This is a genomic window from Butyrivibrio sp. MB2005, from assembly GCF_000424285.1.
In the GTDB taxonomy this organism is placed as follows: Bacteria; Bacillota; Clostridia; order Lachnospirales; family Lachnospiraceae; genus Butyrivibrio.
In genome coordinates, this window is sequence record NZ_KE384159.1 from 31,183 (window position 1) to 146,525 (window position 115,343).

The following is a 115,343-nucleotide window of genomic DNA, read 5'->3' on the forward strand; positions in this document are numbered from 1 at the left end:
TCATGGCACATGAAGCGAGTCTTCCCATTTCCTTGTTGTAAAACTGGTTGATAGCCTTGATGGTTCCGCCCTTTATGACAAAGGGGCTCTCGCCAAAGTTGTTTACTACGGCAGCTATGTTATCTGTTCCGGGATCTATTGCCATTATATGGATGCCTGAAATATCCGCCATATCTGCAAGATCCTTCAGTATTTCCTTATCATCAGCAGGAGCCATGCCCCTTGTTTCCACATCCATAACGACATCTATCACAAAGTCCTTCCCATGTGGCTTTATGCGCACTTCCTTAAGCTTTCCGCAAGGGAAGTCTTCACCAAGTCTTAGCATATCGTTTGTTCCGGGGAATCTGATAAGAGAGTCATCCTTTATCCTGCATATCTGGTTTGTGAGTATGGCTGTCTTGTACTTTCCCTCACCTACATACCTGGGCATGCGGGGACGTCCTGTAAAAGCAGACGGAGTCTTTGCATATGCCTTCACTGCCTCAAAAAATGACTTGTAATCCCTAAGCAGGAGCTTCAGTATCTGCTGGTTTGCCTGTGATGGAAGCCCGTAGTATGCCTTATCTTTTGTGGTCTTTAAAAGATAGTCGAGGGCATTGTAAGAAAGCCAGAAACCTTTTACCTGATATTTTGTACCATCGAGGGTGTCATTCACAAGCCTGAATACCTGCATCTGATTGGGATACAGGGGTCTGTAGGATGCCATGGCTTCCACGGCTGAAGAATACTGACGGATTATGAAATTAGCCCTGTTGTACAGAATGGCGCAGGCTCTGCAGATATCGCTGCAGTAACCATATAGTCTGTTGTTTTTACTGATTCTGAACTGCCTTGTTCTGTACACGGTTGTAATTCCATTCACCAAGCCTTATACTCTGTATTATAGCATATTTATAGCAAATATGCAAACATTTGTTTGTGTTAGATTTGGAGGTTTCATAGACAGTTACAAGAGGAACAGGCACTCAGTCTACCTGCTCTCAGCTGAAACAGACAGAGATCACATGCACCTTCTGATCTCAATGACTCCAGATGTGGCACCGGTAAAGCTGATCAACACGTTAAAGACCGGGCTTTCACGAGAGGTTCACTTAAGATACAAAGAGCATATCGAAAAGTACCTATGGGGTGATTCACCATTCTGGAGTGCCAGCTATTTCTGCGCTACTACCGGTTCCGTATCCATGGAAACCGTCAAAAAATACATAGAAGAACAGCGCACTGATGACCATCGAAGAAAATATGAGAAATCTGGAAAATATGTTAAAGCAAAGCGTTGAAGACGGGCGATTCATCCCCGACCGACATCGTCGGGAGGGGTTTTCTCGCTAATTATTCATAATTCAACTAACATAAGTATTTCCTTGCTGGCTATGCAATAATTCTTTTGCCCTCTTTAATACAGGGACCTCCCTGTTTGCTACAAGTCTTCCCAAGCTGGTGCATCTGCACTTTTCATATTCAGCTAAAGCTTCTTCATACTTTAGTTTCAATGTTGAAAGATGAAAATCCTCTATTTCATCTTTTGTTAAATGCTTATCGCCAAAAGCCACTATTTTACATAGAAAATAGTTATTTATATTGTGCCTGTGGATCAGATTGTAGTAATCACTGACAACCCCAATTTTGCACATCACCTCGACATCGACGCCTAATTCTTCCTTAAGTTCGCGTCTGATTGCGGTGTCCAAATCTTCTCCTGCTTCTACCCCTCCTCCGGCAGTTTCTATAAGTGTAGCTTTTCCGAAATCATCATCTCTGTTTGCTCTGACAAAATAGAAATTATCTTCATCATCCACTACTATTGCCCTTGCGATCATCCTGTCATGATCAATAGTCGTAAGCGGCCACTCATTATCTTCCAAATTAAGCAATAATTCTTCCTGATCCATTTTTGAAAAAAACTCCTCCCTTGATGGCTTTTTACAAAACTACAGTCCTGTTAGAACAGGACTGAAAATTTCTCAAATCGCTTTTTCCATAAGATCAAAACGGCCCTTTCGCCAGTCAGCGAATCCCCTGGGTTCATATCCGTTATGGCGATATAGCTTCTGGGCAAATGGGTTCTCTGTAAAGGTATCCAGTCTTACTGACTTATAGCCCATGTCTTTTATCTGCTCTTCTATGTGCCTAAGGACAGCTTTTCCAATTCCCTTGTTCTGCATTTTCGGAGAGACGCAGAATCTATGGAGGATATATGCTGAATCCGCATCAAATTTCCATGTGGCATTACCATACTGTTCATCGCACTCGCCGCTTATAACATAAAAAGCAACGAGCTCATCTTGCTCGTAAACCACATATAAAGTTTCATTCTTTATGTCTTCTTCAAAATCACTTCTTGCAGGATATACATCATCCCACGGATAAATTCCATGCTTTTCCATTTCGGCTATTGCATCCTTTATCAATGAGCAGATTGAATCTAGATCCTGCAATGTTCCCGGTCTGTAATTCATTGTAATTTCCCCTTTACCAAAACCATACATTCTCCCGAATCTTCGAAACCACATTTCTTATAGAGTGGTCTCCCCGCTTCTGTTGCATCAAGGCTGATTTCTGTTGCTCCATTGTTCCAGGCATCATCGATGAGCATGTTAACCATTTTCATTCCTATGCCCTGCCCCCGATACTCATTTCTAGTATATACATTCATTAGGTGAGCCCGCTTGCCTGTGGGATGTTCACAGGTCGGCATTACGCTAAAATAACACATTGATGCGCAGCCTACGACACTTCCTCCATCCATAGCAAGAACAGTAGTCTGATCTCCCTCAAGAAAATATCTCCTGCTGTTTTCTACAAAGCTTTCAGAATACTGATGATCAGCTTCGAGACAAAATACTTCTTTTAGCATCTCCAGTCTGCTGCTCATCATCAGTTCTATATCATTTTTATCAGCAATCCTTATTTCCATAACTCCACCCCCTCCTTTTTCATACTCCTTCAATGCCACTATCATCTCTTGCCTTTTGATTTAATAACTGCAGCTTTTTCCTGCAAAAAAGAGATGAGTTCCGGTGAACAGTTCTGTTTTTGAACAACCAGTATTTTTGAGGATGAAAGCTTCAGGAAAAAGTAATTCCTGTCTTCGGTAATGCCGCGGAGTGCGTCATAGCGAATCATATTTTTTATAAGCGCGGTCTCCATCTGAAATTCATCGTTAAAGAAAGTATAGTGAATATGCATATTACCCTGAGTCTTATTTTTTTCAAACACCATCTTGGTACTCATCTCAGTGGCAATAAATAGTGCGAGCAATAACAGGAATGGAGAAGTAACCCATGTAAAAATGGCTCCCTTATCTCCCCTCATGAGATCCTGAACGCTAATGATAGTGGGGATTCCTACAAATATCAGCAGAAAAAAGAGCCAGTTACTCTTAAGAAGAGCGAGCATTCTGGCCCTGTTTACTTTTTTCAAAGCTTGAAGTGAGCATAATAAATCAGTTTCTAACGGCATTTCCATTTCCTCCCAAACAAAGTCTCTATATGATAATAAAACTCATTTGGTTACTAATGTCAAAAACTTCTTATCATTCATCTGTTCATTAGTTATATATTCTCCATCGTGAAACAATGCATAAGTGGTGATTGGAGTCGGCGCATTCTGAGCCTCCTGCCTGCTGCCTATTTTGATCGCTTTGAATGGTATTCCGTTTTCCCCGGCAGTCTCCTCTACTACAGGCACATACTTGGCATTAAAGGGACACTGATTTGTGTAGTATAAAACATAGCCTTTTTCGTCGATATGTGGGTGCTTCGCGCATCCCTTGAAGGTCGGTGTTTCTGCGCCGTCCTCGAACGGCAGATACCAAAGTTGTATGCCGTTGTCGGATTCATCAGCCACTGTGAAGCCTTTTGCAGTGAGGAATTTAGGGTCTGAGAGGAATGGTTTCTTCTTGGCTGCTGCCAGTATGCAAAGTCCCTTTTTTCCCTTCTCTTTGCTATCTCTGATGCACTCGTTAAGAAGGTCCGTGGAATAGCCATGTCCCTTCAAGGAACCTGATACCCACAGACAGTCGATATACATATAGCCTGGGGCATCAATTGGATTCCAGGCATACTCAGCAGGAATATATTCAATAAAGCATTTACCGCGCTCTACGCTCTTTAAGAAAATGAGGCCTTCATCGAATCTATCTGCAAGCCATGCTTTCTTTGATGATACCTGAACGTCTTTATTATTGGATATTGCGCAGCAGATGTGTTCATTTTCAAGATTATCTTTTGTAACCTGTATGTACTCCATATTGAATTCTCCTTCTAAAATAGACTATTAACCCCGTCCCCCTGGTCCATCCTTTTCCTCAAATGTTTTATTCCAGGATCCGATTTCAATGAGGTTACCCTCAGGATCTGCGATGTAGCAGGTTCTCTGGCCCCATATACTCATCAAGCTCTTTTACCTCGCACCCCTTGCTGGCATAGTATGCGTACATCTCATCCAGTTTCTTAAGATCATAGCTTGTAACGCAATCGGATATTACATGAACCCTGTATCCCGATTTGGTCATATTAAAGACTGTCGATTTTACACAGCCAGTAGCGTCAGCACCTGCAACATAGAACTCTGCGATCCCGTTGTTATTGATGAATCCTGAAAACTCTTCGGATGTCAGTGCATTCGATTTTGACTTGGTAAAAATATTGTCCGATACAATCTTCATTTCAGGAACAAGTTCCTCGCCTTTTGTCCCGGGTTTAAAGGTTCTGGTTCCTGCCGACAGGTTGTTATGCTTGATGTAAACTACGTGCATATCTTCTGCCGTTGCCCAATCGATAGCTTTGTTTATACCATCAACGATTTTCTTATAATTCTTAGTGATGTCATTTTGAATGTCGATTACGACCAGTGCTTTGTTTTCCATGTTTTTTCTCCACCTCTTCATATTTGTGTGCAATGTCACTGGTGATCTCATAAAGCTTCTCTCTGACAGACTGAGGCTCAAGGACTGTAACCTTATCTCTGCATGAAAGGATCCATGCTATCAGGCCTTCATCATCCGAATACTCATGCTCGAAAAGCAGTGTCCCATCAGGCTGTTCCTTGAAAGAAGTAGTGCCATACTCTTCCACAAGGTGCCATTTCATGGATGGGTCAAAAATAGCCTTAACCCTACCCTTCTCCGGGAAAACCTCTTCATTCGAAATGGATGGTGCAGGTATCTCGCTTCTTTTTTCAAAGTCGGTTCCAAGGACAATTTCATCCATTCGGTTAAGCTTGAACAGCCTGAAATCCTTCCTCAAAAGGCAATATCCATACACATACCAGCTGGCCCATTTGAAGATGAGATAATAAGGTTCAATCTCTCTTTTTGAGTCCCCTTTTGGTGAAAAGTAGTTAAACTTCAGCCTTTTCCCTAGCTCAATGGCATCCTGGATAAGTGCAATTTTCGGGGAAAGCGTATCCTTATACCACGAGGAGAGATCGATAAGGATGGAGTCCCTTCCGCTGAGAAATTCAGAAGAACCCGCCTGGATTTTCTCCATGAGCTGCCCATAATATCCGCTGCCACTGACACTATCAAGGCTTCGAAGCCCGGCAAGAATCATCTGCATGTCTCTTGACGTAAGAATCGTCCTATCCATGCGATACCCACTCATAATGCTGATTCCGCCTCCGACTCCCTGGGTAGTCTGAATAGGTATCCCTGCCTGGCTCAGAGTTTCAATGTCTCTGTTGATAGTTCTCCTGGACACTTCAAAATGCTCAGCCAGTTCCGGTGCAGTTGTTATTTCCTTTTGCAAAAGAATAGATAGTATTCCGATAAGTCTGTCTATCTTCATTTGATCACCTTCTGAATTCAGCTTAACATGGCAAACACGTCATCTATATGTCATGTTTATATTTTACACTGATTTACACTGATTTGGACAAAAAACAACCCACAACCGCGTGGCTGTGGGTCCCTGTCATCAATCACACCGTCAAAGCACTTGTAGGCGTCACCTTCATAGACATTTCCATTGACCCTGATCCTGGCAATTCCATAGGTGGGTCGTCCGAGTTTGGATGATCTTCATCTAAGATAAGATGCTCCCCCACACACTTGGGAACGTCGGATATCACATGATAAAAATACTGTTCTTCCACTTTTTTCTCCCTATTTATGATCCACTAACTCAGTACCCCTGGACCATACGCTTTTATACACTTCTCGCTGTTCTCCCTGGTAGTCGCCAAGGCCTTCAAAAATAACTTCAAAGCCGCACTTACCAAGTACATGCTTGGATGCCACATTTTCGCTAAGACAAATGCCATACACTTCTTTTGTATCCACGGTCCTCGCCATAACCGGTAAAAATGCTGTCACAGCCTCAGTGGCATAGCCTTTTCCTGTCTGCTCCTTTGCGATATGGTATCCAATCTCCCATTTTCCATCATCGATCGGAACCATCTGGACGTAGCCGATATTTTTGTTGTCCTCTTTTACAAACACAGGATATACAAGAGGTCCATCCGTTGCGCCATACTGTGACATCAAAAACTCAATTGTTTCTTTTGCATCATCTTCAGTCTCAAAAACCTCGTCCGGCACAAATCTTCTGTTATCCTCATCCAGTGAGTTTTTGTGGACATCATAGGCCATATCTAATGTAAATTCTTTAATTTCTAATCTATCGGTTTCAATTCTCATAACAATCTTTCCTCCATTACATACTCATAATCTTATTTACGGAAAAATACTTCCATTCCCAAGCAATACTCTGATAATACCGATAACAAATAAATGGGCCGGATAGTAGATATAGAAGAACCACATGATAGGAGCTGTCAGTCTTCCTATCACATGCAAAAGCATGACCCACCATATTTCCTGGCATCCCGGATACAAAAGCCATGTCACATGATCTATGGTCATCGCAATAATAGCAATAAACTTTATCTGATTAGAGTTTAAACCAGTTGTCTCCCTGCCAATTTCGGCAATTGTTTTCATTCCTTCCTCCTAAATAAGTGCATTTTATATTTTAAAAATATCACACAACAAAAACAGACCTTTTCCTACACGGATATCGATCTGTTTTTCACTATTATTTTTCAGATGAAATGAACCACTAACCCCCTGGTCCATTTAGTGGAACGAAACAACCTTGTCGTAGTCGTAGCCTCTGTCAGGTGTGAAATGCCTCTCAGTAAGTGTAAAGTAAACAACGCCATTTTTATTTACAGGTATGGAGATGTGTGCTTTTCCATCTTCGGAGCCGGCTACGCCACTAACCTTCACAACACTACTGGAGGTAAGTGGCCATGCTGCACTTTTTATAAGTTCAGTCTCTTCTTTTGTCGGATAAGCAGGCTCGCCAAGATCATGCCAGAGCTTAAGGGGATTGCAGCAGGTTTCATCCACAGTCTTGGTTATCAGTGTATAATCGTTTTCCTGATTGTTCTCAGCTTTAAGGTTAAATAAAATCTCTTTTATCTTATCTCCCTCATCTATATTCCAGAGAATTCCGGCATAGCCCTTGTCGCCCTTAACGATCACAGCATTATCATCTCTATAGACACATTTCTGACTAAAGAGCTTAAGCTGCTTGAAAAAGTAGAAGGTCCAGAAGGTAGGCTTTGGAATATTTCCGGAAGCCACCATACCAAATCCGCCGTTGAATAGAGAGTTCTGAACACCCTGTTCCTCAAACACATCACCAAAAGTCCAGTGTCAACCACCCATCACCTAAAGGTAATGGGCTTGCGACTCCCCTGTAGTTCGTTGCAATAACTCCTACATTTTGTCGGTGTAACTTCCGTGGGGTCGCATCATGGGACGGTTGACACCGCCCCTTACGACAAAGATTTACTCTGCCGTAACTGTATCAGGTACTTTACTACCTTCCATCATATCGGCCTTGTCGGCAGATAAGCATAGATAGTTGATTCCCATGCGGTACAGATTCATAGCTCCAATGCGGTCATCGTTTGATTTATAGCCACAGTTCTTACAAGTAAACAGATGCAATTTCTTATCACGATTGGCTTTTTCAATGTGTCCACATACAGGACAGCACTGACTCGTATAACGAGGGTCAACCTTAATAACGGTAGACTGATTCTGTTTAGCTTTGTAAACAAGTTTCTGTTCAAGGTCGTAGAAAGACCATGATACAGAAACATAGCGGTCTTTGGCTCTGACACGCTCTGTAGCGTTACGGACACCAGACAAATCTTCAAGGACAAAGAGTGTATGCTTCGGATTGGATTCAGCGAGTGCCTTTGATACCTGGTGGTTCACATCCTGCATCCAACGGTTTTCTCGCTGACCGATAGCTTTTAATCTACGTCTTGAAGATGGTGTCTTACACATTTGGAGTTCTTTACGAAGCTTAGAGTAGTGAGCACGTTTCTGCTTGATGGCTTTACCGCTTACAAATCCAGACTTGTGCTTACTGTCATAAGTAGCAACGACAAAGTTAATACCTCTGTCAATGCCAACAACATTGCAAATATCGGATATATTACTTTCTTCGATATCATAAGTAACAGGGATATGTAAATAATACTTACCGTGTTTGTTTACAAGTTTGGCAGTACCAAACTTATAGATTGTATGGTCAAAATATTTAGACATACTCCCAGAGAAATAAGGCAACTTAACACGACCATTCAGCGTGTTTACTGAAAAGCAGTTTTGCGTAAGAGAATAATCCCTATTCCATACAAGGTCATACTGTGGCTTCTTGAAAGACGGCTGAATCCACTCTTTCTGATTTTCAAGAATGGTCTTATATCTTGCAATGACAGTCTTAAATACGGACTGAGCCATCTGAGATTTGAGTCCAAACATTTCTCGGAGTGTAGAGTACAAAGCCTTGTTAAGTGAGAACTGCTTTAAGTCGTGAGTGCGGAACACATAGTCAGATACATAATTACAAGCATCAGAATAAACAGACATGGTTTCATCAAGTAAAACCTTACTGTCTGCATTAACAGATATCTGAATTTTAGCTGTAACTGTCATCTGTTCCATAGTGTACCTCGTTGATATTTCACTAATTATATGATATAATAATTGTTAGTGAAAGTCAATTGTTTATAAGGAGTTTTGACATGACAGAATTTAATATAGGTGACGAAGTAATAAGACAAACTATCGGGTTTGATGGAAAACCGTTTGACGATAGGCCAAGCGTTGTCGTGAAGGTGGATGTGGAAAATCAATATTTACAGTGTCTGTCTATTCATCAAAACGGGAATGTGATGCTAAATTATTACGAGATGTCGCAATATAGAAAAACTGGTAAAACATATCCAGAAATCATAGATAGTATCGAGATATTAAAAAGACTTTTGTAATACTTAAACAAATATGGATAACAGATATAATCGCCACAACAGACGCAAGTATAGTCTTAAAGTGCATATAGTTCTTGTCACGAAGTACCGCAAGCAAATACTTAAAGGTTCTATCACTGACGATATAAAGCAAAAGATATACGATATCTGCAATTCTAAAGGTTACGGTATTATAGCTATGGAAACTGATAAAGACCATATTCATTTTCTGATAAGCTACGATGCCACGGACAGAGTATGTGACATTGTAAAGCTAATTAAACAGCAGACTACATACTATCTGTGGAAGAAATATACGAACTTCCTGTCTAAACACTATTGGAAGAAGAAAATCTTTTGGTCAGACGGTTATTTTGCTTGCAGTATTGGCGAAGTATCATCAACCACCATACAGAAGTACATCGAAAGCCAAGGTTAATGGCTACAAATTTACAAGGCTCCTCCCACCGCCCAAGGGCAGTGGGTTTCCGCCTACGAAACCGAAAGGATTATATTTATGAATAAGCCTCGTTCACATCTCCAAGACCCGAGAGCTGCCTTGCAAGGTAAGCCGCGTTTATATTGGTATCGTGGATAACGCCTCTTGGTGTGTATGAAGTACTGAACTCTGTAAGATGGATAGGCAGCCCCTTAAACTCCTCGTAGGAATCCACTATATCCCTTGTAGCCTGAAGATTTTCAAAACGCATCTTTGAATCCTCGAGCTTAGAGTAGTCATAGTGGCCTATTCTTTCAGGAAATTCTACTGTATAGTGATGCCTTGTAACGGTGTCCGGACGAATTCCTTCTCTTTTACAAAAATCAAGGAATCCCTGAATCCACTCTGCATCTCTGACTCCGCAGATTGCAGGACCTCCTACCTTAAAGCGATCATCATAGGCCTTTATTGCCTGGAAAGTTTCCTTAAATAGCTTGCAGTACTCTTCCATATCTGCATTGTACCAAAAGCCCGGAAGATTTGGCTCATTCCACACTTCAATAGGCCACTCCGTAACTTCCTCACCGTAGCGAGCCTTCAAATGCTCAAGCAAAGCGATCACCATGTCCGTCCACTTCTTATATTCCTTTGGCGGAGTAGTATTCCCTTTCCAGTAAAAAATAGTCTGTGTGCCGCTTGCAAGCTGCTCCGGCATGAATCCAAGCTCAAGATATGGGCGGATTCCAAGCTCTAAGAATCTGTCAAAAATCCTGTCTATGTAAGTGTAGTTGTACTCAACCTTGGTTTCGCCATCTTCCTCATATTCATGGTAAATAGCCACATCATCTGAAAAAAGTCCATGACCTCTGATATATGAAAAGCCAATCATGTCCTGCACAAATTTGAGCTCTTTAAGATATTCTTCAGTAAGTGCAAGATCAAGTCGGCCTGTGCCTACACAATAATCCACGTTATTGTTAAATGGGACGCTTGCTGCCGCGTCCACAATTATTTTTTCTGTTTCCATTTCCATCCTCCATTTCCAGTTTGAGCATTCTAATGGGTCACTAACCCCGCCACCCTGGACCATTGTTTCAATATCTCATACAGCTCATCAAATGATGACGCGCAGTAGTCGATGTCGTATTCTTTCATAGCGCTCTCTATATCGCCTCCAGGCATAAACCAGACAGAGTTCATGCCGGCGTTCTTTGCTCCAAGCATATCTGATGTGAGTGAATCGCCTATAACAATACAGTTTTCCCTGATCTCTCCAATCTCAGCGAGCACCATGTCAAAATACTCTGCTGAAGGCTTGTTAACGCCCATGTCCTCGCTTACAAAAATACCATCAATATATCTGTCCAAGCCTGTGGTCTCAATTCTGCCTTTGGCATTGATAGTCGCGCCATTTGTTATGACAAATATTCTTGAATCCTTTATTTCCGTTTTGATCTTTTTTACCAGCTCCAGCGAACCATTCAGAAGTACGCCATTTTCAGACATTGTTCTGATGAATTCAGCATTGATCTTAAGAGGATCAAGTCCCGAAGAATCACCTTCACATTTTCCGAAGATATAATTAAACCTCTTTACAAAAAGCTCTGTCCTGCTTATGGTGCCTTTTTCAAGTTCCCCCCACAAAGCTTTGTTGTAATCCTTGAAAGCGTTATATATCTCTTCTGAAAAGGAAAGTCCGCCTGTCTTAAGTACAATCTCCAGCGCTATACGCTCGGATGCATTAAAATCGAGCAGAGTCTGATCAAGATCAAACAGAAAGTTTTTGTGTGCCCCTTTTATATTTATCCAAAATCTTTTCATTTTATCACCATCAACATCGATGGTTTTCTCAAATACTCCGCCGTTTGCGATAATAGTTTTCTCGCTTGCAGGATTCCCTTCATCGCAGGTTACAAGCATCTTATCGATTCCCAGCTCTCCCGCTTTTAGCTTATTAAGGCGGAGCATCTCCTTTGCATAGCCATGCCCGCGCTCGGATGGACGCACCGAATATCCGCAGTGTCCACCCCAGGTACCAAGAATAGGATGATCAATGTGATGGCGAAGATCAATTACGCCCACAATTCTGTTATCCCTTTTCCTTATTGCCAGATAAGTATGTGATGGTACTTCCGTCCCTACTTCTTCACATGTCTTTTCATCTTTTCTCAGCGTACATATTCGTATCCATTCATCAGCAGAATTACATGAATTTAGCGACATGCACCCGGCAAACTGGTTTTCATCATCAGCATCTTTTTCTATTATTTCCCGCCTGAATGCCCATAGATCTTCGGCATATTCACTACTTGGTTCAACAAGTATAATTTCATCCATGAAATCTTCCCCCAATCGCTTCCTCCTCTTTGTCTATCTCATCTAAGTTAATTTTGTACAAATGAAACCCACAGCTCCAAAAGGCCGTGGGCTCCGATAAAATTATTGGAGGGCCAAATCTCGTGTGCCCTCCGCATACATCTCCCACGCATCCGGAATCTTGTCTCTGACAAATTTTGCATATGCACAGATAAAGTGCTGCCACCGCATCTATGGTGGTCATATACACATAAGGTCTATCATGATCTGCCAGCCTGGGCTCAAGCACATTTAAACCCAATACATTGCTTCCGTGATATAAACGCATTGCACCTCCGTAAAATTCGGATTATAACAGCTGTAAATCCTTGTTAAGGATTGTATTTATTGCACTTTCATAATCTTTATCATTGTCACAGGGTATATAATTTTTAATTAAAACTCCAATCCATAATATATGCTACATACTTATTGCTTTTAGGTGTCATGAATGTTGCTTTCTTATAATGCTAGAAGCGTCAACAAGCCGTCAGTCGAATACTTCGATATGGTACTAGATGAAATTGGAGAGCCCAGGGAAACCTGCATTGTTATTGGTGACTCTCTCACGACAGATATGCTTGGCGCAAAAAATGCAGGCATGATATCTGTATGGTTCATGCCTGCAGGTGATATAGAAAAGCCATGAAAGAATACACCATCGACTACTGTGCGTCTTCCTTCGAGTTGTATGAGATATTGAAGAATTACTACTTAAGCTGCTCTAGCAACTCAGGAATATCATATTTAAGGGTCTCAAATACTATATCAAGATCAACATTGCCATAGTCATGCACAATTCGATTTCTAAGACCTGATAACTCATCCCAAGGAAGATTGCTTTTCTCGCTCTTATATTCAGCGGATAATTTCTTTGCATTCTCAGATATCTGAATCATTCTAAACATCATAGAGTCTAGAAGAACTTCATTTCTATTTAGTTCCTGCAAATCCACGTCCTTCATATGTGCAACAATAAACACAATATCAGCCTTTATCTTCTCTAGATAATAATTGTCATTCTTAGTATTATCCATATATCCTTATCCCGTCCTTTAGTATTTCATTTGTTAATTCCAAATTATCCTTAAGCTGTTCAACATTGAGCACATCAACTTTCTTATGAAGTGCATTTCGTAGCTTCTCCACCATTCCATAAAACTTGATACCCTTGACATCTGATGAGATTAGTAAATCTATATCACTAGATTCACCAGCTTTACCCTTAGCATAAGAGCCAAAAAGAATACAGTAGTGAACAGGGTATTCATCTAGCACCTGCTTGCATTTCTCTGTAATATATCCCATTTCTAGAATCCCGTGCTCTTCATCAATCGGATTTATGCTCTGTAATTTCTCCAGAATATAATTATACTTTAAGGTTCCTTCTTTTTCTTTATCATTCTCATAGGATTTATAGGATCTTAAAGATATACCAATCATATCAGCTACTTGTTGCTGAGTAAGCTTTTTTTCTATCCTGATTTCTTTTATATTGCCCATATTTGCACCTCTCATATAATAATAGTGCAATATTTGCACTATTATGTCAATAAAAATGCAAATATTGCACTATTGTAAAGTTAAAGGTGTATCACCAAATCCCTTCACAATCACCAAGGATAATTGATTTGATATTCTCGTTTATCTCTGACTCATTAAGTCCCTGCTGAATGATCGGCCAAATAACTTCTCTGCTTTCCCTTGTATGGGCAATTGAGATGCCAACTTATTCGCAGCATCATCTCTGCCTGCCTTAAGGTATAGGAAGCATAAGGCAGCTCGAATGGTTGCTTTCTGTCTTTTCAGTCATGTCTTTCTGTCGCCTTACTCATTATGATCAGCATAGCTATAAGAACTATAGGAAAAATAAGACCAACTCCCATTCCGGCTCTTATATCGTCTCCGGCATACTGCGTAACCCTTCCAACGATTGCCGGTCCTACACTTCCTCCAAGGTCACCAGCCATCGCAAGAAGTGCAAACATTGCCGTGCCTCCTGTGGGAAACTTCTTAGATGAAATACTTATTGTTCCGGGCCACATGATTCCTACAGAAAAACCACACAAGATACACCCTACAAGGCCAATTACCGGACTACTTGAAAGTGACGCCATGAGATAACAGATAACGCATAGAGCTCCTGATCCCAACATGAACCCGGTAAGATTTATCTTTTCTCCATATTTTCCATATATGATGCGACTTATGCCCATTGTTACCGCAAACATACAAGGTCCCAACAGATCACCAAGTGCTTTGGAAAGTCCAAGCGCAGCTTCTGCATAGGCTGATGCCCACTGAGCCATCGCGAGTTCCGATGCTCCTGCACAAACCATAAGACATATGGAAACCCAGAAAAGAGGTCTTTTCCCCAGTTGTCTGATTCCCATTCCCTGACCCTCTTCAACAATCGGCACAATGGGACATGTAGCAAAGTTGTATATATTAAAAGCAGGCACCAGCGCCCACATAATTGCAAGCCATCTCCAACTGTCCATGCCAAACAGCTTGAAAAACAGCGTAGATATTACTATAGTCCCCACTGCACCCCCAACAGTAAAATGAGTGCAACAGACTCATGGTTGCTTCTTTATTTTAAACTTTGCGCAGAAAAGATCTATCAGCAGCTGAGTAAAGAAGTATACAGTGGATATCAAGGCTATATTGCCCAGGGAAATTCCATAGTCCTTATGGAACTTAAGGAAAAGAAGTGGCGCAAAATTTGCAGCTATGGCCTGGGTTATAAAACCAAGGTAACATGCAAGTTTCGTTTTTCTGTAATCAGGCATTTTTCCTTTATTGCTTTTTCAATTACCAGCTTCTTTAAGGTTATTCCTTTCCGGAGCATGAGATCTCCTGTTGAAGTCATGGTAGAAAGAACCATCTTAATGACCTGCTCTATGAATCACTGAAACATGAGTGATCTTATTTGCTTCGTCAGGATACTCTTTGTCAAAATGCATTCCTATAGCTTCTGCTGTCTTGTAAGATGGCTCGTTAGTATACTTGCAGTATGAATAGAAAGCCGGATACTCGGTGTTCTCGAAAGCCCACTTAAGGACTGCACTTGCAGCTTCCTTAGCGTATCCTTTTCGCTGGCAGTCCTTTCGGATGTGATAACCGATCTCCGGGAGCATCTCGCCATCGATATTCTGCAATGTCAGCCCGCAGTCGCCGATCATCTCTCCGGTCTCCTTAAGGCACACGGCCCATAGACCAAAGCCATTTTCCCTGTACCGGTTCATGTTGCGCTCAATCCAGCCTTTAACCCGTTCTTCATCAAAAACATAGGGATAATGCTGCATGATTTCACGATCTGCAAGAACAGCATACAAGGCATCGTAGTCATTCATATTCATTTCACGTAAGAATAATCGTTCTGTTTCAATAATCATTTGTAATCCTCGTGGTTTCGTATTCCTCAAGACCATATTGCATCTGTCCCATACTTCGTCATGATATGAAAAAGCTCCGGTCTCGGTGCGTCTTTCTTTAAATCCTACGCTTTCATAGCAATGCCTTGCACGTTCATTTACCGAGAAGACCATAAGCTGAACCGCAGTGGCTCCGGTTTCATCAAAAGCATAATCTGCAGCTGCTCGGATCATTTCTTTTCCCAGGCCTTTACCGCGCCTTTCCGGATCCACCATCACAAACTTAAGCATTCCCTCTTTGGTCTCATTATTTAATGAATAGCAGAAGAATCCCATGGGTTCACCCTTTTCATCAACGGCAACAAACGGATTGTCTCCAAATCTCTCTGACAGATCAGCCAGCATCCGGTCAAAAGACTCTTTCTGAATGGGAAAAGAGGTCTTATTTGCACACCACAAAGCGTGTGTTTTTTCGTCTGTGATCCAGTCCTTTATTATCGAGAAGTCTTTTTCTGCGCTGTATGCTCGTAGATTCATCGGATTTCGCCCTCCTTCTGTAATTATATATTAACGTAAAATAAAAAACAGACCTCCTTACACGGTTATAGGCCTGTTTTTCACTTAACTGTTACAATATAATGGCCGAATTACAAGCAGTCATTTAGATAATCCGGATCGATTCGGATCATTTCAGTAAGTGCCTTGTTTCGATAATTTAAATCTTCACGAATTGTAAATCCTTGTGATTCCCAGAAAGCGTTGCCACCCTCGTTCTTTTTGAAAGCAACGAGAAGAACTTTGTTGATTCCTTCTGCTTTTAGTCCATCAAGAGCAAGGTCAACGAGCTTCTTGCCTATGCCCATCCTCCTGCAGTCCGGCGATACGCAGGTATGCTGAACTATCCCTCTTCTTCCATCGTGTCCGCAAAGAATGACACCAACTACCTTTTCATCAAGCACTGCAACGAAAGAAGTATTTGGATTCCGCTTAAGATATTTCTCGATTCCTTCATATGAATCGTCTTTATTATTGAGTCCATTTCCGCATTTGATCCACAGGTCGTATGCGGCTTCATAATCATCCATTGTCATAAGTCTGTAATTTAACATCTCTGCACCCATTAATCAGTAATATTTATACCATGCATTTGATTCATATAAGTTTTCATACAATATATTATGATTTACATTTCTGACATAGTTCCCGGAAATCGTAATTTATACCTTCACAGCATGTTTTCTTTACTTGAAGGCATATTATAACCTCTTACATCCCACCTCGACAAATTCAACTGGAATTACTCATAATTCACTGTTATTTTTCCCAACGTTATTTTATCCAGAACCTTATCATTAGTCTTTACTATATGTTCCGGTAGAATCTTTTCTTGATAATACACGCCGTCCCAGTTTAGAAGCTTTTCTGGGTCTTCGGAATATCCTGTTAAATCACAGGTATTTACAAGAAATTTGGCATATTTTACTGCAAGAGTATGTTTTATCCGCATATTAGTGAGGATGCTTTCATCCAACCCTGTTCTTGCAAGCTGATTCCCGGTCATGCTGCTTAAGATCATCTTTGCTTCGACTATTGCTTGTTTTTCTTCCGCGCTGCTTAATACAACTCCTTCAGAAAGAGCTCTTTTATAATAAATCTCATCTGATATACAAGTTTTAACTGCCACCTTCTTGGCGTAATCACAGACAAACTGAGAATCCATGCCGGCTGAAAAGTGGGTATTCCACCAGTGCTTTGGATTCTCCGGATCATACAAAAGAGCCTGGTTCTGCACAAACTCTTCTACTTCATATATGTAATATCCAAATTCTCTTAAGGTAATCTCGGTATCATCAACTGTGATCAAAGGCTCATCAAGATGGTCTTCATAAATGAATCTGCTCAGTATTCTCCCGCAAATAGCAGCAACTATCAGGATGACGTTTGCAATTAAAATTATTTTGATAGCTCTTTTATCTGCTCTCTTCATAATCACTATCCATCCTGTGTAAACAGCTCTTGGAATTCCTTTCTTCCGGGAACCCACGCCTTTTCATAAATGTGAGTGAAATGATTTTTTACCGTCTGCTCAGAAATTCCGAGCATATAAGCAATTCTATGATTTGAAAACCCCGACACTTTAAGGTATCCGAGTTCAAGTTCTCTTTTCGTAAATCCGAATTTACGAGCTATATTAAGATACTGCTCCTTTGTAATTCCGGGATCATTCATCTTCCATGTCCATCTCTTCATTCATCTTACGCTCGGCATTTAACTTAAGCGGCAGAAGAAAAAACTCGATTATTACTGCATAAAAACCTGAAAGGAAGCAGACAGCAAGGCTTGGTCCAAACGTTTCCGGCTCAGATAAATGTCCCATAAGAATTATTGCTGAAGTTATTATGGCAAAAAGAGCTCCAAATACAGTAAGCTTCTGGGCAGCGCCTACGGCTTCTATAATATTTTTTAGTTCAAGAAGTCTGTAATCTTTTATCCCTACTGAGAATGAATTCAAAAAATCTTTCCACTCACCCATGATAATGAGCCCGGGAATCAGAATAAGTAAAACAAGAATCAGCGAAGGCACATCAAGAAACCATGCGACAGCAGAAAAACCAAAACTGGTTCCTATGGTACTGATAAGAAATACAACGATGAAAAGTACAAGCTCTCCAAATAAAACGGTACGGATATTCTTTTTCATAAGCATACTCCTTTTAAGCTTTATTAATTCGTTCTAGGTGTTCCTATTATGACGTTATCATATGCACGAAAAGAAATATATAGTACCTTTTTGAATTTATTTAGTCCATCTCTTCTCTTGTAATATTCCTTGCCCACTTGTGGCTGTATAGCTCAACGTTATCCATAAGAAAGTCAAACAAATCGATAATCATAACTCCCTTCTCATCATAAGAAGGTTTTAATCCTGTTTTTGCCACGACTATCTTCGAATATAACTCACATCCGTACTCAAAGCGATTCAATTATTACTGCTTGTAATCTCCGGCATATATCTGCATTGGCTTTGCAAAGGGAAGTCCATGAAATATATGCTTACTGGGAAATTTAATCAAGTATCTTACCATTTCTGGAGATTGTCACAACCTGCCAAGGAAGAAACTTTCCGCTATTCTTTATTGCATTCTCTGCGGCTCTCTGCAGCCCTCCGCAGCATGGAACCTCCATTCTTACTATGGTCACGCTGACAATATCGTTGTTTGAAATGATTTCCGTAAGCTTCTCAGTATAGTCGCCTTCGTCAAGTTTTGGGCATCCAATCATTGTAACCTTGCCCTTCATAAATTCCTCATGCATGTTAGCGTAGGCGTATGCTGTGCAGTCAGCTGCAATAAGGAGCTTGGCCCCATTATAAAAGTCTGCCTGCGTTGGAAGGAGCTTTATCTGGCATGGCCACTGCATCAGTCTTGATGGATGAGTGCTCATTCTTGATATCATGTCCTGTCCGGGATCAATGTCTTCCTGATTGCCACTCTTAAGTGTCATAAACCTTGAACCGGGGCATCCATGTCCTGCAGCGTGTTGTTCCATTTCTTTCATCATCTTGTTTTCGCACTGATGCATATCTTTTACCAATCCTTTCCTCTCCTGTGCTGCCTTTACTGCTGCTTCGTCATACGCAGGCGCTTCTCTTTCTTCAAAAGAGATTGCTCCCATTGGGCATCCCGGCAGACAGTCCCCAAATCCATCACAGAAGTTCTCTCTTACCAGTTTTGCCTTTCCATTCACAATATCAATGGCTCCTTCATGACATGCGTTTGCGCAGATACCGCAGCCGTTACACTTTTCTTCATCGATTTTTATTATCTTTCTTACCATCATTAAACCTCTCTGTTTGACCTTTGTTCTTGTTCTGATGGTGTCAGTATAATATACTGTTCATGACAAGTATGTTGTTCAAACCACATTTTGGAGAAAAATTTATGAACCTTGAAGGTATAGAAAAGAGTAGATTGTTCAAGGGAATGACAGCTAAAGAACTGTCTTCATGCCTTGCTTCACTGGATGCCAGGGAAAAGAAATATCGAAAAGACGATCTGATTCTCCGCGCGGGAGAGCGAACTTCAAGCATAGGCATGGTACTCTCAGGCAGTGTTACTATTGAAAGCAATGACGTCTGGGGCAATTGCTCTGTCTTAAGCCATGTAGGCCAAAATCAGTTCTTCGCTGAAACCTATGCTCTACTTGGCGAAGTCCTTCTGGTTGATGTAAGAGCAAATGAAGACTGCCGAATTCTCTTTTGCAATATAAAGAACCTTCTTGAAGACAGCAAAAAGAGCTCTCCCTGGAAGGAAAAGCTCCTAAAAAACATACTTATTATTTCATCTCAGAAAAACCTTGTCCTCTCTGGACGCAGTTTCCATACTTCTCCCAAGAGCTGCCGCGGACGCCTTTTGTCATATCTCAATGCCATCGCACTCCAGACAAGTTCAAGGGAATTTGACATTCCCTTCAACAGGCAACAGCTTGCCGATTACCTTAACCTCGAAAGGACCAACATGTCAAAAGAACTCTCGCACATGAAAGATGAGGGGCTTATCGAATATAGAAAAAGTCATTTCAAGCTTATTAAGGCGGATTAAATACCATAAGTACTGTAAGAAGCAGACTTAGAATTTCACTGCGTTCTCTGCACTCACAAGACGGATAGCCGAGAGAACCTTGCCGCATTTATCAAGACGCTTCAAAAGCTGTACAATGATGCAGTGGCCTTCCCACTTTAACTCTTTACGTTATATTCTTTCCCGTCAATAACTGCAGTAACAGCACTTTCAAACTTACTAACAGCCATTATAAGAGTTGTAAAGAGCTTTTTTAGCACTGGTATGCTTCATTGTGCTTCTCCTGTTATCTCTTTGGCAAGTTCCAGAATTTCAAAGGCATATTTTTCCTTACCCTTTTTAAGGAGCTTCTTGTATAAAGGATAGTTGATGACGCAGATTGCAGCACCTACTATTCCAAGAAGCACCCCAATGACCATGAAAATCACTCCTGTTCCAAAGACGCTAAGTCCAAAGCACATCCCTGTGCCAAAGATCAAAGTCCCAATAATTCCAAGCGTCATGGCTGTTATAAATGCCGGAAGCTTTGCTCTTTCATCAAGCTTTTTAAGCTGCCTTACCTTATTTGTTTCCTTTGGCATGTAATCCTTTGCAACGCTTTCTGCATAAACCTTATCTAAATCGTTCATCGTATTCTTCTCCTTCTTTTCTCTTGAATGTCTTTTTTATGCGATCTTTCCTGTTTCTTTGAGCCATCTGATCTCGTCACGTATGGTCTCTCTATATGACCTTGTGGTATAACCCAGATCCTTACTTGCTTTACTTGAATCAAATCGGTTGTTTCTTGCAAGGTTGTAAACGGAGAATGTAGTCATAAGCGGTTTTTCTCCAGTCTTCTTAGCCTTTTTCTCAAGTACCCCGGCAATCAGATTTGCTACTGATATTGGTAAAAAGAACTTCATCTGCTTGCAACCGCTCTCCTCTGAAACAAGCTTTGTAAAATCCTTAAAACTAACAGGCTCATTTCCAAGGATGTAGCACTCTCCGCTTTTGCCCTTATCAGCTGCCCCAATGAGTCCGTCAGCCAGATCTCTTACATCACACAGATTAAAGCTTCCATCGATTCCTGCAGGCATCTCGCCATTGATGATGTCAACTAAAGTCTTGGTGGTCTCGCCCATTGCAAAATCCTCAGGTCCAAGGATTCCTGACGGGTGTACCACACAGGCATTAAGGCCTTCCTTTGCAGCTTTGAGCACTACGTTTGTTGCCATTGCCTTTGACAATGAGTAGCAGCCTTTGATTCTCTCAGGATCAAGGGGAATAGATCCTTCGCACTCTCTTATGGTTCCTTTTTCTTCCTCAGGTATTGCTCCTGTTGATGAGCAATAGACAAGCTTTGATACTTTGTGCTCTTTGCACATCTCTATGATGTTTTCTGTTCCACCGACATTTACATCCATGACTTTCTGGCTATAATCAGGATTTACAGTTACGATGCTCGCTATATGAAGCACAATTACTTCCGTATCTTCAGGTGTCTCAAAGAATCTTTCCAGGTCATCTTTGTTACAAAGATCGCCGTATGCTATTTCAACTTCCTCAGGAAGATATTTTGCTGACTTGTCGCCTTCAAGGACAAACGCCCTTACTTTTTCATTTCTTTCAACAAGCTTTCTGCAGACTGTGCTTCCAAGAAATCCTGCTGCTCCTGTTACCAGATACATCTTATTTGTTTTGCTCATTTATCTTTTCCTTTCTTATTCTCAATTTGTTTTTTTGCTCTTTGCTTTGAGCTTGAAGTCATTATAGGAAAATGAGCACACAAAAAGAACAACACTTTTTGCAAAATGTGTTGATTTCAGGAGTACAGGTCCCGACACGTTTTGTAAAAAGTGTTGATTTGTAAATTCGATATAGTGTTTTTACTGCGTTATGGCTTGATGATACACTTCTGTATGACGCTTATGATCTCATCTTTTGACTCGGTGCATCCACCTCGTACCCACTCAGTGACAACTCCGATAATGCCCTTAAGATAAAAGACCATGATAAGTGGCTGTTCTTTTTGGGGAACTCCAAACCTTGTAAGAATGGGGCCGAATATTGTTTTAAACCAGGTTTCATAGGTCTTTTCTGTGCCCATCATCTCGTTCTTTTCATACATCAGATAAAAGAGCTTGCGGTTCTCTTCCACAAAATCCAGATATGGCATCAGATACTTGGGTGTTACAAGAAATAGCTCATCCTCATTTTTTTCATCAATATCAAGTGCTCCAGGCCCCTCAGCACCAAAGCGCCCAAAGAAATCTTTATATACAGCTTCCACCGTTTCATGCAGAAGATCATTTACATTATCATAGTGAAGATAAAAGGTGGATCTGTTAACGCCAGCGGTTTCACATATCTCCTTAACAGAAATAAGTTCAAAATCTTTACTGTCAAGAAGTGTCAGTAACGCTGTATGCATTTTTTCCGCAGACTTAAAATACTTGCTCTCATTCTTGTTCATAGCAAAGCACTCCTAACACCTGAAGTCTCATACTAAAATGATATCACAATTTGACTCGCAGAAAAAAGCAGCTACAGATTTCTCCATAGCTGCTGTAATGTGCCGTATTAAAATTATTATGCTTTTTACTGCTGGAACAACCATTCCATAACTGCTATACAGTTATAGGCGTAATCAAATGAAGCCATATGGTATGTAGCTCCGCCTCCGGCGCCTCCACCATTTCCGCCCATCATTCCTTGAGGCTTCTCGCCGGTCATTTCCATTGCCGGCTTATCTTCACTTACATCTGAAGAAGCGTCTGTAGCAGCCTCGGGATTTGAAAGGCCTCCTTCTTCAGAAGAACTCATCTGCCCGCCGTTTCCTCTTTCGCCAAAGCTGCCATCTCCACCGCCCATGGGTGAATTGCCTGTTCCTGCATCAATCGTTCCTGTCTTCCAGGATATAAAGTACGCTCCTGTAGCTTCTCCACTGAATAATTCTGAGGCAGCTGCTGAAAGCTCATCTGCTGACCATGTTCCGTCCCATTGTGCATATGTGTAGGTGACGCCATCTGCGTCATATCTGGCCATAAGGTCCTGCGCTCCGGTCCATGCACTTGTATCATCTTCAGCTGCAAAATAAACGAAGGTCTGCCCCTCCAGATTTGAAAGAAGTTCCGTATCCCACTGACCATCAACAAACATACACGCAGCATATAAATCCGGGTATTCCGATGCAAGTATGAGTGTCGTCATGCATCCCATGGACTGACCTGTTCCATAGATTCTATCAGTATCTACTGCGTACTCATCTGACATGTAATCAATAAATCTCTTGGTGAGCTCAACATATTCTGTTGTACTATATCCATCATGGTCATCAAGAATTGTTTCAGGATATGTTGGTACAGCTACTATGGTCGGATATACTGACTGCCATTCTGATGTTGCCCATACAAGACCACCAAGCCCCTGTGTAAGTGAATACTCCGCATCAGTTCCTGCAGTTGTTGAATCACCTATAAACACAACCATTGAGTATTCTGCATTTTCATCATATCCTTCAGGAAGATACAGATTATAAGTTATAGAAAGACCCGTCTCTTCATCAGTATAAGTGAGCTGGTCAAAAAGATCTGTATATGTCTCCACAAGACCCTCTTCATCTTCCGCAAGCGTGTTACTGACAAGTCCCAGCTCTAACGTAGAACCGGTATCTGTAGTTGTTTCAGTTTCTGCAGCAGAATCTGAAGCTTCTTCTTTTACCTCTTCAGAAGAAGCACTTTCTTCCTGAGTACTTTCCGATGAATCGGTCTGGATACTGTCTACCTGCTGAGCCTGGCTTCCACAAGCTACTGCAGATACGGTTATCGCACATGTTGTCAAAATAGTTGCTAATTTCTTGAACATTATAAAAATCCTCCATATATCTGTTCCTGTTTATCATAAAAGTTTTGGAGTATTTTATATTGCGAGCTACCATTCGCAGTAAGCCTGTTTCCAGAATTTCTAAGAGTTCTGTTCTTCAGTTTACATTCTCATGATATATCCGTAAACTAAATCCAACCTAAAAAGCCTCTAAACATATTCTGAAATCATTAGTTACTTATTCTCTCTTCCAGCTTCTTGCGCTGTCTTTTTTCATACATTGTATTCCCGAGTTATCTTACAACCACATTTTGCAGACATTTAAAGAATCTGCGTCTCAAATACTTCTCCTATATCACCATCAATGCATATACTTCTATCTGCAATTTCCTCCGGGCAATAGCTTTCGCCATAATTTAAGCAGGCATATACCGCTTTCTCATTTGCCAGCGTCATCTGCCAGAACGGATACTTTATTATTACGGGCGTATTAGCTCCTACTCCCAATTCAAGATAAAGAACATGAAGATTCTCATGTCTGCGAATAAAATCAGAATATGCTGCAGATGCCCTATGCCATCCTTCATCTTCGACAAAAGAATCATCAGCTCTCAAATTCATAGTCATATCAGAGCCGTCATCAGGACACTTTGGAATCAGCTCAGAAGGAATTTCCATCAGTAGCTTACCATCAACCGGTACCTGAAATACTCCCTGATCATCTCTTACAAAACCTTGTGCTTCCATAGCTTTCATTACCCACTCTTCATTATCAAAGGTTTTCTGAATAGCAGGATTCACGCTCTGAAATAAACCATAATCACCCTGAGTATAGAACAGTCTTTTCTTGTCAAAACCTGCTCTTTGAAACTGGTGATCTACATTTGTTGTGATAACAAAATAATCCTTATCGGAAACCATCTTAAGAATATCCCTATACACTGGCTTTGGAGCATCAATATATCTGTTAAAATAAATATGTCTCGCCCACCAGGCCCAGCGTATTTCTTCGCTCGGAAACGGATAGAAACCACCTGAATACATATCTCTTATTCCAAATCTTTTGGCAAAGTCATAGAAGTATTTTTCAAAACGCTTGCCGCTATATGTTAAGCCAGCAGATGTTGATAGTCCCGCTCCTGCACCAATGACAATTGCGTCTGCTTCTTTGATTTCATGCAAAAGCCTTTTTATTTGCTCATCATATAAGTTTTTCATAAATGGCCTTATCCTCATCTTTGAAAACATTGAATATCACTCTTTCTACCTTACCAGGATTTTCACGAAGCCATTCTGACACAGTCTTAACGGCAATCTCAGCTGCTTTTTTGTTAGGAAAATGAAATACTCCTGTTGAAATACAGCAAAAAGCAACGCTCTTCAAGCTATTTTCAGCACACATATCCAGAGTGTTTTTATAGCAATCCGCCAGATCTTTTTCCAATTCCGGAGTAAGCCCGTACTGTACAATTGGTCCTACTATATGAATAACTTTCTTTGCCGGAAGATTATACGCATCAGTGAGCATTGGAACGGCGGTCGGCTGCTCATAATCTCTTCCATATCTGATTCGAAGTTCATTCATCTGCCTGTTGCACTCAGCTCTTAATTGCACTCCTGCAAAAGTATGGATACAGTTATCTATACAGGTGTGCATTGGAACAAAGCAGCCCAGCATCTTCGAATTAGCGGCATTAACAATAGCATCCACCGAAAGTCTCGTAATATCACCCTGCCAGATGGATAATCCGTCCCTGATAACCGGGATGTCAGACAAATTCACCACACCCTTTTCAGCCGCTCTCTCTAATAAATATTCATCCTGTACTTTCATTACTTCAGAGGACAATTCTTTTGGCATACGGATGTTCATAAGCGACCTTAAGATTCGTCTTTTATCTTCCGTACTATTTGGAGTCTGTAATTCCTTATATTCAGCAGAATCTGCCTTGAACTCTTCTACGAGATAATCAAGACGTTCTTCCTGTGTTGTATTCTTTGACATATTCCACCTCCTTCTAAAAAAATAGTGACTATTAATCTTTCGACTTGTAGCCACCGTTTTTGTACCAATATATTTCCACTTTAATAATCCCTATCCCATGCTAATAGTTATTGTAACATCGCCATTTGAAAGCAACTCAGTCATGCCAGCCTCATCCTTATCAGATATGTGACCTAACCGTGTGTATGACCAGCTATTAGACCCATAGAACACAACCATTTGATTCCCTGAATAAAGAACTATATCCCCTGATGATGTTGTCGTCTGTTTGTCATTTCTTGGAAGACTCTGACCTATAGATCCCACCTGCTCAAATCCGCCATACATTGACATCTGAATTATGACATCGCCTTTTTCAACCATATTTCGCAGCGCGTCTACTGCCTGATTATTTTCCCAATCTACATTTACTTTATTATCACCAATTTTCATTATCATAGTTTTTTCTCCAATACCCGTATCATCAGAAGAAGTGTCACTCTCAACAGCTTGATTATCAGTTTCTTCTGTGTGATATGTTTTTACGTCTTCTGATAAAACGATTTCCTCTGTACTTTCTGCTTCTATATCTTCTGATTCAGAAATGGCAGCGCTCAAATCATAGTTTTCATATGGTGTCTTAGTATCACCTGAGCATGCGCTGGTACAAAGCATCATGGACACACAGAGTGTCATCATAATCAATTTCGTTTTCATCGCAAACTTCCTTTATTTTAATGTTTTTCCAAACTCATAGGCTTCACTTAATTCCTCTTTTTTACCTGAAGCTTCGCCCATATCACCTATTCCTCCACAGAATAAGGACCCTGTAAATTCTGCCTTTCCAAAACAGTCAACCCACCCTTGGAGTCCACTAATTGCCTTTTCAGGTACGAACTCTTCATCCTCAGCTGCAACAGATAGCATATATACATTCCTGAACTTATAGTCTGAAGGATACAACGGATTGAGCCTATCCAAAAGAGTCTTCATCTGTCCGCTCATCTCGTAGTAATAGATTGGTGTTGCAAAAACCAGGGTATCTGCATTCTTTACTTTTTCTGCAATTTCAACAGCATCATCTTTAATGATGCATCTCTGAGTGTTCTGGCAGGCCAGACATCCTATACAGAAACTGATATTTTTCCCTTTCAGGCTTATATGTTCCACATCATGACCTGAAGCTTTTGCTCCCTCTATAAGCTTTTTCGTAAGTATATCGGAATTACTCTTTGCTCGAAGACTTGTAGAAATCACTAACACTTTACTCATATCATCCCATCCTTTATTATTTCTTCCACCGTTATCATTACTTTAAATTCTCCTTAAAGAAGCTCTCCAGCTTGTCATAAGGAATATAATCCTTATCTCCGCCATCATATAGATCTGTATGCACCGCATCAGGGATTATCATAAGTTCTTTATTATCAGCATACTTGCTGTCTTTAATCATATCTGCATAAGCATCCTTTGAGAAATAACATGAGTGTGCCTTTTCTCCATGGACAAGTAATACTGCACTTCTGATCTCGTTTGAATATTTCAGGATGGGCTGGTTTATGAAAGACTCACATCCGGTCACATTCCAACCACCATTAGAGTTAAGGCTTCTTGCATGATATCCACGATCGGTCTTGTAATAGCTATGGTAATCCTTAACAAAGAAAGGTGCATCCGAAGGCAACGGATCGACAACTCCACCACCAAGCTTATAATCACCCGATTTCAGATCCTCCAACCTCTGAGCACACATAGCTTTCTTCTTCTCATAACGTGCCTCTTCACTGTCCTCACTGTCAAAGTAACCTTTTGCGTTCACCCTGGTCATATCATACATGGTGGATGCCACGGTTGCCTTTATTCTCGTATCAAGTGCCGCCGTATTGATCGCCATTCCGCCCCAGCCGCAGATACCTATGATCCCTATCCTGTCAGGATCAACTCTGTCATTCAGGGAAAGAAAGTCAACCGCCGCCATGAAATCCTCAGTATTGATATCCGGGGAAGCCATATATCTTACATTCCCGCCACTTTCTCCGGTAAAAGAAGGATCAAACGCTATTGTCAGGAAGCCTCTCTCTGCCATGGTCTGCGCATACAATCCACTGCACTGCTCCTTAACTGCACCAAAGGGACCGCATACTGCGATTGCGGGAAGTCTGCCCTCTTTATCCCCCGGTACATACAGATCTGCCGCAAGTGTTATCCCATATCGGTTCACAAAGGTCACCTTGCTGTGATCTACCTTATCGCTCATAGGGAATGTTTTGTCCCATTCAGTTACCAGTTTCAGTTCTTCCTTTTTGATCATGATTGCATCCTCCGTTCTCTTATCACTGTTTATCCGCTTCTTTTTGTGTCTGTCTGATCAGATAGTCCATCCTATCAACCTTCCTCTGACTGTCGTGCATTTCCTCCACCAGATCACATCGACATTTTCGAAGATACTTTACGAGCCCGTCCATATCTCCGGCTTCGTAAAGTGCTTTTGCTCTCTTTGTTCCTTCCGCAGAGCATCCACTGTCTGTAAGATTTTCTATCAGGGTTTTTACTTCCATCTGTCCTACCTCGTATCCTCATTATATTTACTTGACGAATTCTTCGCTAATGAATAAAATGAATATCGTGATATTCCAAAATGGAATGTCATGCATTGTGAACTGGAGGATTCTATGGAGATCAAAAGCCTGCGATACTTCCTTGCCGTCGCAAGGGAAGAGAATATGACAAAGGCTGCGGACATGCTTCATGTCACACAGCCTACGCTTTCAAAAACATTAAAATCACTCGAAGATGAACTGGGAAAGAAGTTGTTCACACGTCACAGCTTTAGCATATCCCTGACGGATGAGGGGATGCTTCTTCGCGACCGTGCGGAAGATCTCATCGCCATGGCCGACCGTATAGAACAGGAATTCATCACCCTTGACGATATCACCGGCGGGGATATCTATTTTGGACTGGCAGAAAGCTTTCAGATACGGCATCTTGCAAAAGAAATCCACAAGTTAAAGAACCGATATCCCGGTTTTACCTACCATATCACCAGTGGAGATACCGAGCAGGTGACGGAAAAACTTGATAAAGGCCTGCTTGATTTTGCGGTATTATGTGAAAAGCCAAACTCTGTAAAATACGATTACTTGAAATTTCCGGAAGCCGATGTCTGGGGAGCTGTCATGCCTGCTGATCACCCTCTCGCCAAGAAGAAGTCCGTTAGAGTAAAGGATCTTATCGGTAGGCCATTATTCTGCTCTGAACAAAGCTGGAACAACGAAATTCTTCAATGGGCAAAGGATAGTTTTGACAAGCTTCATCTTGAGGGCTCTTTCCGTCTGTCCTATAACGGTTCCATGTTTGCAAAGGAAGGGCTTGGGATCCTGCTAACCTTTGAGCATCTGATCGACTGCTCCAAAGAGAGCGGGCTTGTTTTTCGTCCCCTTTCACCTAAACAGACATCCGAGTTGTATCTGATTTGGAATAAATATCCTTCTTTTACTCCCATAGCTGAAAAATTCCTTACACAGATCAAAACATCGTTCCATAAACCGTAGCAAAATTCTCTTCCCGTTCTATCTTCCGGTTTTATGCAGATACAAAATGTTCATTGTACTCATACATTTAACTGAAAGTTAAAGCTTAATCTTCATTGTACTGTAAAGATTGTGTTTTTCTCAAACATGCCTATAGCAAATGCTAATTTGAAATAAAATTGCATGTTTTCATAGGCTTCAAAGCTTGTTCTCTGCAGAAATTCGTCTATGGATATCTCCTCAACATAGCCATAAGGATTTGCTATAGTTATCTTGTTATTAGGTATATCCATCCCTACGAGCAAGGAGTAATGAAGAGTCCACACATCACCATACTTAGCTGCCCACTCAAATGGCACAGGTACTCCTCTTGCCAGATTTTCATAAGCTGCATCTATCAATTCCGTGTTTGACATGTATTTATGGATGGACGTAGTGTACTCCGGAAAGCGCTTGTTCATTTCTTCGCAGAACTTATCTCCTGTTGAGGTTATAACCTTACCATATTCATTGTACAGCTCCTCTTCTGTCAGATTTCCCCCATTCCATGCAGAAAACATCTCAATACAGGCATAACCACAGGAAACATCCTGAGTTATTACTTCTACTCCATCAACATAAACCGGAGCACTATATTTATCATCTATATATATAGATGAATAATCAGTAAGGATTCTTTCTGTCTGAATCTGTAACTTTATCAATAGTCCCGCCAGCACAATAATAATCAGTGCTATAAAAATGAGAATAACGCGAATTGCCTTTTTCAAATGATGCCTCCTCTGTCGCGTATAATACTGAAAGTTAATCTATTCAAAAATACTTAAATTTTTTCTTTGTAGCAACTGTTTATAATTATACCTATATCTACCTACTCATTAAATATATCTGTGAGAAAAATGAAATGGAAAGTTATGACATATGAGCTCTATCCACACTGTCATCTCCCTCACTCCAATAATAGGCCAATACTCCTAAAGGCTTCTGAAATGCTCTCGTCATCATTACTTCCGATCACACACGAGAATTCCTTCTTCAATTCCTCCGGAGCATTTCCCATCAGAAAAGGGAATCCTACAGATCGTAGCATTTCTGCATCATTAAAATGATCACCAAAAGCAACCGCTTTCTCCGGCGGAATGTTCATATACGAGCATACTCGCCTGACTCCGTCGGCCTTTGTAATACCCTTTCCCATGATCTCAAGAAGAACATCTGAGGATTTAACTATCGACAGCTTTGGAAATCTCTTTTTCAATTCATTTTCTATACCACATATTGCTTCAGGCTCACATATGCAAAGGAGCTTTCCTATGATTGCATCTTTTGGAAGAAGCTCAATGCCGCCCTCTGTTGCACAGACCTCAACGATTTCCTCTTCTGCGCGGACCAGTCGGTCATTCCTGTCATTTACAATCCACAATTCTTCTGAATAGATATTCCATGTACAGTCAATCTTCTCCGCCTCTATATAAGAAATAATATCCCTCGCTTCATTGGCATCAAATCCCTCCGAGTACATTATCTTATCGTTTTCATCAATGATAAGCGCCCCACTATAACAGATCATCGGGCAGGTAAACCCGTATCTTTTAAAAATCGGCCGTACTCCGGATGGTCCTCTTGCTGTCGCAATGACAAAAGGGATATTGGCTTTCTTTAGGGCAAATATTGCATCAAGTGTGCCCTTAAGCATTCTATGTTCACTGTTTAGAATTGTTCCGTCTATATCTGAAAAAACTATTTTGAAATCCATTGATGTCTCTTAACATTTCTTTCTAAAATGAAGTTGTATCGCCGGGTATGAACCAAACATGGGCTCAAAAGCATATCCTGCATTCATTAATGCAGCTCCGCTAAAGACCTGTCCGATTACATCTGCTTTCTCTCCCACATTATTTTCCGGAACCTTCTCACAGGATGAGATACAGTTATCGACCTCATACATTGCTTCAGGATCAAGATTTCTCATGCGAATGTATATAACTTCCGGATTGGCTCTCACATCGGTGACCACCAGATTAAGAAGCGCCTCGGACTTATCCTCTGACACAAATCCCCAGGATGTGTAGTACTCTTCGTCAAGTTCATCTGACAGGCGAAGGTACATTCCCCTCTGTATCAGATCATAATATCTGTTAAAAACGTCTATCTGCCGGCGGATCATTGCCTTCTCGTCTGCACTGAGTGTCCTCGGATCAAGCTCATAGCCAAAGGTTCCCGCCATCGCAACAATTGCTCTTGTCATAAGCGGTACTTCGCGGCCGGTCTGGTGGTTGGGCGAAGCTGACACGTGACTTCCGATCGTACTCACCGGATAACCGTAGGTTGTGCCCTTTTGTATTTTCAGACGATTGATCGCCTCAGTGTTGTCAGAGCACCATATCTGAGGTGAGTAGAACAGGATTCCGGCATCAAACCTTCCGCCGCCACCCGAACATCCCTCAATCATCACATCAGGGAAACTCTCCCTTAATCTCTCCATCAGCCTGTATGAACCGAGAACAAACCTGTGGGCAACTTCTCCCTGCCTGTCTGCGGAGAGCCCTCTGGAAAAGACATTTGACAGTGATCTGTTGAAGTCCCACTTGATATAGGATATCTTAGCACTCCTAAACACCGTTGATATACTCTCATACAAATATTCTATAACCTCAGGCCTTGACATATCAAGCACCAACTGATCTCTTGCCATCACCGGCTTTCTGCCGGGATCAGTGAGCGCCCAGTCGGGATGTGCCCTGTAAAGATCAGAATCCTCATTGACCATCTCCGGCTCAAACCACAGGCCAAATTTCATGCCAAGGCTCTCTACATGATCAGCAATGGCATCCATGCCCTTCTTTAGCTTATCCCTGTTAACTACCCAGTCTCCAAGTCCCGCGTGATCATCATACCTTGCTCCAAACCAGCCGTCATCAAGGACCAGCATCTCACAGCCCGCTTCTTTGGCACTGTCGGCTATATCCATTATCTTGTCATCATCAAAATCAAAGTAGGTACCCTCCCAGTTATTCATAAGGACCGGGCGCTTGATATCGCGAAACTCCTTAGGGCATACATTTTCACGGATGATCCTGTGGAAGCGTAAGCTAAGCTCTGAGAGCCCATTATCTGTAAATGCCAGCATTACCTCAGGCGTCACAAACTCTTCCCCTTCGCAGAGTTTCCACAAAAAGTGATCATCCGAGATTCCACTCACAACGCGGATTGTTCCGGCCTGATCTTTTTCCACTTCCTCGGCGTGCTCTCCCGAGTACATCAACATAATTCCATAGCTCTCACCCTGCCACTCGTCCGTATTCCTGTCACAGAGGATCACAAAAGGATTGTTGTGGTGACTGCTGGTTCCCCTCTTCGAACTTATCCTGTGAATCTCATGTCCGACCCTGCACCTCTCAGGCTGTCTTTCAAAAGCATGGCGACCGTGAAAATGAATAAGGTCAAGATCCTTTCCCATTAGGTCCAGACAGGCAGATGCTGCTTTATTTAAAAAGATATCTGCGTCAGACTCATTTCTTATGACAGAATATCTTGAAATAATATCTTTCTCCTCAAATACCTGGTATGACAATACAACAAGAACCTTTGCCACCTTATCTTCAAGATATATCTTCAGAGTGTCAACCTTATCTTTCTCCGCATGTCCTCGCCGGTAAGGGGATACTGAAGATAGGGGATAAGACACATAATATCCGTGAAAATCAGATTTTTTTATACCTCCCGGCATTTCTGCGTACTATGAAGCTGACAAAGATACACCCTGGAGCTACAGATGGCTTCACATATGAGGGACGGTGTTTCTTGCACTCCTTAAGGAAATTGGTCTTGGAGAAAACAGTCCGGTCCTTGATGTTTCATCGCCAAATAGCAGGGATGATATTTTTGGCGCATCAATCAATGAGATATTTGAAAACTATGAAAGGGAATACTATTGCATCGCAAAGATTTATGAAATGATGGATTTCCTGAGAAAAGAACATAGCCATATCGACGAAGCATCAGCAGAAAGCCAGCAGCTAAAATATATGCGAACCGTGATCAAATATATACAGCTGAAATTTTCAGAACAGATTACCATGGAAAATATCGCAGGTATCTGCGGTCTTAACAGAAGTTATCTTTCTCGCCTTTTTCATGATGCCACAGGTTATACAATAAAAGGATATCTGCAGACTTATCGCATGCAGACAGCCCAGAAGATGCTGAGGGAATCAGATCTCTCCATAAGTTATATAGGTAACGCTGTTGGTTACGTTGATATCTTTACCTTTTCCAAGGCATTTAAAAAGCACACAGGTTGCTCTCCCAGTAGCTACAGAGAAAATGGTTCCGCTGCATTAGCCAACTAGTCTGTAAGTTGTGCATTTTCTTCTTTCCAGCACTTGTCCCAATACTGCCTATCCCCCAACAGTGTTTTATGCTTTTTATGTCTTTTATCCGCCATGTATCGCATTCACAATCTCAATTTAAGCAAAGAATCAGTATTCATTTGAATCCACTTACAGTTCTTTTGACAGTAATATAAAGCCTTCATCTGCAGCAGGCTTTCATCACTCGCAATGCGTGTTTTTATATGTAATCAAAAAGGGTGTCCACACTTGAACTCCCTTTTCCACATTCCTTATTCCATATAGCTTTCCTCCAGAATTCTCAGTCCTTCCTTATAATCCTGTCCCAAAACTTCCTGTGTCTTTTGGAAGTCATACTTCTCATGTAGTCTGTCATGAACCTTTAAGAACTCTTTCTTTCCGTATTTCCTTATATATAATGCCTGAGCCTTTGCTGCATTTGCTCCGTCATTTGATGGAATATAGAATCCTTTATTGCATTTTTCGAGCTCATCACACTCATAACATCCGTCCAAATCTTTTTCCTTACAGCATTTAACATTCGGACATATTCTGTCCTCAGCACAGGTAGCAAAAGAGCAGACATTGTACTTCGTTCTGCAGGATCCGCACCACTCTGAAAGGAAACAGTGATTACAGGAAAAGCCACAATAAGCAACAGGATCAACACCCTTTCGTACTATCTTGCAGAGTTTATTCTTGATGCGGCGCATGGCTTCGATATGCATGATCCAGTGACGACTAAATGGCATCTGAATCAGTCCTTTTATATCCTTTCCGCACCAGTAATCAATCAGCCAAAAGGCATTCTCATTCTCACTGACACATTTACTCTGGATAAGTTTTTCCTTTACATCGCCGCCGAATTTTTGCTTTAAATCCTTGTATGTCAGATTTCCAAGAATCTGATCCGTAGACTCCTTTACAGCTTTTACATACAGATATAGTTCTTTAATATTCAGTTTTTCTGATAATTCTGCAATCTCGTTTCCCTGAAGTTCATTACCCGTAGTAATAATAGGTGCGCCAATGCGATTATGAAAGTCATTTGTAAAAAGGATTTGACTATCCCCTGCTATCATCTCATGGGCAACTATATCTTCAATCCTGAAAATATGCCAGATAGAATAGGCAAGGGTTTTACTGTGATATCCATCTGCACCCACAAAAGGCATTTTGGCAAAGGCCTCATCCGGGTATCCACTCACAATCTGAGTAATCTGCTCAAACATTTCCTCGCGGAAAGCCAAAAGCTTCTTTATAGCATCTTTAAAGGTTGCTTCCTTCGTCAGCAATTTCTGTATTTCTTTATTGTTTTCTGACCATGATTTGTCCATAATCTATCTTCTCTCATCGGTTAATCCAGCATTATTATTCCATTGTTCTTTCTTACATTTTAATAAAGTCATATTAAAATAGGCAAGCCTTATCCTTAATCTTTAAGCCCAAAAGTGGACCACTAACCCTGTCCCCAGGGACCATTACGGTACAAAATTTTCTGCGGTTCACCACAACTGAATACAATTATAGATAAAAGAAAAACCCCAGAAACACTGAGTTTCTGAGGTTTGTAAATTCTTTTTGAATCTCGAAAGATTATCTCTTTGAGAACTGAGGAGCACGACGAGCCTTTTTGAGACCGTACTTCTTTCTCTCCTTCATTCTAGGATCACGTGTAAGGTATCCAGCCTTCTTAAGTGCAGGTCTGTACTCTTCTGCATCAGCCTGAAGAAGTGCTCTTGAGATACCGTGACGGATTGCACCAGCCTGACCTGTTGTGCCGCCACCGCGAACTGTTACGTTAACATCGAACTTGTCAAGTGTCTCTGTAAGAACGAGAGGCTGACGAACAATAACCTTGAGAGTCTCAAGTCCAAGATACTCATCGATGTTTCTCTTGTTGATAGTGATATTTCCCTTACCGGGTGTAAGATAAACTCTGGCGATAGACTTCTTTCTTCTACCTGTGCCATAGAAACTTGCTGCTTTAGCCATTTTCAAATTCTCCTTTCAGATTAGAATGTAAGTACTTCAGGCTTCTGAGCTGCGTGCTCGTGCTCAGGACCTGCATATACATGAAGCTTTGTGTACATCTGTCTGCCAAGAGAACCCTTGGGAAGCATTCCCTTTACAGCATGCTCGATAACACGCTCCGGGTGTGTCTCCATCATCTGACGAAGAGTGAACTCCTTGTGGTGTCCAACGTAATCAGTGTGGTGCCAGTACATCTTCTGGTCCATCTTCTTACCTGTAACCTTGATCTTATCAGCATTGATAACGATTACATAATCACCTGTATCAATGTTAGGTGTATAAATCGGCTTGTTCTTTCCTCTAAGTACGTTAGCTACGTTAGAAGCAAGACGACCGAGTGTCATATCAGTTGCGTCTACAACATACCATTTCTTCTCAACAGTAGAAGCAGTAGGCATATATGTCTTCATATTTATTACCTCCATAACCAGTTAATAAGTAAAAACTCTGGTGCGAAGGACCCTTCACCTGATCCATCCGCTATATGATATATGATGCACGCCTCATTACTTACCGGGATAATTCAGCGATTATCGTCACACAGTCATATATTATATGCTCATTTTGTCGAATTTGTCAATACGAAACCATCTGGAAATTCATATTTTACCAAAAAAAGTCCCTGTGGCGGTGCCGTAGGTCCTGCCTTGGTTCTGTCGCAGGCTTCTATAATATCCTTTACCGCTTCGGGAGCTATTTTCCCTCTGCCAACTTCCATGAGTGTACCGGCAATTATACGCACCATATTGTACAAGAATCCATTGCCGACAACTTTAATAGAAATTATATCACCATCTCTAACGACATCGACAGATTTAATTGTTCTCACATGAGTAAGGGCCTGAGATCCTGAAGCACAAAAGCTGGAAAAATCATGCTCACCTTCCATGTATTTTCCTGCATCATTCATCAGCTTTTCGTCTAAATCATAGCTGCAATACCAATAATACAGTCTTTTTGTGGGGATAGGTAGCTTAGTATTGAGTATTCTGTATTCGTAGGTCTTTTCAGATATGCATTTTCTAGGATGAAAATCGCCCGGAACCTCAAAGGATTCCATTATTCTTATATCGTCAGGAAGTTTACTGTTTAACGCCATATAAAAACTCTCTGCAGGGACTGTTGAAGCTGTATCAAAAACAACCACATTACCATAGGCATGTACCCCGGCATCAGTTCTACTGGCTCCAATAACCTCAGTTTTTTCTCCGGTCAGCTTCTCAATAGCTGTGTTGATGGTTCCTTCAATGGTATTGGCATTCTCAAGATATGCAAAGCCACTGTACGCACTGCCATCGTAAGCTACTTTGAGGAGTATCCTTCTTTTTACCGGCATTGCTTTCTCTATTTTATTTTCACTTCCTAAATGAGTATTTTCTTTTTCCATTTATCAGAACAGTATTTTCCCTAATAAAATGCAAAGTGCCATGTACAAAATAACTATAAGATAGGCTATAACGTCTCTCTTTTTATAGATAAGAGGCTTCATTTTGGTTCTGCCTTCGCCGCCGCGGTAACATCTGGCTTCCATAGCCATAGCAAGGTCATTTGCCCTTCTAAAAGCTGAAATAAAAAGCGGTACAAGAAGCGGAATAAGACTTTTTGCCCTGTTCATGATTGATCCGCTCTCAAAGTCGGCTCCTCTTGCTATCTGTGCCTTCATGATCTTGTCAGTCTCTTCAAGCAAAATTGGAATGAATCTGAGGGCAATCGCCATCATCATAGCAATCTCATGAACCGGAACATGCAGTCTTTTCAACGGATTCATAAGCTTTTCAAGTCCGTCAGTAAGCTGATTGGGCGTAGTAGTAAGCGTCATTATAGACGAACCTGTTATCAGAAAAACCAGTCTGATTCCCATCAGAATCGCTGTCCTAATACCTTCTCTTGTAATCTTCAGTACCCAGAATTCAAATATCGGCTCTCCCGGCGTCAAAAAAAGGTTAAAGACCATTGTTATTACCAGGAGCATATAAATAGCCTTCATGCCCTTAAAAATGAATTTTACAGGCACTCTGCTGAGTTTTATAGCCATTATAAGAAATGCTGCGGCAACAACATATCCTATGTAATTATCAATAATAAAAAGGGATATTATAAACAGTAACGTAGCCATTATCTTGACACGGGGGTCAAGTCTGTGGATACATGAATCAGTCTGATAATATTGCCCTAACGTGATGTCTCTTAGCATCTGGTTTCATTTCTCCAAATTCCAGGAATTTATGTATCTTATCGCAGCAAACTATCCGAATACTCTCATAATCTCATCAGCTGCTTCTTTTATGGTGGTAACATCTGTATTTACCGGAATCCCGGCCTTACTAAGCTCCTGCATGACATAGGTTACCTGCGGTGCTGCAAGACCTATTTTTTCAAGCTCCTCATAATATGCAAAAACCTTCTTGGGCTCATCATCAAGGAAAACCTCTCCCTTATTCATGACAATGATTCGCTCGACGTAATCAGCAACATCCTCCATACTGTGAGATACAAGTATTACCGTAATGCCCATAGTGTCATGAAGCTTCTTAATAAGTCCAAGTATTTCCTCTCGTCCCTTTGGATCAAGGCCCGCCGTAGGTTCATCAAGAATCAAAACGTCAGGCTTCATTGCCAGTACTCCTGCAATGGCTACACGTCTTTTCTGACCACCTGACAGGTCAAATGGCGACTGATAAAAATACTCATCCGGAAGTCCCACCTGTTTCAAAGCTTCATATGCTCTAAGCTCGACTTCTTTCTTGGAAAGCCCGAGATTCTTAGGTCCAAAGCAAACATCTGAAAAGCAGTCAACCTCGAAAAGCTGATGCTCCGGATACTGGAAAACAAGTCCTACTCTGGCGCGAAGCTTCTTTTTATCATAATCATCATCGCTTATATCCTTGCCATCAAAGAAAACTGATCCCGAGGTAGGCTTAACAAGTCCGTTCATGTGCTGAATCAGCGTAGATTTTCCTGAACCTGTATGGCCTATAAGCCCAATAAACTGACCGTCAGGTATCTGAAGGCAAACATCCTTCAGGGCTGTATGTGCCATGGCGGTATCAGCGTCATATATGTAATTTACATGATCAAGAATAATTGACATCTTATACTCTCTATTTAATAATTAAAGCCCTTTTAAAGGCGTCATTTGCTCATTTTTAATATCTAAGTCCTTTAATGGCATTTACAAGCTCATCCTTGCTTAAAATGCCATCAGGGATGTTCAGACCGCGTTTCTTAAGCTCATAAGCTAAAAGTGTGACCTGCGGAACACCAAGTCTAAGTTCTTTAAGTCTGTCCACCTGTGAAAATATCGCTCTTGGTGTACCCTGCATTTCAATATGTCCCTTATCCATTACAAAAACTCTGTCAGAATAGATTACTTCCTCCATGTAATGAGTGATAAGGATTATTGTTATGCCTTCAACCTGATTAAGTGCTCTTGCAGCCCTGATTACATCCTTTCGTCCATTTGGATCGAGCATGGCGGTAGGTTCATCAAGAATAATACATTTGGGGTGCATGGCTATAACACCGGCGATTGATACTCTCTGCTTCTGACCACCTGAAAGGTGATTAGGTGAGTGCTTCCTGAATTCATACATCCCTACTGTTTTAAGGCTCTCTTCTACCCTCTCCCAGATCTCAGCAGTGGGAATCCCCATATTTTCAGGTCCAAATCCCACATCCTCTTCAACTATCTGTCCGATTATCTGATTGTCAGGGTTCTGGAAAACCATTCCTGCTTCCTGCCTGATATCCCAGACATTATCTGCATCCATGGTATCCATTCCGTCAACCCAAACTGTTCCCTCTGTGGGTGATAAAAGCGCATTAAAATGCTTGGCAAGTGTCGATTTGCCTGAGCCATTATGGCCAAGTATTGAGATAAACTCACCGGGCTTAACCTCAAGGCTTGTATTATCAATGGCTGTGGTTATACCTTCAACGTTGCCTTCTTCATCTCGCCTTATATATTCAAATGTCAGATTTTCAGCTTTAAGCATGTTTTCTGAGCTCATTTTTCCTCTTTTACTGTAACTATGCCTTTTTGTCGTATATCCTATCCATTTTATTATATGAAGTTGCTAAAAACAAGCGCAACTAAGCTATCTCATGATATTTTTGAGTCATCAGTTCCTATATTAGCCGGATTACTTTTAATAATCATGAAAATGTTTTATTGGTAACAGAATTCTGCTACAATTACCATATGCTTAGAGATTATTTTAAACAACTAATTATCATAATAGTTCTGATTGCGGCTTGTGCCATAATCGCCAGAGTTATGAACGGAGGAGAGACTCTCGCGGAATATGCTGCAAAACATCCGGATAAAGCCTACAGCACACAAGCAGAAGAAGTTATCGACAATTAAGTCGAATAGTGCTTTCTATAGATGATTAAATCGAACAATGCTTTCTATCGACAATTAAATCGGCTAATACTTTTTTAGACGTAAAAAGACCTGGCAAAAAGCCAGGTCTTTTAAATTTAATAGTTATGAAACTTATACAAGCTCAAGAACAACCATCATAGCTGCATCGCCCTTACGCTGACCAATCTTAACGATTCTTGTGTAACCACCGTTACGACTAGCGTACTTAGGACCATACTCTGTGAAAAGCTTATCAACAAGGTCGATCTGCTTTGTGTTCTTCTTTCTTCCAGCCTTCTCAGCAGGAACCTCAGTTACAGGATAAAGAGTCTTGAGGATCTGTCTTCTAGCGTGCATACGTGAAGGCTTATCCTTTTTGATCTCCTTCTGAACAGTATCATAAACTGTTACCTTCTTACCATCCTTAACTTCCTTAACGCGCTTGCCGTCCTTATCCTTACGAGCAACCTTTGCCTCAACTGTTACAGTCTCGTAGTTGTCCATCTCTTTAGCTGCAAGAGCGATGATAGGCTCAACGATTTTCTTTACTTCCTTAGCTCTAGCCTCGGTTGTAACGATCTTGCCGTTGTAAAGAAGCTGTGTTACCTGGTTTCTAAGAAGTGCTCTTCTAGGCTTTGTTGCTTTGCCTAACTTTCTGTACATTGCCATAATTATTTACATCCTTTCTCAATCGCAGAGTTCCCTCTGCTGTGGTGCATACCAAAATACTCTTTGGATTTACTTTCGGTATGTTGTGTTTATACCTATGAGAATCCGCCTCAGTACACATCGGTTTTACCTTCAGCGAACACATATTAGTACAATATCTTAGTTCTGATCTTCACCTGTTCTAAGTGCAAGTCCGAGCTCATCAAGCTTAGCAAGCACTTCCTCAAGTGACTTACGTCCAAGGTTTCTAACCTTCATCATATCGTCAGAAGTCTTGTTTGTAAGCTCTTCAACGGTATTGATGCCGGCTCTCTTGAGGCAGTTGAAGGAACGAACGCTGAGCTCAAGCTCATCGATGCTCATCTCAAGAACCTTTTCCTTCTCATCATTGTCCTTCTCTACCATAACTTCTGCAGTCTTGGCATTCTCAGACAGATCGATGAAGAGGCTAAGATGCTCACTAAGGACCTTAGCTGCAAGGCTGACAGCCTCATCGGGGCCAAGTGTTCCGTTTGTGTGAACATCAAGTGTCAGCTTATCATAGTCAGTAACCTGACCTACACGTGTATTCTCAACGCTGACATTTACACGTTCTACAGGTGTGTAGATTGAATCTACAGCAATAACACCGATAGGAAGATCAGCAAGCTTGTTCTTGTCTGAACTTACATATCCTCTGCCCTTTGTGATTGTAAGCTCCATGTAGAGCTTAGCATCCTTACCGGACAGTGTAGCTATTACCTGATCAAGATTTGTGATCTCGATATCCTGATCTACCTGAATATCTGCAGCTGTTACAACGCCCTCTCCTGAGAACTCGATATAAGCTGTCTTGGGCTCATTTGTCTCAGAATTGTTGCGAATAGCAAGATTCTTGATATTCATTATGATTTCAGTAACATCTTCCTTTACGCCGGGAATAGAACTGAACTCATGCAGTACACCTTCGATTTTGACCTGACTTACTGCTGCTCCAGGCAATGAAGATAACATAATTCTTCTGAGTGAGTTTCCAAGTGTGATGCCGTAGCCTCTTTCAAGGGGCTCAACAACGAATCTGCCATACTTCTTATCCTCTGAAATCTCAGCAACTTCAATATTTGGTCTTTCAAAATCAAACACGGACATACCCTCCTTTTGGTTTTATTATGTGTCCTAAAATTACTTAGAATACAACTCGACGATCAACATTTCGTCAACGGGAACGTCGATTACATCTCTTGAAGGGAATTCTTTAACTGTACCACTGAAATTATCCTTATTTACATCAAGCCACTCGGGTACAAGTCTGCCATTTGTGATCTCAGCGATATCCTTGAATCTCTGAGTGTTTCTAGCTGACTCTCTTACCTCGATAACATCACCAGCTTTGATGAGGTATGAAGGAATGTTTACAACCTTACCATTGATTGTGATGAACTTATGAAGAACAACCTGTCTAGCTTCTCTTCTTGTTCTTGCAAAGCCCATACGGAAAATTACATTATCAAGTCTGCGCTCAAGAAGAACCATGAGGTTTTCACCGGTCTGACCCTTCTGACGATCTGCCTTGTCGTAGTAGTTACGGAAAGGCTTCTCAAGAACGCCATAGATGAACTTAGCTTTCTGCTTCTCACGAAGCTGAAGACCATACTCGCTCATCTTCTTGTTTGCTCTGCTGTTTGTTCTCTTGGACTTCTTGTCATATCCAAGGAATGTGGGATCCAAATCAAGGGATCTGCATCTCTTAAGTACTGGAACTCTGTTTACTGCCATTATTGGCTCCTTTCTTTTTCAGGAAAATCCTGATGTTGTTTACAGCACTATAGACATGTGCCTTCTTCCAACGAGTTAAAGGTTAATAGTGTCTATATTTCATAGTCAGGCTATTGAATTATGAAATTCAAGCCTGACTGTGAACATCTGTAAAATAGGATTATACTCTGCGGCGCTTGGGCGGGCGGCATCCGTTATGAGGTACAGGAGTTACATCCGTAATACTGGTAACATTAAGACCACTTGCAGCAAGAGCTCTGATTGCAGCTTCTCTTCCTGATCCCGGTCCCTTTACAAAGACATCAACAGTCTTAAGGCCGTGAATAAGTGCAGCCTTTGTTGCTGTCTCTGCAGCCATCTGTGCAGCATAAGGAGTAGATTTCCTTGAACCTTTAAATCCAAGACCGCCAGCACTTGCCCAGCTAAGAGCATTACCTGCAGCATCTGTCAATGTAACGATTGTGTTATTGAAAGATGACTGAATGTGTGCCTGTCCGTGTTCAACGTTCTTCTTGACACGCTTCTTACCTTTAGAAGCACTTGATTTCTGATTTGCCATTTTAAACTAACCTACTTTCTTCCTATTGAATATTCTTTAGTTACTATATAATAAGAAAAATTACTTCTTCTTATTAGCGATTGTTCTCTTGGGACCTTTTCTTGTTCTAGCGTTGGTCTTTGTTCTCTGACCACGAACAGGAAGTCCTCTTCTGTGACGGATTCCTCTGTAGCATCCGATCTCTGAAAGACGCTTGATGTTCATAGCGATTTCTCTTCTAAGATCACCTTCTACTTCATAATCCTTACCGATAATCTCTGCGATTCTCTTTACTTCATCATCTGTAAGATCACGAACACGTGTGTCCGGGTTTACTTTTGCAACCTCAAGAATTTTGTTTGAGCTTGTTCTTCCAATTCCATAGATGTATGTAAGACCAATCTCAACTCGCTTATCTCTAGGTAAATCAACACCTGCAATACGAGCCATTTTAATTTTCCTCCATTAAATAAAAAGATTTGTTTTTGCGGAAATACTTTATTTCCGTATTAATGTTACTTGTTTGATTGGGGCGAATGATCAGCCCAATCGGACAGAAGTTAATCCGATCTTTCCAATACACATTGGTATCAAAAAGTAATGTCAAATGACTCGAATCAGCCCTGTCTCTGTTTGTGCTTAGGGTTTTCGCAAATTACACGAATAACGCCTTTTCTCTTAATAACCTTGCACTTTTCGCACATAGGCTTAACAGAAGACCTAACTTTCATTTGTAACTCCTTTCTGGTATATATATGCGAATAAAAGGGCATACTTATACCCTTAAAAACGGCCGCATTCAATCATAACATATATAGAGTCCATTTACAAGTACTAATTTATAAGGTTATTACTTATCTCTCCAAATAATTCTTCCCTTTGAAAGATCATAAGGTGAAAGCTCCATTGTTACCTTATCACCGGGGAGAATACGGATAAAATTCTGTCTGAGCTTTCCACTGATGTGTGCAAGAACAACATGTCCGTTCTCAAGCTCAACCTTAAACATAGTATTAGGAAGTTTCTCAACTACCTTTCCTTCAATTTCAATTACATCTGCTTTAGACATTTTTACCTCACTTTTAAAATCTTCTATTACTTTTGCATGTTCATTAAATCATTGTTAATATCTCGGGCTCTCCATCAGGAGTAATGGCAATGGTATTTTCATAATGAGCTGCTATGGATCCATCCATAGTAACTACCGTCCATTCATCATCGAGAAAAGCAATCTTACGTTTCCCCATAGTAATCATGGGTTCAACGCATAATGTCATTCCGGGCTGCAGGACAAGGCCTCGTCTTAATTTCCAGAAATTTGGAACATAAGGCTCTTCATGAAGCTCTTTTCCTATTCCGTGTCCTGTCAATTCTCGAACTATACCATATCCGTAAGGCTTGATATATCTGTGAATTGCCCGTGATATATCATAAAGTCTTCCGCCTGCCTTAGCATACTTTATTCCTTCAAAAAAGCTTTGCTTTGTCACTTCTATGAGCTTTTCAGCTTCTTCGGATATCTTTCCTACTCCCCATGTTCTGGCAGCGTCTGAATGATATCCTTTATATATAAGCCCTGTATCAAAAGTGACAACATCGCCTTCTTTAAGGATTGTCTCAGCTTTGGGTATTCCATGAACCACTTCATCATTTACAGAAATACAAACTGATGCCGGGTATCCCTCATAATCTTTACAATTCGGGATACCTCCGAGTCTGCGAATCGCTTCCTCTCCAATAGCATCAAGTTCAAGTGTTGAAATCCCGGGTCTGAGTGCTTCATGCAGTTCTTCATGAACCTGCGCCAGTAAATGTCCTGACTCTCTCATGAGGTTCAATTCTTCTTGTGACTTAATCGTAACCGGCATTCCTATTACCTCAGATTGAATTAACCAAGAATACCTGTTATTTCACTGAATACATCCTGCATATCCTTTGTTCCGTCTACTGACTTTAAGATACCCTTCTCATTGTAGTAGTCGATCAAAGGCTGTGTCTGCTCGTGGTAAACGCTGAGACGATTCTGCACTGTTTCAGGCTTATCATCATCTCTCTGAACAAGCTCGCTGCCACAAACATCACAGATTCCTTCCTGCTTCGGAGGAATATGTTCAATATGATATGTAGCACCACACTTAAGGCATGCTCTTCTTCCAGACATTCTGCGAACGATATTCTCATCCGGAACATCTACGTTTATAGCAAAATCTACCTTATCGCCAAGCTTTGTAAGCTCTTTATCAAGAACATCAGCCTGAGGAATTGTACGCGGGAAACCATCAAGAACATAACCATTCTTGCAATCCTCCTGAGCTACTCTGTCAAGAAGGATCTCAACAGTGAGTTCATCGGGAACAAGCTGTCCCTTATCCATATATTCCTTAGCCTTTTTACCAAGCTCTGTTCCGTTTTTGATGTTTGCTCTGAAAATGTCTCCAGTAGAAACATGCGGAACCTTATACTTTTCTGCTATCATTTTTGCCTGTGTGCCTTTTCCTGCACCAGGTGCCCCTAACATGATAATCTTCATTACCAATTCTCCCTTCTCATATTTAGGTCTGGATTTTTAATAAAAGTACAACAAGAGGTTCAAAGATAAGCAGTAGCAAATCCCTAAACCTCTCATGTTTTTAATCGTCTAAAAAGCCTTTATAATTACGTACCAACATCTGTGATTCAATCTGCTTCACCGTTTCAAGAATAACACTTACAACAATGATAAGGCTCGTACCACCGAAGGATACGTTAGCTCCGAATACACCATTGAAGAATATCGGAAGAACACCAATAATGGTAAGTCCAATAGCTCCGATAAAGATGATGTAATTCAGAATGTTTGTTAAATAATCGCTAGTGGGCTTTCCGGGACGAATGCCGGGAATAAATCCACCCTGCTTTTTCATATTATCAGCAATCTCTAAAGGATTGAATGTTATTGATGTGTAGAAATATGCAAAGAATATTAAAAGCAATACATATACTACAAGTCCAATCGAATATTTAAGATTGGAAGGCTCACACCAATAGCTCTGATTAAGATACTTAAGTATCTCGCTCCATGCACCTGTTCCCTTGTATCCTACAAGCTGTGAAATGATTATAGGGAACTGGAACAGTGACATAGCAAAGATAATAGGCATAACACCTGCGGTATTAACCTTAAGAGGAATCTCTGAATGATTACCACCATAGGTTCTTCTGCCCTGTATCTTTTTAGCATACTGTACTGGGATTCTACGCTCTGCGCCGTTCAAAAGAACAACCAGAACAACCATTGCTACAATAATTGCAATAATAATGATTGCCGATACAACCCCTTTTGCAATGCTCTTGCCTGTTACAAACTGTGTAAACAAGCTACTTAAATCGGATGGCATTCTGGAAATAATGTTGATAGTAAGTACTATAGAAATACCATTACCAACACCATTATCCGTAATGCGCTCGCCAATCCACATAAGGAATGCACTGCCGGCTGTAAGCGCAGCAACAATCTCAACTACATAGAGAGGTGACTTCTCTACAAGGAAGCCACTTCTGTAGAAGCCAATTGCCATAGCAACTGACTCGATAAGTGCAAGCACTACAGTGATATATCTTGTAAGTGCTGCAAGCTTTTTTCTACCATCCTCTCCGTCACGCTGCCATTCCTCAAACTTAGGAATAGCAATTGTGAGAAGCTGGATGATAATGGATGATGTGATGTAAGGTGTAATATTGAGTGCCAGGATTGACATATTCTCAAATGAACCACCTGTAAATCGATCCATAAAACCAAAAGCATTATTTTCGGACAGCTCTTTGAACCAGTCCTGGAATACTGAAACATTCATTCCAGGTACCGGTATAGCTGAACCTAATCTGATCACCAACAACATAAAGAAGGTGAACAATAACTTCATTCTGATATCTTTGATTTTGAATGCATTCTTAATGGTCGTGAACATTAAATCACCTCTGCCGTTCCCCCAAGAGCTTCGATCTTCTCCTTAGCAGATGCACTATATGCATTTACCTTAACCGTAAGCTTTTTGGTAAATTCACCGTTTCCAAGTATCTTAACACCATCATACTCGTGTTTGATGATGCCCTTATCCTTAAGCGCCTGTACATCAACAACGCTATCGTTGTCAAAGCACTCAAGTGAACTTACATTTACAGCTACGATATGCTTAGAATTGATGTTCTTAAATCCTCTCTTAGGAAGACGACGGAACAGGGGCATCTGACCACCTTCAAATCCGGGTCTCGGAGCACCTGAACGAGCCTTCTGTCCTTTGTGTCCCTTACCAGCGGTCTTTCCATTTCCTGAACCATGACCGCGGCCTCTTCTGAAATTGTCACTCTGAACAGAACCCTCAGCAGGTCTCAAATTTGATAATTCCATGATTTTCCTCCTTAAATTAGTCCAGTTCTTCGACTTTAACAAGGTGTCTAATCTGCTGGATCTGACCTCTTGTTGCAGAGTTATCCGGCAGTTCAACACTGCTGTTAAGTTTCTTAAATCCCATTGATTTTACCGTAGCAACCTGCTTCGGAACAGCACCAATAGTGGACTTAACCAATGTGATTTTAAGCTTTTTTCCACTTTCATTTTTAGCTGCCATTGATTTTCTCCTTTACTAGATGTTGCTTACTACTTACGCGATAACTTCTTCTACAGACTTACCACGCTTCTGAGCAACTTCTTCGGGTGTCTTAAGGTTTGCAAGACCATTGATGGTTGCATAAACTACATTCTGCTTGTTGTTAGAACCAAGTGACTTTGTACGAATGTTCTTGATTCCAGCAAGCTCACATACAGAACGTGCAGGACCACCAGCGATGATACCAGTACCTTCAGGAGATCTCTTAAGCAGAACCTCTGCGGAACCGAACTTACCAACGAAATCATGTGTGATACTGTTGTTCTCATCAAGCGGTACACAGATGAGGTTCTTTGTAGCATCCTCCTTACCCTTACGAATAGCATCAGGTATTTCAGTTGACTTACCAAGACCTACACCAACGTGACCGTTTCCGTCACCAACTACAACGAGTGCTGTGAACTTCATGTTACGTCCACCCTTAACTACCTTTGTAACTCGCTTAATGGTAACGACTTTATCTGTTAATTCAAGCTGACTTGCATCAACGATTGTACGCTTCATTATCTTTCTCCCTTCCTTAGAATTCTAAGCCTGCTTTTCTAGCTGCATCAGCAAGCGCTGCTACTTTACCATGGTAGATGTAACCGCCTCTGTCGAAAACAACAGCTTTGATACCTTTTTCCATTGCTCTCTTAGCAACAACATCACCAATATATGCAGCTGCATCAACATTATCTGTAGCCTTCAGAGCTGACTTAATGTCCTTCTCAAGTGTGGAAGCAGAAACAAGTGTCTTACCGGCAACATCATCGATAACCTGAGCATACATATGATTATTACTTCTGAAAACTGCAAGACGCGGTCTTTCAGCAGTGCCGCTGAAACGATTGCGAATTCTCAGATGCTTCTTTTCGCGACTTTTCTGTCTGGATTCTTTACTAACCATTTTTTACTCTCCTTATCTCTTACTTCTTACCGGTCTTACCAACCTTGCGGCGGATAACTTCATCAGAATACTTGATTCCCTTGCCCTTATACGGCTCAGGAGCTCTCTTCTCTCTGATAATTGCTGCAAACTGGCCAACCTTTTCTTTGTCTATACCCTTGACGATGATAGCGTTACCATCAACTACTGTCTCGATTCCTTCAGGATCCTCGAGTTCAACAGGATGTGAATATCCAAGGGTCAAGGTGAGTTTCTTGCCGCTCTTTGCTGCTCTATAACCTACACCATTAACTTCAAGTTTCTTCTCATAGCCATCTGTTACACCAACAACCATGTTGTTCAGAAGACTTCTTGAAAGTCCGTGAAGAGCTCTTGTCTTCTTCTGATCATCAGGTCTCTTAACTTCGATCTGACCATCTTTCTGTTCGAACTGCATCTCTGCAGGGAAAACTCTCTCAAGAGTGCCCTTAGGACCTTTAACAGTCACCTTATTATTTTCTGCAACTTCTACTGTTACACCAGCAGGAACTGCGATTGGCATTTTTCCGATTCGTGACATGCCCGTACCTCCAATTTACCAAACGAATGCAAGAACTTCGCCACCAACCTGGAGCTCTCTTGCTTTTTTATCAGTTACAACACCCTGGTTTGTAGAGATGATAGCGATTCCGAGACCGCCAAGTACTCTCGGAAGATCCTCTCTGCCTGCGTATACACGAAGACCAGGCTTGGAAATTCTCTTCAGACCAGTGATGACTCTATCATTTCTGTCAGCACCGTACTTGAGTGTGATGTGAAGAGTCTTGAAACCGTTCTCTTCAACTACATCAAGCTTCTTGATATAACCTTCGTCAAGAAGAATGTTTGCGATTGCAAGCTTCATCTTTGATGAAGGAACGTCAACAGTATCATGCTTTGCAGTATTAGCGTTACGAATTCTTGTAAGCATATCTGCAATAGGATCATTCATTGCCATTTTTGAAAAAGCCTCCTTATTTTCTATTATTGCTTCGCCTTACTGTGCCCGTCTGCACAGAGACACGAAGCCGCAATGTTTTATATTACCAACTAGCCTTACGTACACCCGGGATCTCACCCTTGTAAGCTAACTCACGGAAACAAATTCTGCAGATTCCGTATTTTCTAAGATAAGCATGCGGACGTCCGCAGATTCTGCAACGGTTATAACCGCGTGTAGAAAACTTCGGTTTCATCTGCTGTTTTACCTTCATGGATAATTTAGCCATGTGTTCGATTCCTCCTTAATTACTTAGCGAAAGGCATGTTGAAGAGTGTTAAAAGCTCACGAGCCTCTTCATCAGTCTTGGCAGTTGTTGTGAAGATGATATCCATACCTCTTGTCTTATCAACCTTATCGTACTCGATTTCAGGGAAGATAAGCTGCTCCTTGATACCAAGTGCATAGTTTCCTCTACCATCGAACGCGTTCGGGTTAACACCACGGAAGTCACGTACACGAGGAAGTGCAAGGTTAACAAGGCGATCCATGAACTCATACATCTTCTCACCACGAAGAGTTACTTTACATCCGATCGGCATACCCTCTCTTATCTTGAAGTTAGCGATGGACTTCTTTGCCTTAGTGTAAACAGGCTTCTGACCAGCGATAATCTGCATATCGTTAGCAGCGTTCTCAAGAACCTTAGCGTTCTCTTTAGCTTCACCTACAGCCATGTTTATAACGATCTTATCGAGCTTCGGAACTTCCATAACGTTCTTGTAACCGAACTTCTTTGTCATAGCGTCCACGATCTCGTCTTTGTATAAATCTCTATATCTACTCAAAGCTCCTTACCTCCTTTCTTATTTGTCAATGACATCACCAGTTGACTTTGCGATACGAACTTTTTTGCCGTCCTCAACCTTAAAACCAACACGTGTTGCCTTTCCCTTATGAACATACATAACATTGGAGATGTCCATGGGAGCTTCCTGCTGAATGATACCACCGTTGGGGTTGGAAGCAGAGGGCTTTGTGTGCTTTGTTACCATGTTAGCACCCTCTACTACTACCTTACCATTCTTTGTGTCAACGGAGAGTACCTTGCCTTCTTTATCTTTGCTCTTACCAGCGATAACCTTAACAGTATCGCCCTTCTTAATCTTACTTGTAGACATTCGGTGCCTCCTTATAATACTTCCGGAGCGAGAGAAAGAATCTTCATGTATTTCTTATCACGAAGCTCTCTTGCAACGGGTCCAAAAATACGAGTTCCCTTCGGGTTACCTTCATCATTGATGATAACAGCAGCGTTCTCATCAAAACGGATGTAAGAACCATCCTTACGGCGAGTCTCTTTAACAGTACGTACTACAACTGCCTTAACAACATCACCCTTCTTTACAACGCCGCCTGGTGTTGCTTCTTTAACCGAAGCAACAACTACATCGCCGATTCTCGCATATCTTCTTGTAGAACCACCCATAACACGGATTGTTAAAAGCTCTTTAGCACCTGTGTTATCAGCAACTCTAAGTCTGCTTTCCTGCTGAATCATGTTATTTCTCCTTTTATAATCAACAATCTGAAAACCATCCGCTAATTACTTAGCACGTTCAATAATCTGAACCAATCTCCATCTCTTATCCTTAGACATGGGTCTTGTTTCCATAACCTTGACTGTATCACCTATACGACATTCATTGTTCTCATCATGAGCCTTCAGCTTATAGGTTCTTTTTACAATCTTCTTGTAAAGAGGATGCTTTACATGATCTTCGATGGAAACAACGATGGTCTTATCCATCTTATCGCTTGTTACTTTACCAACACGCGTTTTTCTTAAATTTCTTTCCACGATATATCTCCTTTCAGGATTCCATTACTTTGCAGCATTCTGTGTAATAACAGTCTGAATTCTTGCAATGTTCTTTCTAACCTCTTTAATTCTTGCTGTGTTATCCAGCTGGTTAGTTGCATTCTGGAATCTCAGATTAAAAAGTTCCTTTTTAGCTGATACAAGCTCCTGATTAAGTTCCTCAGCAGACTTAGCCTTCAGCTCTTCTACATACTTATTAGTTTTCATTGGATGCACCGCCTTCCAAATCAGCCTTTGATACGATCTTACACTTGCAAGGAAGCTTGTGAACTGCGAGACGAAGTGCCTCTCTAGCTACCTCTTCATCGACTCCGCCGATTTCAAACATAACACGTCCAGGCTTAACAACAGCTACCCAGTAATCTACAGAACCCTTACCGGAACCCATACGAGTTTCAGCAGGCTTTGCTGTAACAGGCTTGTCAGGGAAAATCTTGATCCATACCTGACCGCCACGCTTGATGAAACGAGTCATAGCGACACGGGCTGCCTCGATCTGATTAGAACGAATCCAGCAGGGCTCAAGCGCTACTATTCCATACTCACCGTATGCGATTGTGTTGCCGCGTGTAGCCTTACCAGCCATAGAACCGCGGAACTGCTTACGATGCTTTACTCTCTTCGGCATTAACATTATTTATCGCTCCCTTCCTTATCTGAATTCTCGGATGCTTTGGTGGGAAGTACTTCACCCTTATAGATCCATACCTTAACACCAACCTTACCATAGGTTGTATCTGCCTCAGCAAATCCATAATCAATATCTGCTCTAAGTGTCTGAAGCGGGATTGTTCCCTCGCTGTAGAACTCGCTACGAGCGATATCAGCACCACCAAGACGACCACTGCAGCAAGCCTTGATACCCTGTGCATCTGTCTTCATTGTTCTGCTCATGCAGGACTTCATAGCACGACGGAATGATACACGGTTCTCGAGCTGCTGTGCGATGTTCTCTGCAACAAGCTGAGCATCCTTATCGGGCTTCTTGATTTCCTTAATATCTACAAGAACCTTCTTATCTGTGATCTTTGAAAGTTCTTTCTTAGTAACTTCGATCTCTGCGCCACCCTTACCGATTACTACGCCGGGCTTTGCTGTATAAACGATTACCTTAACACGGTCAGATGCTCTCTCGATTTCGATCTTGGAGATGCCTGCCGCATAAAGCTTCTTCTTCAGAAACTTTCTGATCTTGTAGTCTTCAACAAGATTGTCTGCAAATTCATTATTATCTGCATACCATTTGGAATCCCAATCTGCGATGACGCCAACTCTCAGGCCATGAGGATTAACTTTCTGTCCCATTGAACTTACTATCTCCTTTCTTATCTCTCATCCAGAATCAATGTCAAATGGCTTAATTTCTTCTGAATTCTGTAAGCTCTACCCTGAGCTCTAGGCTGAATTCTCTTCATAATCGGGCCATTGCTTGCATTGCACTCTGCAATGTACAGATTTGCTCTGTTCATGCCGTTATTGTTCTCAGCATTAGCAATTGCAGAATTAAGTAACTTAAAAATTACGCTTGATGCATATCTCGGATTGTATTCCAAAATAGCAAGTGCTGTCTCAACGTCTTTACCCCTGATGGCATCCATAACAAAGCATGCCTTCTGAACAGGGATTCTTGCGTAAGATAACTTTGCTGAAGGTCTGTTGTCCTTCTGAGCATTTCTCTCTCTCTTAACTTGGGTTCTATGCGCTGTAGCCATAGAATAACCTCCTTTCACTGTTCAAAAACTGTAACCGGTCGATTTAGCGAACTCCGCCCTTCTTCTCGGCGCCTGCATGACCTCTATAGGTTCTTGTAGGAACGAATTCACCAAGCTTGTGACCAACCATATCTTCCGTTACATATACCGGAATATGTTTTCTTCCGTCATGAACAGCGATTGTGTGTCCAACGAAGGAAGGGAAAATCGTGGAACGACGGGACCATGTCTTAACGATTTGCTTCTGATTCTCTGCATTCATTGCATCGATCTTCTTAAGCAGGCTTGCGTCTGCGAAAGGTCCCTTTTTAAGTGATCTTGACATTGTCATTCTCCTCTCAAATAACTCAACATGGCTTATTTAATAGCCTTACCGTCTCTTCTTCTGATGATCATCTTGTTAGAAGCCTTTTTCTTCTTACGTGTCTTGTAACCAAGAGCAGGCTTACCCCAAGGTGTGCACGGACCGGGACGACCGATAGGTGCTCTACCCTCACCACCACCATGCGGGTGATCATTCGGGTTCATAACTGATCCACGAACTGTAGGACGGATACCCATGTGGCGCTTACGACCAGCTTTACCAATGTTGATAAGGTTGTGATCGATATTACCAACTGTACCGATTGTAGCACGGCACTCGATAGGAACAAGTCTCATCTCGCCAGAAGGAAGACGAAGTGTAGCATACTTACCTTCCTTAGCCATAAGCTGAGCTGAGTTACCAGCTGAACGAACGAGCTGACCACCTCTTCCGGGATAGAGCTCGATGTTATGTACGCTCTCACCGACAGGAATGTTTGCAAGAGGGAGGCAGTTACCGATACGAACCTCGGCTGCAGGACCATTCATGATTGTCATGCCATCCTTAAGTCCCTGAGGAGCAAGGATGTAAGCCTTTGTGCCATCCTCATACTCAAGCAGTGCGATGTTTGCTGTTCTGTTAGGATCGTACTCGATACCGATAACCTTAGCTGTGCACTCATCTTTATAACGCTTGAAGTCGATGATTCTGTATTTTCTTCTTCCACCGCCACCGCGATGTCTTACTGTAATCTTACCCTGGTTGTTACGTCCAGCGATTGAATTCTTAGAAACGAGGAGGCTCTTCTCGGGAGTCTTCTTTGTGATCTCTGAGAAATCAGAACCTGTCATGTTTCTTCTGGACGGTGTATATGGGCCGTATTTCTTAATTCCCATGATAATCTCCTTTTGTTTTTATCACGCACGGCTTGTGCCTGGATCCGGACTTTGATTGATCCTGTGCGTATAGTCTATTGGTTAATTAAAGTCCCTGGAAAATCTCGATATCCTTGCTGTCCTCGGTAAGCTGTACGATTGCCTTCTTAACCTTAGCAGTTCTGCCATAAGTCATTCCGCGTCTCTTAAGCTTTCCGTTAGCATTGAGAGTGTTTACCTTAGCAACCTTAGCGCCATCGAACATCTTCTCAACAGCTTCCTTGATCATTGTCTTGTTAGCTTCAGGATGTACGAAGAAAGTGTACTTTTTCTCACCCATAGCGTTCATGCTCTTCTCTGTGAGCACGGGCTCAAGGATTACGTCATAATACTGAATAGCTGCCATTATGCATACACCTCCTCAATCTTAGCAACTGCGTCCTTTGTAAGAACGAGTGTCTGTGCATTTACAATATCATATACATTGATTGTATTTGTAAGTGCTGTCTTTACTTCAGGAAGATTGCTTGCTGACTTAACAACCTTAGCATCGTTATCTGCAAGAACAACGAGTGCCTTACGTGTAGCCTTAAGGTTTGTCATAACCTCTGCAAACTTCTTTGTCTTAAACTCATCCATCTTGAGCTCGTCAAGAACGATAAGCTTACCTGTCTGAACCTTATCAGTGAGTGCTGACTTAAGAGCAACTCTCTTCTCTTTCTGGTTCATCTTGAAAGAATAATCTCTCGGAGCGGGTGCGAATACTACACCACCGCCTGTCCACTGAGGAGCTCTTGTTGAACCCTGTCTTGCATGACCGGTTCCCTTCTGTCTCCAAGGCTTACGACCGCCTCCGCTAACCTCGGAACGAGTCTTTGCCTTCTGTGTACCCTGACGCTTGTTAGCAAGCTGCTGAACTACTGCCAGATGTACAAGATGTTCATTTACTTCAACTCCGAAGATGGCATCGTTAAGTTCGATGTTGCCAACTTCTTTGCCTTCCATATTGTAAACAGATACGTTAGCCATCTGTATGTTCCTCCTTTCGAAAAGTTTATGCCTCAACCTTTGTAGTTTCCTTGATTGTTACAAGTCCCTTCTTCGGTCCGGGTACTGCGCCCTTTACAAGGATCAGATTCTTGTCAGCGTCTACGCGAACAACCTCAAGATTCTGAACTGTTACCTTAACGCATCCCATGTGACCAGGCATTCCTTTTCCTTTGAATACACGGCTCGGATCAGAACTGGATCCGTTAGAACCCTGATGACGGTGGAACTTGGAACCATGGGCCATAGGTCCTCTGTGCTGACCATTCTTCTTAATTGCGCCCTGGAATCCCTTACCCTTGGAAGTTGCTGTAGCATCGATCTTGTCGCCAGCAGCGAAGATGTCAGCCTTGATCTCGCTTCCAAGCTCATACTCAGATGCGTTCTCGAACTTGAACTCGCGAACGAATCTCTTGCAGGAAACGCCAGCCTTTTTGAAGTGACCCTGCTGAGCCTTGTTTACACCATGTGCATGTACGATTGTCTTCTTGCCGTTCTTGTCTCTGTTGATGATCTTTTCTTTCTTATCAACATAACCAACCTGAACTGCACTGTAACCATCGTTCTCAACGGTCTTGATCTGTGTTACTACACAGGGGCCTGCCTGCAGAACAGTTACAGGTACAAGTGAACCGTCTTCGTTGAAGATCTGTGTCATACCGATCTTCGTAGCTAAGATAGCCTTCTTCATTGTATTTACCTCCTTATTACATCTACAGCGGATGCTTACATCGTTCGCAATGTCGCTTTAATTGCACATTGGCAATTCTCCAGTTTTCACGGCATCATGCGTCTTGCATCATACTAGTAGAGGTTTAACATTAGTAGCCGATGAATTATTTCATCTTGATATTGATATTTACACCTGCGGGCATCTCTAATCTCTGAAGAGCCTCAACTGTCTTAGGTGTAGGTGTGATGATATCGATAAGTCTCTTATGTGTTCTCTGCTCGAACTGCTCTCTGGAATCCTTGTACTTGTGTACCGCACGAAGGATTGTTACTACTTCCTTCTTAGTGGGAAGCGGTACAGGTCCGCTAACCTGAGATCCGTTCTTCTTGACTGTCTCGATGATCTTCTTGGCAGATGCATCAACAAGCTGATGATCATAAGCCTTAAGTGTAATTCTCATTACCTGATTTGCCATAAAAAAAGTCGCCTCCTTTTCGCACTTTAATTAGATAAGTACGACAAGCGGTGACTGTACACTCTCCCGTGTGTGTCGTGAACTTTCACATCCACAATCTTTTCACACGTCGTTTCTGTTCGCTAAGCTTCACAGACATATTGTTTGTACAGTGACTTGTCGTCAGATTGTCTGACCTTTAAGGTCTCTTGACATTCGCTCCACGGAAAACCTGCCTCACTGGATAAGGCAGCAACCTCACGCTTCACAGCTATCATGTCACAGCATTGATAAATATATCCTATTTCTTTTCCATATGCAAGCATTATTTTCAAAATTAATTACTTTTTACGTAAAATAAGCAATTTCGAGCATTTTGACTTGATGTTTTTTAATCTATTTCACCTGCATTGTTTCTTTTTTTCATATTTTATATAAAATCTATAAATGTTTCTTCTATATTATATGGAAGAAAACATGATTATTATATAATATGGAAGAAGAAAGCACATCTTGTTTTTATGTGACTGTATTTCTTCTATAAATAATGTTTGTTTTATCATTTTTAGTTTTAGGAGTCAAATATGTGGATTGCAGATAATTGGAAGGACTATGAGGTAATAGATACTTCTAGCGGCGAGAAGCTGGAGAGATGGGCCGACTATATGCTGGTGCGCCCCGATCCCCAGGTAATATGGAACACAGAGAAAAAGCACATGGGCTGGAAGAAATTCAACGCCCGTTATAATAGAAGCAACAAAGGCGGCGGTGAATGGGATTTTAGAAACCTCCCGGAGGAATGGACTATTAATTATAAGGAACTTACCTTCCATTTAAAGCCCTTCAGCTTTAAGCATACAGGACTTTTCCCGGAGCAGGCTGCTAACTGGGACTGGTTCTCTGAGCTTATCAAAAATGCAGACAGACCAATCAAGGTATTAAACCTGTTCGCATATACAGGTGGCGCTACAGTCTCCGCCGCAAAAGCAGGTGCAGCCGTTACCCACGTAGATGCTGCTAAGGGCATGGTTCAGTGGGCAAAAGAGAATGCTGCATCATCAGGACTAGCAGATGCTCCTATCAGATGGCTTGTGGATGACTGCGGCAAGTTCGTTGACAGAGAGCTTAGACGCGGCAACAGCTATGATGCCATAATCATGGATCCCCCTTCTTATGGAAGAGGTCCCAAGGGCGAAATTTGGAAAATAGAAGACTGCGTATATGATCTGATCCTTAGAAGCGCAAAGCTCTTATCAGATAAACCGCTTTTCTTCTTAATTAATTCATACACAACAGGATTACAGCCCGCAGTGCTTTCCTACATGCTCCATACAGCAATCGATCCACTTCACGAAGGATATGTGGAAGCTGATGAAGTAGGACTTCCCGTTAAATCAAACGGTCTGGTTCTTCCCTGCGGCGCAAGCGGACGATGGGTTGCAAAGTAATTTAAACCACGAAAAATAATAAATCCGAAAGCATACGTATTTACAAAGCCCAAAAACAAATTTATAAGCACAACAAAAAGGAAGGCACCAAAGCCTTCCTTTTATTATAGAAACCACATATTAAAAATTATCAATCATCATCTTCAAGCATTGCTCTCTGTTCTGCCTGAATCTCTCGCCTTATTATCTCCAGTGTCTCAGTGGATGCTCTTTCCTCTTCCTCTGTAGGAATCATATTGTATGGTGAACCGTCACCTGCATCAATACGTTCTCTGATCTGCTGCATTCTGCGGTCAAGCTGATTGATCAGATCCGCACTGAACTTCAGATCCTCTGAAATAAGCTCTGCGTTCTCGATGTCCTTTTTGTATTTCATCTTATGCTCAAGGCTTGCCCAGAAGTCCATTGCTATGGTTCTGAACTGAACCTCAACCTTCATGTATTCCTTTGTGTCCGTAAGGAATATGGGAATCTCTACTATAAGATGAAGGCTTCTGTAGCCACTGTCTTTGGGGACAGCGATGTAATCCTTCTCAACAAGGACTTCCACATCATCCTGCTTCTTAAGACAATCAGCCAACATATAAATATCATCAACAAAAGAACATATCGCTCTGCATCCTGCAATATCCGATATATTGTCCTGAATATTTTCAAGGGAAAAAGCAACGCCCTTTCTCTTTAACTTCTCGTAAATACTTACGGGTGTTTTAATTCTGCTCTTTATGTTTTCAAAAGGATTGCGGTTATATCTGAGTGTAAGCTCTTTGTTTAAAACCTCAAGTTTGGTTCTTACTTCCGATAAAGCACAATCATATTTCATCATCATCATCTGGAATTCCTGCACCTGCCCTCTCATAATAAGCAGCTGCTCGATTTCCTTCTGAGATATATTACTAACATTTAAAAGCGACTTTTGCTCATCAGTCATGAACGACCGATCAAGCTGAGTTAAGTCCAAATTACCAATAGCCATGGGCATTCCTCCAAGCTCTAACGTATGCCCCCTCAAAATGGGTGATCACGCTAATATTCCCCAAATGCGCTCGCCCATAAACCAATTATATCATCTAGAAAACTCTATTATATGAAATAAGTGTGAACCTTTGCCTCAGAAAAACTTATCTTTCATCAGCTATATCTTTATATGAAATAATTCTGTAATTCAGTGAAGCTCTCGGTCCTGCAAGCTCCTTAAGTCTGTCCTGCAAACGTCTGTGTACCAGCATGCACTCCTCGACACCGGTTCCGGTAAGAAGTACAAGGTACTGAGTTCTGGAGTATCTGCAGAAAGCATCGCCGTGACGAAGTGTCTCGTTTATAGCAACCTTAAGAGATTCCATTCTTCTCTCTGCTTTTTCTTCCTGTCTGATCTCTTTACCTTCATAATCGGCAATAGTCAAAAGCAGAAGGAATACTGTAAGTCCGTGTCTCTCCATGTTACGGCTAAGAATATGATATGAAGCACTCATCTCAGGGAAAAGACATTCATAAGGCTTATTATCCTCTTCTTCCACAAGCTCGCCGCCGATGGGATGATCCATGTAGTCATCCTGATCGCTGATACCAAGATCGGAAAAAGCAGAATCCTGCAGGTTCTGATAGCATCTCTGCATATTCTCAGTAGGAGAAACACCGAGCTCCTCAGCGTAGTATCTGACCATCTCTTCATAAAGAGCATAAGCCTTCTTATAGTCCTTCAGGAACATATAAGCTTCGATCTCACCTACCTGCCACTCACAGTCCTTATCGATGTCGGCAGCTGTATGATATACATAAGCCATCTCAGAATACTCTTCATTCTCCTTGTACTGAGCTGTCAGATAATCTACGCACTCATCATACATGGTCCTGTATTCTTCAGCCCTTCTTGAAATCCAGTAAAGATCATCAAGTTCAGGAAGGAAAGCTCCCTTATAAAGATCAAAGGCCTGCTTCATAAGCTCAGTCTTTTTCTTATCGGACTTCTGCTTTCTGGCTTCTCTGAAGAACTGTTCAAACTCAATTATATCGGAAGAGATATCAACATCCTGATCAATCACGTATCTTCCGTCAGAAATGGCAATAAGCTTTCCTCCGGGAATACCGGCTTTCTCAGCAACCTTCTTAAACTGATATACAAGGTTGTTAAGACTGTTATTGAGATTACTCTTTACGCCAAGATCATCAGAATAAATATCTTCCTGAAGATCCTCTTTAAGCACACCCTCTTCGCCGGCAACGCAGATTCTGGTTATCAGCTGGATATACTTAGATCCCTTATTCCTTCCCAGTGTGAGACTCTTGCCGTCACATTCAATTCCAAATCCCCCAAGTGTTGTTACTCTTATACTTATTTTTTTCATATCCCTCTCTCTTGCCTTCTGTCCTTGATAATCAAGATCTTTATGATAGGTTCAAATTACCGGATATATAATACTTATATCCTTTTTTCTTACAATAGTTCTTTATCTTTTTCTTTAGCCTTTTATTTTTAGTGTATTCCAAAAGGTAAACCTTCTTCTTACACTTTTTTACTTTTTTCAAATAAGAGGTGAAGTACTTCTCTGAGTCCTTATCACTCTTACCAAACTTGTTCTTATCGTAATCAATTATCCTGGTAAAAACACTCTCCTGGTTAACACCGTCAAGTATTCCGTCCAGAGAACCGTTCCTGTCGTAGTACTCGGTTACAAATGTATCTCCGCCGTTAATGATTACCTTGCCCTTTTTGGACAAGCCTTTCAATATAATCTCAAGTCCATCGTAGATACCGGGGCCAAATGCAGCATCCTTATACATATAATAGACATCTACATTATCAACGAAAAAACCATCAACGCCTGTTGCCTTAATCCTCTCAGAGAGATCATTAACAATGAAGTTCTGCCATTTTTCCTTGGATACATCAACCCATCGCTCATCTTCCCAGTTCTCATAAACATCGAGCATGACATCACTGAAATCATTATAGTAATCTCTATAATTCTCTATGGCTCCGACATTTATATAACTGTATACCTTATGCCCCGCCTTCCTGAGCTTACGTATGTCCTCTTTGGTAAAATCATTCTGAACATCGATCACGATGGTCTTATACCCGGCCAGTTTCCTCATAGTCTTCTTATTACTGTTAAGACTGAGGAAAACACCGTAATCATGGGCAAAAGTTTTCTTTGCTGATACTGTGCTTGCTGTCGCTGTAAAAACTCCCACAAGCATCATCAGTGCAAGTACAAATGCTATAAGCCTTTTTCTCATATTTATCCCTTGCTATCATAATATAATAAATATAGTACCTATACACCAAAATTTATTATACCATAAAGAAGATATATGAAATACCATCGTGTATCCAATTATCCTTTATAATTCTAAAATATCAAAGTTTCCACGACAAGATGCCACATGCAAATTATTGACATTTATCTGCATAAAATATAGATTAAAAAAATGGACAACGAAAGATTATTATTAGGACGAATTAAAGACCTGGCAAGACGTGCCTATGAAAACAACTACGTAACGCACACTGATTTTCTCTCACAGTCTGAGCTGTATGATGTAACTTCACTATGCGTATCAAACGGACTCATCACCGGAGAAAACCAGATCGAAGGTGTGGACTACTGCATATACGGAGGCATTGAAGATCCGGAAAGAGCAGTCATCTGCTTTCTCCCTTCATACCTTGATTCCGAAGCCTTCCTGTTACAGGAGCGCTCAGAAAGTGACGTTGTAAGCTGCATTCTGATAGAACCCGCTAACAGAAAATTCGCCGACGAGCTGACACACAGAGATTTCCTTGGATCTCTTATGAACCTTGGAATCGAGCGAAACAGAATTGGCGATATCAGAACAGACCAGACAAGAGGCTACGTATTTGTCATGAAGGATGTGGCATCGCTTATCTGCGATGAGCTTTGCCGAATAAAACACACCACAGTCAAATGCAAAGAAGTACCGGTTTCCGAATGTGATATCATTCCGGAGTTCAGGATTCTTGAGGGCACAGTTTCCTCTGAAAGGCTTGATGCGATTCTGGCTCTCGTTTACAAGCTAAGCAGAAGCAAAGCCCAGGATCTGGTGGAATCGGAATCTGTTTTCGTAGATGGCAAAACAGCCCACAGCGGCGGCTATGACCTTAAGGAAGGCTCAAGAGTCTCCGTAAGAGGCTATGGCAAATTCGTATATGACGGCGTACAAAAAGCCACCCGTAAAGGGCGGCTCTCCGTAAAAATCAAGGTGTATTGAGATTTCAAAATCTCATTACATCTTTTTTATTCTCTCAATCGCTTCGATGGTATTTTCCTTACTTCCAAAGCCTGTCAGTCTGAAGTAATGCTCACCTCCGGGGCCAAAGCCTGATCCGGGAGTACCAACTACATTTGCTTTTTCCAAAAGCATATCAAAGAACTCCCAGCTGGTCATGTTATCCGGTGTTCTAAGCCAGATATAAGGTGCATTTACGCCGCCTGACACTTCAAAGCCCGCCTCTTTTAAACCATCATGGATATACTTAGCATTCCACATATAATAAGCAATCTGCTCTTTTACCTGCTTCATTCCTTCCTCAGAATAAACAGCTTCTCCTGCTCTCTGAATAATGTATGGAGCGCCATTATACTTTGTTCCATGTCTTCTTGCCCACAAAGGCCAAAGCTCCTCGCCGCCTGTTTTAAGCTGCTTGGGAATAACCGTGTAACCAAGTCTAAGCCCTGTGAATCCGGCAGTCTTGGAGAATGATCTAAACTCGATGGCACAGTCCTTTGCTCCATCGCACTCATATATACTGTGGGGAACGCCCTCTTCGGAAATATATGCTTCATAAGCCGCATCGTAGAGAATTACAGAATCATTCTTATTGGCATAATCTACAAACTCCTGCAGCTTTTCCTTTGAAATAACAGCTCCGGTAGGGTTGTTGGGGAAGCACAGGTAAATAAGATCCGGCACCTCTTCGGGGAGCTCCGGTGCAAAGCCATTCTCAGCCTTACAGGGCATGTAAATTACGCCCTTATATCTGTCTGCAGCTGCATCAAACTCGCCTGTTCTTCCTGCCATTACATTGGAATCAACGTAAACAGGATATACAGGATCACACACTGCGATCACATTATCAAGTCCGAAAATCTCCTGAATATTACCGCAGTCGCACTTAGCTCCATCGGAAACAAAAATCTCATCCGGAGAAATATCACATCCCCTGACCTTAAAATCCTTTTCGGAAATAACCTTTCTAAGGAACTCATATCCAAGATCAGGAGCATATCCCTTAAAGGTAGAAGGATCAGCCATCTCATCAACAGCGCTGTGGAGAGTCTCTATAACCTTTGGTGCAATAGGTCTTGTTACATCTCCGATACCAAGCCTGATGATCTTTGCATCAGGGTTAGCTTCGCTGTATGCTGCAACCTTTTTAGCAATTCTGGAAAAAAGATAACTTCCGGGTAACTTCAAATAATTCTTGTTTATTGTAGCCATGATTAATTTTCAAAACTCCTCTCTGTTTTTAAAGATTTGAATATCCCATAAGGAATTCATCAACCTCTACAGCGCATGCTCTACCTTCTGCAATGGCCCATACTACGAGGGATTGTCCCCTGTGCATATCACCTGCGGAGAAGATTTTTGTACCTTCAATATGATAACCATTCTCATTTGTGATAACAATTCCCCTCTGACTTCTCTTTACATCAAAAGCATCAGCTGAGTAATCCTCGCATCCGATAAAGCCCGCTGCGATAAGGAGAATATCACACTTAAGTTTTTTCTCTGAACCCTTTACCTCTGTAAGCTTGCCATCCTTGAAGGTCACCTTTACGGTTTCTATCTCTTTGATAGCACCCTTTTTATCTGTGGTTATGCTCTTAACCGTGGTTTCATATACTCTTGGATCATCTCCAAATACGTGAATTGCCTCCTCATGACCATAATCAGTTTTAAGGGTCTTTGGCCACTCAGGCCATGGATTATTCTGAGCTCTTTCTACCGGTGGCTTTGGCATCATCTCAAGGGCAGTTACGCTTTTTGCACCATGCCTTAAAACTGTTCCGATGCAGTCGTTACCTGTATCACCGCCGCCTACGATCACAACATTTTTACCTGCCGCATCAATGTAACCGCCATGTTTTTTCAAGGCTTCTACCGACCTGTCCTCGGAATCCATAAGTGCCTTTGTAGTCTGTGTTAAAAAATCGACCGCAAAGTAAACACCCTTAACACTTGCAGGATCTGCTGCCGGAAGAGGTCTTGCCTTTTTAGCACCGCAGCACAAAACAACTGCATCGAATTCCTTAAGGAGCCCTGCTGCCTCCTTCTTATTTACATCCACGCCTGTATGGAAAACAACACCCTCTTCCTCCATCAAAGCTCGTCTTCTCTTAATAACGCTTTTATCAAGCTTCATGTTGGGGATTCCATACATGAGAAGTCCGCCGATCTCATCCTCTCTTTCAAAAACTTCTACCGTATGACCTCTGTGGTTAAGTTCATCTGCAACTGCTAGACCGGAAGGTCCGCTTCCTACTACTGCCACCTTTTTCCCGCTTCTGATCTCCGGTATTCTCGGGGTTATGTATCCATGATTAAAAGCTGTCTCTATCAGAAAAAGCTCATTGTCATGAACTGTAACCGCATCTCCGTTCTGTCCGCACATGCATGCCTTTTCGCAAAGTGCAGGACACACGCGTCCGGTGAATTCCGGAAAATTACTGGTCTTACGAAGTCTTGCAAAAGCATGATTGTCATGACCTCTGTAAATCTCATCGTTCCACTCAGGTATCAGATTATGAAGAGGGCATCCTGTAACCATGCCGCCAAGATTCATGGCAGACTGACAAAAGGGAACGCCGCAGTTCATACATCTTGCAGCCTGTTTTCTTCGCTCATCCGGGATAAGAGGCTTATGAAATTCTTCAAAGTTCTTCAGCCTCTCAGCCGGTGAAACATCCTTATTATTTGTTCTTTTATATTCAAGAAATCCTGTATCTTTTCCCATCTTTTTGCTCCTGTTTTTATGATAGCTCTTTAAATGCCTCAAGTACTGCGTGCTCGTGATCCATTCCCTGCTCCTCATGCCTTCCGATGGCTGTAAGCATCTTCTGGTAGTCGTTAGGAACTATCTTTTTAAAATCAGGAATATAATCATCAAAATTGCCCAAAATCTCGCGGCCGTACTCTGATCCGGTTTCCTTTACGTAGTCCTCAAGGATTCCGTAAAGCTCAGCGATATCATATTTTTCAGTAAGCTCACAAAGTGAAGCCATATCCTTGTTCATGCGAAGGTAAAGAGTATGCTCCTTATCAAGAACATAAGCTATACCACCGCTCATGCCGGCTGCAAAGTTCTTACCTGTCATTCCAAGGATTACAGCTCTTCCGCCTGTCATGTACTCAAGGCCATGATCGCCACAGCCTTCAGAAACAGCTATTGCACCGGAATTTCTTACACAGAATCTCTCTCCTGCTATGCCGCAAACATAGGCTTTACCTGCTGTTGCACCGTAAAGTGCAACGTTACCGATAATGATGTTTTCATGTGCTTTATAGGTAGCCTTTGTTGCAGGTCTTACAATGACCTTACCGCCTGACAATCCTTTTCCAAAACCGTCATTGGCATCACCGTAAAGCTTTATAGTCACACCCTTCGGAAGGAATGCGCCAAAGGACTGACCGCCGCCTCCGTGGGCCTCTATCATCACGGAATCATCGGGAAGTGTATTCTGATAATCCGCAGTTACTCTGCTGCCAAGAAGTGTTCCAAAGCTTCTGTCCGTACTGGATACATCCACCTTGATATGAGCATTCTTATCCTTCTCGTAGGCAGGTATAAGTACCTTTGAATCCAGAGTTTTTTCAAGTGCAAAATCATAAACATCTACAGGATCAAAATGGTTTTTCTCAGGACTTGTATATGCCTTATTAAGGATTCTGCTAAGGTCAGCGGCATCCTTACATCTTGCATCAGAAACTACTCTCATCTTAAGGCAGTCTGTTCTACCAACCATATCTGTGAGTTTTCTAAAGCCAAGCTCGCTCATGATCTCTCGAAGCTGTCTTGCAACAAAGAGCATGAAGTTCATTACGTATTCAGGCTTTCCTGCAAATCTCTTTCTAAGCTCTTCGTTCTGAGTAGCGATACCAACAGGGCATGTATCCTTGGAGCAAACTCTCATCATCATGCAGCCCATACATACAAGGGGCGCTGTAGCAAAACCAAATTCCTCTGCACCAAGAAGCGCTGCGATAGCAACATCCCTACCTGTCATCAGCTTACCGTCTGTCTCAAGGACAACTCTGCTTCTAAGACCGTTATCTAGAAGTGACTGATGTGCTTCACTGATACCAAGCTCCCAGGGAAGTCCCGCATGGTGAACTGAGGATGAAGGCGCTGCGCCTGTTCCTCCGTCATAACCTGACACAAGAATTACCTGTGCACCTGCTTTTGCAACACCTGAAGCAATTGTTCCAACACCTGCCTCGGATACAAGCTTAACTGAAATGCGTGCCTTATCATTGGCATTTTTAAGATCGTAAATCAGCTGCGCAAGATCTTCGATCGAGTAAATATCATGGTGCGGCGGAGGTGAAATAAGCGCTACGCCGGGAGTTGAAAAACGAGTTGCTGCAACCCAGGGGTATACTTTTTTACCGGGAAGATGTCCGCCTTCGCCGGGCTTTGCACCCTGTGCCATCTTTATCTGAATCTCTTTTGCGCTCTGAAGATACTGGCTTGTTACACCAAATCTACCTGATGCCACCTGCTTAACAGCGCTGTTTTTCTCTGTTCCAAAGCGTGCTGCATCCTCACCGCCTTCACCGGTATTTGATTTTCCGCCAAGTCTGTTCATGGCGATTGCAAGAGTCTCATGAGCTTCTTTTGAAAGTGAGCCATAGGACATGGCGCCAGTCTGGAAACGCTTTACAATCTCTTCCTCGCTCTCAACCTCATCAAGAGGCACAGGCTCTTTTGCAGGTACAAATGAAAGGAGTGCCCTAAGTGTATGAGGTCTTGATTCATCATCAACCATCTGAGTGTACTGTCTGAACATATCGTAGTCACCCTCTCTTACAGATCTCTGGAGAGTAATGATTGTCTTTGGACTGTACATGTGATCTTCTTTATCTTCGCCGCTTCTAAGAGCATGGAAACCGATGGAATCAAGGCTTGAATCCGTGGAAAGTCCAAGGGGATCAAATGCACTGTTATGACGAAATTCCACATCCTCACCAATCTCATTTATACCGATTCCGCCTACGCGGCTTGTGGTTCCTGTAAAGTATTTATCAACAAGCTCCTTTGAAAGACCAATCGCCTCAAAAATCCTTGCTGACTGATATGACTGAAGTGTGGATATACCCATCTTTGCAGCGATTTTTACAACGCCGCTAAGAAGAGCTTTATTATAATCTGCTATTGCAGTGTGATAGTCTTTATCAAGTATGCCTATATCGATAAGCTCTGCTATGCACTCCTGAGCAAGATAAGGGTGGATTGCTCTTGCACCAAAACCAAGCAGTGTTGCGATCTGATGAACATCTCTTGGCTCACCGCTCTCAAGAATAAGAGAAACTACCGTGCGCTGCTTTGTTCTTACGAGATGCTGCTCCACTGATGACACCGCAAGAAGCGAAGGTATAGGCATGTGGTTTTCATCAACTCCTCTGTCTGAGAGAATGATGATATTAACGCCGTCTGCCACCGCTCTGTCCACAGAAACATCAAGCTGCTCCAGTGCTCTTTCAACAGGAGTATTCTTGTAATAAAGAAGTGAGATTTTCCTTACCTTAAATCCCGGCTGATCCAGAGACTCTATTTTCATAAGATCAACGCCTGTAAGGATCGGGTTGTTCACTTCAAGAACTCTGCAGTTATCGCTCTTTTCCTTAAGAAGGTTACCATCAGATCCGATGTAAACCGTTGTATCCGTTACAACCTTCTCTCTAAGGGAGTCGATGGGCGGATTTGTAACCTGTGCAAAAAGCTGCTTGAAATAACAAAACAGCGGCTGGTGATGCTTTGAAAGCATTGCAAGCGGAATATCCGTACCCATGGAAACTGTAGGCTCGATGCCATTCATTGCCATAGGCATGATCTGATTTTTCACATCTTCATAGGAATATCCGAACACCTTGTAGAGCTTATCCCTCATAACCTGTGTGTGAGTCGGGATCTTTTTATTCGGTATATTAAGTGAATCCAGATGAAGGAGATATCTGTCAAGCCACTCACCGTAGGGTCTTGCCTTGGAATACTTCTCCTTACACTCCTCATCTGAGATTATGCGGCCTTCTCTGGTATCAACAAGGAGCATATGTCCCGGTGAAAGTCTGGACTTTTTCAGAATGTTCTCCTCGGGAATATCAAGCACACCAACCTCGGAAGCCAGAATAAGTCTGCCATCCTTAGTCACATAGTATCTGGAAGGACGAAGACCGTTTCTGTCGAGAGTTGCTCCGAATACTTCTCCATCTGTGAAAAGAACAGCCGCAGGGCCATCCCAGGGCTCCATCATGGTTGCATAGTAGTGATAGAAATCCTTCCTGTCCTTATCCATGAAATCGTTGTGCTTCCAAGGCTCAGGAATAGTAAGCATCATGGCAAGAGGCAGATCCATGCCATTCATATATAAAAATTCAAGGGTGTTATCAAGCATCGCAGAGTCAGAACCTGAAGATGCGATTACAGGATAAACCTTACCAAGATCATCGCCGAAAACATCAGAATCCATGGTCTCTTCACGAGCCAGCATTCTGTCACTGTTACCGCGGATGGTATTGATCTCACCGTTGTGTGCGATCATTCTGTAGGGATGAGCTCTCTGCCATGAAGGTGTTGTGTTGGTTGAAAATCTGCTGTGTACCATGGCAACGGCAGTATGATAATCCGGAGATAATAAATCCCCGTAGAAATTTCTAAGCTGACCTACAAGGAACATGCCCTTGTAAACAATGGTTCTGGATGAAAACGAACAGATATAGGTATCCTCTGAAGATTTTTCATACTCTCTTCTAAGGCAGTAGAGACGTCTGTCAAAATCAATACCCCTCTGAACATCTGAAGGTCTCTCAACAAAGCACTGGCAAATATAAGGCATGCAGTTTCTTGCAACCTCACCAAGAATTTCAGGATGTATTTCCACATCCCTCCATCCAAGGACCTTAAGGCCTTCCTTTTCAGCAATGACCTCAAGCATGCGCTTCGCGAACATTCTTTTCATGGAATCCTGGGGAAAGAAGAACATACCGATTCCGTAGTCCCCGGCTTTCTTCAGCTTAATGCCGATCTTAGCAGCTTCTTTTGAAAAGAATTTATGGGAAATCTGAATAAGGATGCCTACACCGTCTCCGACTTTTCCTGTTGCATCCTTACCTGCTCTGTGTTCAAGTTTCTCTACTATGGAAAGAGCATCATCTAAAACTTTATTGTCTGCACTTCCATCTATATTGATGACTGCACCGATACCGCAGGCATCACGTTCGTTCATCCAAGTATTCATAATAAATAAAAGCTCCTCAAAATTTTAAACTCTGTATGCCACCTCACCCGGTCAGGAGAACCTGGGCCGGGTGAGATGTACATTATTAGAAAAAATATGAAAGGTTATCTAAGTGAAAACAGCATCTGTCCGTATGTAGGATAGCTGAGATACTTATCAGGAATAAGTGCTTCAGCAGTATCTGCATATTTACGAAGCTCATCCATATCAGCAAGGATTGTCTTCTGATAATATGCTGCAGTTTCCAGAACCTCTGTCATTCCTTCAGCTGTCTTTGTGTCCTCTGCGAGCTTTGCAAGTGCCTTGCACATGTTAGCACCCTGCTCATCCAGAGTCTTAAGCACTCCTGTTTCAAGAGCACAATCTGCGCTTTCAAGTACACTCTTCTTCTGAAGAATTTCCTTTGTAAGATCCTTCTGGTATGCTACAAGACCTTCTGTAAGATCCTTTCTGATCATCTCCTGCATTGTAAGAGACTCGATATGGATTGACTTTGAGTAGTTCTCAAGCAGGATCTCATATCTTGAGAAAATCTCTTCCTTGGTGAAGATACCGTGCTTTGTGAAAAGCTCGATGGACTTATCAGAAATCCAGTGAGGCATTGCATCCGGAAGAGACTTAAGGTTAAGAAGTCCTCTCTTTTCTGCTTCTGCAACCCACTCATCTGTGTAGCCGTTACCGTTGAAAAGAACTCTCTTGTGTGCTGCAAGCTCTTCCTTAAGAACTTCAGCGATCTTTTCTTTAAGCTCGTCTCCGCTATAACCTTCAAGCTTCTCGTATAATCTGGCAACCTCTTCTGCAACTGCAGTGTTGAGAACGATGTTTGCATTTGCTACAGAAACTGCAGAACCGGGCATTCTGAACTCAAACTTGTTACCTGTAAATGCGAAGGGTGATGTTCTGTTTCTGTCTGTGTTGTCCTTTGTAAAGTGAGGAAGAACCTGAGCACCCATAGCCATCTGAACTTTTCCTGAGCCCTCGTATGCGGTTCCTGCTTCAACTGCCTTAAGTACTTCAGCAAGCTCATCACCTACGAAAATGGAGATGATTGCCGGCGGTGCTTCGTTTCCGCCAAGTCTGTGATCGTTACCTGCAGAAGCAACTGATAATCTGAGAACACCTGCATAATCATCAACTGCTGCGATAACTGCCATAAGGAAAACAAGGAAAGGAATATTCTCTCCGGGATGTTTTCCGGGATCTAACAGGTTAAGGCCTGTATCAGTGCAAACTGACCAGTTGTTGTGCTTACCTGAACCATTGATTCCCTCGAAGGGCTTTTCATGTAACAGGCATGCATAGTTGTGCTTATCTGCAACCTTCTTCATAACCTCCATTGTGAGCTGGTTGTGATCAACAGCGATGTTGGCTGTCTCGAAAACAGGTGCAAGCTCATGCTGTGAAGGAGCAACCTCGTTATGCTTTGTCTTAGCAGGAATACCAAGCTTCCAAAGCTCTTCATCAAGATCATGCATGTAAGCTGAAACCTTGGGCTTGATTACGCCAAAGTAATGGTCCTCCATCTCCTGCCCTTTTGATGCCGGAGCACCGATAAGTGTACGTCCGGTAAAAAGAAGGTCCTTTCTCTTTTTATAGAAGTCTTTATCTATAAGGAAATACTCCTGCTCAGAGCCGATTGTGGTGTTTACGCGCTTTACATCCTCATGTCCCAGGAGGTGGAGCATCTTTACTGCTTCTCTCGAAAGAGCTTCCATGGATCTAAGAAGAGGTGTCTTCTTATCAAGAGCCTCTCCTCCATAGGAGCAGAAAGCAGTCGGGATATAAAGTGAACCATCTTTAATAAAGGCAGGAGATGAAGGATCCCATGCTGTATATCCACGTGCCTCAAATGTAGCACGAAGACCGCCTGAAGGAAAACTTGAAGCATCAGGTTCACCCTTTACAAGCTCTTTTCCTGAAAACTCCATGATTACAGTTCCGTTATCAGCAGGTGAAATGAAGCTGTCGTGCTTCTCTGCTGTAAGGCCTGTCATAGGCTGGAACCAGTGAGTAAAATGTGTTGCACCGTTCTCTACTGCCCACTCTTTCATAACAGCGGCAACTGTGTTTGCAACCTCAAGTTCCAGGTGACTACCCATCTCTATTGTTTTGTGTACTGCCTTGTAAATATCCTTAGGCAGACGCTGTTTCATTACCTTGTCATTAAAAACAAGACATCCATATTCTTCTGTAAGTTTGCTGGCATCAATCATATCTTCCTCCTTTTGTACGGCTCCTTCCCAGATATGTTCCAATTTCACTCTCGTTGCTTACGCATAATCGATTGAAATTGGAACATATCTTTCATGGAACCTCACTTAAATAATTAACATTTTATTCACCACTGGCACCGTAATTTGAGAGAACACGGGCCGAGGGGTCATTTACATCGCAACCCTTCCAGGATTTATTTGGCATCCAGAAGTCCACAACCATATGAGATTGATTCTCATAATACTTTTCAAAAATATCTCTGAATAAAAGTGATTCCTTAGTAAAAGGTGTAGCGTGTGAGTACTTTGCTTTTCCTGCTTCGAATGCTGCATCAGTGTATGTTGCTTCTGCATACTCGATAATGTCATCTCTAAGAGAATGTCCCACAGCATCTGAGAATGCTGCTTTTTCTCTCATCAATATTGAGTGAGGAATGAACTCATCCTTTTCAAAAGCTTTTCTTAAAAGGAACTTGCCCTTTCCGTAGGTGTTAAGCTTTTTAGCAGGATCAATACTCATTACGTAATCTACAAAATCAAGATCTCCGAAAGGAACTCTTGCTTCAAGCGAATTCACGCTTATACATCTGTCGGCCCTGAGAACGTCATACATATGAAGCTCTCTGATTCTTTTCTCTGCTTCTTCCTGGAATGCCTCAGCACTGGGAGCAAAGTCCGTGTACTTGTATCCAAAAAGCTCATCAGAAATCTCACCTGTAAGAACAACCTTGATATCGGTATTTTCATGTATCCATTTGCAAAGAAGATACATTCCGATTGATGCTCTTACTGTTGTGATGTCATAGGTTCCAAGTGCGTGTATTACAGGTTCGATGGCATCTATAACATCCTGCTTGGTAATGATGACCTCGTGATGATTGCTGTGAATATAGTCAGCAACTTCTCTTGCATACTTAAGGTCAATGGCATCTATATCCATACCTATTGCAAAGGTCTCGATAGGCTTATCTGAAAGTCTTGCTGCCACGCCGCATACGAGTGATGAATCAAGCCCTCCTGAAAGAAGGAAACCTACAGGTGCATCAGCCTGAAGTCGTTTTTTAATTCCTAAAAGAAGCTTATCGTGAATGTTCTCTATAACTGTTTCAAGATTATCTGTTCTTACCTCTTTGACCTTTGTCAGATCTCTGTAGCAGATAAATTTTCCATCCTCATAATAGTGTCCGGGAGGGAAAGGCTCGATCCTGTCACATACACCGGTGAGGTTCTTGGGCTCTGATGCAAAAACGATGTGCTTATCGCTATCATATCCATAGTAAAGAGGTCTGATTCCTATCGGATCTCTTGCAGCTATGAATTTGTTTTTCTCGCCGTCGTAGATAACACATGCAAATTCCGCATCCAGCATAGAGAACATTGCAGTTCCAAGCTTTTCATAAAGAGGAAGCAATATCTCGCAGTCGCTATCACTGTTGAAGCTGTATCCAAGGGATTTAAGATAGTCTCTAAGGTGTGTGAAACCGTACAACTCTCCGTTACAGATAACTGCATTACCATTCAACTCAAAGGGCTGCATACCCTTGCAATTAAGTCCCATGATTGCAAGTCTGTTAAAACCAAGCCATCCGTTTTTCACCTTAAGAGTCCTGGACTTGTCCGGACCTCTGGATGCTGTTCTCTCCAGCAATCCCTTAAAATAATCCTCTGATACTTCTTCTCCTTCGTATGCAAGTATTGCGCACATACTGTTTCCTCCTGATACTAATTATTTATATATTTGAATGAGGAGCGCATAACACCACTTATGCGTTCTTCATGCTACATCACTCTGCATCTGCCAAAGCAGCTATACCCTCTTCGCCTGTACGGATCTTTACTACGTTGTCGATGCTGTAAACGAATATCTTACCATCACCGATCTTGCCGGTGTAAAGTGTTCTCTTAGCTGCCTCGATAACATCCTCTACAGGGATCTTACTTACAACTACTTCAAGCTTGATCTTAGGAAGGAGTGTCACATCCATTTCAACACCACGGTACTTCTGACCTGAGCCCTTCTGTACACCACATCCCATAACCTGAGTAACTGTCATACCTGTTACACCAAGCTCGTTCATAGCCTTACGAAGCTTGTCATATCTTGAAAGCTTTGTAACGATTACTACCTTATGAATACCGCTATCAGTCTTAACAGCTTGTGTTACAACAGGTACAGAAGCGTTCTTCTGGAACTCTGTAGCTGAATCATAATCACTTACACCAAGATCTGTGTTTTCATTTATGCTCATGTTAAGTGTGTTAGAAACATCCATGATAGCGAATCCTGAATATGCTGATGCAAGACCGTGCTCTGTTGCATCAAGTCCTGTGATTTCCTCTTCCTCAGAAACACGAAGACCAAGTGTAGCCTTGATTGCTGCGAAGGTAATTGTAATTGTTACTGCTGTCCATGCTGCTACTGCAAGGAATCCAATAAACTGAATTCCAAGAAGCTTAAATCCGCCGCCGTAGAAAAGACCTACCATCTCGTTTCCTGCTGCATCTGCGATTGAATAACCGGGAGCTGCATTTGTTGCAAAAAGACCAACTGCCAGGGTTCCCCAGATACCATTCAGGCAATGTACTGCAACTGCTCCAACCGGATCATCAACATGAAGCTTATAATCAAGGAACCATACACCGAAGCAAACAAGAAGTCCAGCTACAACACCGATCACAATTGCGCCAAAAGCATCTGTTACATCACAGGGAGCTGTGATAGCTACAAGACCTGCAAGTGAAGCATTGAGACACATTGAAACATCAGGCTTACCATACTTTACCCATGTAAAGATCATGCAGGTAACTGTTGCAAGTGCAGGTGCGATTGTTGTTGTTACGAAAACTGAACCAAGCTGTTCTACTGATGTGCAGGCTGCTCCGTTGAATCCGTACCAGCCAAGCCAGAGAATGAAAACACCAAGAGCTGCTGCTGTAAGATTGTGGCCGGGGAAAGCATTTACCTTAGTAACTTCTCCCTTTGCGTTTACCTCAAACTTACCGATGCGGGCTCCAAGAAAAGCTGCGCCGATGAGAGCTGAGATACCGCCAACCATGTGGATACATGTGGATCCTGCAAAATCATGGAATCCCATCTGTGCAAGAAATCCGCCGCCCCATGTCCAGTGTGCTTCAATGGGATAGATGATTGCTGAGATAACTGCTGAATATACGCAGTAAGAAATGAACTTTGTTCTCTCAGCCATGGATCCTGAAACGATCGTTGCTGTTGTTGCACAGAACACAAGGTTGAATACGAAATTGGACCAGTCAAAATTTGCATAGCTTGTAAAAATATCAAATCCCGGTCTTCCGATGATACCCATCATGTCTTCGCCAAGAAGAAGGCCAAAACCGATAAGGATGAAAACTACAGTACCAATACAGAAATCCATAAGATTCTTCATTATGATATTTCCTGTATTTTTTGCTCTGGTAAAACCAGCTTCACACATTGCAAATCCGGCCTGCATCCAGAATACAAGAGCTGCACCTATTAAGAACCACACTCCGAAAACACTCGCATTGATTCCACTCAAAATTTCTTCACTCATAATCCGCTCCTCCATAAAAAAGCGGCGCAAAGGGACTTTGGTTTTAACCTTAGATGCCCCATTGCACCGCTAATTCAATAATTCATTTTATTCGAGAATACATGTATACACTTGCGTGCATACGCTATCCGGAGTTATGTATTCTACAGCAGTCTCAGGTTGATCATGCCTGAAGCTAAAGAAAAAAGCGCCTTAAAGAGTATTTACCTCTTTAAGACGCCCTTGTCTTTTATAGTTTGTGATTTTACGCTTTGATTATTTATGTGTCAAGGAGTAATTTTATTGTTTTTTAAAAACTTTAGATTGATTTATTTTAACACAAAATTCTCAAGCATTTTTCTTCCATCCGGTGTCATGATGGATTCCGGATGGAACTGAACTCCGTAAATCGGATAGTCTTTGTGCTTAACAGCCATTACTTCTCCTGCCTCTGTTTCACCGGCTTTTAAGGCATTGGTCACACTGTCAACTGTCACAGCCGTAACCATAAGCTCATCCGGAATTGTATCAGGATCTGCTGCCAGTGAATGATATCTTGCAACCGGTGCTACGTCAGGGCAGCCATTAAAAAGAGCGCAGTTTTTATCGAATCTTACATCTGACTGTTTTCCATGCATAAGCTTCTTAGCATAGGTCACTGTGGCTCCAAAAGATGCGCAAATAGCCTGATGCCCAAGACATACACCAAGGATCGGGATCTTATCGCCTATCTCTTTTACCACATCCATGCAGACACCGGCATCCTCAGGTCTTCCGGGACCGGGCGACAGTATTATCCTGTCAGGCTTAAGATTCAAAATCTCCTGTACAGTCATTTCATCATTTCTTATAACTTTGATATCAGGCTCAATCTCGCCTATCATCTGATACAGATTATATGAAAAGCTATCGTAGTTATCTATTAGTAAAACCATGAAATTGTCCTTCCTATTCATCCTCCGGCTGAAGCGCCTTAAAAGATGCTTTAGCCTTATTCATGCACTCCTCGAATTCCTTTTCGGGAACTGAATCTGCAACTATTCCGGCGCCGCTCCTTACAAAAACCTTGCCATTTTTCTTATATACGATTCTAATTGCAATACAGGTATCCATATTGCCCGTAAAATCAATGTAGCCTATGGCTCCGCCGTAAATGCCTCGCTTATTGTTTTCAAGCTCTCCTATGAGCTGACAAGCCCTTATTTTAGGTGCACCTGATAATGTGCCTGCAGGAAGTACTGCAGATATTGCATCAAGAGCATCCTTATCATCTCTGATCTCACCTCTAACCGTAGAACCGATATGCATTACATGGGAATACCTCTCAATCGAATGCAGAGTCTCTACCTGAACCGTTCCGAATTTACTTATTTTTCCAAGATCATTTCTTCCAAGGTCCACCAGCATGTTGTGCTCAGCCAGCTCCTTCTCATCTGCAAGGAGGTCCTTCTCCAGCTGCTCATCTTCTTCCTGCGTCTTACCGCGAGGTCTTGTGCCTGCCAGCGGGAAGGTATGAAGTATGCCATCCTCGAGCTTAACCAGAGTCTCCGGGGATGCTCCTGCGACCTCCACATCCGTTCCTGAAAAATAGAACATGTAAGGCGAAGGATTGATTGTTCTTAAATGCCTGTATGTGTTGAAAAGGCTTCCCTCAAACTCTGCTGAGAATCTGTTTGAAAGAACTATCTGGAAAATATCACCTTCAAATATATGATGTTTTCCCTTCTCAACCATATCGCAGAATCTTTCCTTATCGAAGAGTGGTGTGATCTCACCTGTCATTTTACCGTCGGGTTCAATCTTCTTTTCTCCGTTATGAAGAAGGTCTGCCATTTTCTTAAGTTCTTCAGCTGCCTTTTTATAGTTTTCTTCTATATTATTGTTTTTGATATTGATATTCACTATCAAAACTATCTTCTGTCTGATATTGTCGAAAGCAATAACCTTATCAAAGAGCATCAGATCCATGTCCTTAAAGTTCTCAGTATCTTCAGGATTTGTCCTTACTGTGGGTTCACTGTAACCAAGATAATCGAAGGAAAAATATCCAACCATTCCACCTGCAAAGGGAGGAAGATATGATAATCTTGGACTCTTAAAATCTTTGAGAATGTCTCGCAGGCATTCAGAAGGATCACCCTGCATGCTCTTCTCCCGGCCATCCTCAGATGTTATCGTGATCTGACCGTCTGTGCACGTAATAAGCATCTTAGGCTCATATCCAAGAAATGTATATCTACCCCAGGTCTCGTTAGCCTGAGCGGATTCAAGCATATAAACATGCTTAGATACATTCTTAAGTATACGAACTGCCTCTATGGGTGTTGTGAAATCAGACAGTATCTCACAGCTTACGGGAAGGACATTGTAGTTTCCTTCCTTTGCTATTTTTTCTATTTCAGTTATTTCCGGAAGTATTTTCATTTTTCTGCTCCCTTACATATTTATTGTCCGAACTCTGCTTACAAATAGCTCCATCTTATCTGGATCCTTTTTGCCATCTGTTTCTATACCGGAACTGACATCAACGGCATAAGGCTTAAGGTTCTTAACAGCCTCTGTGACATTTTCAGTATCAAGTCCTCCTGCGAGAAAATATGGCCGTTTAACCTTCTGTAAAAATCCCCAATCAAAGGTCTCTCCGCAGCCGGCACCGGCATCAAACATGATCATATCAGCTTTACTGTTTTCAGCTTCAAGGACTCCTGATTCATCTGTTACTTTGAAGGCTTTTATGACACTTATTCCTTTGTCTTGCAGTGCCCGGATATAGTCATCATCCTCATGTCCGTGAAGCTGCGCATAGTCAATTATTCCTTCATTGTACAGATCCGAAATAAATGTTATCTTCGCATCTACAAAGACGCCTACAGTCTTTATACTTTTATCCAGCTTCTTCTTTAATACTGCTGCTTTTTCCTTTGATATATTGCGTTTACTTTTTTCAAAGAAGACAAAGCCAATGTAATCCGGCTTCAGCTCATTTGCAGCAATTATGTCTTCTTCTCTTGTCAGGCCGCATAGCTTAACTAATGTCATTTACGTATCTCCTGATATATTAGTTCTGCTCTTAAATCTCACACCTTATGGAGTTTTAAAGAATTAATGACCTTTTAACTCTCTGAGCTTTTGCGTTTTATCCTCTGCGCGCATGAGTGTTTCACCTATCAGCACGGCATCAACTTTTGCCTCTCTCAGTGCTTGAATATCTTCAGCAGACTGGATTCCACTCTCCGATACAAAAATCACATCCTCAGGAATCAGTTGTCTTAAGGATTTGCTGTTATTCTGATCAACGCTAAAGTCCTTAAGGTTCCTATTATTTACACCGATTATCCTTGCGCCTGCTCTTATTGCCATCTGAACTTCGTTCTCATCATGAGCTTCTACAAGTGCGCTCATTCCAAGCTCATCGCAGATTCCTATGTATTCTTTTATCTGCTCCTCAGAAAGAATCGCACATATGAGAAGAACAGCGGCGGCTCCAAGGCACTTAGCTTCATATATCATGTATTCATCAACTGTAAAATCCTTGCGGATACAGGGAATCGATACATTTTCCGTTATCTCTTTAAGGTACTCGTTTTTCCCAAGAAACCACTTGGGCTCAGTCAAAACAGAAATGCAATCCGCACCTGCCTGCTCATATTCTTTAGCAATCCTGAGATAATCGAATTCCTCTGCGATTATGCCCTTTGAAGGAGATGCCTTTTTACATTCACATATAAATGCAACATCGTTCTTCTTAAGAGCTTTCTCAAACTCGAAGCTGCCTTTTGGAAGAGCCAGAGCTTTCTGCTTTATCTCTTCCAGTGACATTTCCTGTTTTGATATCTGAACTCGTTCTTTTGCATAATCACTTAGCTTATCAAGAATATTCATCTGTTACTTACCTTTATAAAGTTCTCAAGAGTTTCAAGTGCTTTTCCTGAATCGATGGTCTTTGCTGCAAGCTCAACGCCTTCCTTGAAGCTGTCAGCCTTTCCTCCGATATAAAGTGATGCGCCTGCATTTAAAAGAACAGCATCTCTCTTAGGTCCCTTTGCGCCGCCAAGAATCTCTCTGGTGATCTTTGCATTTTCCTCAGGTGTTCCGCCCTTAAGGTCGTCCTTGGTACACTTGTTAAAACCGAAATCCTCAGGCTCGATTGTATATGTTTTGTACCATCCTTCCTTTAGCTCACAAATCTTGGTGGGAGCGCTGAGTGAAATTTCATCAAGCTTATCCATTCCATATACAACCATTCCTCTCTTAACACCAAGACTGATGAGAACCTGCGCAAGAGGCTCAACCAGGTACTCGTCATATACACCAAGGAGCTGCATCGTAGGAGTTGCAGGGTTTGTAAGAGGTCCAAGTATATTGAAAACTGTTCTGAATCCAAGTTCTTTTCTGATAGGTCCCACATACTTCATTGATGTGTGATACTTCTGCGCAAAAAAGAAGCACATTCCCACTTCCTTAAGCAGCTCTCTGCACTTGTCAGGATCCTGATTGATATTAACACCAAGAGCTTCAAGGCAGTCAGCTGTTCCGCACATTGAAGATGCTGCTCTGTTACCATGCTTTGCTACCTTCATGCCACAAGCTGCTGCAACCAAACCAGATGTTGTTGAGATATTAAAGCTGCCTGCGTTATCTCCGCCTGTTCCAACTATCTCGAATACATCCATATTTGTCTCAACCTTGGTAGCGTGATTTCTCATTGCTGCAGCGCAACCTGCGATCTCATCTGTTGTCTCAGCCTTTGCACTCTTTGTTGAAAGTGCTGACAAAAATGCAGCATTCTGAGTAGGTGTACTCTCACCGCTCATAATCTCATTCATTACTGTGTAGGCCTCATCATAAGTAAGGTCCTGCTTGTTTACGATTTTTTCGATTGCTTCTCTGATCATGTGTGTCTCCTCCTTCTGGTTATGTTTCTATCATTGGCTCTGCATGGCTCTGCTTCTTAGCCTTTCGTGAAAAGCAGCACAAACTCGAAAATACTTCGTATTTCCTCGTTCGTGTAGCTCGCCATATATAGCTTTCTTCTTTCATGCGAGCATGAGAAGAAAGCTCTGCATGGCTCTGCTTTTCACGAAAAAAAGTCCCTGATAGAAACGGTACGGTTTCTATCAAGGACGAATAATCTAATCTATCCGCGGTGCCACCTCGAATTCACAGTTAAAGCTGTGCGCTTAACAGGATACCAACATATCCCCGGCAACTAACGTATGCCCAACGTCGCAGAATACTAAGCTTATGAAAGACTTCCTATCTCACTTTTCACTGCGCCCTCAGTGGTCCATTTGACAACTTGTTTCTCACCTGTTCTCAGCAATCCAGGCTCTCTGTAAAGGCATCATTGCCGTTATCTCCACTTCAACGGTTTAAACTATTAAATTTTTATTTATATTACTTCTCTAACCATATAATCGTCAAGGGTGTAAATTTATTTTTTTCAAAAAAATTCATATATTAATTTCGCTACATTTTTTTCATTTTCCGGTCCAAAATATATTGACACTAAACCCAAATATATCTATTATTATCTAGTTAAGGCAAAGGCGCCAAAACAGTAGTATTTTACTTATTGTTTTGTGCGCTTTTTTTCTTTTTTATAATGTCAAAGGTGGTGGATTATGTCAGTAAAATATGTATTCGTAATTGGTGGTGTAGTATCAGGTCTTGGAAAAGGTATAACAGCAGCATCTCTCGGTCGACTTTTAAAAGCTCGCGGCTATAAAGTTACCATGCAAAAGTTTGACCCTTATATCAACATCGATCCCGGTACAATGAATCCGATTCAGCATGGTGAAGTTTTCGTTACAGAGGACGGCACAGAAACTGATCTTGACCTGGGACACTATGAGCGCTTTATCGACGAAAGCCTCGACAAGAATTCTAACGTTACAACCGGTAAAATCTACTGGTCAGTACTTCACAAAGAGCGCCGTGGTGACTACGGCGGACACACAGTTCAGGTAATCCCTCATATCACAGATGAAATAAAAAGCAGATTCTATCGTAATTACGATGAAGATAATACTCACATCGCTATCATAGAAGTTGGCGGTACTGTCGGTGATATCGAGTCACAGCCTTTTCTTGAATCAATAAGACAGTTCCAGCATGAGGTTGGACACGAGAATGCAATGATAATCCTTGTTTCTCTTATCCCTTACCTTCGCTGCTCACAGGAGATTAAAACAAAGCCCACTCAGTCTGCAGTTAAAACCTTGCAGGGAATGGGTCTTAGCCCCGACGTTATCGTTTGCAGAAGTGAAGTAGAACTTGATAATGAAACCAAGGAAAAGATTTCTCTTTTCTGTAACGTACCAAGCAAGTATGTACTTAATAACCTGGATCTTAAATACTTGTATGAAGCACCTCTTGCCATGGAAAAGGAGCATCTTGCGGACGTAGCACTTGAATGCCTGCATCTCGAGCATAGAGAACCCAAGCTTGATGACTGGACTGATATGGTGAATACACTCTATGCACTTGATAAGACTGTTACTGTTGCTCTTGTCGGAAAATATACTCAGCTCCACGATGCTTACATTAGTGTTGTAGAAGCGTTAAAACACGGCGGCATCGCTGCTAAGAGAGAAGTTAAGATCAAATGGATTGATTCAGAAGAGATTACTCCTGAGAATGTAGCTGAAAAGCTTTCAGATGTTTCCGGTGTAATTGTGCCCGGCGGTTTTGGTGATCGTGGAATTGAAGGAATGATCACTTCCATTCAATACGTCAGAGAAAACAAGATTCCTTTCCTTGGAATCTGCCTCGGTATGCAGCTTGCAATTATTGAATTTACCAGAAATGTGATTGGTCACAGTGATGCGCACTCTATCGAGTTTAATCCTTCTACAACTCATCCTGTGATTGCATTCCTGCCTGATCACAGCGCAGGCGAAGATCTTGGTGGAACTCTCAGACTTGGTTCTTACCCTTGTACTCTTGAAGAAAACACCCTTGCTTACAGCCTTTATGGCACATGTGATATCACAGAGAGACATCGTCATCGCTATGAAGTTAATAATGACTATAGAGAGACTCTTACAAATAATGGTCTCAAGTTATGCGGTCTTTCACCTGACAGAAGAATCGTTGAGATGATTGAATATCCTGAGAATCCTTTCTTTATCGCAACTCAGGCTCATCCGGAATTCAAATCCCGTCCCAACAACCCGCATCCTTTATTTGCAGGATTTATTAAAGCCGCTGCTGAATTTGAAGGTTAATAGAACCAATAAGCGTCTCTTAATCTTATAATTTCGTGAAGGAAAAACATCCATAAACTATTTTCAGCCCAAGTGAGATTATCTAATTTCGCTTGGGTGATTTTTTGTTTATTCAAGTACTGAACTCTTCTAATCACGCTTAAACTTTGATAATCAATCATTTGATGACTTTAATCAAACCAGTTCCAAAACTTCTCTTTGTCCTACTCCAAACTCAAAGCATATCTTTTCAATTATCTGCTCTTTGCTTATCTTCATACTTTTAAGCATAGACACAGCCTTTCTGATGCCATCATTAAGCCCTTCGCGAAACCCTTCTTCTTTTGACAATTCCAGGGATTTCACATCGTCATATTCCTTGACCATCATCTCGTAAACTGCCTGTGTGTTTTTCTTCATAAAAGGCTTAATAACAAAATCATCCGGCATAAACTCAACTGCCAGTTCAACAGCTGCCTCTTTAGTAAACTTCTTGGTATTATCTTTGACCTTTGCTACAAGCCAGGCATATTCATATACTGGTCTGCAGGATTCCATAAGTGAACTGATTTCCATCAATTCCTGCTCATTCTGATTTATTCTACCCTCAGAATCAAGTCTTTTAAACATCATACTTTTATTCTCAGGACTTCCCAAAATAAAAGCAAGTAACTTATCCATATATGCACCTTCCATAGAAATAACACTGTTAAGATTATCCATCTTACCCTCCTAAATTAGTATTTTTGCGCATGAAAATAAAGCGTATGCACTCTTAAAGACATTCGCAATAAAAAACGTGAAAAGTGAAAAAACTGGGAGAAACTCCCTGATATCTAGTGTGGTCATCGACCGAAAAGAATGATAACTTATTTAAAATCATTTGTCAATATATTTTTGTATTTTATCTTAAATATGTTATTGCATTTTGCAATTTCCCGCGCGAATACTATTTAAATATAAAAAAACAGCCACTGCAGGAAAACCTGCAATGGCTATCTAATTAGCATTTTATGCAATTAGGTAAAGGTTATCGTTAAAATTATTCAACGATTGTAGCAACCTTACCTGATCCAACTGTACGTCCACCCTCACGGCTTAACGTTCTTTATATCCATTTAAAAAGCCTTGATTTTACGTGGTTTCTATTCGCACATATCTCATGTTTCGCTTCATTTTTGGTGGTTTTTGAAATTTTTAGAGCCATTTTAGAGCCAATAAGCAAGATACTTTTCAAAAGCTCTTTTTCTCAGTTTCTTTTATTGTTCTTTTCTAAAATCTGCTGTATCCTGAACAGCCCTTGGCAGCCAATCTTCTCTGACATAATCAAGAGGAATTACCAGTTCTTGGATCTTATCATCTTTACCGGGTCTCTTTATATCATCCGGCAAGTAATCCAGACCAACTTCCCTCAGACTCATGACACTGTCATAGATCCATCCAACAGCCTGCCCGTCACAATATAAACAATAGCAACCGAACATCTTTTTCACTTTTACATCCAGTTCACCAAGTGAATCGAGCCATTCCTGAACTATTTGAGGATCTTCATAAGCCATCAGAGTACCTCCTTATGTTGCTTATTTTGCATATATTCCTTATGAATGAAAACGATGAAGTCGTCCTTTAATCATCAAAAGAATAAGAGAGATTATGCAAGCATAAAGTGTCGTAAGCACCATCACAGCAAGGCTAGGACCGATGGTTGCTGGATCAGACATAGTATGCATGAAAACAGCGAAACCAATCAGTACAACGCATATACCAGCAAGAAGCGTGGCCTTTATGCCAAAGTTTAAGGCATATTCTGATTTTTCTGATAACTGCATAAGTTCTTCATCAGAATATCTTTTAGATGAAAAAAGAAGTTTGAAGCTTCTAAAAAACTCTGCAAAATGACCGGAAGCGCCAAGGATAATAAGCTGAATCCCAAGCAGTGAGATTAAGGATGGAGGATCGATGAAGTAGATTATCATCCCAACTCCGCCAGATATAATTGTAATCAGATAAATAAAGAGGCACAACAAAATAATACCAGCAACAGTTCCGACAACGGCGTTTCTGCCTTGTCTTTTGACATTTTCATTTGTTTTTATAAGTTCTACCATATTTTCTTCCGCCTTTCCGTTGTAATCCACGCTGGATAGGCGCTGCCCAGATAACAGTTCATTAATACTAATATCAAGTACCTTGCATAGATCTGCCATAATTGAAGTATCAGGCATGCCACGCCCCGTTTCCCAGCGGGATATAGCTTTGTCGCTAACTCCAATCTCGTCAGCCAGCTGTTTCTGAGTAAGGCCCTTTTCTTTTCTGATATCTGATATGAACTGTCCTGTTTTCTTTTGATCAATCATTTTTAACACTCCTATCAGCGCGTTAATGGTTACAACTTAAGCGTAGGATATTTCTAAGTATATTGTAACCTATAGAGCATAGATAAAAGTATATTTTTACCAAATACCGATGTCTACGAATCGTAGATACAGCAACTAATACGCTTTTCTAAGCAGTTAACGCATAAACTATTTACCCCAAAAGGAAACCATAACAAATCCACAATTCAAAGCCGTGATAGATAAGTTACAATCGCTACATTTCTTTCTGACTAATAGGCTTGAGATAATTCTTTTTTAGTGTCCTGACATCTTCAAAAAAGATTTTCTCAGATTTAGAAAGTATATGTTTTTCAAGCTTCAGCTCCGCCAATTTTATAGTACAAATAAGATCAGCAACCTGGAACAGCCTATACTCAGAAGGAAGCACTCTTCTAAATTCAACATTGTCCAAAAGAACATTAAATACAGATGACAGAATTCTACTCACTTCTACCTGACCATTATCGTAGTATATTTTCACACAATCATACCCGATGAAAAAATCCATATTGGCCCTTATAAACGCAGCAAGAAGCTTACTCAGTTTTCCAACAGCCTCAACCGAATCATCTTTATTTTTCTTTTCTATATGGATAGATTTAACCTTCACATCTACTTTTCTAGTGAAAGTCATCATATTTTTTAAAATTTTCCTTTTATTCTCTACGGTATACTCTTTATACTCATGCTCAGATCGAATTATTGGTCCTGCATGCACACAATGATGCGGCAAACCTAAATACTGCATCTGCGTTTCAAGTTTAGCTAGATCCTCAGTGATATTAACTGCTTGGTCATGCATTACCATAGATATTATATAAAACGGAGAATGGGGATCATATTCACCAAAATCTCCAGATTCGTCTACAAATATACTTAATTCCTTCATACCCCTCCCTTTATTGCATGAAAAAAGCGGGTGTCTTACCCGCCAATAGGTGGACCCGGGTCTTTCGACCAGCCCAGAAAGCTTTCGCTCTCTTCTTAAGAGAATATTACCATTATCCATATTGAAAAACAAGTATAAGAATAATAAATTTATACTATTTTCATGGCTCAATTTTGGCACCGGAAACACCCTTTACAAAGGCGCATAAATACTGCCTTTTAGAAAAAACTCAAAATTTTTAGAGCCAAATTAGAGCCAGTGACCATTTTAAGCCAGATTGTATACAAAAAAACAGCTTCCAGAGAAACTCTGGAAGCTGCATAAAATCTAGGTTTGTTAAGATTACTCAACGATTGTAGCAACCTTACCTGATCCAACTGTACGACCACCCTCACGGATAGCGAACTTAAGACCCTGCTCCATAGCGATGGGGTGGATAAGCTCGATTGACATTGTTACGTGGTCACCAGGCATGCACATCTCTGTTCCCTCAGGAAGGTTGCAAACACCTGTTACGTCTGTTGTTCTGAAGTAGAACTGAGGACGATAGTTGTTGAAGAAAGGTGTATGACGTCCACCTTCATCCTTTGTAAGAACGTAAACCTCAGCTGTGAACTTCTTGTGGCAAGTTACAGAACCGGGCTTTGTGATACACTGACCTCTCTGGATACCATCACGGTCAACACCACGAAGAAGAAGACCAACGTTGTCACCAGCTTCGCAGTAATCCATTGTCTTACGGAACATCTCGATACCAGTACATACAGACTTAGCTGTCTCTTCCTTGATACCAACGATTTCGATTTCGTCGTTAAGGTTGAGGTGACCTCTCTCTACACGACCTGTAGCAACTGTTCCACGACCTGTGATTGTGAATACGTCCTCAACAGGCATAAGGAAAGGCTTATCTGTCTCACGAGTAGGTTCAGGGATGTAAGAATCAACTGTATCCATAAGCTCCATGATCTTGTCGCCCCACTCACACTTAGGATCCTCAAGAGCCTTAAGTGCAGAACCACGAATGATCGGGATATCATCTCCAGGGAACTCATACTCTGTAAGAAGGTCTCTGATCTCCATCTCTACGAGGTCAAGAAGTTCAGGATCATCAACCATATCGCACTTGTTCATGAATACGATGATGTAAGGAACACCTACCTGACGAGCAAGAAGAACGTGCTCTCTTGTCTGAGCCATAACACCATCAGTAGCAGCAACAACGAGGATAGAACCATCCATCTGTGCAGCACCTGTGATCATGTTCTTTACATAGTCAGCGTGGCCAGGGCAGTCAACGTGTGCGTAGTGTCTGCTAGCTGTCTCATACTCGATGTGAGCAGAGTTAATTGTGATACCACGCTCTTTTTCCTCGGGTGCTTTATCGATCTGATCGAAAGCAACAGCAGGGCTGAATCCTCTGTCTGCAAGAACAGTTGTGATAGCTGCTGTAAGAGTTGTCTTACCATGGTCAACGTGTCCGATTGTACCAATGTTTACGTGCGGCTTACTTCTGTCAAACTTAGCTTTTGCCATTTTTAAATATCCTCCTTAAATAAAAATGTTACTTTAACATTTTTTCTCATAATAACCGACTATATCGATTATATAGAAATTTACGCTTGAAATCAAGCATAAAATAGTATAAACAAGGGCTTTGTGGCACGATTTCATAAGAAATCGTTGCCGCCCTTAATTTATTTATGAATTTTTGTTGGAAAGTACTTTCTCCTGGATGTTCTTCGGAACAGGAGCATACTTCTCAAAGAACATTGAGTAGTTACCACGACCCTGTGTTCTTGAACGAAGGTCTGTAGCATATCCGAACATCTCAGCAAGCGGAACATGTGCTCTAACGATCTTTCCGCCGCCCATGTCATCCATACCTTCAACCTGTCCACGACGTGAGTTAACGTCACCGATAACATCACCCATGTACTCTTCAGGCATAGTAACTTCAACCTTCATGATGGGCTCAAGGAGAACCATTCCGCCCTTAGCCATAGCATCCTTGAATGCCATAGATCCGGCAATGTGGAATGCCATTTCTGATGAATCGACTTCGTGGTATGATCCGTCGTAAACTGTAGCGTGTACACCTACAACAGGGAATCCACCAAGAGATCCGGCCTTCATAGCCTCTTCGATACCTTCGCTGATAGGCTGGATATATTCCTTAGGAATAGAACCACCAACAACTTCGCTATCGAACTGATAAAGGTTCTCTCCGTTAGCATCCATGGGCTCGAAGCGAACTTTACAGTGACCATACTGACCACGTCCACCAGACTGCTTAGCATACTTGCTCTCGATATCGCAAGCATTAAGAAGAGCTTCTCTGTATGCAACCTGAGGTGCACCAACGTTAGCCTCTACCTTGTACTCACGAAGAAGTCTGTCAACGATGATATCAAGGTGAAGCTCACCCATACCAGCGATGATTGTCTGACCTGTCTCAGCATTAGTATGTGCTCTGAATGTAGGATCCTCTTCTGCAAGCTTCATAAGAGCTTCGTCAAGCTTCTGCTGACCAGCCTTAGTCTTAGGCTCGATAGCAAGCTCGATAACGGGATCCGGGAACTCCATAGACTCAAGGATTACGGGGTTCTTATCATCACAGAGAGTATCACCTGTAGTTGTGTTCTTAAGACCAACAGCTGCAGCGATATCACCTGAGTAAACCTTATCAAGGTCTGAACGCTTGTTAGCGTGCATCTGAAGGATACGTCCAAGACGCTCCTTGTTGTCCTTTGTACTGTTAAGTACATAAGAACCTGAATTTGCAGTACCACGATATACGCGGAAGAATGCAAGCTTTCCTACGAAAGGATCGCTGACAATCTTGAATGCAAGAGCTGCGAAGGGGCCATCATCTGTTGACTCAACCTCAACCTCATTGCCATCCATGTCTGTACCCTTACAAGCAGGGATATCAAGAGGTGAAGGCATGAACTCGATAACAGCATCGATGAGCTTCTGAATACCTCTGTTTCTGTGAGCAGAACCACAGCAAACAGGGAAAGCCTTACATTCACAAGTTGCCTTACGAAGAGCAGCCTTAAGCTCCTCCTTTGTAGGCTCCTCACCTTCAAGGTACTTCATCATAAGATCTTCATCGAGGTCGCAGATTTTCTCTACTAGCTCACTACGATAAAGCTCTGCATCATCCTTAAGATCAGCAGGGATCTCGCCGATAGTAACATCTTCACCCTTATCATCATTATAGATATAAGCCTGCATCTCAAAAAGGTCGATAATACCCTGGAACTGATCCTCAGCTCCGATCGGGATTTCGATCATAATAGCATTTTTCTTAAGTCTATTACGGATCTGCTCAACAGCTCCGAAATAGTTTGCTCCGATGATATCCATCTTGTTGATGAATGCCATACGAGGAACATTAAATCCATCAGCCTGACGCCATACGTTCTCAGACTGAGGCTCAACGCCTTCTTTTGCACTGAATACGCCTACAGCGCCGTCAAGTACACGAAGTGAACGCTCAACCTCAACGGTAAAGTCAACGTGGCCGGGAGTATCGATAATGTTGATACGATGCTCCTGAGCACCGGGCTTAACCTTTCCGTTTTCCTGAAGTGTCCAATGGCATGTTGTAGCTGCAGATGTGATAGTGATACCTCTTTCCTGCTCCTGTTCCATCCAGTCCATGGTAGCAGTACCTTCATAGGTCTCACCAATCTTGTAGTTAACACCGGTATAGTAAAGAATACGCTCTGTAAGTGTAGTCTTACCAGCATCGATATGAGCCATAATACCAATGTTTCTGGTTCTTTCCAATGGATATTGTCTTTCAGCCAAAGGTTTATCCTCCTAATAAAATACGACGTTTCTTACACTGAAAATCCAAAAATTAGAATCTGTAGTGTGAGAATGCCTTGTTTGCTTCTGCCATCTTGTGCATATCTTCTTTTCTCTTAACAGATGCACCTGTGTTGTTGAATGCATCAAGAATTTCTGATGCAAGTCTGTCAACCATGGTCTTCTCGCCTCTGTTACGAGAAAATGTTACAAGCCAGCGAAGTGCAAGGGCCTGACGTCTATCCGGACGAACCTCGATCGGTACCTGATATGTAGCACCACCGATACGTCTAGCCTTTACCTCGAGAGCGGGCATGATGTTGTTCATAGCACCCTCGAATACTTCAAGAGCAGGCTTACCAGCCTTCTCCTCTACCTGTGCGAATGCACCATATACGATCTTCTGTGCAACACCCTTCTTACCATCAAGCATAACTGTGTTGATAAGCTTTGTTACAACCTTGTTATCGTATAAAGGATCCGCTAATACGTCACGTTTTACAATATGTCCTTTACGCGGCACGGTTCTTCCCTCCTTTAGAATCGCAGATGAGTGTCAGTCTTCATCTGTTTACTATAGATCATAGGTACTCACTAATTTTTAGTGTACGTGCGGGTCTTTTTATTACGAAAAAAGAAACACCAACACTCTTAAAAAAATTAGATCTTGTAATGATAGTTACTTAGATTACTTTGCAGCCTTAGGTCTCTTTGCGCCGTACTTGGAGCGAGCCTGCTTACGGTCTGCAACACCTGCTGTGTCAAGAGTTCCACGAATAATGTGATATCTTGTACCAGGCAGGTCCTTAACTCTTCCGCCACGGATGAGAACAACGCTGTGCTCCTGAAGGTTGTGACCTTCTCCGGGAATGTAGCTTGTTACCTCGATACCGTTAGAAAGACGTACTCTGGCGATCTTTCTAAGAGCTGAGTTAGGCTTCTTAGGTGTAGCAGTCTTAACAGCTGTACAAACGCCTCTTTTCTGCGGTGATGCAGTGTCGATAGCCTTCTTGTGAAGGGAATTGAATCCTTTCTGAAGTGCAGGAGCTGTAGACTTCTTCTCAGAAGTCTGACGACCTTTACGAACTAACTGGTTAAATGTTGGCATTCCTTTTACCTCCTATTTTAGTAGTAAAACAATTTATGATAAACAGACAGCTCTCTGACATATAAACTATCTGAAAATCAACACATACTTCAAGCGAAAGGGGCAAACTACCCCTCTCGCTTGTCGCACAGTTTTAAAGTATACGTATATCAATATATATTGTCAAGTTAAATATTTATAAATTACTCCTCGTCATCAACGACTGTAACTTCCTCTGTATCGTCGATTTCTTCAACAAATACATCGTCGTCATCGATTGCTCTCTTCTTGAGGATCAGCTTCTCGGGATCCTTGAAGTTAGCATCGGTATTAAGTGCTGTGTTACGATAACGCTTCATACCTGTACCAGCAGGAATCAGCTTACCGATAATAACATTTTCCTTAAGACCGATAAGAGGATCAACCTTACCCTTGATAGCTGCATCTGTAAGAACCTTTGTTGTCTCCTGGAAGGAAGCAGCTGAAAGGAATGAGTTGGTAGCAAGTGCAGCCTTGGTAATACCAAGAATTACCTGCTTTCCTTCAGCGGGTTTCTTACCTTCGCTGATAAGTCTCTCATTATCATCCTCGAAATCAAGAACGTCAACGAGTGTACCGGGCAGGAAGCTTGTATCTCCACTCTCCTCGATGCGAACCTTCTTAAGCATCTGACGTACAATAACCTCGATATGCTTATCACAGATATCAACACCCTGGAGACGGTAAACTCTCTGAACCTCGCGGAGCAGATAGTCCTGAACAGCACGGATACCCTTGATCTTAAGAAGATCGTGAGGATTTACACTACCTTCTGTAAGTTCATCGCCGGCTTCAACGACTTTGCCGTCTGTAACCTTGATACGTGATCCGTAAGGAATCAGGTAAGCCTTAGACTCTCCTGTTTCGTCATTTGTGATGACTACTTCACGCTTCTTCTTTGTATCCTTAATCTGAGCTGTTCCGTCAAGCTCTGAAATAATAGCAAGTCCCTTAGGCTTTCTTGCCTCGAAAAGCTCCTCTACACGGGGAAGACCCTGTGTAATATCGCCACCGGCAACACCACCGGTATGGAATGTTCTCATTGTAAGCTGTGTACCAGGCTCACCGATTGACTGAGCGGCGATGATACCAACTGTCTCACCGACCTGAACAGGCTCACCTGTTGCCATGTTTGCACCATAGCACTTAGCACAGATACCAATGTGTGAACGGCAAGTAAGGATTGTACGGATCTTTACAGCGCTAACCGGCTCACCCTTACTGTTAACACCCTGGCTTAAGATTCTCTTAGCACGGCTGGGTGTGATGATGTGATTCTTCTTAACAATAACGTTTCCGTCCTTGTCCTTGATATCCTCACATGTATATCTGCCAGTGATACGATCCTCAAGAGGCTCGATCATTGCATTACCATCCTTGAATTCCTTAACTGTAATTCCGGGAATAGTTGCCTTTCCTTCGCTACAATCAAGCTCACGGATGATAAGTTCCTGAGATACGTCAACCATTCGACGTGTCAGGTAACCTGAATCGGCTGTACGAAGAGCTGTATCTGACAGACCCTTACGAGCACCATGCGCTGACATGAAGTATTCCAGAACGTCAAGACCTTCACGGAAGTTGGACTTAATAGGAAGTTCGATCGTACGACCGGTTGTATCTGCCATAAGTCCACGCATACCTGCCAGCTGCTTGATCTGCTGGTTACTACCACGGGCACCGGAATCAGCCATCATGTGGATGTTGTTATATTTATCAAGGCCTTCGAGAAGGGCATCTGTAAGCTCTTTATCGGTCTTCATCCATGTCTCAACAACAAGACGATAACGCTCTTCGTCTGTCATCTTACCGCGTCTGTACTCAGTAGCAATCTTATCAACTACTGCCTGAGCTTCATCAAGCATCTGCTGCTTCTGCGGAGGAACTGTCATGTCAGCGATAGAAACTGTCATAGCAGCTCTTGTTGAGTAATGGTAACCTGTAGCCTTGATCTTATCGAGAACTTCTGCTGTTGCGAAAGTTCCGTGTGTATTGATCATATTTGTAACAATCTTCTTGAGCTGCTTCTTACCAACCATGAAGTCAATTTCAAGGTCAAGCTTATGCTCGGGATCCTTACGATCAACAAATCCGAGATCCTGAGGAATGAACTCGTTGAAAAGGAATCTACCAAGTGTTGACTCAACTACACCTGTAACATTCTCACCGTTCTCATCCTTACGTGTAACACGGATCTTGATACGAGACTGAAGTGTGATGTAATCATTCTCATAAGCAAGGATAGCTTCATCAATATTCTTGAAGAACTTTCCTTCGCCCTTAGCACCTTCGCGCTCCTGTGTAAGATAGTAGATACCAAGTACCATATCCTGTGTAGGAACGTTTACAGGGCCACCGTCAGAAGGCTTAAGCAGGTTGTTGGGAGCGAGCATAAGGAAACGGCTCTCAGCCTGTGCCTCAACTGACAGAGGAAGATGTACAGCCATCTGGTCTCCATCGAAGTCGGCATTGAAAGGTGTACATACAAGGGGATGAAGCTTAATAGCTTTACCTTCTACAAGTATGGGCTCAAATGCCTGAATACCAAGTCTGTGAAGTGTGGGAGCACGGTTAAGCATTACAGGATGCTCTTTGATTACATCCTCGAGTACATCCCAAACCTCTTCCTCGAGTCTTTCAACCTTCTTCTTAGCATTCTTTATGTTCTGTGAGATTCCTCTGGAAACAAGCTCTTTCATAACAAAAGGCTTGAACAGCTCGATAGCCATTTCCTTAGGAAGTCCGCACTGATAAATCTTAAGCTCAGGACCTACGACGATAACTGAACGTCCTGAATAGTCAACACGCTTACCAAGAAGGTTCTGACGGAAACGACCGCCCTTACCTTTAAGCATGTCAGAAAGTGACTTGAGTGCACGGTTACCGGGACCTGTAACAGGTCTTCCTCGTCTACCGTTATCGATAAGCGCATCTACAGCTTCCTGGAGCATACGCTTCTCGTTTCTAACGATAATGTCCGGTGCACCGAGATCAAGAAGTCTCTTAAGACGGTTGTTACGGTTGATGATACGACGATACAGATCGTTAAGATCTGATGTAGCAAAACGTCCACCATCAAGCTGTACCATAGGACGAAGATCCGGAGGAATAACCGGTATGCAGTCAAGGATCATCCATGAAGGCTCGTTTCCGGACTCACGGAATGACTCAACTACTTCAAGTCTCTTGATGATACGCTGCTTCTTCTGTCCGCTGGATGTATCAAGACCATCCTTAAGCTCCTGATACTCAGCCTCAAGATCAATGTTCATAAGAAGCTCTTTAATAGCCTCTGCACCGATGCCTGCACGGAACTTCATTCCGAACTCATCGCGTGCTTCCTGGTACTCTTTCTCAGAAAGAACCTGCTTGTACTCAAGGTTTGATTCACCAGGATCAAGTACTATATAAGAAGCAAAGTAAAGAACCTTCTCAAGTACTCTGGGTGAAAGGTCAAGGATAAGACCCATTCTGCTGGGGATACCCTTGAAGTACCAAATGTGGGAAACAGGAGCCGCAAGTTCGATGTGACCCATACGCTCACGACGTACACTGCTCTTTGTAACTTCTACACCACATCTGTCACAAATAACGCCCTTATAACGGATTTTCTTATATTTACCGCAGTGACATTCCCAATCCTTGGTGGGTCCAAAGATCTTTTCGCAGAAAAGACCGTCGCGCTCAGGCTTGAGAGTACGATAGTTAATAGTCTCAGGCTTGAGTACTTCTCCGTGTGACCACTCTCTGATCTTCTCGGGAGAAGCAAGACCAATCTTAATTGCATCAAATGTCATTGGCTGATATGTAGGTGTAGCAGCTACCCTACCGTTTGAAGCATCATTTATTGCTTTATTCATTGTAGAATCAGACATTCGTAACCTCTTTTCTGTTGTTTACATGGTTTCTAAAACTACTAAGTTGCTTTAGTTCTCATCCAGACCATCTGCAGCATCAAACTCTTCTTCAAAAGCTGCATCGTCTTCTTCATCCGCTACAAGCTCACCGTCTTCGCTGAATGAACCTGTCTGGTAACCATTTTCCGCAAATGACTCACGATCATAATCACGGTTTACTTCGCCTTCGATCTCATAACGATAATCAGAATCGCTGTAATCAACAGATTCCATAATCTCGACCTCAGTGTTATCCTCGCGAAGTACTCTTACATCAAGACCAAGTGACTGAAGTTCCTTAAGAAGAACCTTGAATGATTCCGGAACACCGGGTTCAGGAATGTTGTCACCCTTGATGATTGCTTCATAAGTCTTAACACGACCAACAACATCATCAGACTTAACTGTCAGGATCTCCTGAAGTGTATAGGCAGCGCCATAAGCCTCAAGAGCCCAAACTTCCATCTCTCCGAAACGCTGTCCACCGAACTGAGCCTTACCGCCGAGAGGCTGCTGTGTAACCAGTGAGTAAGGACCGGTAGAACGAGCATGGATCTTATCATCAACAAGGTGATGGAGCTTGAGGTAATGCATGTGTCCGATTGTAGTCGGTGAATCGAACGGAATACCTGTACGTCCGTCACGGAGCTGAACCTTACCATCTGTGTGGATCGGAACGCCCTTCCAAAGCTCTCTGTGATCTCTGTTGTCATAGAGATACTTCATGATCTCAGGATCTACTGAATCTTTATATTTCTCTTCAAACTCTTCCCATGTGCTGTTTACATAATCATTAGCCATGGTAAGTGTTGCCTGAATATCTTTCTCGTTTGCACCGTCAAAAATAGGTGTAGCAATGTTAAATCCAAGAGCCTTAGCTGCAAGAGAAAGGTGAATCTCAAGGACCTGTCCGATATTCATACGAGAAGGCACGCCCAAAGGATTAAGCACGATATCAAGAGGACGACCATTAGGCAGGTACGGCATATCTTCTATAGGAAGTACACGGGAAACGACACCCTTGTTACCGTGACGACCAGCCATCTTATCGCCTACTGAAATCTTTCTCTTCTGAGCAATATAGATACGAACTGCCTGGTTTACACCAGGGCTGAGTTCATCGCCATTCTCTCTTGTGAATACCTTGGCATCAACAACGATACCGTACTCACCATGAGGAACCTTAAGTGATGTATCACGAACTTCTCTTGCCTTTTCACCGAAAATAGCACGGAGAAGTCTCTCTTCTGCTGTAAGCTCTGTCTCTCCCTTAGGAGTAACCTTACCTACAAGGATATCGCCGGCACGAACCTCTGCACCGATACGGATAATTCCGCGATCATCAAGGTTCTTAAGTGCATCATCACCAACACCGGGAACGTCTCTTGTAATCTCTTCCGGTCCAAGCTTTGTCTCACGAGCTTCTGCTTCGTACTCCTCGATGTGAATAGATGTAAATACATCGTCACGAACAAGTCTCTCACTAAGAAGTACAGCATCCTCGTAGTTGTAACCTTCCCAAGTCATGAATCCGATAAGAGGATTCTTACCAAGACCAAGCTCACCCATGCTTGTTGAAGGACCATCGGCGATAACTTCACCGGCTTCAACATGATCGCCCTTAAATACGATAGGACGCTGGTTGTAGCAGTTACTCTGGTTACTTCTCTGGAATTTGATAAGATGATACTCTTCCTTCTCACCATCATCATATGTCATCTTAATAAGCTTACTGTCTACAAAGTCGATTGTTCCTGCCTTCTTGGCAACAACACAGACACCTGAATCGACAGCAGCCTTGCGCTCCATACCTGTTCCAACTGCAGGAGCTTCTGTTGTAAGAAGCGGCACTGCCTGACGCTGCATGTTTGAACCCATCAGAGCACGGTTAGCATCGTCGTTCTCAAGGAAAGGAATAAGTGCTGTAGCAACTGAGAATACCATTCTCGGTGATACGTCCATGTATTCGAACGCTGTCTTAGGATACTCAGATGTCTCATCTCTGTAACGACCGGATGCATTGTTCTTCTTAAAGTATCCGTTCTCATCAAGAGGTGTATTAGCCTGAGCTACATGGAAATTATCCTCTTCGTCAGCTGTCAGGTACTCAACCTCATCAGTTACGCGAGGGTTCTGAGGATCTGACTGATCTACCTTACGGTAAGGTGCCTCAATGAAACCATACTGATTAACTCTTGCATAGCTTGCAAGTGAGTTGATAAGACCGATGTTAGGTCCTTCAGGAGTCTCAATAGGGCACATACGTCCATAGTGTGTATAGTGTACGTCTCGAACCTCGAATCCGGCTCTGTCTCTTGAAAGACCGCCAGGACCAAGAGCTGAAAGACGACGCTTGTGAGTAAGCTCACCGAGCGGGTTATTCTGATCCATGAACTGTGAAAGCTGTGAAGATCCGAAGAACTCCTTAACAGCTGCCTGTACAGGCTTAATGTTTATAAGACCCTGTGCAGAAATCTCATCAGCATCATGTGTTGTCATACGCTCACGTACAACACGCTCAAGTCTTGAAAGACCGATTCTATACTGGTTCTGTAAAAGCTCACCTACGCAACGGATACGACGGTTACCGAGGTGATCGATATCGTCATCATTACCAATGCCATACTCAAGGTGCATATTATAGTTAATAGAAGCAAGAATATCTTCCTTTGTAATGTGCTTAGGAATAAGCTCATTAACATTCTTGCGGATTGCTTCTGCAAGACTCTCAGGATCTGTATTCTCTGCAAACTCAGCAAGGATATCTCTAAGAGCAGGATAGTATACGCTCTCTGTGATTCCAAGCTCTTCAGGATTGCAATCAATAAAGCTTGTAATATCTACCATAAGGTTAGAAAGAACCTTAATATTGCGCTCTTCACCCTGGATCATTACATAAGGAATAGCTGCATTCTGAATCTCAGTAGCAAGAGCACGATCAACCTTTGTGCCTGCTGCTGCGATCATCTCGCCTGTATTCTCATCGATTACGTCCTCTGCAAGGATTTTGCCGCTAATTCTGTTCTTGAAGTGAAGCTTCTTATTGAACTTATAACGTCCAACCTTAGCAAGATCATATCTTCTTGCATCAAAGAACATAGCGTGAATAAGGCTCTCTGCGCTCTCTACGCTGAGAGGTTCGCCGGGACGAATCTTCTTGTACAGCTCTAAAAGACCACTCTGGTAATCAGTTGAAGGGTCCTTAGCAAAGCTGGCCTGAATCTTGGGCTCATCACCGAATAACTGTGAAATCTCCTCGTTTGATCCAATACCAAGCGCACGAATAAGAACAGTAACCGGTACTTTTCTGGTTCTGTCCACTCTTACGTAGAATACATCATAAGAATCAGTCTCATACTCAAGCCATGCACCACGGTTAGGAATAACAGTGCAGGCAATAAGCTTCTTACCGATCTTATCACGGGTAATATCATAATAAATACCGGGGGAACGTACTAACTGGCTGACAATAACACGCTCTGCGCCATTTATTACAAATGTTCCGGTTGCAGTCATAAGCGGGAGATCACCCATGAAGATCTCATGCTCTGTAACTTCTCTGCTTTCCTTGTTATTCAGACGTACCCTGACTTTCAAAGGAGCTGCAAAAGTAGCATCTCTTTCCTTACATTTCTCAATAGTATTCTTGTTCTTGTCTATCTCATCTTCGCATAACTTAAAGTCAACGAATTCGAGACTAAGCTTATCACTGTAGTCTTCGATAGGAGAGATATCATCAAAGACCTCTTTAAGGCCCTCGTCAAGAAACCATTGATATGAGTTCTTCTGAACTTCAATCAGGTTCGGCATCTCAAGGACTTCCTTTTGGCGCTGGAAACTCATTCGTACGTTTTTACCAGTACCACTAGGATGCAATCTGTTTTTTTCCATTGACATTCACCCCGTTCTTAATTTTTATTTAGTAGAAAAGCGTTAATACCCTAAAAAAGAGCATAATACGCCTACCACTCCACAATAGTGCATTTTCCATTCTACAACAAGCAAATTTACCAGTCAAGTGTTTTTTTATTTTAATGATAAAAAAGGGATATGCAACATGTGCATATCCCTCTTAGCTATCTCTAAGATATAATAGTTAATCTTATTTAAGAGTAACCTTAGCGCCTTCAGCCTCAACCTTAGCCTTGATGTCATCAGCCTCTTCCTTAGAAGCGCCTTCCTTGAGCATCTTAGGAGCTCCATCAACAAGATCCTTAGCTTCCTTAAGTCCGAGACCTGTGATCTCACGAACAACCTTGATAACCTTAACCTTGTTAGGACCTACTTCTGTAAGCTCTACGTTGAACTCGCTCTTCTCTTCCTCAGCGCCTGCTGCTGCACCGCCTGCTGCTGCTACAACAACACCAGCTGCTGCTGATACACCGAACTCCTCCTCGCAAGCCTTTACAAGATCGTTCAGTTCAAGAACGGATAACTCTTTGATTGCATCGATAATCTCTGCTGTGGATAACTTTGCCATTATTATTTACCTCCATAAATTTTTGATAATAATTCTAATAATACTAATTGTTTAAATTACTCTGCTGCAGGTGCTGCTACTTCTTCAGCAGGAGCCTCAGCTACAGGTGCTGCTTCCTCAGCGGGAGCTGCCTCACCACCCTCTGCCTTCTTCTCTGCGATCTGCTTAACCACACGAGCGAAGTTTGCGATAGGTGACTGCATAGAACCAAGCAACTTGGAAAGCAACTGATCCTTGGGAAGAATTGTAGCAATCTCCTTAAGTGCTTCTGCATCATAAAGTTTGCCTTCAATCACACCACCCTTGATCTCAAGTGCCTTTGCCTTCTTTGCAAAATCATAAAGTACACGTGCAGGAGCTGCAGGATCTGTCTCGGAAATAGCAAGTGCGCTAGGACCGTTAAGAAGATCAGCGAGCTGCTCATAGTCTGTACCCTTGAATGCAAAGTTCATCATGGTGTTCTTGTAAACCTTGTAACTAACGTTCTCCTCACGAAGCTTTTTACGAAGCTCTGTGTCCTGAGCAACAGTCAATCCGCGGTGATCTACAAGTACGAGTGCCTGTGCGTTCTGAATTTTGTCAGAAATCTCTTTTACTACAGGCTGTTTTAATTCAACCTTTGCCATCTTTTTACCTCCTTATAGAATTTACCGCCAAAGAAAAAACCCCTCGAAGACGAGAGGCATAAAAGTCTTAACAAACTTTCCTCGGTAGGCGCATCGCTTACGTCCCATAGGACACCTACTGTCTTCGGCTGGTCATGACGACCTTGAATACAGTATCATAACAAGCCATAAAATGTCAAGCATTATTTACTAACTATTCCATTTTCATCAATAGAGGCACCTGCCGATATAGCTCTCATGTGGCCAAGAATCCTGTCTTTGTCTGCTCCTGCAGCCTCATTTACGTTGCAGCCGCTCTGCACTGCAGGTATAAATTGAAGGTCACATGCTCCATCCTTATGTACCTTAACACTTAAGAGTCCTGTATCCAGTGTCTTTGAATTGAACAGGTAATTACCAAGGCTGTAAACAACTGGTACTCCGTTAAGATACTCTATCTTCTGTAATATATGCGGATGTCCACCAACAATCAGGTCTGCACCGGCTTCAACAATTTCTACGCTCTGCTTTTGCTGCCACCAGTCGATTTCTTCCTGATTCTCAGTGCCCCAGTGGATGCAAACTATTACAAAGGCTCCCGCTTCCTTAGCTTCTCTAATGCGAGAGCAAAGTCTTGTGATATCCAGGCATCTGAAAACGCCGGGTGATGTATCCGTTGCGCCTCTTGTGTCAGGGTTATCAAGTCTTTCTATTTCCGTAGCTGCTATTATAGCAACTCTTACTCCGCTTTGTGAAGTATAGTAAACAGGTCTTGATGCTTCCTCAATATTAACTCCGGCACCAACTCTGGCTATGCCCGCATTATCAATGGTTGTAAGGGTGTCCAAAAGAGCACTTTCGCCGTAGTCAAAAACATGGTTATTGGCTATGGTGCAGAGATCCACACCCATATCGCCAAGAAGACTTACTGATGAAGGATCAGCTCTGAATGTAAAGGTTTTTCCTTCCTTCGGAGCTCCACCATTAGAATATGGGAACTCATTATTCACAACCATTACATCCGCAGCTCTCATATAAGAAAGAAGGCTGTCGCCGATAACTCCGGAAATCGCTCCGCCGTTCTGTCTTATTCTGTTCATAATCGCATATCCCGGATCAAAAAGGATGTCCCCTGCAAAACCAAATGAAATGTAATCCTCATCAGCAGAGGTGATATTGTATTCAAGATTCCCCTCCGGAAGGCTAGCAACTTCAACAGCTTCCGGCTCTTCCTCCTGATTTTCTACATCCGCCTCGCCTGCTTCATTCGTTCCAGCAGAGTCTTCGCGGACTATAACATTATCGGTACCCGTCTGCGATTCATCAGTATCAGAGGTCACTATCTTCTCAGCGTATGGAACCCTTGTAACAGAAGGCTCAGTATCAGCAATATCCTGCGCAGGCTCTTTAATATTCCTAGAATGCAAAACTGCAAGAACCCCTGCACCGATCGTAACAGTCACCAAAAAAGCGCACACAAAAGCAATGACCGCCGAATTCACGCCGCCTTTGCTATCATTTATTTTTTCTTTTACATAATCATAAATGTATTTCATACACTAAGAATACCATATTATGTAGAAAACATAAACAGCACTCCTATATATAGTATATCGATATGAAAAAGAAGCAGAAACCAAATGGTTTCTGCTTCTTGAATGCATTCACAGTATTGAATTAATATCTGTTTGCTACAACCTTGACACCAGGTCCCATTGTTGTTGCAAGTGTGATGCTCTTAAGGTACTGGCCCTTAACTGTTGAAGGCTTAGCCTTAACAATAGCATCCATAAGAGCTGTGAAGTTCTGCTCAAGCTGCTCTTCTGAGAAAGATGCCTTTCCTACAGGGCAGTGGATGATGTTTGCCTTGTCAAGACGGTACTCAATCTTACCAGCCTTGATATCAGCGATAGCCTTTGTAACATCCATTGTTACTGTACCAGCCTTCGGGTTAGGCATAAGGCCCTTAGGTCCGAGAACCTTACCAAGACGTCCTACAACACCCATCATATCAGGTGTAGCAACTACAACGTCAAAGTCAAGCCAACCTTCGTTCTGAATCTTAGGAATAAGCTCCTCGCCGCCAACATAGTCAGCGCCTGCAGCCTGTGCCTCATCAAGCTTTGTTCCCTTAGCGAAAACAAGAACCTTAACTGTCTTACCTGTTCCGTGCGGAAGAACAACCGCACCACGGATCTGCTGATCCGCATGACGACCGTCGCAGCTTGTACGAATGTGTACTTCAACAGTCTCATCAAATTTTGCAGTAGCAGACTTCTTTACTAAAGAGATTGCTTCTGCGGTCTCATACTGCTGTGCTCTGTCAACAAGCTTAGCAGCCTCTACATACTTCTTTCCGTGTTTCATCTCTTAGCCCTCCGTCAGTCTTCTACCACGATACCCATGCTGCGTGCAGTACCAGCGATCATGCTCATAGCACCTTCGATATCAACTGCATTCAAATCAGGCATCTTTGTCTCAGCGATTTCTCTGATCTTATCCTTAGAAATTGTTGCAACCTTGTTCTTGTTCGGAACACCAGAAGCCTTCTGGAGATTGCAAGCCTTCTTAAGAAGAACTGCTGCAGGCGGAGTCTTTGTGATGAATGTGAAACTTCTGTCTGCATAAACTGTGATTACTACGGGGATGATAAGATCACCCTTGTCAGCTGTCTTAGCGTTGAACTGCTTTGTGAATTCAACGATGTTTACACCGTGCTGACCAAGTGCCGGTCCAACCGGGGGTGCTGGTGTTGCTTTACCAGCCTGGATCTGTAACTTAATGTATCCTTCGACTTTCTTTGCCATTGTGGCACCTCCTAGAAATAATGTGGTCAGGCGCATTTATTACTAAATGCTCCCACTCCAGTTCCCATGAATTGAAACATCTTAATTCCAACTCATACTACATATATAAAGTGCATAGCACATTATACCAATACTACATCAAACCTTTCTGATCTCAGAAAAGCTGATCTCAACAGGTGTCTCTCTCTCAAACAGATTAACATTGATAGTAGCACTCTGCTTGCCGAAATCCATACGCTGAACGATACCAACAGTACCATTCCATACACCTGCAACAACCTCGATCTCGTCACCAACACCAAAGTCGATAGACATATTCTCGGTTTTGATTCCAAGCGGTTTAATCTCCGCATCTGATAACGGAACGGGTTTGCTTCCCGGTCCTACGAATCCGGTAACACCTCTGGTATTACGAACAACATACCATGTCTCATCGTTCATATCCATGTTCACAAGAACATATCCGGGGAACATCTTACGTGAAACATTCTTACGTGTGCCGTTCTTCATCTCTACGACATCCTGAACAGGCACGCGAACTTCAAATATCTGATTCTGAAGGTGTCTGTTCTCGATAGTCTTCTCGAGATTAGCCTTAACCTTCATCTCATAACCTGAATAAGTATGTACAACATACCAATGTGCATTTGAATTTACAACCTGCTCTCCGGAAGCCTCAGTGCTATCAGCTACCTCAGCCGGAGTAGCGGCATTCTCAGCATCTGCTGCAGCAGCAGTCAGATCGAGTTCATTCTCATTCTGCATCTCTTCAGCCATAATACTCCTTTTTATCAAATACTGGTAATAAGGTTAACAAGATATCCAAAACCATAGTCAAAAACAGCAATCAAAGCGCCTACGATCAGTGAAATAACAACAACTGATGTAGTCTGCTTGATAATATCATCTCTGCTGGGCCACATGATTTTATTAAACTCAGCTTTTACCCCATTTATAAAAGAAGATAATCCGCTTTTCTGTGCTTTATTCTCGCTCATAACAATAAACTCCCTTCACCCATAGGATGAATACAACTTTGTTTATAATGCTTCAACAAATAAAGTGCAATAACAAATAGCATTACTTTGTTTCTTTATGAGTTGTGTGCTTCTTGCAGAAAGGACAGTACTTCTTGATCTCCATTCTGTCAGGATGTGTCTTCTTATCCTTTGTTGTATCATAGTTACGGTTTTTGCACTCAGTGCAGGCAAGTGTGATTCTTGTACGCATTTGTTCATTCCTCCGTGCGTTTTCTATACTTTAAATACAGTCTTATTTTTTGGCATAAAAAAAAGACCTAAATTTCTGTCGCCTACATAATATAGCATGGTAAATGCAAATCGTCAATCAAAATTTTTCCCGGAGGCATCTTTTTATGTTTTTTTCATATTTTTTTAATTGACTCGCTTGCTTAGCGAATGCTAATGTAATAGTAAGAAAACATGTCTTTGTATGCCCACATGCAGGTTGCCAATGGATTGGCAGAAGTTATCGCATGACATCAAGGAAGAAAGGAGGGGCATCATGGCAGGCATCGGTATTAATGAAGCATATAATAATTTCGCAAGCACATATGTCGCTAAAGAGAACGCGAATGTAGACAAGCACAAAAAGAGCGATCTTCAGAATGTCTACAAGTCTATCGCCAGGATCAATAAAGAATCCCCTCTTCATGTTTTAAAACAGGACGATAATGCTCAGGCTGAGGCCGTGGGTATTAAAGAGCATGCCCGGGCTCTTCGAAGTCAGCTTCAGGATATAGGAAGCGAAGAAGAATCCGCTCTGAGCAAGCGCTCTGCCGTATCTTCCGACAGCGATAAGGTGTCCGTCGAATATGTCGGCAGCGGTCAGGAGAATTCCACAGAATTCACCATCGCAGTTGATCAGCTGGCCACAAATCAGATAAATGCAGGTCATTTCCTACCTGACGAAGAGGTTGCTCTTCCAAAAGGAAATTACGCATTCAATGCTAATGTAAACGGACACGAATACGAATTCCAGTATAGCATACATGAAGGCGATACAAACAAAGATATTCAATCCAAGCTGACAAGACTTATAAATAAGGCAGGCATAGGACTTGTGGCAGGTCTTCAGGAGGATTCACAAAATCAATCTACTATTATAATTGGTTCAAATGATACAGGATTGAAAACAGGATATACGCTCAGGTTCGAAATAAGCGAGTCGTCCTCCAGTGAAAAGGGGCTGAATGTCGCATACTTTGGATTAAACCTGGTTGCACAGGAGCCTGTGAACGCTCACTTCTATTTAAATGGTAATGAGCATTACTCCTCTTCCAACAGATTCACGGTAGGAAACCAGTTCGATATCACATTAAAACAGGCAACAGAGCCCGGTGTTCCGGTTTCTATCGGTGTTAAAAACGAAAATGATGCACTAATCGAGAACGTAAGAGGTCTCGTTAATGGATACAACGGATTCATCGACAGCGTAAGCGGTGTTCAAAACTCAGATTTTAAGAGTTCAAAGCTTGTTGGCGAGACGGTATCCATAGCCCAGCACCATCTGCAAAATACAGAGCCTTATGGTATAACCATAAATGCCGAGGGCCGCATCGATTATGACGCACAAAAGCTCAGGGATGCAGCTAACGCAGGAAAAACAAAAGAGGCCATAGAACCTCTTAAGGAATTCACCAAGGCACTGGTAGCAAAAACCGAGGAAATATCCATCGATCCCATGAAATATGTGGAGAGGCCGGTATTTAATTACAAGGATCCGCACGGTAGCGATAATCCTTCACCTTACATCACCAGCGAATACAGTGGCATGATGTTCAACAACTATTGTTGAAGCTTTTCATAAACTCAAATAAAAAAACCATTCTGCTCTCGTTTCGCTTTGCGAACAATCGATCAGAATGGTTTTTTTATTTTATTATGAATTCAACATGCAATCACTGCTCTCGTTGCGCTTGGCGCATAATCGATCAGAATGGATTTTTTGTTTTATCTTACGCCGTCCACCATTTCAAGAGCTGCAGCAATTACCTGGTCCATGTTGTAGTACTTGTACTGGCCAAGGCGTCCTCCGAAAAGAACATCGCCGTAACCATCGGCAAGCTTCTTATACTCCTCAAACAGGGAGTTGTTTTTTTCATCATTCATAGGATAGTAGGGCTCATCACCCATCTTCCAGTCTGCAGGATATTCCTTAGTGATAATTGTGCCTTTTCCTGAACCAAATTCAAAGTGCTTGTGCTCAATGATTCTGGTATAAGGAATATCGCGCTCCGTGTAGTTCACAACGGCATTACCCTGATAATTATCGACTTCGGGCATATCCTCTGTCTCAAAACGAAGTGACCTGTATTCCAGGTTTCCAAGCTTGTAGTTAAAGAACTCATCGATCATACCGGTGAAAAGAACCTTATCAAAGCTGTCTCCCGATACTGACTCAAAAGGCTTTGCAGGTACTCCGTCTTCCATCTTTATGAAATCAGCAAAATTGCACTCTGTTTTCACGGTAATGCTTCCTGAAATTCCCTGCTCTTTTTCATTATCATTAGCATCAAGTAAAAGAAGCTTCTTAATTATAGCTGTGTAACCGCCTATAGGAATTCCCTGATATCTGTCATTGAAATAATTGTTATCATAGACAAAACGGAATGGAAGTCTTCTTATAATAAATGCAGGAAGCTCTTTGCAATCACGTCCCCACTGCTTCTCAGTGTAGCCCTTTACCAGCTTTTCAAAAACATCACGGCCGGCGAGAGAAAGTCCCTGCTCCTCAAGATTAGCTGCTTCAAAGCCATCGCGAATGTCCTGTTCGCTGGCCTTTGCAACCTCGAGGAATTCTGCTGCCTCCTCGTCTCCCTTTTCAGCGCGCTCTTTGAGGATTCGCTTAACCTCAGCTTTTGCCTGCTTATCAATGATATCGCGGGCCTCCTCAGGTGTACGGATATTCCACATCTTGCTGAATGTGTTCATATTAAAAGGAAGATTGTAAAGTTCATCGTGATAAACAGCTACAGGAGAATTGATATACTGGTTAAACTCCGTAAAGCGGTTTATGTACTCCCATACCTTTTTATCGGATGTGTGAAAAATGTGAGCTCCGTAAATATGGACATTTATTCCCATCCTGTTCTCTGTATAGATATTTCCGCCGATATGATTTCTTCTGTCGATCACAAGAACATTTTTGCCCTGGCGCGCCATCTCATGTGCGAAAACACTGCCAAAAAGTCCTGCTCCTACTACCAAATAATCGTATTTCATATTTCCCTCCGAAAAATTACATATGGTTATTGTAACAACGCAGAAGTAAAGATGCAAATTATACAAAAACACCCATATCTTCAATATAGAAAGGTATCACACCCGCAAAGTAAAAAAGACCCACGGGATAATCCCGTGAGCCTGTCTAACTTTACTTAATTATGCCTGATACTTATCAAGAGCTGTAAGGTCCCCCATATAATCAAGGACCTTCTTACGTCCAACCTTGTTAAGCTTAACATACTGCTGCATAACTCTGTTCTCTACAATCTTATTGCCAAGATCTGTGCCCTTCTCAAGAGTACTGAAGTCAACCGGGTTAAGATTAAGCTTATCGCACATACGAATAACTGTACCATAGGCCATTCCTTCTATTCCTCTATCCAGTGCTGTTACAAGGGTACTATATGGAATCGACATGTCAATCGCAAACTGCCTTACGCTCTTGTACTGTGCCAATATTTCTCTTTTAAGAATTTCAGCCTTTGTCATCTGCATTACCTCCTTTATTCTGTTTTTCAATTCGCTGCAAATGTTTTTTCGTCTCTTTGTAGCAGTTACAAATATATCATATGTACGTTTTTTCGTCACTTATTTTTTTCTTAAATTTTATAATAAAATTAAATAAATTTATCTTCGGTTTTTGGGCAAATTAACGAAAAAGGCACAGATAACGTATTTATCTGTGCCTCGCAAAATATCATTTTCTTTTTTACGTATTAGTTTTTCCTTAAATACGACAACATACTGAAAATTATTTTTACAAATGTTCGTAAATTTCAAAAACTTTATCGAAATTACAAACAAATTTTTCAAATTGTACAAAAATTATTTTGCTTTTTCGTGTGATATTTTTGTATCGTTTCCGCCGTGTGTCTATGCGCAATTCCGGTAAACGTTATATTATCTTACCGTTTCCATTTAAGTATGCAGACAATTTTTTCAATAGTCTTTCAGGATCGGAAGCGCCTGCAACAACATCGCCTGCAAGGATGTAATCAAAGCTCTTTGCAGGCCATGGGAAAGTGACAAGTTCCGGGTCGCCGGATATTATATCGTCAGCCATGTACTTGGAAAGCCCTGCAAAGACATCCGCATTTGTTATACCTGCAGTGAAACTTCCGGGTATGAGATATTTTATGAAAGACAAGGTTGTTCCCATTCCGGCACTAAGGTCAAGAATTCTGATCACGCGGTTGTAGAGTTTTAGGTCAGATGCCCTTTCGGCGGTACTATCAGCATCAAGGGAATCTGCTGCTTGGTTAACGTCCGCACCGGAATTTGAGATACCTGCAACAGACGCCTCTCCATCCGCAGAAATAGCACTCATAAGGGCAGATATTTTATCTTCCTCAGGAAGAGTGTAGTTCCAGATATCAAAGCCCCACTTCTCACCAAACTTGTCACGGGATTTTTCCATTGCATCATTATGACCTGCAAAACCGCTTCCACCATGGTGATAAATGAACGCATTGTGGCAAAGCACCTGCCTCCAGCCTGCAAGGCACAGCCTTATTCCAAGATCATCATCCTCGAAATAGCCGGGAGTGAAACGCTCATCAAAAATGCCGGGAAAGTTTTGGGGGCCTGACTGAATTATTACATCAGATAATGCGTCCCGTTTAAGCAAAAGTGCAAAGCCTGTAAGTCTCGTCCTGACTTCATAAGGATTCCACATAGGAACGTTGTGATCTTTTGCATAGCTCTTGGACGCTTCAATTGCTGAATCAAGGCTTATGGTCCTCCACCAGCGGTGCTCTTTTTCAGGCTCCGGCGCCTCTGTCTGGCTCTTTATCAGATTAGCGGGCAGATCCGTGAGAGGCCTTGCATCGTTCATAGGCGCCATCTTTATATACGGTTCAAGGGATTCCTGCGATACCTCCTGGGACGGCGCACAGTTTGTAACCGCACCGGATGAACCATTTCTCTTATCTGCATAGAGTCCCATTTTCAGCCAGAAAAGAGCATTTGGCATAAGAACAGCATCATTATTCAGGAAAAATACATCGTTATCAGCTTTTGCATGGGCTAATCCGATGTTACACCCTGCAGGAAATCCCGCGTTTTCAGAGTTCTCGATTAAAACAAAATCATCATGCTCTTTTGCCTGACTTCTGAGATACTCTTTAAGCTCATCATCGGAGGATGCGTTGTCCACGACGATAATTTCATAACTTCCCTCTTTTACATATCTGCGGATAGCCCTGATGCATTCCCTAATAAGTTCAAAATCGTTGTAAGAAACAATCACTATGGAAGTGCCGCGAACCCTTGCTCTATCAGAGATGTCTGCCATAGCATCACAGATAACTTTTTCATCTTCAGGCTCATCGCAGTAATGAAGAGCATTTTCAAAACATAAAAATGCCTGATCTGCATTGCGATACCTGTAATACAGACCAAGCATAAAAAACAATTCATAATTATCATAGTGAGCGCGGAGTCCCTCAATAAGCACAGCATACTCGTCTATGCTGCTGCCCGCCTGCTCAAATTCCCCTGCTCGCAGAATAAAAGATTCCGCAGATTCTCTAAGTATTTTCTCTTCATGTGCTTTCATATTGTCCCCCAAAAAACAGTTTAGAGTATCATCTATCTATCCTTATCCAGAAATCATCCTCTGCCATGCGGCCATCTGTCTTCTCAATGATCATAAGCGGGTCATAAAAAGGAATATCCAGCTCTCTTAGCATAAGCTTCATTTTATCTCGTTCCTCCGGAAAACATCTGGACCTCAAGAACTCCTCATAATCCGCAAAAGTAGGATTATCATTTCGGCCAAAAGCTCTAAAAACAAGATTATCTGTATAGTTCTTAATTCGAACGCGCTGATTGATGGTGTCCACATCAATAATCGTGCACACTGTATTCATATAGTAATACCAAAGTCTCATAGGAAACTTCTTCTCAGGAAGCGATAGTTCATCGGCAATGTCAGGATGCCTTAGAACAATCTGTGCCAAAAGTGTTATGGGACCTGTTATCTCCTTATCAGACATCTCCCAGCGCTCAACCGTAGGCTTTGATACATTGCAAAAAAAGGCAAACTCTTTCTGAGTCATCTTAAGTTTTGCCCTAAGTGCCTTGATATCATCTGACTTTATAAAATTTGGTGTAATAAAAGTATTATCCTTCATGCAATAATTAAACCATCAAAATAATGGTTTGTAAATAGATTTTTACCATTATTTTGATGGTTTTATATTTTTTGGGGTTACTTCCAAATTTTCCGGTCAGCCTTCAAATCCTGCATCATCGGAATCTTCAGATGGTACATCTTCGTAATATGTATCGGGATTATAAGAATCCTCATAGCTACTATCAAGTGTAGATGCATCGTCCCCGGAATCGTCAGAATCATAAGACTCATCACCTACATCCTCTCCATAAAATGCATCTGAATTAACTATATCACTGTCACTACCTGACGCCTCGATATTAGTATCAGTTGTATTACTGTCTTCTGAACTCTCACCTTCTGACGAAGCGGCATTTTCTTCATCACTGTATCCGTCGTCGTCGCCAGAAGCTTCGCCGGCTGACGAATCACCGCCGCTATCATTGCTATCGCCTGCACCGGAATTCTCATCACCAGAGCCGCCACCTGACTCATCACCCGAAGCATCATAATAGGTATCGTCGTCATCATCAGATTCCTGCTCACGCTTATTGGAAATATAATTTTCAATCTTATTTTTCCTGATCCTCAGATACTCTTCTTTGAAAAGTCTGTCATACTCTTCTTCAAAAAGCTCATCCTTCTTCTCATCTCTTAGTTCCGAAAGCTTCTCATCAACCAGCTCTTCAAGGGCTGCTGCCTTAAGCTCTGCAAGCTTCTCATCTCTGAGAGTATCAATCTTGGCATCACGAAGAGACTTGCGCTCTGCTTCCTCCTGGGCTTTTTTAGCATTAACAGCATCCCAGTCTGTGAGGATGGATTCGGCATCCCAGGTGATTTTTATCTTAGGGAACACTTTTAACCTTGACCAGTCACCGTCACCATTACATTTTCCAACAAGCCCAAATGTATATGTATCAAATGCGATATTCTCAGCTTCTTCGGTTAAACTATAATCAAAAGTTCCTTTTTCATCATTCCACTTATATGCGTATGCATTTTCAGGCGCCGCATCCAGTTCCACTTCCACTCTTGCTTCCAAATCACTACCAATAGGAGTTTCATTCCCTTCGGAATCTATAAGCGCGAGATAGATATCGCAATCCTCACCTGTAAAGTTTTCAGTTTCCTCAAAAGTCAACTCTTTTACATTACTAACTCTAGCCACAAGTTCAAACTTTGCAGGAACATTTCCCATGTTCATGACAGTGAACATGTCACTCTTTGAAGAAAAATCATATTCTCCTTCCGTATTTCTGAAAAGAAGGGTTGCATCCTTCTCAACCTTGCCACCGCCGTACCTGATCGCATCCGTTTCATATATGAGCATCTGCGGATCGATTATATAATCAAACGCAGCGTCATTTTCTATTATCGGATACCTGATATTGGTAACATCTATTGGGTGAGGATCAATCTCCAGCTTCGATGTCCTGACATCTTCGCCGCTTTCCTCAGCTTCCTCAGCTTCACGCCTGTCAAGCTCATCCTCAAGATCCTCGTCACTTATCTGTGACAGAAGTTCCTCTTCATCTATCTGAGATTCAAGAGCATCCATATCAATCTCATCACTAAGCTCATCGTCATCTATCCGAGAATATAGCTCATCTATATCGATCTCGCTTCTAATCTCATCTTCATCGACTTCATCGAGCGCCTCGTCTTCTATCTCGTCGAGCTCTGAATCACTTAATTCATCGATACCATCAATGTAATCGTCACCTTCTTCATACGCACAAAAAGCCACCAGTGGATTGCCCACCAGTAGCGTAGTTACGCTGAGTGCAATTATTGATTTGAAAAAATGCTTCTTCATAACGGCCACCTCCAACATCCATGTTCTGCCGATACTACATATATTATATCGGAGAAGCAGCCTATAAAGTTTAACATTTGTCTTATAAATCTATTAAAAGACAATTAAAACACTATCGTCCCAAAATTGATTTATATGGTATATCTGCGTCATATATAACTGTCCCGTGAGTCACTACTCTCCTCTCCGGAGGCGGAAACTCCATATAATTACCGTAGATATTACTAAGAATATGGTCATATCCAGAAGGGACAGGCATTTTGAAGCCTTCAAAATCCATATAAATCACATTATCAAAATCTGCCGCCCTATATATATCATGACGATAATTGAGGGTCCTGTTATAGCAGGTCCATACATATTCTGACTTTGGATGGCCTTTTACCAAATCCACCATCTTTTGGTAATTTTCATAAGGATCATGCTTATCTACATTGCCAAGATGATTGATAATCCTCTCCTTATCTCTGGTTGTCAGGTCAGGATTGGACAATCTCATATACATGGCATTTTTCATCAAAAGCTCATGCACCTCATTGCTTATCTCTTCTGCATTCTCCGGAAGATTATCCAGAACTGCCACTGCCAGGTGAATGCCATGATTATACCCCTGGTACATAAACGGTTTGTCAATCCAGGAAGTATTTGTATTCCTTATTCTGGTATCGGAAATGAAAAAAGTGGGTTCTGTATAAACATTCTGCAAAAAATATGGGTGCTGAAATTCATCTGAAAGCTTAATAAATCTGTCGTAGTCCTCTTTGAACATAACAGTATCAATATCATCATCCCAAGGGATAAAGCCTTTATGCCTCACGGCCCCAAGGAGTGTTCCGTAAGCAAGAAAATATCTGATGCCATGTTTTCTGCATACATCATCAAATTTTAGAAGCAGATCAAGACTTATTAGCCAGAGTTTCTTTCTCTTTGCATCAACCAGGAAGCCATTCCTCGTCTCCACATCAAGAAAACTCTCGCTTATACGCCCCTCTTTTAGTATTCTTTCGCATTCTGTTTCAACAGGCTTAACAAAATTATTGCGATCTATATTGATAGACTCAAGATCGTCTCTGGTATATCCACGAATTCGCTTTCTTATTTTCTCTACTTCCTGATCCAGTAATTCTTCAGTTATCCCATTTGGGGAGTTTTGAATTTCCATCACTTGTATCCTCACGGCGTATCACTTTATTGCCAACCTTATCATCATAGTAACGATCAAGATATACATAATAATCGTCTATGCCCATTTTTTCGAGCTGCCTGCCTATTTCCTGATGCCAGATGCTCACTACAATTAGCCTGCTGTTATCGTCCAAAAGTTCAGGAATCTTAGACGGATCCTGAATCTCGACATCATACATCTTTTTCCCCCATTTACCTGGGTCATTATCAAAAGCGCAAACAACCTGCCTTCGAAGGCCAAACCTCTCAAGCCAGATTCTTAGACTGTCAGCTGCACCAAAAAGGAAAATCTTTTTTCCTTCAATACCTTCCAACATCCCCGTATAGCGTTTGTAGTAGTACTCATGACCATGTTCTGTATCAAAAAACCAAAATACCGGTCTTGGAGCCATGGCGCCATTTGGCCAGTCCCAGTCGCCATAGGCTTCCTTAAGCACTTTCCTTGGGTTTGCAGGAACTCTTAATGTAAGATTCTCGAATTGCATCTCTCCTGCAGGCTCAAGCCACTCTTTCATATAAACAGCACTGTGCTTAGGCCCCATAATGGTTGAAGTAAAACAACAGTCTGTCCCCGGAATATCCGCAAGGGGAATAATATCAATAGGTATACCCTGATGCCCTCCGTTTTTCAGACAGATCAAAAAAGGTGCTCTGAATGCTGTGGTTCCATTTTTCCTTAGCTTAGTCAGCCTTAGAAGTCCCTCATCAAGAGGCGTCTGAAGGAAAAAGCCATCCCCAAACCATTCTTTATGTGTGCATAGTTTGTTATAGTCAGCAACAGGCATTGCGACATCCACGTCATCATCCCATGGTAAATATCCCTCGTGCCTTACGCACCCTAGAAGTGTTCCAAAAAATGCATACCACTTAAGGTCATGTTCCTCGCACACCCTTTTAAACTCATTAAGAAGTTCAAGCTGTACTTCCCTAAGTTTTGAAACATTGTCGTACATTATTATCCCCCTCAAAATATATTGTTCAGTCTACACCCAATAGGCTCTGCTATTCTCGATTATCCTGTCAGCACCCGCGCCGAAACGAGTCAGGTAAATAATCTTTTTCTGTGAATCTATCTGCATTATATCGAAACTCTCCTGAGTTCTGTCTCCCAGTCTCCTCTCAGGTACGACCGCACCTTCAGGTTTATGCTCCAGAAAATACTCACACTTTGCACAGTTGACAGATATAACAGGAAACTGTCCATTATGTAGATCATTAAATAATAAGTCGCAGTGATTATGTCCATTAAAATAAGCCATTATTCTATCCGCATGCTTATTTAGCACTTCCATCAATTGATGCCTGTTTCTTATATCCTTTGCCCAGGCCTGAAGTCTCACAAGCGGTGGCACATGAGAAAACACTACTGCCAAATACCCAGCTGGTGTACTTCTCAAAGAATCATCCAACCATTTAATACAATCCTCTGAAAAGCCATACCTCACCGCATCTTTCGGATCAAATGAATCTATAAAAACCAGTCTCAGTTTTTGCTTCTCATAATCAACAAAATAGCGTGGTTTCTCTGGATATGTAACGTCAGGATTCTTCCTGAAATAGTTATAATCATGATTCCCTGGCACGACATATACAGGCTTTCCAAGAGCCTCCATATCCTTTAAGCATCCATGCTCAATCTCTTTTGTCTTCGCAAGAGGCAGTAAGCCATCGGAAAGATCACCCAAATGGATTACTCCATCTAAGTTAATCTTCTTTTCCAACGCTTTAAGACTAAGTACTGTATCATCCCAGGTCCCGTTAGTGACATAGTGAGAATCTGACAGCAGGACAAATGTCAGCAAATTACCCCGTGATGCAATAGAACTCACCCTTTCAGAAACTGCAATTGTTTCATCCTCAATCCATGATGGCTCAGTGTCTGATTCACGCCATGGTTCCCACACTGAATCAGGTGCATAGTCGTAGGTATATATCCATTTGTAGTTTTTATCAGTTAATAGATTCAATCCGCAAGTCCCTTCTCAATTAACGCCTTTATTGCCGTTGAGCTTGTACTCTTGGTATATGGGAGGAATACAAGATCTGCACCATGCTCTCGCAAGTATTCCTGCCTTTCAAGCCAGGTCGGGTTAAATACATAGTCACTGCCGGAAAACTGCACATCAAAATGGTACATGGCAAACGCTTCTTTTGTGTCATTTAAATCAACCGGTATCTCGACAGCCTCATCCACATATCTGCAGGAACGAACCATCTCTATACGTTCTTCAAAAGGAACAAAAGTCTGTACTTTCTTATGCTTTTTTGCTCCTTCATCTGACACAACTCCTACTATCAGATAATCACACAATTCCTTTGCACGCTTGAACATATTCAGATGTCCAACATGAAAAAGATCAAATACTCCTGATATGTAACCAACATGATATTTCTTTTGGTCTGATGAATCCAGTGTTTTTAAATCATCCGTAATAGGATGCCGTCTCTTGGGATAATTCTTTGCGGGATCGTATACGCTTATTTCTGCAACTCCCATTTCCTTTAGCTGCTTAATTACTGATACATTATTTTTAATACATATCAGAACCTTATATTCTCCGGGAGACAATTCCTTTAAGTATTCAGGAGAACGAATCTCAAT

At 41.9% G+C, this 115,343-nt stretch carries 125 protein-coding genes, 3 pseudogenes and 2 other annotated features (1 of these 130 running past the window's edge); of the genes and pseudogenes, 13 read left to right on the plus strand and 115 right to left on the minus strand.

Features of this window, described 5'->3' with window-relative positions; translation table 11 throughout:
- Positions 1-865 (minus strand): annotated as a pseudogene (locus tag G610_RS23370) (RNA-guided endonuclease InsQ/TnpB family protein); the annotation flags it as partial.
- Positions 866-905: 40 nt separating this feature from the next.
- On the opposite strand from G610_RS23370, the gene tnpA (G610_RS21565) reads away from it, so the two are divergent.
- Entirely contained in the window at positions 906-1,283 is a 378-nt protein-coding gene (gene tnpA / locus G610_RS21565; protein WP_081667598.1) for an IS200/IS605 family transposase, read from the plus strand.
- 63 nt (positions 1,284-1,346) lie between these two features.
- Here the strand turns inward: tnpA (G610_RS21565) and G610_RS0117825 are convergent, their stop codons facing one another.
- From G610_RS0117825 to G610_RS0117885, 11 genes and pseudogenes are all read right to left on the minus strand, one after another.
- Positions 1,347-1,895 (minus strand): NUDIX domain-containing protein, encoded by a 549-nt coding sequence (locus G610_RS0117825; protein WP_026525856.1) that lies wholly within the window; start codon positions 1,893-1,895, stop codon positions 1,347-1,349.
- Between the two features lie 72 nt (positions 1,896-1,967).
- Positions 1,968-2,462: a GNAT family N-acetyltransferase gene (locus G610_RS0117830; RefSeq protein WP_026525857.1), complete on the minus strand. Its 495-nt coding sequence runs from the start codon at positions 2,460-2,462 to the stop codon at positions 1,968-1,970.
- Complete coding sequence (locus tag G610_RS0117835; protein ID WP_026525858.1) at positions 2,459-2,920, minus strand: GNAT family N-acetyltransferase; 462 nt, start codon at positions 2,918-2,920, stop codon at positions 2,459-2,461. The genes G610_RS0117830 and G610_RS0117835 overlap by 4 nt, the downstream gene beginning before the upstream one ends.
- 41 nt (positions 2,921-2,961) lie before the next feature.
- Positions 2,962-3,465, minus strand: a complete 504-nt coding sequence (locus G610_RS0117840) for a YcxB family protein (protein WP_026525859.1) — start codon at positions 3,463-3,465, stop codon at positions 2,962-2,964.
- Positions 3,466-3,507: 42 nt separating this feature from the next.
- Positions 3,508-4,254, minus strand: a complete 747-nt coding sequence (locus G610_RS0117845) for an N-acetyltransferase (protein ID WP_026525860.1) — start codon at positions 4,252-4,254, stop codon at positions 3,508-3,510.
- 100 nt (positions 4,255-4,354) lie between these two features.
- Positions 4,355-4,873, minus strand: coding sequence for an isochorismatase family cysteine hydrolase (locus G610_RS0117850; RefSeq protein ID WP_026525861.1), 519 nt, complete (start codon positions 4,871-4,873; stop codon positions 4,355-4,357).
- Positions 4,833-5,792: a helix-turn-helix transcriptional regulator gene (locus G610_RS21570; RefSeq protein WP_051198112.1), complete on the minus strand. Its 960-nt coding sequence runs from the start codon at positions 5,790-5,792 to the stop codon at positions 4,833-4,835. Before G610_RS21570 ends, G610_RS0117850 begins: the two co-directional genes overlap by 41 nt.
- Before the next feature lie 317 nt (positions 5,793-6,109).
- The gene (locus tag G610_RS22485) at positions 6,110-6,643 is read right to left on the minus strand and encodes a GNAT family N-acetyltransferase (protein ID WP_051198113.1); all 534 of its coding nucleotides are present in this window, start codon (positions 6,641-6,643) and stop codon (positions 6,110-6,112) included.
- 36 nt (positions 6,644-6,679) lie between these two features.
- Positions 6,680-6,946 carry a TraX family protein gene (locus tag G610_RS0117870; protein ID WP_026525862.1) on the minus strand — a complete coding sequence of 89 codons (267 nt, stop codon included), beginning with the start codon at positions 6,944-6,946 and terminating at the stop codon, positions 6,680-6,682.
- A 135-nt stretch (positions 6,947-7,081) separates the two neighbouring features.
- Positions 7,082-7,651, minus strand: a pseudogene (locus tag G610_RS0117880) (GH39 family glycosyl hydrolase); the annotation flags it as partial.
- A gap of 150 nt (positions 7,652-7,801) precedes the next feature.
- The gene (locus tag G610_RS0117885) at positions 7,802-8,971 is read right to left on the minus strand and encodes an RNA-guided endonuclease TnpB family protein (protein ID WP_026525864.1); all 1,170 of its coding nucleotides are present in this window, start codon (positions 8,969-8,971) and stop codon (positions 7,802-7,804) included.
- Positions 8,972-9,051: 80 nt separating this feature from the next.
- Here G610_RS0117885 and G610_RS0117890 point away from each other — a divergent pair, with 80 nt between their 5' ends.
- Together G610_RS0117890 and tnpA (G610_RS0117895) are read left to right on the plus strand one after the other, a co-directional pair.
- Entirely contained in the window at positions 9,052-9,297 is a 246-nt protein-coding gene (locus G610_RS0117890; RefSeq protein WP_026525865.1) for a hypothetical protein, read from the plus strand.
- Between the two features lie 13 nt (positions 9,298-9,310).
- On the plus strand, positions 9,311-9,715 hold the full coding sequence (gene tnpA, locus G610_RS0117895) for an IS200/IS605 family transposase (protein WP_026525866.1): 405 nt from the start codon (positions 9,311-9,313) through the stop codon (positions 9,713-9,715).
- Between the two features lie 76 nt (positions 9,716-9,791).
- Here the strand turns inward: tnpA (G610_RS0117895) and G610_RS21580 are convergent, their stop codons facing one another.
- Together G610_RS21580 and G610_RS22845 are read right to left on the minus strand one after the other, a co-directional pair.
- Positions 9,792-10,742 (minus strand): GH39 family glycosyl hydrolase, encoded by a 951-nt coding sequence (locus G610_RS21580; RefSeq protein ID WP_242829679.1) that lies wholly within the window; start codon positions 10,740-10,742, stop codon positions 9,792-9,794.
- A gap of 29 nt (positions 10,743-10,771) precedes the next feature.
- Positions 10,772-12,052: a YjjG family noncanonical pyrimidine nucleotidase gene (locus G610_RS22845; RefSeq protein WP_081667604.1), complete on the minus strand. Its 1,281-nt coding sequence runs from the start codon at positions 12,050-12,052 to the stop codon at positions 10,772-10,774.
- Positions 12,053-12,521: 469 nt separating this feature from the next.
- On the opposite strand from G610_RS22845, the gene G610_RS0117915 reads away from it, so the two are divergent.
- Positions 12,522-12,719: an HAD-IA family hydrolase gene (locus G610_RS0117915; RefSeq protein WP_026525868.1), complete on the plus strand. Its 198-nt coding sequence runs from the start codon at positions 12,522-12,524 to the stop codon at positions 12,717-12,719.
- A gap of 61 nt (positions 12,720-12,780) precedes the next feature.
- Here G610_RS0117915 and G610_RS0117920 read toward each other — a convergent pair whose 3' ends face one another.
- The 9 genes and pseudogenes from G610_RS0117920 to G610_RS0117965 all read right to left on the minus strand — a co-directional run bounded on the left by G610_RS0117920 (position 12,781) and on the right by G610_RS0117965 (position 19,284).
- Positions 12,781-13,107, minus strand: coding sequence for a HepT-like ribonuclease domain-containing protein (locus G610_RS0117920; protein ID WP_026525869.1), 327 nt, complete (start codon positions 13,105-13,107; stop codon positions 12,781-12,783).
- Positions 13,100-13,573: a nucleotidyltransferase domain-containing protein gene (locus tag G610_RS0117925; protein ID WP_026525870.1), complete on the minus strand. Its 474-nt coding sequence runs from the start codon at positions 13,571-13,573 to the stop codon at positions 13,100-13,102. Before G610_RS0117925 ends, G610_RS0117920 begins: the two co-directional genes overlap by 8 nt.
- 302 nt (positions 13,574-13,875) lie before the next feature.
- Positions 13,876-14,862 (minus strand): annotated as a pseudogene (locus G610_RS21590) (MFS transporter).
- Positions 14,863-14,958: 96 nt separating this feature from the next.
- Positions 14,959-15,984: a GNAT family N-acetyltransferase gene (locus tag G610_RS23860; RefSeq protein WP_081667606.1), complete on the minus strand. Its 1,026-nt coding sequence runs from the start codon at positions 15,982-15,984 to the stop codon at positions 14,959-14,961.
- Positions 15,985-16,094: 110 nt separating this feature from the next.
- Complete coding sequence (locus G610_RS0117940; protein ID WP_155831064.1) at positions 16,095-16,556, minus strand: GNAT family N-acetyltransferase; 462 nt, start codon at positions 16,554-16,556, stop codon at positions 16,095-16,097.
- Between the two features lie 188 nt (positions 16,557-16,744).
- Complete coding sequence (locus G610_RS0117945) at positions 16,745-17,434, minus strand: hypothetical protein (protein WP_026525873.1); 690 nt, start codon at positions 17,432-17,434, stop codon at positions 16,745-16,747.
- A gap of 5 nt (positions 17,435-17,439) precedes the next feature.
- Positions 17,440-17,697 carry a helix-turn-helix transcriptional regulator gene (locus G610_RS21595; RefSeq protein ID WP_079484333.1) on the minus strand — a complete coding sequence of 86 codons (258 nt, stop codon included), beginning with the start codon at positions 17,695-17,697 and terminating at the stop codon, positions 17,440-17,442.
- Positions 17,669-18,148, minus strand: a complete 480-nt coding sequence (locus G610_RS0117955) for a hypothetical protein (protein WP_026525874.1) — start codon at positions 18,146-18,148, stop codon at positions 17,669-17,671. Before G610_RS0117955 ends, G610_RS21595 begins: the two co-directional genes overlap by 29 nt.
- Positions 18,149-18,513: 365 nt before the next feature.
- Entirely contained in the window at positions 18,514-19,284 is a 771-nt protein-coding gene (locus tag G610_RS0117965; protein WP_026525875.1) for an ATP-binding protein, read from the minus strand.
- 104 nt (positions 19,285-19,388) lie between these two features.
- Between G610_RS0117965 and G610_RS0117970 the strand changes: the two genes are divergently transcribed.
- A complete protein-coding gene (locus G610_RS0117970) occupies positions 19,389-20,048 on the plus strand; it encodes a Crp/Fnr family transcriptional regulator (protein ID WP_026525876.1) in 660 nt (219 codons plus the stop codon).
- A gap of 248 nt (positions 20,049-20,296) precedes the next feature.
- Here G610_RS0117970 and G610_RS0117975 read toward each other — a convergent pair whose 3' ends face one another.
- The 10 genes from G610_RS0117975 to G610_RS0118020 form a co-directional block, all read right to left on the minus strand.
- Positions 20,297-20,656, minus strand: a complete 360-nt coding sequence (locus G610_RS0117975) for an AtpZ/AtpI family protein (protein WP_026525877.1) — start codon at positions 20,654-20,656, stop codon at positions 20,297-20,299.
- 36 nt (positions 20,657-20,692) lie between these two features.
- The gene (locus tag G610_RS0117980) at positions 20,693-21,712 is read right to left on the minus strand and encodes an NAD-dependent epimerase/dehydratase family protein (protein WP_026525878.1); all 1,020 of its coding nucleotides are present in this window, start codon (positions 21,710-21,712) and stop codon (positions 20,693-20,695) included.
- A gap of 188 nt (positions 21,713-21,900) precedes the next feature.
- Positions 21,901-22,479 (minus strand): TetR/AcrR family transcriptional regulator, encoded by a 579-nt coding sequence (locus G610_RS0117985; protein WP_026525879.1) that lies wholly within the window; start codon positions 22,477-22,479, stop codon positions 21,901-21,903.
- 125 nt (positions 22,480-22,604) lie between these two features.
- Entirely contained in the window at positions 22,605-23,870 is a 1,266-nt protein-coding gene (locus G610_RS22490) for an alpha/beta hydrolase-fold protein (RefSeq protein ID WP_051198114.1), read from the minus strand.
- 279 nt (positions 23,871-24,149) lie between these two features.
- Positions 24,150-25,046, minus strand: a complete 897-nt coding sequence (locus G610_RS0117995; RefSeq protein ID WP_081667608.1) for an SIR2 family NAD-dependent protein deacylase — start codon at positions 25,044-25,046, stop codon at positions 24,150-24,152.
- Complete coding sequence (locus G610_RS0118000) at positions 25,030-25,833, minus strand: protein-ADP-ribose hydrolase (protein WP_026525881.1); 804 nt, start codon at positions 25,831-25,833, stop codon at positions 25,030-25,032. The genes G610_RS0117995 and G610_RS0118000 overlap by 17 nt, the downstream gene beginning before the upstream one ends.
- A 90-nt stretch (positions 25,834-25,923) precedes the next feature.
- The gene (locus G610_RS23625) at positions 25,924-26,529 is read right to left on the minus strand and encodes a cyclophilin-like fold protein (RefSeq protein WP_026525882.1); all 606 of its coding nucleotides are present in this window, start codon (positions 26,527-26,529) and stop codon (positions 25,924-25,926) included.
- Between the two features lie 12 nt (positions 26,530-26,541).
- A complete protein-coding gene (locus tag G610_RS0118010) occupies positions 26,542-27,084 on the minus strand; it encodes a flavodoxin family protein (RefSeq protein WP_026525883.1) in 543 nt (180 codons plus the stop codon).
- A gap of 37 nt (positions 27,085-27,121) precedes the next feature.
- Positions 27,122-28,123, minus strand: a complete 1,002-nt coding sequence (locus tag G610_RS0118015) for an alpha/beta hydrolase (protein ID WP_026525884.1) — start codon at positions 28,121-28,123, stop codon at positions 27,122-27,124.
- A gap of 22 nt (positions 28,124-28,145) precedes the next feature.
- Complete coding sequence (locus G610_RS0118020) at positions 28,146-28,370, minus strand: hypothetical protein (protein WP_026525885.1); 225 nt, start codon at positions 28,368-28,370, stop codon at positions 28,146-28,148.
- Positions 28,371-28,484: 114 nt separating this feature from the next.
- Between G610_RS0118020 and G610_RS0118025 the strand changes: the two genes are divergently transcribed.
- On the plus strand, positions 28,485-29,366 hold the full coding sequence (locus G610_RS0118025) for a LysR family transcriptional regulator (RefSeq protein ID WP_026525886.1): 882 nt from the start codon (positions 28,485-28,487) through the stop codon (positions 29,364-29,366).
- A 92-nt stretch (positions 29,367-29,458) separates the two neighbouring features.
- Here the strand turns inward: G610_RS0118025 and G610_RS0118030 are convergent, their stop codons facing one another.
- From G610_RS0118030 to G610_RS21610, 3 genes are all read right to left on the minus strand, one after another.
- Positions 29,459-30,115, minus strand: coding sequence for a C39 family peptidase (locus G610_RS0118030; protein WP_026525887.1), 657 nt, complete (start codon positions 30,113-30,115; stop codon positions 29,459-29,461).
- Positions 30,116-30,294: 179 nt separating this feature from the next.
- Entirely contained in the window at positions 30,295-31,101 is an 807-nt protein-coding gene (locus tag G610_RS0118035) for a Cof-type HAD-IIB family hydrolase (protein ID WP_026525888.1), read from the minus strand.
- Between the two features lie 9 nt (positions 31,102-31,110).
- A complete protein-coding gene (locus tag G610_RS21610; RefSeq protein ID WP_051198116.1) occupies positions 31,111-33,075 on the minus strand; it encodes an alpha-galactosidase in 1,965 nt (654 codons plus the stop codon).
- On the opposite strand from G610_RS21610, the gene G610_RS24050 reads away from it, so the two are divergent.
- Together G610_RS24050 and G610_RS0118045 are read left to right on the plus strand one after the other, a co-directional pair.
- Positions 33,074-33,136, plus strand: coding sequence for a hypothetical protein (locus G610_RS24050; RefSeq protein ID WP_442855678.1), 63 nt, complete (start codon positions 33,074-33,076; stop codon positions 33,134-33,136). The two genes, G610_RS21610 and G610_RS24050, sit on opposite strands and share 2 nt — an antisense overlap.
- Before the next feature lie 6 nt (positions 33,137-33,142).
- Positions 33,143-33,697, plus strand: a complete 555-nt coding sequence (locus G610_RS0118045) for a helix-turn-helix transcriptional regulator (protein ID WP_026525889.1) — start codon at positions 33,143-33,145, stop codon at positions 33,695-33,697.
- Between the two features lie 272 nt (positions 33,698-33,969).
- Here the strand turns inward: G610_RS0118045 and G610_RS22865 are convergent, their stop codons facing one another.
- From G610_RS22865 to G610_RS0118085, 7 genes are all read right to left on the minus strand, one after another.
- Positions 33,970-35,034 (minus strand): DUF3795 domain-containing protein, encoded by a 1,065-nt coding sequence (locus G610_RS22865; protein WP_081667610.1) that lies wholly within the window; start codon positions 35,032-35,034, stop codon positions 33,970-33,972.
- 259 nt (positions 35,035-35,293) lie between these two features.
- Complete coding sequence (gene rpsI, locus G610_RS0118060) at positions 35,294-35,692, minus strand: 30S ribosomal protein S9 (protein ID WP_026496990.1); 399 nt, start codon at positions 35,690-35,692, stop codon at positions 35,294-35,296.
- A gap of 20 nt (positions 35,693-35,712) precedes the next feature.
- Positions 35,713-36,141, minus strand: coding sequence for a 50S ribosomal protein L13 (gene rplM / locus G610_RS0118065; RefSeq protein ID WP_026496989.1), 429 nt, complete (start codon positions 36,139-36,141; stop codon positions 35,713-35,715).
- Between the two features lie 149 nt (positions 36,142-36,290).
- A complete protein-coding gene (gene truA / locus G610_RS0118070; protein WP_026525890.1) occupies positions 36,291-37,067 on the minus strand; it encodes a tRNA pseudouridine(38-40) synthase TruA in 777 nt (258 codons plus the stop codon).
- A gap of 54 nt (positions 37,068-37,121) precedes the next feature.
- On the minus strand, positions 37,122-37,925 hold the full coding sequence (locus G610_RS0118075; protein ID WP_026525891.1) for an energy-coupling factor transporter transmembrane component T family protein: 804 nt from the start codon (positions 37,923-37,925) through the stop codon (positions 37,122-37,124).
- A 51-nt stretch (positions 37,926-37,976) separates the two neighbouring features.
- On the minus strand, positions 37,977-38,822 hold the full coding sequence (locus G610_RS0118080; RefSeq protein ID WP_026525892.1) for an energy-coupling factor transporter ATPase: 846 nt from the start codon (positions 38,820-38,822) through the stop codon (positions 37,977-37,979).
- 55 nt (positions 38,823-38,877) lie between these two features.
- On the minus strand, positions 38,878-39,741 hold the full coding sequence (locus tag G610_RS0118085; protein WP_026525893.1) for an energy-coupling factor transporter ATPase: 864 nt from the start codon (positions 39,739-39,741) through the stop codon (positions 38,878-38,880).
- A gap of 161 nt (positions 39,742-39,902) precedes the next feature.
- Between G610_RS0118085 and G610_RS21620 the strand changes: the two genes are divergently transcribed.
- Positions 39,903-40,097 (plus strand): hypothetical protein, encoded by a 195-nt coding sequence (locus G610_RS21620; RefSeq protein ID WP_035797967.1) that lies wholly within the window; start codon positions 39,903-39,905, stop codon positions 40,095-40,097.
- Between the two features lie 132 nt (positions 40,098-40,229).
- Here G610_RS21620 and G610_RS0118095 read toward each other — a convergent pair whose 3' ends face one another.
- The 31 genes from G610_RS0118095 to rpsJ form a co-directional block, all read right to left on the minus strand.
- Positions 40,230-40,766, minus strand: coding sequence for a bL17 family ribosomal protein (locus G610_RS0118095; RefSeq protein ID WP_026496984.1), 537 nt, complete (start codon positions 40,764-40,766; stop codon positions 40,230-40,232).
- A 159-nt stretch (positions 40,767-40,925) separates the two neighbouring features.
- Complete coding sequence (locus tag G610_RS0118100; protein ID WP_026496983.1) at positions 40,926-41,888, minus strand: DNA-directed RNA polymerase subunit alpha; 963 nt, start codon at positions 41,886-41,888, stop codon at positions 40,926-40,928.
- A gap of 39 nt (positions 41,889-41,927) precedes the next feature.
- Positions 41,928-42,521: a 30S ribosomal protein S4 gene (gene rpsD / locus G610_RS0118105; protein ID WP_026525894.1), complete on the minus strand. Its 594-nt coding sequence runs from the start codon at positions 42,519-42,521 to the stop codon at positions 41,928-41,930.
- Positions 42,522-42,681: 160 nt separating this feature from the next.
- The gene (gene rpsK / locus G610_RS0118110; RefSeq protein WP_026525895.1) at positions 42,682-43,080 is read right to left on the minus strand and encodes a 30S ribosomal protein S11; all 399 of its coding nucleotides are present in this window, start codon (positions 43,078-43,080) and stop codon (positions 42,682-42,684) included.
- A 60-nt stretch (positions 43,081-43,140) separates the two neighbouring features.
- The gene (rpsM, locus tag G610_RS0118115) at positions 43,141-43,509 is read right to left on the minus strand and encodes a 30S ribosomal protein S13 (RefSeq protein ID WP_026525896.1); all 369 of its coding nucleotides are present in this window, start codon (positions 43,507-43,509) and stop codon (positions 43,141-43,143) included.
- A 167-nt stretch (positions 43,510-43,676) separates the two neighbouring features.
- Positions 43,677-43,790, minus strand: a complete 114-nt coding sequence (rpmJ, locus tag G610_RS0118120) for a 50S ribosomal protein L36 (protein ID WP_022754357.1) — start codon at positions 43,788-43,790, stop codon at positions 43,677-43,679.
- 119 nt (positions 43,791-43,909) lie between these two features.
- Positions 43,910-44,128, minus strand: coding sequence for a translation initiation factor IF-1 (gene infA / locus G610_RS0118125; protein WP_026496979.1), 219 nt, complete (start codon positions 44,126-44,128; stop codon positions 43,910-43,912).
- Positions 44,129-44,171: 43 nt separating this feature from the next.
- Complete coding sequence (gene map, locus G610_RS0118130; RefSeq protein WP_026525897.1) at positions 44,172-44,927, minus strand: type I methionyl aminopeptidase; 756 nt, start codon at positions 44,925-44,927, stop codon at positions 44,172-44,174.
- Between the two features lie 20 nt (positions 44,928-44,947).
- Entirely contained in the window at positions 44,948-45,589 is a 642-nt protein-coding gene (locus G610_RS0118135; protein WP_026525898.1) for an adenylate kinase, read from the minus strand.
- Positions 45,590-45,689: 100 nt separating this feature from the next.
- Positions 45,690-47,006, minus strand: coding sequence for a preprotein translocase subunit SecY (secY, locus tag G610_RS0118140; protein WP_026525899.1), 1,317 nt, complete (start codon positions 47,004-47,006; stop codon positions 45,690-45,692).
- Positions 47,006-47,446, minus strand: a complete 441-nt coding sequence (rplO, locus tag G610_RS0118145; RefSeq protein ID WP_026496975.1) for a 50S ribosomal protein L15 — start codon at positions 47,444-47,446, stop codon at positions 47,006-47,008. The genes secY and rplO overlap by 1 nt, the downstream gene beginning before the upstream one ends.
- 16 nt (positions 47,447-47,462) lie before the next feature.
- Positions 47,463-47,666: a 50S ribosomal protein L30 gene (gene rpmD / locus G610_RS0118150; protein ID WP_026496974.1), complete on the minus strand. Its 204-nt coding sequence runs from the start codon at positions 47,664-47,666 to the stop codon at positions 47,463-47,465.
- Positions 47,667-47,699: 33 nt separating this feature from the next.
- Positions 47,700-48,209: a 30S ribosomal protein S5 gene (gene rpsE, locus G610_RS0118155; protein WP_026525900.1), complete on the minus strand. Its 510-nt coding sequence runs from the start codon at positions 48,207-48,209 to the stop codon at positions 47,700-47,702.
- A gap of 16 nt (positions 48,210-48,225) precedes the next feature.
- Positions 48,226-48,594, minus strand: a complete 369-nt coding sequence (gene rplR, locus G610_RS0118160; protein WP_026496972.1) for a 50S ribosomal protein L18 — start codon at positions 48,592-48,594, stop codon at positions 48,226-48,228.
- Between the two features lie 19 nt (positions 48,595-48,613).
- A complete protein-coding gene (gene rplF / locus G610_RS0118165; protein WP_026496971.1) occupies positions 48,614-49,153 on the minus strand; it encodes a 50S ribosomal protein L6 in 540 nt (179 codons plus the stop codon).
- A 15-nt stretch (positions 49,154-49,168) separates the two neighbouring features.
- Positions 49,169-49,570 (minus strand): 30S ribosomal protein S8, encoded by a 402-nt coding sequence (rpsH, locus tag G610_RS0118170; protein ID WP_026525901.1) that lies wholly within the window; start codon positions 49,568-49,570, stop codon positions 49,169-49,171.
- Between the two features lie 85 nt (positions 49,571-49,655).
- Positions 49,656-49,841, minus strand: a complete 186-nt coding sequence (locus G610_RS0118175) for a type Z 30S ribosomal protein S14 (protein ID WP_026496969.1) — start codon at positions 49,839-49,841, stop codon at positions 49,656-49,658.
- A gap of 19 nt (positions 49,842-49,860) precedes the next feature.
- Complete coding sequence (gene rplE / locus G610_RS0118180; protein WP_026525902.1) at positions 49,861-50,400, minus strand: 50S ribosomal protein L5; 540 nt, start codon at positions 50,398-50,400, stop codon at positions 49,861-49,863.
- Between the two features lie 18 nt (positions 50,401-50,418).
- Entirely contained in the window at positions 50,419-50,733 is a 315-nt protein-coding gene (gene rplX / locus G610_RS0118185) for a 50S ribosomal protein L24 (protein WP_026496967.1), read from the minus strand.
- Between the two features lie 11 nt (positions 50,734-50,744).
- Complete coding sequence (gene rplN, locus G610_RS0118190) at positions 50,745-51,113, minus strand: 50S ribosomal protein L14 (protein WP_026493610.1); 369 nt, start codon at positions 51,111-51,113, stop codon at positions 50,745-50,747.
- A 45-nt stretch (positions 51,114-51,158) separates the two neighbouring features.
- Positions 51,159-51,413, minus strand: coding sequence for a 30S ribosomal protein S17 (gene rpsQ / locus G610_RS0118195; RefSeq protein ID WP_026496966.1), 255 nt, complete (start codon positions 51,411-51,413; stop codon positions 51,159-51,161).
- A 24-nt stretch (positions 51,414-51,437) separates the two neighbouring features.
- Entirely contained in the window at positions 51,438-51,641 is a 204-nt protein-coding gene (gene rpmC / locus G610_RS0118200) for a 50S ribosomal protein L29 (protein WP_026496965.1), read from the minus strand.
- Entirely contained in the window at positions 51,631-52,068 is a 438-nt protein-coding gene (gene rplP, locus G610_RS0118205) for a 50S ribosomal protein L16 (protein ID WP_026496964.1), read from the minus strand. The genes rpmC and rplP overlap by 11 nt, the downstream gene beginning before the upstream one ends.
- Entirely contained in the window at positions 52,068-52,739 is a 672-nt protein-coding gene (gene rpsC, locus G610_RS0118210) for a 30S ribosomal protein S3 (protein WP_026496963.1), read from the minus strand. Before rpsC ends, rplP begins: the two co-directional genes overlap by 1 nt.
- 20 nt (positions 52,740-52,759) lie before the next feature.
- Complete coding sequence (gene rplV / locus G610_RS21625) at positions 52,760-53,146, minus strand: 50S ribosomal protein L22 (RefSeq protein ID WP_035793715.1); 387 nt, start codon at positions 53,144-53,146, stop codon at positions 52,760-52,762.
- Positions 53,147-53,189: 43 nt separating this feature from the next.
- Complete coding sequence (gene rpsS / locus G610_RS0118220) at positions 53,190-53,471, minus strand: 30S ribosomal protein S19 (protein ID WP_022761335.1); 282 nt, start codon at positions 53,469-53,471, stop codon at positions 53,190-53,192.
- A gap of 32 nt (positions 53,472-53,503) precedes the next feature.
- Complete coding sequence (rplB, locus tag G610_RS0118225; RefSeq protein WP_026496961.1) at positions 53,504-54,346, minus strand: 50S ribosomal protein L2; 843 nt, start codon at positions 54,344-54,346, stop codon at positions 53,504-53,506.
- An 85-nt stretch (positions 54,347-54,431) separates the two neighbouring features.
- Positions 54,432-54,731 (minus strand): 50S ribosomal protein L23, encoded by a 300-nt coding sequence (gene rplW, locus G610_RS0118230; RefSeq protein WP_026496960.1) that lies wholly within the window; start codon positions 54,729-54,731, stop codon positions 54,432-54,434.
- Entirely contained in the window at positions 54,731-55,354 is a 624-nt protein-coding gene (gene rplD, locus G610_RS0118235) for a 50S ribosomal protein L4 (RefSeq protein ID WP_026525903.1), read from the minus strand. Before rplD ends, rplW begins: the two co-directional genes overlap by 1 nt.
- Before the next feature lie 25 nt (positions 55,355-55,379).
- Positions 55,380-56,063 (minus strand): 50S ribosomal protein L3, encoded by a 684-nt coding sequence (gene rplC / locus G610_RS0118240; protein WP_026525904.1) that lies wholly within the window; start codon positions 56,061-56,063, stop codon positions 55,380-55,382.
- Positions 56,064-56,208: 145 nt separating this feature from the next.
- Entirely contained in the window at positions 56,209-56,520 is a 312-nt protein-coding gene (rpsJ, locus tag G610_RS0118245) for a 30S ribosomal protein S10 (RefSeq protein ID WP_022761340.1), read from the minus strand.
- Between the two features lie 563 nt (positions 56,521-57,083).
- On the opposite strand from rpsJ, the gene G610_RS0118250 reads away from it, so the two are divergent.
- Positions 57,084-57,947 carry a class I SAM-dependent methyltransferase gene (locus G610_RS0118250; RefSeq protein WP_026525905.1) on the plus strand — a complete coding sequence of 288 codons (864 nt, stop codon included), beginning with the start codon at positions 57,084-57,086 and terminating at the stop codon, positions 57,945-57,947.
- 130 nt (positions 57,948-58,077) lie between these two features.
- Here G610_RS0118250 and G610_RS21630 read toward each other — a convergent pair whose 3' ends face one another.
- From G610_RS21630 to G610_RS0118270, 3 genes are all read right to left on the minus strand, one after another.
- Positions 58,078-58,923 (minus strand): GTP pyrophosphokinase, encoded by an 846-nt coding sequence (locus G610_RS21630; protein WP_081667612.1) that lies wholly within the window; start codon positions 58,921-58,923, stop codon positions 58,078-58,080.
- Positions 58,924-59,068: 145 nt separating this feature from the next.
- Positions 59,069-60,292 (minus strand): bacterial transcriptional activator domain-containing protein, encoded by a 1,224-nt coding sequence (locus tag G610_RS0118265; RefSeq protein WP_026525906.1) that lies wholly within the window; start codon positions 60,290-60,292, stop codon positions 59,069-59,071.
- A gap of 40 nt (positions 60,293-60,332) precedes the next feature.
- Positions 60,333-61,187, minus strand: coding sequence for an endo alpha-1,4 polygalactosaminidase (locus tag G610_RS0118270; protein WP_026525907.1), 855 nt, complete (start codon positions 61,185-61,187; stop codon positions 60,333-60,335).
- 192 nt (positions 61,188-61,379) lie between these two features.
- Between G610_RS0118270 and G610_RS0118275 the strand changes: the two genes are divergently transcribed.
- Entirely contained in the window at positions 61,380-62,180 is an 801-nt protein-coding gene (locus tag G610_RS0118275) for a YlmH family RNA-binding protein (protein ID WP_026525908.1), read from the plus strand.
- Between the two features lie 15 nt (positions 62,181-62,195).
- Here G610_RS0118275 and G610_RS0118280 read toward each other — a convergent pair whose 3' ends face one another.
- The 11 genes from G610_RS0118280 to trpD all read right to left on the minus strand — a co-directional run bounded on the left by G610_RS0118280 (position 62,196) and on the right by trpD (position 80,068).
- Positions 62,196-63,410: an LL-diaminopimelate aminotransferase gene (locus G610_RS0118280; RefSeq protein ID WP_026525909.1), complete on the minus strand. Its 1,215-nt coding sequence runs from the start codon at positions 63,408-63,410 to the stop codon at positions 62,196-62,198.
- 28 nt (positions 63,411-63,438) lie between these two features.
- A complete protein-coding gene (locus tag G610_RS0118285; RefSeq protein WP_026525910.1) occupies positions 63,439-64,926 on the minus strand; it encodes a glutamate synthase subunit beta in 1,488 nt (495 codons plus the stop codon).
- Positions 64,927-64,942: 16 nt separating this feature from the next.
- On the minus strand, positions 64,943-69,427 hold the full coding sequence (gltB, locus tag G610_RS0118290; protein WP_026525911.1) for a glutamate synthase large subunit: 4,485 nt from the start codon (positions 69,425-69,427) through the stop codon (positions 64,943-64,945).
- A 104-nt stretch (positions 69,428-69,531) separates the two neighbouring features.
- Positions 69,532-71,640, minus strand: coding sequence for a glutamine synthetase III family protein (locus G610_RS0118295; protein WP_035793711.1), 2,109 nt, complete (start codon positions 71,638-71,640; stop codon positions 69,532-69,534).
- A 121-nt stretch (positions 71,641-71,761) separates the two neighbouring features.
- Positions 71,762-73,345, minus strand: coding sequence for an asparagine synthase B (gene asnB, locus G610_RS0118300; protein ID WP_026525913.1), 1,584 nt, complete (start codon positions 73,343-73,345; stop codon positions 71,762-71,764).
- A 79-nt stretch (positions 73,346-73,424) separates the two neighbouring features.
- A complete protein-coding gene (locus tag G610_RS0118305; RefSeq protein WP_026525914.1) occupies positions 73,425-75,194 on the minus strand; it encodes an ammonium transporter in 1,770 nt (589 codons plus the stop codon).
- 308 nt (positions 75,195-75,502) lie between these two features.
- A complete protein-coding gene (locus tag G610_RS0118310) occupies positions 75,503-76,108 on the minus strand; it encodes an anthranilate synthase component II (protein ID WP_026525915.1) in 606 nt (201 codons plus the stop codon).
- A 13-nt stretch (positions 76,109-76,121) separates the two neighbouring features.
- Positions 76,122-77,597 (minus strand): anthranilate synthase component I, encoded by a 1,476-nt coding sequence (trpE, locus tag G610_RS0118315; protein WP_026525916.1) that lies wholly within the window; start codon positions 77,595-77,597, stop codon positions 76,122-76,124.
- 12 nt (positions 77,598-77,609) lie between these two features.
- Positions 77,610-78,212 carry a phosphoribosylanthranilate isomerase gene (locus G610_RS0118320; protein WP_026525917.1) on the minus strand — a complete coding sequence of 201 codons (603 nt, stop codon included), beginning with the start codon at positions 78,210-78,212 and terminating at the stop codon, positions 77,610-77,612.
- Positions 78,213-78,275: 63 nt separating this feature from the next.
- Positions 78,276-79,055, minus strand: coding sequence for an indole-3-glycerol phosphate synthase TrpC (trpC, locus tag G610_RS0118325; protein ID WP_026525918.1), 780 nt, complete (start codon positions 79,053-79,055; stop codon positions 78,276-78,278).
- Positions 79,052-80,068 (minus strand): anthranilate phosphoribosyltransferase, encoded by a 1,017-nt coding sequence (gene trpD / locus G610_RS0118330; RefSeq protein WP_026525919.1) that lies wholly within the window; start codon positions 80,066-80,068, stop codon positions 79,052-79,054. The genes trpC and trpD overlap by 4 nt, the downstream gene beginning before the upstream one ends.
- Positions 80,069-80,289: 221 nt before the next feature.
- Positions 80,290-80,550: a binding site (T-box leader), on the minus strand.
- Between the two features lie 247 nt (positions 80,551-80,797).
- Between trpD and G610_RS0118335 the strand changes: the two genes are divergently transcribed.
- Positions 80,798-82,402: a CTP synthase gene (locus G610_RS0118335; protein WP_026525920.1), complete on the plus strand. Its 1,605-nt coding sequence runs from the start codon at positions 80,798-80,800 to the stop codon at positions 82,400-82,402.
- 174 nt (positions 82,403-82,576) lie between these two features.
- On the opposite strand, the gene G610_RS0118345 is transcribed toward G610_RS0118335, so the two are convergent.
- The 18 genes from G610_RS0118345 to rpmG all read right to left on the minus strand — a co-directional run bounded on the left by G610_RS0118345 (position 82,577) and on the right by rpmG (position 103,608).
- Positions 82,577-83,104 (minus strand): hypothetical protein, encoded by a 528-nt coding sequence (locus G610_RS0118345; protein WP_026525921.1) that lies wholly within the window; start codon positions 83,102-83,104, stop codon positions 82,577-82,579.
- Between the two features lie 536 nt (positions 83,105-83,640).
- Complete coding sequence (locus G610_RS0118350) at positions 83,641-83,940, minus strand: hypothetical protein (protein ID WP_026525922.1); 300 nt, start codon at positions 83,938-83,940, stop codon at positions 83,641-83,643.
- A 39-nt stretch (positions 83,941-83,979) separates the two neighbouring features.
- Positions 83,980-84,738: a helix-turn-helix domain-containing protein gene (locus G610_RS22495; protein WP_051198117.1), complete on the minus strand. Its 759-nt coding sequence runs from the start codon at positions 84,736-84,738 to the stop codon at positions 83,980-83,982.
- A 235-nt stretch (positions 84,739-84,973) separates the two neighbouring features.
- Positions 84,974-85,648, minus strand: a complete 675-nt coding sequence (locus tag G610_RS0118360) for a DUF3800 domain-containing protein (RefSeq protein WP_026525923.1) — start codon at positions 85,646-85,648, stop codon at positions 84,974-84,976.
- A gap of 342 nt (positions 85,649-85,990) precedes the next feature.
- A complete protein-coding gene (gene tuf / locus G610_RS0118365; RefSeq protein ID WP_026525924.1) occupies positions 85,991-87,181 on the minus strand; it encodes an elongation factor Tu in 1,191 nt (396 codons plus the stop codon).
- Between the two features lie 165 nt (positions 87,182-87,346).
- Positions 87,347-89,464 (minus strand): elongation factor G, encoded by a 2,118-nt coding sequence (fusA, locus tag G610_RS0118370; RefSeq protein WP_026525925.1) that lies wholly within the window; start codon positions 89,462-89,464, stop codon positions 87,347-87,349.
- Between the two features lie 52 nt (positions 89,465-89,516).
- Entirely contained in the window at positions 89,517-89,987 is a 471-nt protein-coding gene (gene rpsG / locus G610_RS0118375) for a 30S ribosomal protein S7 (RefSeq protein WP_022760818.1), read from the minus strand.
- Between the two features lie 165 nt (positions 89,988-90,152).
- Positions 90,153-90,572 carry a 30S ribosomal protein S12 gene (rpsL, locus tag G610_RS0118380; RefSeq protein ID WP_026493590.1) on the minus strand — a complete coding sequence of 140 codons (420 nt, stop codon included), beginning with the start codon at positions 90,570-90,572 and terminating at the stop codon, positions 90,153-90,155.
- Between the two features lie 182 nt (positions 90,573-90,754).
- The gene (rpoC, locus tag G610_RS0118385; protein WP_051198128.1) at positions 90,755-94,450 is read right to left on the minus strand and encodes a DNA-directed RNA polymerase subunit beta'; all 3,696 of its coding nucleotides are present in this window, start codon (positions 94,448-94,450) and stop codon (positions 90,755-90,757) included.
- Positions 94,451-94,516: 66 nt separating this feature from the next.
- Positions 94,517-98,377, minus strand: a complete 3,861-nt coding sequence (gene rpoB / locus G610_RS0118390; protein ID WP_026525927.1) for a DNA-directed RNA polymerase subunit beta — start codon at positions 98,375-98,377, stop codon at positions 94,517-94,519.
- Between the two features lie 211 nt (positions 98,378-98,588).
- The gene (rplL, locus tag G610_RS0118395; protein WP_026525928.1) at positions 98,589-98,966 is read right to left on the minus strand and encodes a 50S ribosomal protein L7/L12; all 378 of its coding nucleotides are present in this window, start codon (positions 98,964-98,966) and stop codon (positions 98,589-98,591) included.
- Between the two features lie 56 nt (positions 98,967-99,022).
- Positions 99,023-99,592 carry a 50S ribosomal protein L10 gene (gene rplJ, locus G610_RS0118400; RefSeq protein ID WP_026525929.1) on the minus strand — a complete coding sequence of 190 codons (570 nt, stop codon included), beginning with the start codon at positions 99,590-99,592 and terminating at the stop codon, positions 99,023-99,025.
- Positions 99,593-99,615: 23 nt separating this feature from the next.
- Positions 99,616-99,738, minus strand: a sequence feature (ribosomal protein L10 leader region).
- A gap of 36 nt (positions 99,739-99,774) precedes the next feature.
- Positions 99,775-101,127, minus strand: a complete 1,353-nt coding sequence (locus G610_RS0118405) for a CapA family protein (protein WP_051198118.1) — start codon at positions 101,125-101,127, stop codon at positions 99,775-99,777.
- A gap of 121 nt (positions 101,128-101,248) precedes the next feature.
- Complete coding sequence (gene rplA / locus G610_RS0118410) at positions 101,249-101,938, minus strand: 50S ribosomal protein L1 (protein WP_026525931.1); 690 nt, start codon at positions 101,936-101,938, stop codon at positions 101,249-101,251.
- Between the two features lie 14 nt (positions 101,939-101,952).
- Positions 101,953-102,378, minus strand: coding sequence for a 50S ribosomal protein L11 (rplK, locus tag G610_RS0118415; protein ID WP_026496468.1), 426 nt, complete (start codon positions 102,376-102,378; stop codon positions 101,953-101,955).
- A 138-nt stretch (positions 102,379-102,516) separates the two neighbouring features.
- Positions 102,517-103,155, minus strand: a complete 639-nt coding sequence (nusG, locus tag G610_RS0118420; protein WP_026525932.1) for a transcription termination/antitermination protein NusG — start codon at positions 103,153-103,155, stop codon at positions 102,517-102,519.
- Between the two features lie 14 nt (positions 103,156-103,169).
- Positions 103,170-103,376, minus strand: a complete 207-nt coding sequence (gene secE, locus G610_RS0118425; protein WP_026525933.1) for a preprotein translocase subunit SecE — start codon at positions 103,374-103,376, stop codon at positions 103,170-103,172.
- Positions 103,377-103,458: 82 nt separating this feature from the next.
- A complete protein-coding gene (rpmG, locus tag G610_RS0118430; protein WP_026496471.1) occupies positions 103,459-103,608 on the minus strand; it encodes a 50S ribosomal protein L33 in 150 nt (49 codons plus the stop codon).
- A gap of 243 nt (positions 103,609-103,851) precedes the next feature.
- Here rpmG and fliD point away from each other — a divergent pair, with 243 nt between their 5' ends.
- The gene (gene fliD / locus G610_RS0118435; RefSeq protein ID WP_196809870.1) at positions 103,852-105,195 is read left to right on the plus strand and encodes a flagellar filament capping protein FliD; all 1,344 of its coding nucleotides are present in this window, start codon (positions 103,852-103,854) and stop codon (positions 105,193-105,195) included.
- Between the two features lie 155 nt (positions 105,196-105,350).
- Here fliD and G610_RS0118440 read toward each other — a convergent pair whose 3' ends face one another.
- The 9 genes from G610_RS0118440 to G610_RS22505 form a co-directional block, all read right to left on the minus strand.
- Positions 105,351-106,622: a UDP-galactopyranose/dTDP-fucopyranose mutase family protein gene (locus G610_RS0118440; protein ID WP_026525935.1), complete on the minus strand. Its 1,272-nt coding sequence runs from the start codon at positions 106,620-106,622 to the stop codon at positions 105,351-105,353.
- A 159-nt stretch (positions 106,623-106,781) separates the two neighbouring features.
- Positions 106,782-107,114, minus strand: coding sequence for a hypothetical protein (locus tag G610_RS0118445; protein ID WP_026496474.1), 333 nt, complete (start codon positions 107,112-107,114; stop codon positions 106,782-106,784).
- Between the two features lie 406 nt (positions 107,115-107,520).
- Positions 107,521-109,182: a glycosyltransferase family 2 protein gene (locus tag G610_RS0118450; RefSeq protein WP_026525936.1), complete on the minus strand. Its 1,662-nt coding sequence runs from the start codon at positions 109,180-109,182 to the stop codon at positions 107,521-107,523.
- Positions 109,183-109,210: 28 nt separating this feature from the next.
- A complete protein-coding gene (locus tag G610_RS0118455; protein ID WP_026525937.1) occupies positions 109,211-109,759 on the minus strand; it encodes a helix-turn-helix domain-containing protein in 549 nt (182 codons plus the stop codon).
- Positions 109,760-109,855: 96 nt separating this feature from the next.
- Positions 109,856-111,556: a hypothetical protein gene (locus G610_RS0118460; protein ID WP_026525938.1), complete on the minus strand. Its 1,701-nt coding sequence runs from the start codon at positions 111,554-111,556 to the stop codon at positions 109,856-109,858.
- Positions 111,557-111,668: 112 nt separating this feature from the next.
- Entirely contained in the window at positions 111,669-112,718 is a 1,050-nt protein-coding gene (locus G610_RS0118465; protein ID WP_026525939.1) for a LicD family protein, read from the minus strand.
- Positions 112,684-113,694 carry a LicD family protein gene (locus tag G610_RS22500; protein ID WP_026525940.1) on the minus strand — a complete coding sequence of 337 codons (1,011 nt, stop codon included), beginning with the start codon at positions 113,692-113,694 and terminating at the stop codon, positions 112,684-112,686. Before G610_RS22500 ends, G610_RS0118465 begins: the two co-directional genes overlap by 35 nt.
- Positions 113,695-113,724: 30 nt before the next feature.
- On the minus strand, positions 113,725-114,708 hold the full coding sequence (locus tag G610_RS0118475; RefSeq protein ID WP_026525941.1) for a metallophosphoesterase: 984 nt from the start codon (positions 114,706-114,708) through the stop codon (positions 113,725-113,727).
- On the minus strand, positions 114,705-115,343 hold the end of the coding sequence (locus G610_RS22505; RefSeq protein ID WP_051198119.1) for a glycosyltransferase. The gene runs 2,646 nt beyond the window's last position; 639 of the gene's 3,285 nt are visible here — the last part of the coding sequence; its start codon lies off the right edge, out of view; it ends in the stop codon at positions 114,705-114,707. Before G610_RS22505 ends, G610_RS0118475 begins: the two co-directional genes overlap by 4 nt.

Bases quoted from the DNA above. Each gene is read 5' to 3' on its own strand.
- tnpA (WP_081667598.1), top strand. From the start codon at position 906: ATGCAAACATTTGTTTGTGTTAGATTTGGAGGTTTCATAGACAGTTAC.
- G610_RS0117825 (WP_026525856.1), bottom strand. From the start codon at position 1,895: ATGGATCAGGAAGAATTATTGCTTAATTTGGAAGATAATGAGTGGCCG.
- G610_RS0117830 (WP_026525857.1), bottom strand. From the start codon at position 2,462: ATGAATTACAGACCGGGAACATTGCAGGATCTAGATTCAATCTGCTCA.
- G610_RS0117835 (WP_026525858.1), bottom strand. From the start codon at position 2,920: ATGGAAATAAGGATTGCTGATAAAAATGATATAGAACTGATGATGAGC.
- G610_RS0117840 (WP_026525859.1), bottom strand. From the start codon at position 3,465: ATGCCGTTAGAAACTGATTTATTATGCTCACTTCAAGCTTTGAAAAAA.
- G610_RS0117845 (WP_026525860.1), bottom strand. From the start codon at position 4,254: ATGGAGTACATACAGGTTACAAAAGATAATCTTGAAAATGAACACATC.
- G610_RS0117850 (WP_026525861.1), bottom strand. From the start codon at position 4,873: ATGGAAAACAAAGCACTGGTCGTAATCGACATTCAAAATGACATCACT.
- G610_RS21570 (WP_051198112.1), bottom strand. From the start codon at position 5,792: ATGAAGATAGACAGACTTATCGGAATACTATCTATTCTTTTGCAAAAG.
- G610_RS22485 (WP_051198113.1), bottom strand. From the start codon at position 6,643: ATGAGAATTGAAACCGATAGATTAGAAATTAAAGAATTTACATTAGAT.
- G610_RS0117870 (WP_026525862.1), bottom strand. From the start codon at position 6,946: ATGAAAACAATTGCCGAAATTGGCAGGGAGACAACTGGTTTAAACTCT.
- G610_RS0117885 (WP_026525864.1), bottom strand. From the start codon at position 8,971: ATGGAACAGATGACAGTTACAGCTAAAATTCAGATATCTGTTAATGCA.
- G610_RS0117890 (WP_026525865.1), top strand. From the start codon at position 9,052: ATGACAGAATTTAATATAGGTGACGAAGTAATAAGACAAACTATCGGG.
- tnpA (WP_026525866.1), top strand. From the start codon at position 9,311: ATGGATAACAGATATAATCGCCACAACAGACGCAAGTATAGTCTTAAA.
- G610_RS21580 (WP_242829679.1), bottom strand. From the start codon at position 10,742: ATGGAAACAGAAAAAATAATTGTGGACGCGGCAGCAAGCGTCCCATTT.
- G610_RS22845 (WP_081667604.1), bottom strand. From the start codon at position 12,052: ATGGATGAAATTATACTTGTTGAACCAAGTAGTGAATATGCCGAAGAT.
- G610_RS0117915 (WP_026525868.1), top strand. From the start codon at position 12,522: ATGTTGCTTTCTTATAATGCTAGAAGCGTCAACAAGCCGTCAGTCGAA.
- G610_RS0117920 (WP_026525869.1), bottom strand. From the start codon at position 13,107: ATGGATAATACTAAGAATGACAATTATTATCTAGAGAAGATAAAGGCT.
- G610_RS0117925 (WP_026525870.1), bottom strand. From the start codon at position 13,573: ATGGGCAATATAAAAGAAATCAGGATAGAAAAAAAGCTTACTCAGCAA.
- G610_RS23860 (WP_081667606.1), bottom strand. From the start codon at position 15,984: ATGAATCTACGAGCATACAGCGCAGAAAAAGACTTCTCGATAATAAAG.
- G610_RS0117940 (WP_155831064.1), bottom strand. From the start codon at position 16,556: ATGTTAAATTACAGACTTATGACAATGGATGATTATGAAGCCGCATAC.
- G610_RS0117945 (WP_026525873.1), bottom strand. From the start codon at position 17,434: ATGAAGAGAGCAGATAAAAGAGCTATCAAAATAATTTTAATTGCAAAC.
- G610_RS21595 (WP_079484333.1), bottom strand. From the start codon at position 17,697: ATGAAGAGATGGACATGGAAGATGAATGATCCCGGAATTACAAAGGAG.
- G610_RS0117955 (WP_026525874.1), bottom strand. From the start codon at position 18,148: ATGAAAAAGAATATCCGTACCGTTTTATTTGGAGAGCTTGTACTTTTC.
- G610_RS0117965 (WP_026525875.1), bottom strand. From the start codon at position 19,284: ATGGTAAGAAAGATAATAAAAATCGATGAAGAAAAGTGTAACGGCTGC.
- G610_RS0117970 (WP_026525876.1), top strand. From the start codon at position 19,389: ATGAACCTTGAAGGTATAGAAAAGAGTAGATTGTTCAAGGGAATGACA.
- G610_RS0117975 (WP_026525877.1), bottom strand. From the start codon at position 20,656: ATGAACGATTTAGATAAGGTTTATGCAGAAAGCGTTGCAAAGGATTAC.
- G610_RS0117980 (WP_026525878.1), bottom strand. From the start codon at position 21,712: ATGAGCAAAACAAATAAGATGTATCTGGTAACAGGAGCAGCAGGATTT.
- G610_RS0117985 (WP_026525879.1), bottom strand. From the start codon at position 22,479: ATGAACAAGAATGAGAGCAAGTATTTTAAGTCTGCGGAAAAAATGCAT.
- G610_RS22490 (WP_051198114.1), bottom strand. From the start codon at position 23,870: ATGTTCAAGAAATTAGCAACTATTTTGACAACATGTGCGATAACCGTA.
- G610_RS0117995 (WP_081667608.1), bottom strand. From the start codon at position 25,046: ATGAAAAACTTATATGATGAGCAAATAAAAAGGCTTTTGCATGAAATC.
- G610_RS0118000 (WP_026525881.1), bottom strand. From the start codon at position 25,833: ATGTCAAAGAATACAACACAGGAAGAACGTCTTGATTATCTCGTAGAA.
- G610_RS23625 (WP_026525882.1), bottom strand. From the start codon at position 26,529: ATGAAAACGAAATTGATTATGATGACACTCTGTGTGTCCATGATGCTT.
- G610_RS0118010 (WP_026525883.1), bottom strand. From the start codon at position 27,084: ATGAGTAAAGTGTTAGTGATTTCTACAAGTCTTCGAGCAAAGAGTAAT.
- G610_RS0118015 (WP_026525884.1), bottom strand. From the start codon at position 28,123: ATGATCAAAAAGGAAGAACTGAAACTGGTAACTGAATGGGACAAAACA.
- G610_RS0118020 (WP_026525885.1), bottom strand. From the start codon at position 28,370: ATGGAAGTAAAAACCCTGATAGAAAATCTTACAGACAGTGGATGCTCT.
- G610_RS0118025 (WP_026525886.1), top strand. From the start codon at position 28,485: ATGGAGATCAAAAGCCTGCGATACTTCCTTGCCGTCGCAAGGGAAGAG.
- G610_RS0118035 (WP_026525888.1), bottom strand. From the start codon at position 31,101: ATGGATTTCAAAATAGTTTTTTCAGATATAGACGGAACAATTCTAAAC.
- G610_RS21610 (WP_051198116.1), bottom strand. From the start codon at position 33,075: ATGCCGGGAGGTATAAAAAAATCTGATTTTCACGGATATTATGTGTCT.
- G610_RS22865 (WP_081667610.1), bottom strand. From the start codon at position 35,034: ATGGACAAATCATGGTCAGAAAACAATAAAGAAATACAGAAATTGCTG.
- rpsI (WP_026496990.1), bottom strand. From the start codon at position 35,692: ATGGCTAAAGCAGCAAGTTTCTATGGCACAGGTAGAAGAAAGAAGTCT.
- rplM (WP_026496989.1), bottom strand. From the start codon at position 36,141: ATGAAGACATATATGCCTACTGCTTCTACTGTTGAGAAGAAATGGTAT.
- truA (WP_026525890.1), bottom strand. From the start codon at position 37,067: ATGCCGGTAAAAAGAAGGATACTCCTCAAAGTAGCTTACGATGGCAGT.
- G610_RS0118075 (WP_026525891.1), bottom strand. From the start codon at position 37,925: ATGCTAAGAGACATCACGTTAGGGCAATATTATCAGACTGATTCATGT.
- G610_RS0118080 (WP_026525892.1), bottom strand. From the start codon at position 38,822: ATGTCAATTATTCTTGATCATGTAAATTACATATATGACGCTGATACC.
- G610_RS0118085 (WP_026525893.1), bottom strand. From the start codon at position 39,741: ATGAGCTCAGAAAACATGCTTAAAGCTGAAAATCTGACATTTGAATAT.
- G610_RS0118095 (WP_026496984.1), bottom strand. From the start codon at position 40,766: ATGGCAATGTACAGAAAGTTAGGCAAAGCAACAAAGCCTAGAAGAGCA.
- rpsD (WP_026525894.1), bottom strand. From the start codon at position 42,521: ATGGCAGTAAACAGAGTTCCAGTACTTAAGAGATGCAGATCCCTTGAT.
- rpsK (WP_026525895.1), bottom strand. From the start codon at position 43,080: ATGGCAAATCAGAAATCAAGTGCTTCTAAAGGTAAGAAGCGTGTCAAG.
- rpsM (WP_026525896.1), bottom strand. From the start codon at position 43,509: ATGGCTCGTATTGCAGGTGTTGATTTACCTAGAGATAAGCGAGTTGAG.
- rpmJ (WP_022754357.1), bottom strand. From the start codon at position 43,790: ATGAAAGTTAGGTCTTCTGTTAAGCCTATGTGCGAAAAGTGCAAGGTT.
- infA (WP_026496979.1), bottom strand. From the start codon at position 44,128: ATGTCTAAAGCAGATGTAATTGAAATTGAAGGAAAGGTAGTTGAGAAA.
- map (WP_026525897.1), bottom strand. From the start codon at position 44,927: ATGCCGGTTACGATTAAGTCACAAGAAGAATTGAACCTCATGAGAGAG.
- G610_RS0118135 (WP_026525898.1), bottom strand. From the start codon at position 45,589: ATGAAGATTATCATGTTAGGGGCACCTGGTGCAGGAAAAGGCACACAG.
- secY (WP_026525899.1), bottom strand. From the start codon at position 47,006: ATGTTCACGACCATTAAGAATGCATTCAAAATCAAAGATATCAGAATG.
- rplO (WP_026496975.1), bottom strand. From the start codon at position 47,446: ATGGAATTATCAAATTTGAGACCTGCTGAGGGTTCTGTTCAGAGTGAC.
- rpmD (WP_026496974.1), bottom strand. From the start codon at position 47,666: ATGGCAGCTAAAAATGAAAGTGGAAAAAAGCTTAAAATCACATTGGTT.
- rpsE (WP_026525900.1), bottom strand. From the start codon at position 48,209: ATGAAGCGTACAATCGTTGATGCAAGTCAGCTTGAATTAACAGATAAA.
- rplR (WP_026496972.1), bottom strand. From the start codon at position 48,594: ATGGTTAGTAAAGAATCCAGACAGAAAAGTCGCGAAAAGAAGCATCTG.
- rplF (WP_026496971.1), bottom strand. From the start codon at position 49,153: ATGTCACGAATCGGAAAAATGCCAATCGCAGTTCCTGCTGGTGTAACA.
- rpsH (WP_026525901.1), bottom strand. From the start codon at position 49,570: ATGGCAATGAATGATCCTATTGCAGATATGCTTACAAGAATTCGTAAC.
- G610_RS0118175 (WP_026496969.1), bottom strand. From the start codon at position 49,841: ATGGCTAAATTATCCATGAAGGTAAAACAGCAGATGAAACCGAAGTTT.
- rplX (WP_026496967.1), bottom strand. From the start codon at position 50,733: ATGTCTACAAGTAAGATTAAGAAGGGCGATACTGTTAAGGTTATCGCT.
- rplN (WP_026493610.1), bottom strand. From the start codon at position 51,113: ATGATTCAGCAGGAAAGCAGACTTAGAGTTGCTGATAACACAGGTGCT.
- rpmC (WP_026496965.1), bottom strand. From the start codon at position 51,641: ATGAAAACTAATAAGTATGTAGAAGAGCTGAAGGCTAAGTCTGCTGAG.
- rplP (WP_026496964.1), bottom strand. From the start codon at position 52,068: ATGTTAATGCCGAAGAGAGTAAAGCATCGTAAGCAGTTCCGCGGTTCT.
- rpsC (WP_026496963.1), bottom strand. From the start codon at position 52,739: ATGGGACAGAAAGTTAATCCTCATGGCCTGAGAGTTGGCGTCATCGCA.
- rplV (WP_035793715.1), bottom strand. From the start codon at position 53,146: ATGGCTACAGCGCATAGAACCCAAGTTAAGAGAGAGAGAAATGCTCAG.
- rpsS (WP_022761335.1), bottom strand. From the start codon at position 53,471: ATGTCAAGATCACTTAAAAAGGGACCTTTCGCAGACGCAAGCCTGCTT.
- rplB (WP_026496961.1), bottom strand. From the start codon at position 54,346: ATGGGAATTAAGAAATACGGCCCATATACACCGTCCAGAAGAAACATG.
- rplW (WP_026496960.1), bottom strand. From the start codon at position 54,731: ATGGCAGCTATTCAGTATTATGACGTAATCCTTGAGCCCGTGCTCACA.
- rplD (WP_026525903.1), bottom strand. From the start codon at position 55,354: ATGGCTAACGTATCTGTTTACAATATGGAAGGCAAAGAAGTTGGCAAC.
- rplC (WP_026525904.1), bottom strand. From the start codon at position 56,063: ATGAAGAAGGCTATCTTAGCTACGAAGATCGGTATGACACAGATCTTC.
- rpsJ (WP_022761340.1), bottom strand. From the start codon at position 56,520: ATGGCAAATCAGGTAATGAGAATTACACTTAAGGCTTATGATCATCAG.
- G610_RS0118250 (WP_026525905.1), top strand. From the start codon at position 57,084: ATGTGGATTGCAGATAATTGGAAGGACTATGAGGTAATAGATACTTCT.
- G610_RS21630 (WP_081667612.1), bottom strand. From the start codon at position 58,923: ATGGCTATTGGTAATTTGGACTTAACTCAGCTTGATCGGTCGTTCATG.
- G610_RS0118265 (WP_026525906.1), bottom strand. From the start codon at position 60,292: ATGAAAAAAATAAGTATAAGAGTAACAACACTTGGGGGATTTGGAATT.
- G610_RS0118270 (WP_026525907.1), bottom strand. From the start codon at position 61,187: ATGAGAAAAAGGCTTATAGCATTTGTACTTGCACTGATGATGCTTGTG.
- G610_RS0118275 (WP_026525908.1), top strand. From the start codon at position 61,380: ATGGACAACGAAAGATTATTATTAGGACGAATTAAAGACCTGGCAAGA.
- G610_RS0118280 (WP_026525909.1), bottom strand. From the start codon at position 63,410: ATGGCTACAATAAACAAGAATTATTTGAAGTTACCCGGAAGTTATCTT.
- G610_RS0118285 (WP_026525910.1), bottom strand. From the start codon at position 64,926: ATGGGAAAAGATACAGGATTTCTTGAATATAAAAGAACAAATAATAAG.
- gltB (WP_026525911.1), bottom strand. From the start codon at position 69,427: ATGAATACTTGGATGAACGAACGTGATGCCTGCGGTATCGGTGCAGTC.
- G610_RS0118295 (WP_035793711.1), bottom strand. From the start codon at position 71,640: ATGATTGATGCCAGCAAACTTACAGAAGAATATGGATGTCTTGTTTTT.
- asnB (WP_026525913.1), bottom strand. From the start codon at position 73,345: ATGTGCGCAATACTTGCATACGAAGGAGAAGAAGTATCAGAGGATTAT.
- G610_RS0118305 (WP_026525914.1), bottom strand. From the start codon at position 75,194: ATGAGTGAAGAAATTTTGAGTGGAATCAATGCGAGTGTTTTCGGAGTG.
- G610_RS0118310 (WP_026525915.1), bottom strand. From the start codon at position 76,108: ATGGTTTTACTAATAGATAACTACGATAGCTTTTCATATAATCTGTAT.
- trpE (WP_026525916.1), bottom strand. From the start codon at position 77,597: ATGAAAATACTTCCGGAAATAACTGAAATAGAAAAAATAGCAAAGGAA.
- G610_RS0118320 (WP_026525917.1), bottom strand. From the start codon at position 78,212: ATGACATTAGTTAAGCTATGCGGCCTGACAAGAGAAGAAGACATAATT.
- trpC (WP_026525918.1), bottom strand. From the start codon at position 79,055: ATGAATATTCTTGATAAGCTAAGTGATTATGCAAAAGAACGAGTTCAG.
- trpD (WP_026525919.1), bottom strand. From the start codon at position 80,068: ATGATCAGAGAAGCAATCGAAAAAATCGTAAACAAGCAGGACCTTACT.
- G610_RS0118335 (WP_026525920.1), top strand. From the start codon at position 80,798: ATGTCAGTAAAATATGTATTCGTAATTGGTGGTGTAGTATCAGGTCTT.
- G610_RS0118345 (WP_026525921.1), bottom strand. From the start codon at position 83,104: ATGGATAATCTTAACAGTGTTATTTCTATGGAAGGTGCATATATGGAT.
- G610_RS0118350 (WP_026525922.1), bottom strand. From the start codon at position 83,940: ATGGCTTATGAAGATCCTCAAATAGTTCAGGAATGGCTCGATTCACTT.
- G610_RS22495 (WP_051198117.1), bottom strand. From the start codon at position 84,738: ATGATTGATCAAAAGAAAACAGGACAGTTCATATCAGATATCAGAAAA.
- G610_RS0118360 (WP_026525923.1), bottom strand. From the start codon at position 85,648: ATGAAGGAATTAAGTATATTTGTAGACGAATCTGGAGATTTTGGTGAA.
- tuf (WP_026525924.1), bottom strand. From the start codon at position 87,181: ATGGCAAAAGCTAAGTTTGACAGAAGTAAGCCGCACGTAAACATTGGT.
- rpsL (WP_026493590.1), bottom strand. From the start codon at position 90,572: ATGCCAACATTTAACCAGTTAGTTCGTAAAGGTCGTCAGACTTCTGAG.
- rpoC (WP_051198128.1), bottom strand. From the start codon at position 94,450: ATGAATAAAGCAATAAATGATGCTTCAAACGGTAGGGTAGCTGCTACA.
- rpoB (WP_026525927.1), bottom strand. From the start codon at position 98,377: ATGGAAAAAAACAGATTGCATCCTAGTGGTACTGGTAAAAACGTACGA.
- rplL (WP_026525928.1), bottom strand. From the start codon at position 98,966: ATGGCAAAGTTATCCACAGCAGAGATTATCGATGCAATCAAAGAGTTA.
- rplJ (WP_026525929.1), bottom strand. From the start codon at position 99,592: ATGGCAAAGGTTGAATTAAAACAGCCTGTAGTAAAAGAGATTTCTGAC.
- G610_RS0118405 (WP_051198118.1), bottom strand. From the start codon at position 101,127: ATGAAATACATTTATGATTATGTAAAAGAAAAAATAAATGATAGCAAA.
- rplA (WP_026525931.1), bottom strand. From the start codon at position 101,938: ATGAAACACGGAAAGAAGTATGTAGAGGCTGCTAAGCTTGTTGACAGA.
- rplK (WP_026496468.1), bottom strand. From the start codon at position 102,378: ATGGCAAAGAAAGTCGAAGGATACATTAAGTTACAGATCCAGGCTGGT.
- nusG (WP_026525932.1), bottom strand. From the start codon at position 103,155: ATGGCTGAAGAGATGCAGAATGAGAATGAACTCGATCTGACTGCTGCT.
- secE (WP_026525933.1), bottom strand. From the start codon at position 103,376: ATGAGCGAGAATAAAGCACAGAAAAGCGGATTATCTTCTTTTATAAAT.
- rpmG (WP_026496471.1), bottom strand. From the start codon at position 103,608: ATGCGTACAAGAATCACACTTGCCTGCACTGAGTGCAAAAACCGTAAC.
- fliD (WP_196809870.1), top strand. From the start codon at position 103,852: ATGGATTGGCAGAAGTTATCGCATGACATCAAGGAAGAAAGGAGGGGC.
- G610_RS0118440 (WP_026525935.1), bottom strand. From the start codon at position 106,622: ATGAAATACGATTATTTGGTAGTAGGAGCAGGACTTTTTGGCAGTGTT.
- G610_RS0118445 (WP_026496474.1), bottom strand. From the start codon at position 107,114: ATGACAAAGGCTGAAATTCTTAAAAGAGAAATATTGGCACAGTACAAG.
- G610_RS0118450 (WP_026525936.1), bottom strand. From the start codon at position 109,182: ATGAAAGCACATGAAGAGAAAATACTTAGAGAATCTGCGGAATCTTTT.
- G610_RS0118455 (WP_026525937.1), bottom strand. From the start codon at position 109,759: ATGAAGGATAATACTTTTATTACACCAAATTTTATAAAGTCAGATGAT.
- G610_RS0118460 (WP_026525938.1), bottom strand. From the start codon at position 111,556: ATGAAGAAGCATTTTTTCAAATCAATAATTGCACTCAGCGTAACTACG.
- G610_RS0118465 (WP_026525939.1), bottom strand. From the start codon at position 112,718: ATGGAAATTCAAAACTCCCCAAATGGGATAACTGAAGAATTACTGGAT.
- G610_RS22500 (WP_026525940.1), bottom strand. From the start codon at position 113,694: ATGTACGACAATGTTTCAAAACTTAGGGAAGTACAGCTTGAACTTCTT.